This is a genomic window from Streptomyces sp. NPDC088350, from assembly GCF_044753545.1.
GTDB lineage: Bacteria > Actinomycetota > Actinomycetes > Streptomycetales > Streptomycetaceae > Streptomyces.
In genome coordinates this window covers 57,741-152,864 of record NZ_JBIVNL010000015.1, presented here as the reverse complement: position 1 = coordinate 152,864, position 95,124 = coordinate 57,741, and the positions used below count along the sequence as shown (strand labels likewise).

Sequence of the window (95,124 nt, the reverse complement as noted above, 5' to 3'; positions counted from 1 at the left end):
GACGCCATGCGTGGCTTCGGGCGTGGTGAGTGGCCAGGCGCCGTGAGTGGCTTCGGGCCGCAGGTGGCTTCGGACCGTGATGGATCCGTCCCGCAGGTGGCTTGGCGCCGTGGGGGCCGGGCGCCGCAGGCGACCGCCCTCAGGGGCGCGGGGAACTGCGCGCCCAGCCCCCACCGACCCGCAGACGAAGGCAACCGCGCCGTAGGAGCTGGGCGACGAAGTCGACCACTCCCAGGGGCGCGAGGCCGCGACATGTGCGGCTCCGCCGCACGGGCGCGCCCAGCCCCCCACCGACCCGCGCCATGACCCCTACGCCCCCCGCGGAGCGCCCCGCACCTCAAGCCCCGCAAGCAGCTCAGCCGTAGCCTCGGCGATCAAGTCCACCGCACGTTCGAACACCTCGCGATTGTGCGCCGCAGGCACCCGGAACCCGGAGACCTTGCGCACGTACTGCAACGCGGCGGCACGGACCTCCTCCTCCGTGGCCTCGTCGGGCAGGGCGGGCGGTCGAAGAGTCTTGATGCTGCGGCACATACGTACAGTCTCGCGCTCCGCAAGCGATGCCGCCGCCCCTCTCCCGAACACACCTGCGATGATCCTTTCCGAGGCGGCCACCGTCACCGCGCACGGGGCCGACCGACGAGAGGAACGACATGGCGAACAACGAACTGACCGTGGCGATACTGGGCCCCGGCGGCGTGGGCGGCCTGCTCGCGGCACTGCTGTCCCGGGCCGGCCACCGGGTGATCTGCCTGGCCGGAGAAGAGACGGCCGACACCCTCCGTACGAACGGGATCCGGGTCCGCAGCGCCGCCTTCGGCGACTTCACGGCACCGGTGGAGGCGGACACGGAACTGCGCGAACCGGTCGACGCCTGCCTGATCACGGTCAAGGCGACGGCCCTGGACGCGGCACTGGCCCGCGTCCCGGCGACCGCACTGGGCGACGCCCTCCTCGTCCCGTTCCTGAACGGCGTGGAACACCCCGCACACCTGCGCGCCCGCTACACCTCCACCCGCGTCGCCCCCGCGATCATCCGGGTCGAGTCAACTCGCGTCACCCCAGGGCTGATTGAGCACGGCAGCCCGTTCGCGGAGATCGACCTGACCGGCGACCCGGTCCCCCGCGAACGCCTGGACGCACTCGCGGCGGCACTGCGAACAGCCGGCCCCACGACCCGCGTCCTCCCCGACGAGACGGCGGCCCTGTGGGCCAAGATGACATTCCTCGCCCCCCTCGCCCTCCTCACGACCCGCTACCGCGCCCCCCTGGGCGACGTACGCACGCGCCACCGCGAGGAGTTGACGGCCCTGCTGGAGGAGACGGCGGCGGTGAGCCGGTCCTACGGCGGCCCGTCGGACCCGGCGGGAGCACTGGCCCGGTACGACACGTTCCCTCCGCAGACGAAGTCGTCGATGCAGCGTGACGCGGAGGCGGGCCGCGCGCTCGAACTGGACGCGATCGGCGGGGCGTTGCTGCGGGCGGCGGAGCGGCAGGGGATCGCCGTGCCGGTAACGGCAAGGCTGGTAAGGGAGTTGGCGACACCGCGCACCGACTGACAGGTCACGTCACCCTGCGAGGTCGACCCGCCAGTCGCAGGAGGGGATCCAGTGCCCCTTCGGGTACTCGAACTCCACCTCACCGAGCAGGGTGAACCCGGCTTTGCGGCACACCGAGTTGGACGCATGATGGCCGACGCTCGGAAAGGCGTGCAGATACCGGTGCCGCCCGTCGGCCCGCGCCACCTCGACAACGGCACGGGCCGCACGGGCGGCCAGCCCACGCCCCTGGAACTCGGGCAGCACCCCCCACCCGGTCTCCCACACCGACTCCCCCCGCCACTCCCGCTCCCAGAACCCGATCGACCCGACGGTCTCCCCGCTCCCGGCCGACTCGACCCGGTACATGCACCCGCGCGCCAACTCGACATACCGCCGATGCCGGGCAGCGAGCTGCGCCTCGCTCTCGGGACCCCCCCAAGTGCTCTGTCATCTCAGGGCTGTTGAGCCGCCCCAACAACCAGAAGTCACCGTCGGCCCAGGGCCGGAGTTCCACCTGTTCCACGTCCATGCCGTCACACTAGGCGGCCCCACCGACACCCTTCGGGTCCGGCGGCCATCGGCCGAGCCGCTCGGCCAGTCCGACGAGAATGCCCTCGGGGCCGCGGACGTGGCAGAGCAGGTAGCTGTCCTCGAACTGCGCCACCTCGCCGACGAGTTCGGCGCGTGGACCGGCTCGGCGGTGATCACCTCCGGCGGGTGGAACTTCGTCAGCTCAAGCCGGCTGTGGCCGTCCGGGGTCCGCAGCATCGCGACGTCCTGTCTGGCACCGTCGATCCCGATGACGCGGTCCACCCAGCGTCCCTCGACCGGCATCCTGCCCTCCAGCTCCATGCCGAGTGCGACGAAGAACGCGACAGCTGCGTCGAGGCCGTCGACAACGATGAGGACGTTGTCCATCCGCCGGATCGCCATGCCGGGTCCTCCTCGGTGCGGTGTGGCCACGGTGGCCGTATCGCCCCTGGGAGGGAACGGTCGTGCCGTTCTCGACATCCTCTGTCGCCCACACCCGTTCGCATGAACTCCCGGAAGGAACTCGCGCCCCAAATTCGAACAGGCGTAGCATTAGCGCGTGGCTACGACGTACGACTTCCCGAGTGACCTCCTCGCCGGCCAGGAGGAGCTGCATCAGGTCCGGGCCGAGCTGTCGGCCCTGCTGAAGCGGCTGCCCTGGTCGGTCGAGCCCCTGGACGGGTTCAGCGACACGGGCGGCTGGCGCAAGGTGGAACGCCCCGCCTCCCCCGGCTGGACGCCCGACGAACAGGCCGAGGTGGAGAAGCTCCGGCAGCGGGAGCACGAGCTCGCGGTCTTCGTCAGCGGCCACCGTTTCTGGACGGAGGTGACGGCGACGGAGCGCGTGGACACGCGGATGAGGCTGAAGCACGCCCACGAGGTGTCATCCGGGGACGACAAGGCGGACAATGACTGACAGAAGCCTCACATCGCCGAAGCAACCGAGAGGCGGCGATCAACCATGGCTGACCACCCGCACGCACTCCTCGTCCGCGAGGGCTACGACGCCTTCGTCCGCGGCGACATGGACACCCTGCGCGGACTGATGTCCTCGGACGCCACGCACCACGTCCCCGGCACCCACCCGCTGTCCGGCGACTTCAAGGGCCAGGACGCGATCATCGACATGTACGGGCAGCTCTTCGCACAGACGAACGGCACCCTGCACGTCGAACTCCGCACCGTCCTGGTCGACGGCCGAGGCCACGCGGTCACACTCCACCAGGTCACCGCCGAGCGCGACGGCAAGCGCATCGACGAGTCCGGAGGCATCGTCTTCCGCATCCTCGGCGACAAGATCACGGACCTGGACGAGTGCGTCGAGGACATCGACACATCGAACGAGTTCTGGTCCTGACCTCACCCCGGCCAAGGCCTCCGCGAGCCCCGTTGACCCAGGCCTCCGCGAACCCCGTTGAGCTAGGGCGTCCGCGAGCCCCGTCGGGCCACGACGAGCAAGGCCGCCACAGCCCCCACGGCGCCTACGACCGCCACCCCGCCGGCACCGGCACCGACACCGGCGCCCCGGAAGGCGCGCGTCGAACGCCAGGACAGCACCGACCACCGTGACTGCGCGGACAGCGCGGACCCCGTACTCAGCCACGACCCGACCGAGACCCACGACAGAGCCGAGCCGATCGACCCGACCGACAACGCGCTCCCGATCGACCCGACGGACAGCGCCGACCCGACGGACCCGATGGACAGCACCGACCCCACCGAGCCGATCGACAACACCGAGTCGTGCGACCACAGCGACAGCACGGAGACCGAGGGAGCGGTGCCGGGTTCAGTCATGGGCCCATCCTGCCCATCCCCACCGGGAATCGCGACAAGAAAGGCTAAAGCTGGTCCCGCCACCAGGGCGCGCCCAGGTTGTCGACCTGGATGTTCTTGGACCTCGCAATGATCTTGTCGTCGAGGGCGGAGACAAGGGCGCGCAGTTCACGTGCGCTCTTCGTGGGCAGGGCGTGCAGAACGGCTTCGAGGTGATCACGGAAGTACCCCATGTCACAACAGCCAGGGATGCCGCACCGGTTCGCGGTCACCGGGTCCGCGATCAGCCTGAGCGGGCCGTGGGCAAGGGCCTTCCAGTGCCAGAACGCCTCCGCCGTTTCGTCGGGGAGGAAGCGCGAGCGTTCGAGCCGACGCAGATCGGCCGCGGAGGAGCCTGACAGGCGGTCGATGCACGGGTACCGCCGCCGGCTCACGTGCCGGACGGGGAGTTCGCCTCGCAGGGCGGAGGGGCGCCTACGCGGCATTGCCCTTTCGGTTGTCGGTCATGAGGGCAAGGTACAGAACCGCGTATCAGGCAGCCACTGACTTGATCCTCCGTAGGATGCCTCAGGTGACTGGAAGCGTCGTGCTGTGGGACTTCGACCGGACCCTGGCGTTCAGGGACGGTATGTGGCGTGGGTGTCTCGTGGAGGCGTTGGAGGAGGTCGCGCCCAGGCACGGTGTGGTCGGTGCCGATCTGGCGCCCGGGTTGCGCGACGGCTTTCCCTGGCATCGGCCCGAGACCGGGCATCCTGAACTGGCCAACCCCGACGCCTGGTGGAATGCTCTTCAGCCGGTCTTCGTGAAGGCCTACATCGGCGCGGGCGTCGACGCCCGGCCGGCCGGCCGGGCCGCACGAGGCGTACGGACCCACTACACCGATGCGAGCCGCTGGACCGTCTTCCCCGACAGCGTCGCCGCGCTGGAGGAACTCGCCGCAGCCGACTGGCGCCACGTCATCGTCAGCAACCACGTGCCGGAACTCGACGCCCTGCTGCACGACCTCGGGCTCGGCGGATACTTCACGGCTGTCGTCAACTCCTCCCTCGTCGGCTGGGAGAAGCCGCACCGGCGGATCTTCGAAGTGGCGCTGGAACGGGCCGGGCGTCCCGAGCGGGTCTGGATGGTCGGAGACAACCCGGTGGCCGATGTCGCCGGCGCCCGGGCCGTCGGAATCCCCGGCATCCTCGTCCGTGCGGGACGGGACGACGGGCTGCGACCGGCTGTGCGGCGCATCCTCGACGGGGATGTGGACTCCATGGGGACTTCGATCACAGAAAGAGACCTCCCGGAGATCTCCCCGGAAGGCCTCTGACCTGGTGCTTATCCTGGTGGGCGCGGACGGTTTCGAACCGCCGACATTCGCCTTGTAAGGGCGACGCTCTACCCCTGAGCTACGCGCCCAGGATGAGTCGACAGCCTACATTGCCGCGGGGCCTGTCCTGCAAACCCGTATCGCCACGGAGACACGCCGGGGCGGGAAAGTCACGGTGCGGAACGCGAACTGACCGGCCCGTGTGTTCGTCCTCCCCGTATCGCCACGGAGACACGCCGGGGCGGGAAAGTCACGGTGCGGAACGCGAACTGACCGGCCCGTGTGTTCGTCCTCTACCGGTGGGAGAATGACAGCGGTCAGGACGGAAGACACGGGAGAGGGATGTGACGGCGACACCAGCGCAGCCGTATTCGCCGCTCACACGGCTCCGGCGCGGTTCCGCCGCGGCCCATGCCCGTGGGACCCGGGCCGCTCTCGACACCCTCACGGTGCTGAGCCTGCCGCTGCTGATCGGTGCGCTCGCGCTGCCCGCCGCGTTCGCGGGCGGTGGCACCCGGCGCTGGTTCGGCGGGCGGGCGGACAGTCAGCGGGCCGAGGCACAGGCGGCGAAGGACGCGGCGGCTGCCGCGTTCTACGAGCTGGACACCGCCCAGCGGGATCTGCGGATCTCGATAGACACCATCACCGCGGTCGACGACTCGCCGGCCGCGCGGCGTGCCGTGAGCGACTTCGAGGCGCTGGGGCGGCGCATCGACGACGCGAGCGGCCGGTACATCAACGCCGTCGACGCGCACGACCTCGACCGCGACGACCTGGAGGCCGCCGCCGCGAACCGCGCCCGCACCGAACTGACCGCCGCCAAGGACCAGTTGGGGCAGGTCAAACAGGAGCTGGACCGGTTCGAGAGCGGGCTCGGGCCGCTGCTCGGCAAGGCGGAGACGCAGCTGGCCCGGCTGGCCCCGGCCGTCGAGCGGGCCCGGCAGTCGCTGCTCGCCGCCAGCAACGCCCTGGACGCCGTACGGGCGTCGGGGCTGCGGGCCGACTCCCTCGCCGCCCGGCTCGCCGCGCTCGGCCCCGAGCTGACGAAGCTGAACCAGGGGGCCGGGCAGCACGGCGTACCGCAGACGCTGGAGCGGGCGACACAGGTCGCCCGGGAGGCGGAGGCCATCAGGGCCGAGGCCGAGCAGTTGCCCGAGCGGGCCGCCGAGATCGACCACCGGCTCGTGTCGCTGCGCACCCGCGCCCAGGCGCTGACCACCCGCGCCGGCCAGGTCGACCCCGTACTGAGCGAGCTGCGCCGGCGTTTCTCCGCCGCCTGCTGGCAGGACCTCCAGCACGTCCCCGAGCAGGCCGGCGAGAACGTACGGCAGGCCGAGGCGAAGCTGAAGGAGGCGCAGGCCGCCCGGGACGCGCAGCGCTGGACGGACGCCACGGCACTGCTGTCGACGGTACGGGCGCTGCTCAACACCACCGACGAGGCGGTGTCGGCCGCGGGTGACCGGCTGCGCCGGCTGAACGCCGTGCAGAAGGACCCGCAGCAGGAGATCGACCGCACCCGCTTCGCGATCCGCGACGCCCAGCGCCTCGCGATGACGGGACGGACCACCCCCGAACCGCGCCACGCCCGCCCGCTCGACGACGCCGTCGCCCGCCTGGACCGCGCGATCGCCACGCTGGAGGGCCGCCACCCCGACTACTGGCACTTCCTGACGGAGACGGAGGCCGTACGGCAGTCCGTGGCCCGGGTGGTCGGCCAGATCCGCGAGGAGCGCGGGACGCCCGGGCACTGACATCACGTAAGCGCGACTGCGAGTGCCTCCCGCAGCCGCGTCGGCGGCCTCCCGATCAGCTCGCCCAGCGCCGGGTCCACCTCCGCGAACTCCCCCTTCCTGCTTGCCTGGAGAAGGTCCACGAGCAGGTCGGCGTGGGCCGTCCAGGAGGCGGGGCCGCCGTGCAGGGGGACACGGCGTTGTTCTCGGTCTGCGTCGGTATGGTGGTCAGCCGCGCCTTGGCCGTCAACTCGGCGACAATGGGGGCCACTTGGGGGCCGGGCCGAGTCTCGGTGTCCGCCGCGTGGGGTCATTGCGAGGTCGTCCGGGGCGCGCGGATTGGTCAACCGTCGGCGCGGTACGGTGTGCGGCAGTCGATCGCCCGTTCTGTGATCGCTGACCCACGAGGGGGTTTCATGAATCACCGCCGCCTGCGCCACCGTCGCAGACTGATCGCCATATCGGTCGGTTCGGCAGGTGCGCTGGCCGCTGTACTGGGTGTGGGGCTGACCTCGGCGATGGCCACCGGGACGTCGTCCGCCACGCCCGCGCCCACCGCGTCCTCGTCCGCCCCGACCACGCCCTGGGCGCCCGAGAACGACGAGAAGCCGCTGGGCAACCAGAAGGCCGTACGCCCGAAGACCCTCGCGGCCGGCCGCACGGCGACCGGTCTGCAGCTCAAGTTGCCCGCACCGAGCGGGAAGTACAGCGTGGGCATGGTCGGCCTGCACCTCGTCGACAAGTCCCGTCCGGATCCGTATGTGGCCGGCAGCACCTCCCGCGAGCTCATGGTCTCGCTCTGGTATCCGGCCGCCTCCACGTCCGGGCACTACAAGGCGCCGTACATGCCGTCGATCTCCGGTGCCCACTTCCTCGCCACGCGCGGGCTGTCGCCGCAACTGGTGACCCTGCCGACCACCGCGGGTCATGTTCTCGCCCCGGTGAACACCGCGCTCGGCAAGCTGCCCGTCCTGTTGTACTCGACCGGGCTGCACTCGGACCGTGCGACGGGCACCGCCCTCGTCCAGGATCTCGCCAGCCGCGGCTACCTCGTCGTCACCGTCGACCACACCCATGACGCCAACGAGGTGCAGTTCCCGGGCAACCGGCTGGAGGTCAACAGGATGCCGCCGGGCACGCACTCCTCCGACACGCTCAAGGTGCGCGCGGCCGACATCAAGTTCGTCATCAACAAGCTCAAGACGCTCAGCACGGGCGGCAACCCGGACGCCGGCCAGGCCACGCTCCCCACCGGGCTGACGAAGTCGGTGGACATGACGAAGATCGGGATGTTCGGCTGGTCGCTGGGCGGCGGGGCGGTCGCCACCTCCATGCAGCTCGACAGCCGTATCGCCGCCGGTGCCAACCTGGACGGCCAGTTCTTCGGGTCGGCCCAGAACAAAGACCTGAAGCGCCCCTTCATGCTCTTCAGCTCCGGCGTGCACAACCGCAACAACGACTCGTCGTGGCGCAACATGTGGTCGCACCTGAAGGGATATCGGGTCGACATCAAGCTCAAGGGCTCGGCGCACCTGTCCTTCAGCGACAACGAGTGGATGGTGACCCAGGAGGCGGGCCTGCTCCGGCTCTCCCAGGCGCAGCTCCAGCAGCAGTACGGCACGATCGACCCGGACCGCGCGATCGCAGTACAGCGTGTCTATCTGGCGGCCTTCTTCGACCAGGAGCTGCTCAAGAAGCACAGCACCCTGCTCGACGGGACCAGCAGCAAGTACCCGGAGATCTCCTTCGTCCGCTGACCCAGCAGTCGGCCGGTCAGCCGACCGGACATCCGAAGGGTGGGTCCTGCTCATGGGCCCGCCCTTCCGCTCGCCGTGGACTCGTATACGTCGACCGCCACCCAGTGGTCTGGTTCACACGTACGAAACAGGCGTGCAAGTGTGATGGTTATGTAATCGCGTGACGCTAGAGTGTTTGTTCTGTAGAACATTCGGGCGCTCGGCGCCAATTGACAAAGGATCATCTACTCTGCCCTCCGCTCCCCGGGCGCCGCGCCGACACCGCACCCGCCGCCGCGCCGATATGCCGATCCTCGGCGGGGTGCGCCCGCCGATCGCCTCACTCGTCGTACTCCTGCTGGTGGTCGCCGCCCTGACCATGATCGGCCTCGACGGCATCCACTCCGCAGGTGTGCCGCAGGCGGTGTCGGACGGGGAGCAGCGGATCGCCGCCGACACCGCGCTGTCGACGCGCACCGCGATCGACGCCGAGGCGAGCACGGTACGCCGTGCGGCCAAGGCGTACCCGGCGACGAGCACATCGACCCCGGCGACCACGCTCAAAGCACTGACTTCCGCCAGGAAGGGGATCCTCGGCAGCGCGCTGCTCGACCCGAAGACCGGCAAACTGCTGGCGGCCGGCGGCAAGACGGTGCAGCTGGCCGGGGTGGACGCCGCCAAGGCGGCATCCGGGCACGGGGCGGTCCCGCCCCGGCTGGTGACGTCGGACGGCACACGGCAGCTGCTGTATTTCGCCAAGGTCACACTGCCCGCGCAGCAGGACGACGCCAACCAGGACCAGAACCAGGTCAACCAACCCGACCGGCTGTGGCTGCTGGTGGTCTCCGAGGCGTTCCCCGCCCCCACGGCGTACGGCGACGGACGCACCGCCGAGGTGCTGGACGCGAGCGGCACCGCGCTCGCCACCGCGTCCCGCGGCACGGCGTCGCCCGCCAGCGGCGGTCTGCCCTCGGCGGCGGCCCGCGCGGCGAAGGGGTCGGGGACCGCCACCGACGCCTCGGGAAGCCTGCAGGGCTCCGCCACGGGCAACCGGCGCACGGTGGCCGGCTGGGCCCAGGTCGCTTCGACGACCGGTCCGGGCGACACCGACAACCTCGGTCTGGTGGTGCTCACCTTCCGCACGGTGCCCGCCACGACCACCGCCGTCGACTACTCGGGCTTCGCACTCCAGGCCGCGGGGGCACTGGTCGTGCTCGCGCTGCTGTTCGGGCTGGCGCTGCACTTCTTCCTGCAGCGGCCACTGCTGTGGCTCTACCTGTCCGCCGGCCGCCTGGCCCGGGGCGCGACCGAGGACGGGCCGGCCGCGTGGGAGGAGCTGTCCCGGCCGGTGCCGGTGAACGGCATCGGGGAACTGTCCCGGACCGGGCGGGCACTGGAGTCGCTGCGCCGACAGCTGCTCGGCGAGAGCGGCCCGCAGGAGTTCCCGGTCCGGCGCGGGCCGGGCTACCGGGCGCTGGCCGGGGTCGGCGCGCTGGTGATGGTCTGCTGGGCGGTGCCGATGATCTTCGTGCTGAACCGGGCGGACGCCGCGACCGCGGTGCCGGCTCCGGTCCTCGCCGTCCAGCAGACACGCACCGAGATCGCGTCGAACCGGGTCCGGCAGTCCCTCGACCAGCTGTACGCCGACCTGAGCGACACGGCCGCGAGTCTGCCGGGCAGCAAGCGGGCCGCCCAGAAAAAGGTGCTGCAGCGCACCCTCGCCGATCACAAGCAGTTCCGCTCGCTGTATCTCCTGGACAGCTCGGGCGGTGTCACGCTGCGCGTGGGCGGATCACCGCTGCGCACCATCGTCCACGTACCCGACGGCGGCGGGATCACCACCGTCAACACCTCGGGCCGGATCCCGGCGATCGCCGCCTACGCCCAGGTCCGGACCGTCAAGGGCAGGACCCCGGCGGCCGGCGTGGTCCTGTTCGGCGAGATCGACGTGAAGGCACTCAACTCCATTCTGTCCAGACCGAAACTGGGCAGCGTCTGGGTGACGGACGGCAACGACAAGGTGCTGGCGGCGAACGTGGGCTACCGCGCCTTCCAGTCGCTGCCCGACTCCGGTCTGAGCCGGCTCGCCCGCGCCACCCAGGGCGCCCCGGGGACCGCGGGCACCGCGACCTCGCGGGTGCTCCGTACGTCCTCCGGCCCGTCGGTCGACGCTGCCGCGCCACTGGCACAGAGCGGCCCGACGACCCGCCTCGGCTGGCACGTGGTGACCGCGGAACCCGCGGCCTCGCTCCAGATTCCCGCGGTGCAGGCCGAACAGCGCACCATGCTCGCGGGGATCCTGAGCCTCACCCTGGGCCTGGCCTGCCTGGGCTGGCTGTATGTCGTGGTGATACGGCCGCTGCGCTCGGTCGCGGTGCTCGTCGAGCGACTCGCCGCCGGAGACCGCCGCACCGTGCTGCACCCGGTCAACCACGACGAGGTCGGCTCGGTCACCCGCAGCCTGGAACTGGTGCGCCAGGCCCTGGCGGAACGCGACCGGGCGGCCAGATCCGGCCACGTCGCCGAACCCTCCCCGTCCCTTCGTCAGACCACCCTCCAGCGGTAGAAGGACGGTATCGGCGTGCTCTTCCTCTACGTCATAGTCGTGCTGTGCTGCGCCGGGCTGTGGATCGCCGGAATCATGGAACAGCGGCGGCACTTCGCCTCGCTGGCGCAGATACCGACGCGGGTGCTGGTCAACGGCATCCGCGGCAAGAGTTCGATCACCCGGCTGTGCGCGGGCGCGCTGCGCGGCGGCGGCCTGGTCACGGTGGCCAAGACCACCGGCACCGCGGCCCGGTTCATCCATCCGGATGCCACCGAGGAGCCGGTGTACCGCAAGTTCGGGCTGGCCAACGTCGTCGAGCAGATCGGCATCGTGCGGCGGGCGGCGACCTACCGGCCGGACGCGCTGGTGATCGAGTGCATGGCGGTGATGCCCGCGCTGCAGGAGATCAATCAGGAGAAGCTGATCCGCTCCACGATCGGCGTGCTGTGCAACGTCCGCGAGGACCATCTGGAGGAGATGGGGCCGACGCTGGACGACGTCGCCCGCTCGCTCTCCCGCTCGATGCCGGTGGGCGGAGTGTGCGTGACGGCGGAGAAGGACCGGCTGCACATCCTCCAGGAGGAGGCCGACAAGCGGAACTGCCGCCTGATCGCGGTCGATCCGGAGTCGGTGACCGACGCCGAGCTGCGCGGCTTCAGCTGGTTCACCTTCAAGGAGAACGTGGCGATCGCGCTCGCCGTCGCCGAACTGCTCGGCGTGGAGCGGCAGACCGCGATGCAGGGCATGTGGGACGCGCCGCCCGACCCGGGCGTGCTGTCGGTGGAACGCTACGTCACCCCCGAGGGCAAGCAGCTGCGGTTCGCCAACATCTTCGCGGCCAACGACCCCGAGTCGACGCTGATGAACGTCCGGCAGCTGGAGGATCTCGGCGCGATCCGACGGCCGGTCAACGTCGTCATCAACTGCCGCCCGGACCGGGTGGAGCGCAATGGCCAGATGGGCGCGATCGTGCCCGACCTCGGCGCCGAGACGGTGTTCCTGATCGGCCACCCGACCAAGAGCGCCCGCGACGCGATTCCGGCCGGCTTCACCGGGCGGGTGGTGGATCTCGGCGGCGACCGCCGGGACCCCGAGGAGGTGACGGACTCGATCCTCGCGGAACTCGGCCCGACCTCCTCGCTGGTGGCGATCGGCAACATCCACGGCCAGGGCGAGCTGTTCCTGGAATGCCTCGCCGCGCTGCCGCTGGACTCCTCCGAGGACCAGCTGTTCGACGCCGTACCCGCCGGCGACGGCCTGGACCAGGAGACCATGCAGATCGTGTTGGTCCGGCCGCAGATCGCGACGGCCCGGCCGCCCGAGCCGGAGCCATACAGCTGGGTGGCCCCGCTGGAGACGACCCAGAGCATCCACATCCCGAATCAGCGCGAACTCGCCCGCCAGTTCGCCGCCCGCCAGAGCGCCACAGACGACCCGCGCCACTCCTACGATCAGTCCCAGTCCCCGAGGAACCCGTGATCCCCGCCAACCTCACCGCACAGACCGCCGCGCTCGGGATCGCCCTCGGGCTGGTCTTCTCGCTCGTCTGCTATCTGACCACCAACCTCTCCCCCGGAGGGATGATCACCCCGGGCTGGATCGCCCTCACGCTCCTCACCGACGTGCAGCTGGCCGGGCTGATGGTCGCGGTAGCGGCACTCACGTACTTCGCGACGAAACTGCTGCAGCGCACGGTGATCCTCTACGGCAAGCGGCTGTTCGCCGCCGTGGTGCTGAGCGCGGTGCTGATACAGACCACCGTGATGCTCGCCCTGAGTCACGAGTTCCCGCTGCTGTACACGTCTCAGACCCTTGGCTTCATCGTCCCCGGTCTGGTCTCCTACCAGATGGTCCGTCAACCGATGGCGGCCACACTCATCTCGACCACGGCGGTGACGCTGGTCACCTACGTGGTGCTGGTCTCCGGTCTGCTGATCGGTGCCCTGCCCACTGGCTGACACCTGTCCACCGCCCTCTCACCCCCGTACCTTCCAGGAGGATCGGCCATGCACTCCCACTCCGCCGGCAGAAGCAGCCGCCCGACCCGTCGCGCCCTGCTCGGGACGATCGCGGGCGTGGCGGCCGTCGGGGCGACGGGCGGGTACGCCTGGAGCCGGCTCGGGCACGACAGCGGCGACGACGGCGGCACGGCCGCCGACGGCACGGGCACCGGTTCGAGCACCGGGAAGCAGACCTTCGAGCGGCTGTCCGCCCCCGGCCGCACCGTGGTCCGCGGCTCCGACGGCGGCACGCTCGCCACGTTCACCGACGGAGCCCGTACGGCCGTGCTCACCGGGCGCACCCGCACCTTCAGCGAGCGGCGGACCACCGAGGCCAAGGTGACCACGGACGCCTGGGTACGGCTGCTGCCGCACACCTGGCAGCAGGGCATGGAGAAGTCCGCCTGGTTCGCAAGCTGGTTCGGCAAGACACTCGGCGACACCAGCCCGGACGTCTTCGCGGTGGCGTTCCAGTACAGCAGCGCCGGGGCGGCCGACAAGCACAACGCCGACGACGTGCGCTACGCGGGCACCGCGCACTTCGGCCCGCGCAATTCCAAGGTCACCAATCCGCTGGACTTCGCCTACTACGACGAACAGTCCGACTTCTACGACTATCTGGGCGTTCCCTGGGACTTCGACGGCACGCGCGTGCAGCCGGAGCAGGCCCGCTACGGCTGCGTCGACTGCTCCGGCTTCCAGCGTCTGGTGTGGGGCTACCGCATGGGCATCCCCATGCACAACACCAACACCAAGGGCACCGGTCTGCCGCGCCGTGCCTACGCCATCGCCGCCTACGGTCCCGGCCGCCTGGTGATCCCCCACACCGGCACGAAGCAGGCCACCGACCTGAGCATCCTGCAACCCGGCGATCTGGTCTTCTTCGCCATCATCAAGGACCGGCCGGACTTCATCGACCACGTGGGCATCTACATGGGCCTCGACGACAACGGTCGCCACCGCTTCTACTCCAGCCGCTCCGCCGCGAACGGCCCGACCATGGGCGACCTGTCGGGCCACGCGCTGCTGGACGGCACCGACTTCTACGCCCGCGGCTTCCGGTCGGCCCGTCGCCTGTGATCCCGCCGCCAGTGCACCGCAGCTCCACCTGACCTGCCGATCCGAGGACCACTGCCATGACCGCCATCTCCGCCGCCCGGCCCACCGGAGCGCACCGAGGCCGCCGGGCGGCGAACCGCCGATCCGGCCCGCCGGAAGACGCCCCGCGCTGGGAGCGCCCGGCGCTCGCCGCGGTGCTGGCCGTCGCCACGGTGCTGTACTCCTGGGGCATCGGGCACGCCGCGCTCCACCCCTTCTACGGTGCGGCGATACGGTCGATGGCCGGCGGCTGGCGTGCCTTCTTCTTCGGCGGGCTCGACACCAGCGGTTCGATCAGCATCGACAAGCTCCCCGGCGCCTTCTGGCCCGACGCCGTCTCCGTCTGGCTCTTCGGCCCGCACACCTGGGCAGCCGCTCTTCCACAGGTCGTCGAGGGCGTGCTGACGGTATGGCTGTTGCACCGGATCGTACGGGCCTGGGCCGGGCCGTTGGCCGCGCTGATCGCCGCGCTGACGCTCACCCTCACCCCGGTCACCGTGGTCCTCAACCGGGCCACCATCCCGGACACCGCGCTCACGCTGCTCCTGGTGGCGGCCGCCGGAGCGCTGCAGAAGGCGGTGCGCACCGAGCGGCTGCTGCCGCTGATCACCTGCGGGATCTGGGTCGGGCTCGCCTTCCAGGCAAAGATGCTGCAGGCGTGGCTGGTGCTGCCGGTCTTCGCCGCCGTGTACCAAGTCGTGGCGCCCGGCACGCCGTTGAAGCGGGCTCTGCGCTTTCTGCTGGGCGGTGCGGTCGCGCTGGCGGTCTCCTGTTCCTGGGTGCTGATCGCCTGGGTGACACCGGTTGCCGGCCGTCCGTACCTCGACGGAACGTCCGACAACGATCCGTTCGCCCTGGTCTTCGGCTACAACGGGCTGAGCCGCTTCAGCAGCGATTCCACCGCGTTCGGCGCCGTCGCCGGCACCGCCAACAGCCGCACCACCGGCAACACCGGCTGGAACATGCTGATCAACCACACGGTCGGCCCGCAGATCGCATGGTTCCTGCCTCTCGCCGTGCTCGCCGCGGTCCTGGGCGTCCTCTGGCGCACCGGGCAACCGCGAACCGACATGCCGCGCACGGGATTTCTGATCTGGGGCGGCTGGCTGGCCGTGCACGCCGTGGTGTTCAGCGCCTCCAACGGCAACCACGCCTACTACATGGCCGTCATCGCCCCCGCACTCGCCGCGCTGACCGGCGGCGGGCTCGCGCTCTTCCGCTCGGAGTACGAGTCGGCGCACAATCCGAAGGCCGAGCCGCAACACGAGCCGGAACAGGAACCCGAACCGGAACACGAACCGGAACACCAGCCGGAGCCCTGGTCGCCGTACATGTCGGCGCACGAAGCGGAGCCCTGGTCGGCGCAGGTGCTGGCGCCCGAATCGAAGGACGGGCCGAAGGACAAGTCGGGCGGTCGGCGGCACAGGGCGCTGCCTGCGGCGATCGTGCTGACGTTGGTGTGGGCGCTGGTGCTCGACTGGCCGACCCGATTCGTCTCCTGGCTGCTGCCGATCGCCGTGATGCTCGCGCTGTGCGGGGTGGTGGGCCTGTGGAGCCGGGGTCCGCGCACCTCTCCGAGGAAGGTCCAGAGCGCCCTCGCCGCCGGGATCGCGGCCACCCTGGTCGTGCCGGCCGGCTGGGCCCTCTCCAGCCTCGATCCGCTCTACGCGGGCGCCTCCACCGCGCCGATAGCCGGTCCGGTCGGCAACGCGTACTACGCCGCCGTCCGTGCACACCACGCTCCGCGGCGGATAGGGCTCGACCGGCCCAGCGCCCGCGACACCGCCCTGCTCGACTACCTCACCACGCACCGCCACGGCGAGAAGTACCTCGTCGCCACCCAGACCGCCTACAGCGCCGAGCCTCTGCTGCGTGCGAAGTCCGAACCCGTCCTCGTCATGGGCGGCTTCACCGGCAACACCCCCTTCCCCACCACCGAGCAGCTCGGCAGCCTCGTCACCACCCGCCAGCTGCGCTACGCACTGCTCACCACCCAGCGCCCCACCAATGCCACCACCACCTGGGTGAAGTCCCACTGCACCCGCATCCCGCCCACCGCCTACGGCCGCCACGCCGGAGGCAGCTTCACGCTCTACGACTGCAGACCCCAAGGGTGAGGCGACACGAGGCTAGGCGGTGCGCCTGCTTCGCCAGTACAGGTATGCACCGAAAACAGTGCACACAAGGCTTGGCAACAAAAATACGATCTCCCAGGGCCCATGACTGCGGAGAATTCTTGAGAAAGAAAAAAGGCCCATCCCGAGACCCAGGAAAATATTCGACCAGGCAGCAGCAGAATTCAGATCCCGCCCAGGACCAATACCCGTGTACACGCCCGAAAGATGCAGCAGGCCTCCCAACACGAGGACTCCGGCCACGCCAAACCCGGCGATATATGCAACTATTTCCACAGGCGTCCTTTTCGAAGGCGTTCCAGTCCCGACCGGCGGGGGGGGGGGGGGGGGGGGGGGGGGGCCCCCCCCCCCCCCCCCCCCCGCCGCTCAGGCGTCACCGGTGTGACGTGTACTCCACCACTTGCTGGAAGGTGGGCCGGTTCTGCCAGCTGATGTTGTAGTGCTTGATGCCGCCCAGGGTGCGCTGGACGATCGAGTCGGCGCACCACTGGTCGCCCGCCGAGCACAGGGTGTCCCCGGGGTAGACCGTGGACGCGCTCGTCCCGGCCGCCGTCTTCAAGGTGCTGATCAGGATGTCCCGGCAGGAGCTGAGGCTGCCGCCGCCGCAGTACTGCTCGGCCAGCGGCCCCGACACGGTCTGCCCGAGCACCGACCTGATGTCCTTGTCGACGTAGCTCCACCAGCCGTACTGGAAGGAGCTTCCGGCGTGCGACCCGGTGGGGCCGTGTCCGGCGGACGGGGACTCGTCGATGTACAGGTTGTTGGTGAACGCGGTGTAGAGGGTGTCACCGAGGCCGGGCTGGAACTCGGCCTTCACCAGCAGCGGCCACCAGGCGTCGAGGATCCGGATGGCGTCGGCGTTGGCGTAGGTCTTGGACCCGGCCGAGGTCTCCGTGCGCTTGCCGCCCGCGGTGAGCCAGGTCTGCAGCTTGGTGACGGCCGCGGCGGCGGTGGAGTCGGTGACCGTACTGCTGTTGACGACCTTCAGCAGGTCGGGCAGGACGTCCTCGGCGCGCAGGTCGGTGAGCGAGGCGTCGGACATCGCCTTCACCAGCGCGGATCTGGTCACCCCGCCGGCCGCGACGAGTTTCTTCACCCGGTCGTCGAGGAGGTTGCCCCGGTGGACGGACCCGTCTCCCCAGCTGGCCGTCGTGTAGTTGAGGGCCTGTTTGTTGTTCCAGGAGATGTAGTAGTCCTGGTCGATGGAGTTGGGGTGCGCGGAGGCCGGGGTGTAGTCGGCCGTGTTGGTGGTGGGGTCCCAGTTCTGCCACTCGTAGGCGGCCTGGCCCCAGATCGGGAACTCGGGGTCGACACCGCTGGCCCGCACCGGGTTGTTGCCGCTGTTGTAGTACGCGGTGTGCGAGGAGTCGGCGTAGAACCAGTTGAACGTGAAGTTGATGTGCTGGGCGGCGCTCTGGAAGGTCGCCGGACTCTTCACGTAGTCGGGGTCGTTGAGCATCTGGAAGCCGATGATCGAGTCGGCCTCGTGCATGTAGGAGGAGCGCAGGGTGGTGTAGGCGACCTTCTTCCCGCCGACGGTCGCCCGGTATTCGACGGGTCCGTACTTCGTCTTCCAGACCCGCATGGTGTACGACCCGGCGGCGGTGCCGTCGGCCGTGGTCGGTGTCCAGGAGTTCTTCTGCTCGATCTCGTCCATGGCCGTGCAGGTGCCGTGGTAGAGGTAGTGGTAGTCGTCCGTGCAGAGTTCGACGGCGTACGTGTCGATGATGTCCTGGCCGGAGGTCGTGGCGGACCACGAGTAGTCCTGGCCGCGGCCGAGTTCGACGTACATGCTCAGGCCCGCGAAGGAGGCGCCGCGGGCGCTGATGCCCGGGCCCTGGATCTCCTGGAGCATCAGCAACTGGGGTGCGAAATAGCCCGTTTGGGGTCCGAAGACGGCGATCGGGTGGCCGCTCGCGGTGTATTTGCCGCTCACCACAAGGGCGTTGGACATCCCGCGCTTGGCGGAGCTGAGGGCGGTCGCGGTCGCCGCGGCGGAGGCGGCGGAGGCGCTCTGGTCGGCGCCGGTGCCCGTGGCGTCGTAGACGAGTGGCTCGGTCGCCACCGAACCGGCGTCCGGCAGGGCTTCGCCCTGGGCGGTGGTGGGCTTGGTGCCGTAGGGGAAGCTCTCGCCGTTGTGGACGGTGAGGACGGCCTCGGGGTCGTTGCGTTCGCGGAAGGACTCCCAGACCTTGGTGCCCTCCGTCACGCCGTACTTCTCCTGGGCGGCGAGCAGGGAGATGGCGTTGTTGACCTCGCCGCCACCGCCGGAACCGAACAGGGTGCCGATGACGGAGGCCAGCGCGACCAGGTCGGTGATCTTGAAGTGGTCGATCGTGCCGGCGTTGGTGATCGAGTCCTTGTGGCCGGTGAGGACGTACTCACCGGGGAAGTAACGGCCGCTGTCCGAGGCGTCGATGTAGGCGTTGATGCCGGCCAGATAGGCGTTGGCGTCGGCGAGCGCCTGCTGGCCCCGGGTGCCGTTGTTGGCGACGGCGTTGTCGATCTGGGACTGCAACTCGGCCTCGGTGTACGGGGCGTTGCGGTAGAACTCCTGCTCAAGGCCCTGGTTGGAGGCGGCGCCGCCGGCGAAGGCGGTCAGCTGGCCGCGTCCGACGTGCCGGAAGACGTCCATGAGCCAGAGCCGGTCCTCGGCCGCCGCGTAACCGGCGCCGTACTCGGTGCCGTAGCGCGTGGTGCCTGTGATGTGCGGCACACCGGTCGCCTTGTCGCGGACGATCGTCACGTCGGTGCGACCGCTGGGGTTCTCGGTCGAGGCGACGTTGGCGGCGGGGACCCCGAACGAGGCGTCGTTGAAGAAGGTGTTGATCTTCGCGTCGGTCAGCGTGGAGGCGCCCGTGGCCAGGTTGGCATAGGGGCCGAGCTGGTCCTCGGCGTGTGCGGGCTGGGAACCGAAGGCCTGGTTCAGGAGGATCTGGGCGAGGGTGGCGTTGCCGTTCTCGCCGGCCGGGAGGATGTCCGAACACTGGCCGCCGCAGTAGTCGTTCGAGGCGGTCGCGGCGGTCGCCGTCCCCTGGGCAAGAGGAGACAAAAGGGCGGCAATGAGGGCGCATACGGATGCGGTCTTCAGGAACCCGGGGAATCTGCCGGGAGTTCTCAGTCTGTCGAGCAAGTTACGCGAGGTGCGCCGTGGCATGGCAGCTCCTACCGACGAGGGTGTTGCCGGACGTTACCGCCGGTATCCCCGAGATTGAAGATGAACATGCGTCAAGTTTTGGATGAGCGTGAGCTGCTTATGGGGGGCATCGGAAATCGGATGGAGCCAAATCGCTTGTCGATACGTCTATTCGGCGACGTCCGTACGACGACGCCGAGGTGACCGAAGTACAGGTGCAGGTGTGACGGAGGTGCAGGGCGATGGCCGGTTTCCGGAGTCTGGCGAGACAGGTGCGAGATCCCCGGTGCGATCTGGCGCTGCGGCGCTACTCGCTGCGCAAGTGCCTTGAGCGGTTCGCCCCTTATGGGCACAGGGCGACCTGGGACCACTTGAGCTCCCGGGCCGGGTTCGGACCCGAGGACCGCTCCCCCGACCCGGCGCGGCTCGTGGCCGCACTGGACGAGCTGGAGGAAGCGCGCAAGGTCTGGCTCGCGTACGAGGCCGGGTTCGCCGAACGCCGCAAGAAGGAGAAGCACGACGGGCTGCGCCGCCCGGGCAGCGTGGACGACTGGCACCGGCTGACCTGGGGCGGCTTCGGTGTCGCCTGGTGCGACGACCCCCGTCTCCACCCCCATCAATCACTGGCCGAGGTGCTGCGACGGCTGATCGCCGCCCTGGAGCGCGAACCGGGTTCCGTGTGCCCGGTGTGCGCCGGCGAGCGCCTCCTGTGGAAGTACGATCTGGCCCACGAACCCTCCTCGGGCCCGGTCTGCACGGACTGCGGCATCGTCGTACCGCGTCCGGTGCTCACGCCCGAGGCCCTGGCGTACGCCAGGCGCGGACGGCTGCTGATGTCGGCCTGAACCGGGGCAATCGAAGAAGGGCGCCAGGGGTGCGCCGGGGATGCCGCACCCCTTTTTGACCAGCGTGCGAGCGAGTTCGCGACCCGGCCGATTTGCGCTTGCCCGCGCAACGGCGAAGGCTGCCGACGGCGTTCCGTCGACAGCCCCGAAGCGGTGCGCCGCAGGTGCGTCGCAGCTGTCAGCCGGCCTTCCGGACGTCGGTGGAAGTCCGGACGCCGTGCGGCCGAGGGAACGCGGCTGTTGTCAGTGGCGGGTGGCACCATCGAGGCATGGTGCAGGTCTGTGTCAACGGGGTCCGTGGGGCCGTCGACGGGTGGCGGGTGCCGGTGTCGCCGGGGGCGATGGCCGATGCCGTGGTCGAGGCTGTCGGGATGGGGGCCACCGATGTGCACGTTCATCCCGAGTCCCCCTGTGGACAGGACACGTTGTCGCCGCGTGTCCTCGCGGTGCCGCTCGACGCGATCTCGACGCGATTCGGGCGCGGGTGACCGTGCCGGTCGGTGTGACGACCGGCGCCTGGGCCGAGCCGGACCCCGCCGCCCGGCTGGAGCGGGTGCGCGGCTGGACCGTGCTGCCCGATCACGCTTCGGTCAACTGGCACGAGCCGGGTGACTGACGCTAGCAGCTACAAATCCCCTCGCTCCACCCCTTACGGATGAGGACAGTTGGGGGCGATGAAGCACACCTGAGAACGACACACGGAACGAGGGGCCCCGATGTCGACGCTGCGCGTCACCGCCGAAGTGCTGACCGTCCATGAGCATCCGAACGCCGACGCGCTCGAACTGGCCCAGGTCGGCCTGTACCGGGCCGTCGTCGCCAAGGGCGAGTACCGCACCGGTGAGACCGCCGTCTACATCCCCGAGCAGTCCGTGCTCCCGGCCGAGCTGATCGAGGAGCTGGGGCTGACCGGACGCCTCGCGGGGAGCAACGCCGACCGGGTCAGGGCGGTGCGGCTGCGCGGTGAGCTGTCGCAGGGCATCGTGTGCCGGCCGAAGGCCCTCGCGGACGTGGATCTGGCGCGGGCCGCCCTGGACGGCACCGACTTCGCGGACCGGCTCGGCATCACCAAGTGGGTGCCGCCGATCCCGCCCACGATGGACGGTGACGTCGAGTCCGCGCCCGATCTGCTGCCCTGGGTCGACATCGAGAACATCCAGCGGTTTCCCGGGATCTTCGAACCGGGCGAGGCTGTGGTCCTGACCGAGAAGCTGCACGGCTCGGCCTGCCTGCTGACCTATTTCGCCGAGGACGGCCGCGTACAGGTCTCCTCGAAGGGCTTCGGCGCCAAGTCCCTTGCCCTGAAGGAGGATCCGCGCAATCTGTACTGGCGGGCGGTTCGCGGCCATCACGTCCCCGAAGTCGCCGCCCGCCTCGCCGAGCGGCTCGGCGCGCGACGCGTGGGGATCTTCGGCGAGGTGTTCGGCGCGGGCGTACAGGACCTGACCTACGGCGCCGACGGGCGACGCGCCACGCTCGGGTACGCCGTGTTCGACGTGTCCGCCGAGATCGACGGAGTCGTGCGGTGGCTGGACGCCGGCGAACTGCTCGACGGGGAGCTGCCGTTGGTGCCCCGGCTGCACGAGGGGCCGTACGACATCGAGCGGGTGCTGGAGATCGCGAGCGGACGGGAGACCGTGTCGGGGCGGGGGCTGCATCTGCGTGAGGGGGTCGTGATCCGGCCGGCGACGGAGCGGTACAGCCCCGTGACCGGTGGGCGGGCGATCGCCAAGGCCGTGAGCGCCGCGTATCTGACCCGGAAGGGCGGCACCGAGTACGAGTGACGCCCCACCGCGTCGCCCTCAGTCACACACCTCGGGGCCGGGGTCCGTTCGCCTGCCCCGAGGCCGGCGCTCTCCCGGTTCCGTCATCAGCCGTGAACCCGCTCCCCGTTCGCCGATCACGTCGTCCGGGTTGGACAGGACACAGGTCGCCAGGGACAGGCAGCCGCAGCCGATGCAGTCGGTGAGGTGGTCGCGGAGGCGGTTGAGCTGCTTGATGCGTTCGTCGAGTTCGGAGCGCCAGGCCTCGGAGAGATGGGCCCAGTCCTCGCGGGTCGGGGTGCGCTCCTCGGGGAGTTCGGCGAGTGCCTCGCGGATCGTGGCCAGCGGGATGCCGACGCGCTGCGCGGCCCGCACGAAGGCGACCCGGCGCAGGGTGTCACGGGTGTACCGGCGCTGGTTGCCCGTGGTGCGGCGGCTGCTGATCAGGCCCTTGGCCTCGTAGAAGTGCAGGGCGGAGACGGCGGCGCCGCTGCGGGCGGCGAGTTGTCCCACCGTGAGCTCGTGGATCTTCTCGGGAATCTGGGGCACCCCTCGAACCCTACCCATCCGTCGGCGCCGTTGTCCGTTGACAGAGGCCCCGCATCCGACCATGCTAAGCAGTTGCTTAGACATAGCGGGACGACATGTGTCGCTGGATGACGCGAGAGGCCGGGACATGGCAGAGCCGAGGATCTTCACCTCCGTCGACGACCTGCGGGCGGCGGTCGGCGAGCAGTTGGGGTACACCGACTGGCTGGCGATCGACCAGAAGCGGATCGATCTGTTCGCGGACGCGACGGGCGACCACCAGTGGATCCACGTGGACCCCGAGAAGGCGGCGGCGGGCCCCTTCAGGACGACCATCGCGCACGGCTATCTCACCCTGTCGCTGCTCCCGCTCTTCGGACCGCAGCTGATCAAGGTCGAGGGCGTGAAGATGGGCGTCAACTACGGGACGAACAAGGTGCGTTTCCCCGCCCCGGTCCCGGTCGACTCCCGGCTGCGCGCCACCGCGACGATCACCGGCGTCGACGACGTACCGGGCGGCGTCCAGGTGAGCGTCGCGTTCACCGTGGAGCGCGAGGGCGGCGACAAGCCGGTGTGCGTGGCCGAGTCGGTGTCGCGCTACTACCTCTGAGCGGCCGACCCCCGCGCCACGGCGGCTACTTGGACCCCACCATCCGCAGCACGAGGTCGGCGTACAGCGCGCCGACCTCGTCGGGCGTCCGGGGTCCGTCGAGGCTGAACCAGCGGGCCACGTCGATGCACAGGGACAGGATCGCGAGGGTCGTGCCCTTCACGTCCGGCACGTCGAAGGAGCCGTCCGCCACCCCGTCCTCGACGATCCCGCGCACCTCGGCGTCGACCTGCCGGCGCAGGGCGAGGATCTCGGCGCGGGCGTCCGGGCCGAGCGAGTCGAGTTCGTACTGCACGACCCGTGCGGTCGTACGGCCGCCCGCGTGCCAGCGTACGAAGGAGTTGACGGCGTCGGCGAGCCGCTCGGCGGCGCTGCCCTCGCGCCCCGCCGCCGTGCGCAGGATGTCGAGGGCCTTCTCGTGGCCGATCCTGCTGATGCGGTGGAGCAGCTCTTCCTTGGTCTTGTAGTGGATGTAGAGCGCGGCCGGGCTCATCCCGGCACGGCCCGCGATGTCCCGGGTGGTCGTCGCGTGGTAGCCGCGCTCGGCGAAGGCCTCCACGGCGGCGATCAGCAGCCGCCGGGCCGCGTCGGGCGTGACCTCGCCCCAGGCCTGCGGGTCGCCCGCGGTGGTCTCCTCCGCCGTACTCATCGCTCGTGAACCCCTCTTCGATGACCCTTGATGACTCTCGATGACAAGGGCACCACCATACCGCCGAACCTGAGCGAGCGCTTAGTCTCCCCGCTCAGAGCTTTTCGAACGGGTTGTAGGGCGAGCGCGCCGCCTCCTGCCGGTCGCGGATCACCTTGGCGAGGGTGAAGGAGGAGGTGACCAGGTACAGGACGGCGATCGCGAGGAAGGCCCGTACCCAGGCGTCGGCGTGCAGCTTGAAGATGCCGATGGCGGTCGCCGCGATGGCGACGGAGAAGGACGCGACGGCCTGGCCGTAGAAGGCGGCCGTGTTCTGCGGTTTGCCCGATGCTTCGCTCATGGGGACAAGCGTCCGCTTCTCCGGCCGCCACCACATCCGTCGGCGTACTCAGTCGAGGTACTCAGAAAGCCGAAATCCCCGTCAGCGCACGCCCGATGAGCAGTTTCTGGATCTGGCTGGTGCCCTCGTAGAGGGTCATCACGCGGGCGTCGCGCAGCAGCTTCCCGGCCGGGTACTCGTCGATGTAGCCGTAGCCGCCGAAGACCTGGAGGGCGTTGTTGGCGGCGCGCACGGCGGCCTCCGAGGCGAAGAGCTTGGCCTTGGAGGACTCGGTGGCGAAGGGCAGACCCCGGTCGACGAGGTCGGCGACCCGCCAGGTCAGCAGCCGGGCCGCGTCCACGTCCACGGCGATGTCGCTGATGAGTTCCTGGACGAGCTGGTGGTGGGCGATGGGCTTGCCGAACTGCTCGCGCTCACCGGCGTAGCGCACGGCCACGTCGAGCGCGGCCTGGGCGATGCCGACGCAGCCCGCAGCGACCGACATCCGCCCCTTGGCCAGTGCCGACATGGCGACCGAGAAGCCCTTGCCCTCGGGGGCGAGCATCGCCGACGCCGGGACGCGCACGTCCTCCAGGACCAGTTCGGCGGTGGCCTGGCCGCGCAGGCCGAGCTTGCCGTGAATGGTGCGGCGGGTCAGGCCGGGGGTGTCGGTGGGGACGAGGAAGGCGGAGACGCCCTTGTGTCCCGGGGCGTCGGTCGAGCGCGCGAAGAGCAGCACTACATCGGCCCACGTGCCGTTCGTGATGAACATCTTGGTGCCGTTGACGACGTAGTCTCCCCCACTCTCGGCTCCGCTCGAGCGGGAGGTGCCCCCATCGTCGCGGACCGCGCGGGTGGTGAGGTTGCCCGCGTCGGAACCGGTGCCGGGCTCGGTGAGGCCGAAGCAGCCGACATACTCGCCGGAGGTGAGCCCCGGCAGCCAGCGCCGCTTCTGCTCCTCGCTCCCCCAGCCGGCGATCGACTTCGCGACCAGCCCGAGCGACACGGAGACGATGCCGCGCACGGAGGAGTCGCCGCGTCCGAGTTCCTCGGTGACCAGGCAGTACGCGAGGTGGTCGCCGCCCGAGCCGCCGTACTCCTCGTCGATCGTCAGCCCCAGGAAACCGACCCCGCCGAGCTTCTTCACGATCGACCGGTCGACCTCCTCGGCGCGGTCCCAGGCGATGACGTGCGGGGCGATCTCGCGGTCCACGAAGTCCTTGGCGAGCCGCCGTACGGCCTCCTGCTCCTCGCTGAGCTCCAGGTTCATGACACGTCACCCCAAGTCGAAGGCCGTATAGAGAAAGGCCGCGTCTTTAAATTAGCACTGCTAGTTTCAGTCGCGCAGCCCTACTATGTGCGCCATGGCCCGACCGCGCAAGCCCCTCCTCAGCACCGACCGGATCGTCGAGACGGCCCGCGTGCTGGTGGACGCGGAGGGCCTGGCCGCCGTCTCCACGCGCCGGCTCGCCGCCGAGCTGGGGGTGAGCGGGCCCTCGCTCTACAACCACTTCCGCACGAAGGACCAGATCCTGGAGGCGGTCGCGGACTCGGTGAGCGCGCAGGTCGACCTGTCGATGTTCGAGGACGGACGTGACTGGCGGACCGCGCTGCACGACTGGGCCGTCTCCTATCGCAGCGCCCTGCGCGACCATCCGAACATCGTGCCGGTCCTCGCCACGGGGCCAGGGCGGCGGCCGGCGGGGTTGCGGCTCGCGGACGCGGTCTACGGCGCGATGGTCGACGCGGGGTGGCCGGCGGCGCAGGCCACGTCGATCGGGGCGTTGATGCGGTACTTCATCATGGGGTCGGCGCTGGGGTCGTTCGCTCGGGGGTTCGTGGACGACGCGAGTGCGTACGACCCCGCCGACTATCCGCATCTCGGGCAGGCGCATCTTCTGGCCGAGCAGCAGGAGAAGGTGGACGAGCGGGCTTTTGAGGTGGGGTTGGCCGCGTTGCTGGACGGGTTGGCGGGGCAGTTCTCGGAGATGCGGCGCGGCGGGTAGGTTCTGACCTTTTCCGGGTGCGGGTGCGTTGTGGCTGGTCGCGCCCACGCGGCGGAGCCGCACATCGATACAGCCCCGCGCCCCTTCGGAGCGCGTCCGCGTGCGCCCTTTAGGGGCGCGGGGAACTGCGCGACCAGCCACAACGCACCCGCACTCGGCATACGACAGACGCCCCACCCCCTACCCCGACCATCGCGTCCGATTTCCGCCAGCGGTGCAGCCCTGGCGCCGCCTAGCCTCGACCCATGACGAAATCCCTCCTCCGCCCCGAACGGGCAGCCGCCGCAGCCGCCGTCGTCACCGTCGTGCTGTGGGCCTCCGCGTTCGTGTCCATCCGAAGCGCGGGGGCCGCGTACTCGCCGGGCGCCTTGGCGTTGGGGCGGCTGGCGAGCGGGGCGCTGACGCTGGGGATGATCTGTCTCGTCCGGCGGGAAGGGCTGCCGCCCCGGTCCGCGTGGCGGGGCATCGCGATCTCGGGCGCGCTCTGGTTCGGCTTCTACATGGTCGCCCTGAACTGGGCCGAGCAACAGGTGGACGCCGGTACGGCCGCGCTGGTCGTGAACATCGGGCCCCTCCTCATCGCGCTGCTCGGGGCGCGACTCCTCGGTGACGCGATGCCGCCGCGACTGGTGGCGGGGATGGCGGTGTCGTTCGCCGGTGCGGTGACCGTGGGGCTGTCGATGTCGGGCGGGGGCGGTTCGTCCGTGCTCGGTGTGGTGCTGTGCCTGCTCGCGGCGGTCGCGTACGCCGGCGGGGTCGTCGCCCAGAAGCCGGCCCTCAGTCGTGCCGGCGCACTCCAGGTGACGACGTTCGGGTGTCTCATCGGGGCGGTGCTGTGCCTGCCGTTCGCGGGGCAGCTGGTCCAGGACGCGGCCGACGCGCCCGTCTCCGCCACGCTCAACATGGTGTATTTGGGCGTCTTTCCGACCGCCCTCGCCTTCACGACATGGGCGTACGCCCTCGCCCGTACGACCGCCAGCAGGATGGGCGCGACCACGTACGCGGTGCCCGCGCTGGTCGTCCTGATGGCGTGGCTGTTGCTCGGCGAGGTACCGGGGCTGCTCACGCTGGCGGGCGGGGTGCTGTGTCTGGCGGGTGTGGCGGTGTCCCGGTCCCGGCCGCGCGCTAAGGCGGAGGCGGAGGCTAAGGCGGAGGCGAATCAGACTCCGGTCGCCACTGACCCGGAGCCCGAACAGGTGCCGTAGACAAGGCGGTTCAGAACACCACCAGTGCCCGTCCCCCCTTCCCCGCCACCATGTTCTCGAACGCCGCCGGGATCCCGTCCAGCGCGATCCGTTCCGTCACCAGCGCGCCCAGGTCCAGGCGTCCGGCGCGGACGTGTTCGGCGAGCACCGGGAGATCCTTCGCCGGGTCGGAGTTGCCGTAGACGCAGCCGCTCAACGTCCGTCCCCAGTGGAAGAGTTCGAGGGCGTTGAAGGTGACCTGCTGGTCCTTGCCGCCGATTCCGACGACCGTGGTGCGGCCACCCCGGCGGGTGGACTCCCAGGCGGTGCGGATGGTGACCGCCCGGCCGACGCACTCCACGGCGACGTCGACGCCCTGTTTTCCGGTGCGGGCGCGGATCTCCCGGGCCGTGTTCTCGGAGGACACGACGTAGTCCGTCGCCCCGGCCGCGCGGGCCAACTCCTCCTTCTCCGGGGAGACATCGACGGCGACGATCTTCGTGGCGCCCGCGATCCGGGCCGCCTGGAGTGTGGCCAGACCTACTCCGCCGACGCCGAAGACAGCGACCGTCTCGCCCTCCCGTACCCGCGCCGAGTGGTGCACGGCGCCGTAGCCGGTGAGGACCGCGCAGCCGAGGAGGGCCGCGTCGGTGAGGGGGATGCCCCCAGGGAGGGGGAGGACGCAGGCTGCGGATACGACCGTCTCCTCGGCGAACGCGGCGACGTTCAGGCCGGGGTGGAGGTCGCTGCCGTCGCAGGCGCGGTGGGCGTAGACGTCGGCGGCGCCGTTGAGGGCGTTGGCGCAGAGCCAGACCTCGCCGAGCGCGCAGGCGTGGCAAGTGCCGCAGGACGGGGCCCAGTTGAGGACGACCGGGGCTCCGGGTGAGACATGTGTGACGCCCTCCCCCACGGCCACGACCGTGCCCGCGCCCTCGTGGCCCAGGACCGCCGGTACCGGCACGCGCATCGTGCCGTTGGTGAGGGACAGGTCGGAGTGGCAGACCCCGGCCGCCGCGAGGCGGACGCGGACCTGGCCGGGGCCGGGGTCCGGGAGGTCGATCTCGGTGATCTCCAGTGGAGCGCCCACGGCGGGCAGTACGGCGGCGCGAACCATGTGAGGCCTCCTCAACGGGTCTAGAACTGAAGGGACTTGGTCTGGAGGTACTCGGACAGGCCGTGCGCACCGAGTTCCCGGCCCACGCCCGACTGCTTGTAACCCCCGAACGGGGCACGGGGGTTGAAGCGCCCGCCGTTGATGTCCACCTGCCCGGTCTCCAACCTCCGTGCGAACGCGACCGCTTCCGCCTCGTCACCGGCCCACACCGCACCCGCGAGGCCGTAGACCGTGCCGTTGGCGATGCGCACGGCGTCGTCCTCGTCGTCGTAGCGGAGGAGGGAGAGGACCGGGCCGAAGATCTCCTCCTGGGCGATCGTCATGTCGGGGGTCACGTCGGCGAAGACGGTCGGGGCGATGAAGTAGCCCTGCGGGGAAGGGGATTCGGGGCCGCCGGCCACCAGGCGCGCGCCCTCCGCCACGCCCTTCTCGATGTAACTCCGCACCCTGGCCCGCTGCTTGGCGTTGACGACCGGGCCGATGCGGTCGCCGTACTTGGCGGCGGCCGTCGCGGCGAGTGCGACCGCCTCGTCGTACTGGTCGCGGTGGACCAGCATGCGGGTCCAGGCGCTGCATGTCTGGCCGGAGTTGGACATCACGTTGGCGACGCCGACGTTCACGGCCTTGGCGAGGTCGGCGCTCGGCAGGATGACGTTGGCGGACTTGCCGCCGAGTTCGAGAGCGACCTTCTTGACGGCGGCACCGGCTGTCGCGCCGATCTGTCGGCCCACCGCCGTGGAGCCGGTGAAGGAGACCAGGTCGACGCCTGGGTGCTCGGCGAGGGCCTGGCCCGCGATCGGGCCGAGGCCGGTGACGAGGTTGAAGACGCCGGCCGGGATGCCCGCCTCGTCGACCGCCTCCGCGAACAACTGGGCGGTGAGCGGGGTGTCTTCGGCGGGCTTGAGCACCACCGTGCAGCCTGCCGCGAGGGCGGGGGCGACCTTGGCGACGATCTGGTGGAGAGGGTAGTTCCAGGGGGTGATCGCGCCGACCACGCCGATGGGCTCCTGGTAGACCGTCGAGTTGCCGACCTTCTCCTCGAAGGCGTGGGTCGCGGCGAGTTCGGCGTAGGAGCCCGCGACCGCGATCGGTACGCCGGCGTGGACGGCCTGCGAGAAGGTGAGCGGGGAGCCGAGTTCGGCGGTGACCGTCTCGGCGATCTCGTCCTTGCGGGAGACGAGGACGTCCCTCAACGCCCCCAGGCGCGCGGCGCGTTCGGCGGGCGGGGTCGCGGCCCAGCCCGGGAGGGCGGCACGGGCGGCCCGTACGGCGGTGTCGACGTCGGCGGCGGTACCGGCCGGGACCCGGTCGATCACCTGCTCGTCGACCGGGTTCACCACGTCGATGGTCTCCCCGCTCGCGGCGGGGCGCCAGGCGCCGTCGATGTACATGCCGTCGTGTGCCTTCATCGTGCTGCCTCCCGGGCGTGACTACGTCGTCCGCCTCACAAACTAGCGATGTTAGTTTTCCGGCGCCAGGGACCGGGGGCCGCGGACCCATGGGCACCTCGGGTCACGGAGCCACGGGTACCCCGGGTCACGGACGCCCGGTCGGCTCAGAAATCGGCCCGGGTCCGGTCGTCCACCCGGCCCACCGACTCCTGCGCGAAGGCCTTCTCGTAGGCCCGCCGGATCTCCTCGATCTTCCGGTCGCTCGCACCCGCCGCCGTCACCGGATACAGCAGGATCAGCTCGTACGACCGCTCCTTCTCGATCCTCCCGTTCGCGTCCCGCCACTGCCCGCGCCCGCTCTGCACGGTGAGCCCGTCCGGGAAGTCCGGCGTGACCTCCTTGTCGACGAAGGCCATGAACTGCCGGTCGGTGACGGCCGGTCCGCCGTCGGGCCGCTCGGTGCCGAAGAACAACTGCGTCTCGACGTACGGCGTTCCGCGCGTCGGCGCGGGAGCGGAGGCCGGGACGGGGGCGGTTTCCGTGCCGAAGCCGGCGTAGGCGGTGGGGGCCGCGGCGGTCAGGAGGAGGCCGGCGATCGCGAAGGCCGCCCTGTTTCGGGTGAAGTGCACGTTCATGCACCTATCCGTACCGGTCGTCACTCGTCCAGGTCGGGCAGCCGCGCCGGAGCCGGCGAGATCCGTTCGCCGTGCTGGTCGAAGACGAACAGGTGGGCGATGTCGACGAGGAGCGGTACGTGCATGCCGTGCCGGAGTTCGATGTCGGGGGTGGTGCGGACGACGAGGTCGCCGGGGAGGCGGCCCTCGGGCGGTACGGGGTCGGGTTCCGCGTCCGCCGGGTCCGCCAGGACGACCACGGGTCCGGCGCGCAGTACGCCCGCACGTTCCCGCAGCCGGTCGATGACACCGCCCTCGCGCCGGCGGCGCCGGGCCGGGCGGGTGGGGCGCGGGGCCTCCAACTCCGGTACGACGGCGGGCCGGGAGCCGGTGTCGAAGTGGACGAGGACCTCGTGGCCCTGGAACTCCACGTGCTCCACCAGGCCGCTGATCGCCACCTCGCCGGGGCGGGCGGCGGCGGGCTTGGCGATGCGGACGGCCTCGGAGCGCAGGCCGACGATGACCTCGCGGCCCTGCTGGACGCGGAGCAACTGGTGGTCCAGGCACAGGGGTTCGGGCAGCCGGAGGTACTGCTTGCCGAGGCTGATGGTCATCGCGCCGTCCAACGGGGCCCGGACCAGGCCGCGCAGGAGGTTGATGCGCGGGGTGCCGATGAACGCGGCGACGAAGACGTTGCGGGGCAGGGCGTACACCGAGCGCGGGGTGCCGAGTTGCTGGAGGACTCCGCCGCGCAGGACGGCGACCCGGTCGCCCAGCGACATGGCCTCGGCCTGGTCGTGGGTCACGTAGACGGTGGTGACGCCCAACTTGCGGGTGAGGGAGGAGATTTCGGCGCGCAGGTGGTTGCGGAGTTTTGCGTCGAGGTTGGAGAGGGGTTCGTCCATCAGGAAGGCCGAGGGGTGGCGGGCGATGGCGCGGCCCATGGCGACGCGCTGGCGTTCGCCGCCGGAGAGCTGGCTGGGGAAGCGTTCCAGGAGGTCCTCGATGCCCAGCATGCGGGCGGTGGCGTCCACGCGGGGGCGCGGGTCCTCGCCGGGGGTCTCGATGCGCAGCGGGAAGCCGATGTTGTCGCGGCTGGTCATGCTCGGGTAGAGGGCGAAGTTCTGGAACACCATCGCCATGTCCCGTTCGGAGGGGGCGAGTTCGTTGGAGTACTCGCCGTCGAGTCTCAACTCGCCCTCGGTGATCTCCTCCAGGCCCGCGATCATGCGCAGCACCGTCGACTTGCCGCACCCGGACGGCCCGAGCAGGACGAGGAACTCCCCCGGCGCGATGTCCAGCGACAGCCGGTCCACCACGCGGACGCCTCGCGTGTAGGCCTTGCTCACGTCGTGCAGGGAGATGGCGCGTGTCATGACGAGTGCCCCCGGGGGCTCCGCGATCGGATCGCCTCGTACGGGTCGTACGAGCCTTGTGAGTCACGGAAGTTAACGGAATGTGCGCGCCCGGGGGAAGGGACCGGACGGGATCGGGCGTGTCGGTCCGGGTGGTGGGAAAACGGATGATCGCGTTCAGGGTGTGCCGCGCACCGCCGGGGTGTCGGCGGGCCCTGTCCGCTCCCGCTTCCGGGGCGGTTTCGCCGGTGACCGCAGCGCGACCCCCGCCGAGAGCACCAGCAGCGCGCCGAGCATCACGAACGGCGCGGCCACGCCCGCGACTCCGGCGACGAGACCCGCGGCGGCGGGCGCGGCGACCTGGCCGAGGCGGTTGCCGGTGAGGCGCAGGGCGAGGGCGGTGGAGCGGGCGCCGTCGGGGGCGGCCTGCACGACCGTCGTCATGGAGAGCGGCTGGCCCACGCCGAGGCAGAAGCCCAGGACGGCGAGCATCAGGCCGATGGCCCACACCGGCACCGGGAGTGCGATGCCCGCGCACAGAACTCCGGCCAGGAGGCAGGTCGCGGTCAACAGGGCCGCCCTGCCCAGCAGTTGGAGCAGCGGGGTGAGGACCAGGCGGCACGCGATGGTGGCCGTCGCGCGGATGCTCAGCAGCACGCCGATCACGGAGGGCGCGATGCCCCGGTGTTCGCCGACCACCGGGAGGTACGCGGTGAGGATGTCGGTCGCGGACAGTACGGAGAGGCTGATGAAGATGCCCGCGGGTACGCCCCGGGCGCCCAGGATGCTCCGCATGGGCACGCGGTCGCCCTGCTCCGTACGGGACTTGACGGTCGTACCGTCCTCGATGCGCCACAACGACGTGAACGACACGGCGGCGCCCGCGCCCGCGACGAGCAGGGCGAGCGCGCTGGTGCCGGCCATGTCGGAGCCGCCGATCAGGGCGCCCGCGGCGATGGGGCCGATGAGTTGGCCGAGGGAGGCGCCGATGGTGAAGTGGCCGAAGTTGCGGTCCTGTTCGTGCGGGGCGGACTGGCGGGCGACCAGCGACTGGGCGCCGATCACGAAGCAGAGGTGGCCCAGGCCCATCACCCCGCTCCACATCGCCATCGCCCAGAGGGAGTCGGCGAGTCCGCTCAGCGCGCAACCGCCGGAGATCAGGAGCACGCCGACGGGCAGCAGGGGTGCGCAGCGGCCGTGGTCGGTGCGGCGGCCGAGCGGTACGGCGGCGAACAGCGGGAGCAGCGCGTACACGCCCGCGATGACGCCGATCGCCCGCTCGTCGGCGCCGAGCGCGAGCGCCCGGTAGGACACCGCGGGGCGGGCCATCGACACCGCCGCCTGCGCGAAGCCGAAGGCGATGACGAGGCGGAGCAGCCAGCCGCGGTTCCTGCCGGGCGCCATGGTCAAGTCCTTTGCCGTGGAGGTCAGATGATGCCGAACAGGATTCCTGCCCCGAGGACGACGAGCGATGTCAGGGCCGCCCACTTGACCACGAACCTGGTGTGGTCGCCGAACTCGACCTTGGCCATGCCGACCAGGACGTACACGGCGGGCACGAGCGGGCTCGACATGTGCAGCGGCTGGCCGACGAGGGAGGCGCGGGCGATCTCCAGGGACGAGACGCCGTGCGCCTGGCCGGCCTCGGCGAGCACGGGGAGGATGCCGAAGTAGAAGCCGTCGTTCGACATGAAGTACGTGAGCGGGATGCTGAGCACGCCGGTGACGAAGGCCATGTGCGGGCCCATGCCGTCGGGGATGTTGTCGACCAGCCAGGTCGCCATGTGGTCGACCATGCCGGTGCCCTGGAGGACGCCGGTGAAGACGGCGGCGGCGAAGACCATGCCGGAGACGTTGAGGACGTTCTCGGCGTGGGCGCCGAGGCGGGCCTTCTGGTCGGGCATGTGGGGGAAGTTGACAGTCAGGGCGAGGGCCGCGCCGAGCAGGAAGAGGACCGGGATCGGCAGCCACTCCATGATCATGGCGGTGAGCAGGGTGACCGTGAGCAGCGCGTTGAACCAGTAGAGCTTGGGGCGCAGGGTCGCGCGGTTCGGGTCGAGGCCCTGGAAGCCGTCGCCCTCCTCGGACAGTTCGGCGTCCGCGTCCGTGCCGGAGCCCGAACCGCCGGTGGCCTTGGGTCCCTTGCCCGTACCGGCACTCACGAGGACCGTCTCCGGCTCCTCCACGAGCACCTCGTCCAGCGTCAGCACGCCGAGCCGCTTGCGCTCGCGGTGGCCCAGGACGTAGGCGAGGACGAAGACGCCGAGCAGGCCCACGGCGAGGGCCGGGATCATCGGGACGAAGATGTCACTGGCGTTGAGCTTGAGGGCGGTGGCGGCGCGGGCGGTGGGGCCGCCCCAAGGGAGCGTGTTCATCACGCCGTTGGCCATCGCGGCGACACCGGTCATCACGACCAGGCTCATCTTCAGGCGTTTGTACAGCGGGTACATCGCCGAGACCGTGATCATGAAGGTGGTCGAGCCGTCGCCGTCCAGGGAGACGATCGCGGCGAGGACCGCCGTACCGACCACGATGCGCAGGGGGTCGGCCTTGCAGAACTTGAGGATCCCCCGCACGATCGGGTCGAAGAGGCCGACGTCGATCATCACACCGAAGTAGACGATCGCGAACATGAGCATCGCCGCGGTGGGCGCGAGGCTGGTGACGCCGTCGATGACGTAGTCGCCGAGCTTGCCGCCCTTTCCGACGAAGACGCAGAACAGCGCCGGGATCAGGACGAGCGCCGCGATCGGCGACATCTTCTTCAGCATGATCAGGACCAGGAAGGTCGCGATCATGGTGAAGCCGAGGATGGTCAGCATGAGTGGAACACCTAACGTTCGCCTTCGAACTCCCACCAGGAGCGGCAGTGCGATGACGTTAGGTCGCGCAAAGCTGCGTTAACAAGATGTTGACGTGCGAGCAATAAGCGCAAAACTCCAGGTCACAGCGGTGCGCTGAGCGCGGCGACCTCCACGGGCACTCCGTTGAGCACCGCGTTGCCCGACAGCGGGTCGAGCAGACTGCCGTCGAGAAGCTGGTTGACGTTGACGCCCGGGTCGGTGGCCGCGTGGCTGAGCCGGGTGCCGGGGCGGTCGTGGCCCCAGCCGTGCGGGAGGCTCACCACGCCCCGGCGCAGGGCGTCCGTGATCTCGGCGGGGGCGGTCACCTCTCCCCCGGCACCCTTCACCCGGACCTGGGCGCCGTCGGTCACGCCGAGGCGCTCGGCGTCCTCGGGGTGGATGTGCAGGGTGCAGCGGTTGGTGCCGCCGGTGAGGGCGGGCACGTTGTGCATCCAGCTGTTGTTGGACCGCAGATGGCGGCGGCCGACGAGCACGAGTCCGTCGGCGCGGTCGCCCCTCGCCTGCCGGAGCCGGGGCAGATCGTCGACGATCGGCTGCGGCAGCAGCTCGACCTTCCCGCTGCGCGTCTTCAACGGCTGCGGCAGTCGGGAGGTGAGCGGGCCCAGGTCGATGCCGTGCGGATGCGCGAGCAGCTTCTGGAGGCTCAGCCCATCGGGCCGTACGCCGAAGCCGTCGCCGTACGGACCGAGGCGCAGCATCATGTCGAGCCGGCGCTCGGGGCCGGTGTCGCCGGTGAGTTGTGCGGCGATCTCGCGCGGATCGCGGCCGTGGACGGGCGAGTTGGGGTCCTTGACGGCCTTGCCGAGGGTCTGGTCGACGACCATCGTGTCGACGGCGGCCGGGTCGGCGCCGTGCATACCGGTCGCGGCGAGGATCAGCCGGGCGAAGATCTCGGTCTCGGCCATCCGGCCGGGCTCCAGCGGGATCGCGGGGCGCGTGTAGCGGACCTGGTTGCGGACGGCGAGGGTGTTGAACGCGAAGTCGTGGTGCGGGCTTTGGGACGGCGGGGGCGGCGGCAGCACCACGTCGGCGTGGCGCGCGGTCTCGTTGAGGTACGGGTCGACGCTCACCATGAAGTCGAGCGAGTCGAGAGCCTTGTCGAGGCGGGCGCCGTCCGGTGCGGAGAGCACTGGGTTGGCGGCGACGGCGATCAGCGCGCGGATCGGTTCGCCCTCGGCGGTCGCGGTGTCGATCTCCTCGGCGAGCGCGGACAGCGGCAACTCGCCCTTCGCCTCCGGGTATTGGCTCACCCGCGAGTGCCAGCGCCCGAGCGCGAAGCCGTGTCCTGGTCCGGCGGGCCGGGGTGTCCTGTCGGTGGCGGCCTGCGGGAAGAGGGCGCCACCGGGGCGGTCGAGGTTGCCGGTGAGGATGTTGAGGACGTCGACCAGCCAGCTGGCCAGGGTGCCGTGCGGGACGGTGCAGCTGCCGATACGGCCGTAGACGGCGGCAGTTGGCGCGGCGGCCAGTTCGCGGGCGAGGGTGCGGATCTCGTCGGCGGCCACGTCGCACGCTTCCGCCACGGCCTCCGGGGTGAAGTCGCTTACCGCCGCGCGGAGTTCATCGACACCCTGCACATGCGGGGCCAACTCCCCCAGCTCCACGAGGTGTTCGTCGAAGAGGACGTATGTCATCGCCGCGAGCAGCAGGGCGTCGGTGCCGGGGCGGACCGCGATGTGCCGGTCGGCGAGCTTGGCGGTGCGGGTGCGGCGCGGGTCGATGACGGTGAGGGTGCCGCCGCGGGCCTTGAGCGCCTTGAGCTTGCCGGGGAAGTCGGGGGCGGTGCACAGACTCCCGTTGGACTCAAGGGGGTTGGCGCCGATGAGGAGCAGATGGTCGGTGTGGTCGAGGTCCGGTACCGGGATCGCGTTGGCGTCGCCGTAGAGCAGGCCGCTGGAGACGTGCTTGGGCATCTGGTCGACCGTGGACGCGGTGAAGATGCTGCGGGTGCCGAGGGCGCCGAGCAGGACCGTCGGGTAGAGGGCGCCGGCCATCGTGTGGACGTTCGGGTTGCCGAGGACGACGCCAACGGCGTTCGGGCCGTAGCGCTCGACTACGGGGCGCAGGCCCGCCGCGACCGCGTCGAACGCCTCCTCCCAGGTGGCCTCGCGCAGCTCGCCGTCCCGGCGTACGAGGGGGCCGCGCAGCCGGTCGGGGTCGCCGTCGACGGCCCCGAAGGAGGCGCCCTTGGGGCAGATGAACCCCCGGCTGAACACGTCGTCGCGATCACCTCGGGCGCCGGTCACCCGGGTGCCCTCGATGGTGAGCGTCAGCCCGCAGGTGGCTTCGCACAGGGGGCAGATGCGCAGGGCGGTGCGGGACACGGGTCCTCCCGGGGGCGGCGTTGCCTCTTGGCTGCGAGCATACCGAGCGGTATGGGTGGTGGCGAGGGGGGCCGGGGGTGACGTCGGAAACTCGCGGAACGTGGACGCCGGGCCGCCGGTCAGTCCAGCACCCGTGCCAGATACGCCCGCAGCAGCTCCCGGGTCTCCCCGATGACCTTCTCGTCACCCTCCGGAGCCACCCGGAACGCCAGGTGGACGAGGGCGTCGGCGGTCTCCACGGCGATCAGGAAGGTGCGGCGGAGGTCCTCGTCGGGCTCGCGGGCCAGGTAGCCGGAGAGGAGGTCGGTGAGGCGGTCGGCGACGCGGGTGTTGGGTTCCGCGTGGCCCGAGCCGATGGGGATCTGGTTGCCGAAGTCGACGAGGGAGAAGCCGGGCGCGGTGCGCTTCATGGCGAGGTACTCGTCCAGGACGGCGTCCACCGCCGCCCGCCAGCCCTCGGCACCGGTCTCCTTCAGGCGCTCGGCGACCCGCTCCGTGTAGCGCTCCAGATTGCGCTGGGCCAGCGCGTCGGCCATCGCACGCTTGTTCCCGAAGAAGCGGTAGACCGAGCCGATCGGGACGCCCGCGCGCAGGGCCACGGCCCGGGTGCTCAGCGCGTCGTAGCCGACCTCGTCCAGCAGGTCGGCGCAGGCGTCGAGAATCCTGGTCAGCCGTTCGGCGCTGCGCCGCTGCACGGGCGCGCGACGGAGCGATGTCGTGTGGGGCACGGGCTTCATGATGCCTTTCCGCCGCGGTCAGGTGAAGCTCGCACCTCAGTACGGAACTGGGTGCCCGTAGCACTCATTTCGACCCCCGCGCCGGCGCGGAGCCGAGGGCCCTGTGGCCGTCCGGCGTGGCCTGCGCCGACGACGCGGTGATGTCGGCCGTGCTCTCGACCGGTTTGCCGCGCACGGCCCACACGGTGCCGTCGTCGGCGTACAGGCGGGCGGTGACGTGGTGGGTGCCGTGGGGGACGAGGCCGGACGCGAGGTGGTACTCGGGGGCGCGGAGCCGTGCGACGGTGCGGCCGTCCACCATGAGGCGGACCGTGCCGCGGCCCGCGACCGCGACCGGCTTCACGCCGGCGGGCGAGAAGCGGAAGTCGTGGACGGTCAGCGTGACGTCCCAGCTGTCGTCGGCGGCGTCGGGCTCCACCTCGATGCCGATCCCGGGCGCGCCCTTCTTGGCCACCTCGCGGTAGTGCCGGCCCTGCTCGTCGGTGTGGTCGAGCACCTTGCCCACGGGAGACGGCGACACCCCGTCGCCCTTGTGCGCCCCGGCATGCCCGGAGCCGCAGCCCACCGATCCGGCCACCAGCAGGGCACAGACCGCGAACGCGGTGAGGAGTGCGCGCGACCACGACATGCCGGGGAGACTAGAACACCGGTCCGACAGCCGGATCCCCCCTGAGTCTGGTTCTTCCCCTCCGGAGGTCGGATTTTCGTCGTCCCCCGCCGTGCCCTTGCGCCCGCGAAACCGCAATCCTACGGTGATACATAGGAATCAAGTGGTGCGGGAATCGGTTGTCGAGGGAGCAGAGATGAGCGGGGACACACGGAAGACCGCCGAGGGCCTGACCCACCTCACCGGTTTCGGCAACGAGCACAGCTCGGAGGCGGTGCCGGGCGCTCTCCCCGAGGGCCGCAACGCCCCGCAGCGCGCACCGCTCGGCCTCTACGCCGAGCAGCTCAGCGGTACGGCGTTCACCGAGCCGAGGGCGCACAACCGCCGCTCGTGGCTGTACCGCATCCGCCCCTCGGCCGCGCACCCGGCGTTCACCCGCGCCGACAACGGCGGGATCCGTACGGCGCCCTTCACGGAGACGGTGCCCGACCCGAACCGGCTGCGCTGGAACCCGCTGCCCGCACCCGCGCCCGGCACCGACTTCCTGGCCGGCCTGTGGACCCTGGGCGGCAACGGCGACGCGACCCAGCGCACCGGCATGGCCGTGCACCTGTACCACGCCGACTCCTCGATGGACCGGGTCTTCAGTGACGCGGACGGCGAGCTGCTGATCGTCCCGGAGCGCGGCGGACTGCTGCTGCGCACGGAGTTCGGGCTCCTCCATGTGGAGCCGGGACATATGGCGCTGATCCCTCGTGGGGTGCGCTTCCGTGTGGAGCTGCTGGACGCGGCATCCGATGGCGGGCAGAGCCCGACAGCCCGCGGATATGTGTGCGAGAACTATGGGGCGCCCTTCCAGCTCCCCGACCTCGGCCCGATCGGCGCCAACGGACTCGCCAACGCCCGGGACTTCCGCGCGCCGGTCGCCGCCTACGAGGATGTCGAGGGCCCGGTCGAGGTGGTGAACAAGTTCTGCGGCACCCTCTGGACGGCGACCTACGACCACTCGCCCCTCGATGTCGTCGCCTGGCACGGCAACCATGTGCCGTACGCCTATGACCTGCGCCGGTTCAATGTGCTCGGCTCCATCTCCTACGACCATCCCGACCCGTCGATCTTCACCGTGCTGACGTCCCCGTCGGACACCCCGGGCCTGGCCGGTGTGGACTTCGTGGTCTTCGCGCCGCGCTGGCTGGTGGGCGAGGACACGTTCCGGCCGCCGTACTTCCACCGGAACGTGATGAGCGAGTACATGGGCCTGATCGAGGGCGCCTACGACGCGAAGGCCGAGGGCTTCGTGCCCGGGGGCGGCTCGCTGCACAACATGATGTCGGCGCACGGCCCGGACCGTGAGACCTTCGACCGGGCCAGCGCCGCCGAGCTGCGACCGCAGAAGGTCGACGACGGGCTGGCGTTCATGTTCGAGACACGCTGGCCGGTGACGGCAACCGCCCAGGCGGCGACCGCCGAGCACCTCCAGCAGGGCTACGACGACGTCTGGCAGGGCCTGCAGCGCCACTTCCGCCCCTCGCACTGACAGTTCCAGACCGGTTTACGTCCCTTGCACTGATCCCTCCCTACCGGTACGGATGGCCCCGTGACCTCCTTCGCCCCGGACTCGATCGTCCTGAACCGCAAGCTGCCGCTCTGGTACCAGGTGTCGCAGTCGCTGCGCGCCTCGATACTCGGCCGCTCGCCCCTGGACCCGCTGCGGCTGCCCACGGAGGAGCAACTCGCGGGGCACTACGGCGTCAGCGTGCTCACCATGCGGCAGGCGCTGAAGGAACTGGAGGACGAGGGGCTGATCACCCGGCACCGTCGCCGCGGCACGTTCATCGAGCCGGACGTCCGACGGGCCACGCCGGTACGGCTGTTGGGCTCCGTGGACGCCATCGTGGCCCAGCAGTCCGGCATGACGACCGAACTCCTCGACCACGGCAAGGTGTCCGTGCCGCCCGAACTCACCGAGTACTTCCCGGACTTGTCCGAGGTGGCGGCGTACCACCGGCTGCGCGGCGACGAGAAGACCGGCGAGCCGACGAACCACGCCCGCAACCACATCCGCCCCGAACTGGCCGCCCGTCTCGACCCGGACGACCTCATCCGCTGGCCGATGACCAAGGTGCTGCGCGATGTCGTGGGCGCGGACATCAGCCGCATCACCGACACGGTGGAGGCCCGCCTCGCCGACCCGGAGACCGCCCGCCTCCTCCAGGTCCCGCTCCTCAGCCCGATCCTGCACTACACGGGCATCACCTACGACACACAGGGCAGGGTGCTGGACGTGGCCGTCATCCACTACCGGGGGGATCGTTTCTCCTTCTCGGTCACGCTCGACGTCGCGAACTGACGTCGTCGTACGATGCCGAACGTGACGCACGACGACGCTCCGTTGCTCGCGGACCTCATGCCGTGGTCCGTCGCACCGATCCGGCTCGGCCGGGGGTGGCCGACGGCACCCGACGCGGCAACCCTGAAAGCCCGCTGGGACACCCTGGTGAAGGCCGAAGTCCCGGACCGGGAAGCCCTGTTCGAGCCCACCCGCTCACGCACCCTGCACTCGGCGGTGCCCCAGCTCCCGGGCCAGCCCAGCGGCACGGAAAGACTGATCCGGGCCACGGGCCCCTGCCCGGACCCGATCCGTGTCCTGCACGCCCCCTTCGACGAGCAGTGGCTGATCCCCGACCACCGCCTGATCGACGTGGCCCGGCCGGAGTTGTGGCGGGTGGCGGACGAGCACCAGATCTTCGCGGTGGAGACTCCGGGCGTCCCCGGCACCTCCGGCCCGCCCCTGCTCGCGTCCACGGTCCTCCCCCTGCTCCGCCCCGGCCGCGTCCGCCCGCTCTACCGACGCCCCCGCGCCGAGGAACCGAACCTGGCACCGGGCCTGTTGGACCACCTCACCGGCCACCTCGGCCACGCCCCCACCCCGGTCGACGTCCTCGCCTGGACGGTGGCGACGGCCCGCCCCGGCCCGGCCGTACCCCTGACACGGGACCCCGAACTCTGGGCACACGGCGTCGAGTTGGGCCACCGCGTCCTCTGGCTGATGCGCCGCAACGGCGACCGCCCCAAGCTCCCCGGCGGCCGACGCCCGTACGTCCGCGCCCCGTTGCCGCCCCTCCCCCTCACCCTCCACTACGACCGCGACGAGGAGACCCTCCACCTCGACGAGGGCCGCATCTCCCCGGTACCGCCCGAGTCCTGGGACTTCGAGGTGAGCGGAGTGCGCGTACTGGAGCAGTGGTTCACGTCCCGGACATCGGAGACCGCCGAGCCGGGCACGCTGGCGGCGATCCGCCCGGGGACCTGGCAGCAGACGTGGACGTCGGAGCTGTTGGAGCTGATCACGGTGTTGGCACTGCTGGCGGAACTGAGGCCGCAGCAGGAGGAGTTGGAGGTGACGGACCGGATCACGGCGGCGGAACTGCGCAAGGCGGGCGTCCTGCCGGTGCCGGATTCAGCACGCCTCCCCGCATCGGTTCTGGACCACCACGAGGAGGGCCCAGAGGGCCAGTTCGCGCTCATCTGAGACACGTAGGGGGCGCGGGGCTGTATTTGATATGCGGCTCCGCCGCGTGGGCGCGCTCAGCCCCCACGCACCCGCACCCGCACCCGCACCCGCCTACGAACCGTCCCTCCGCGGCGCGAACGCGTCCACCGCGGCCGGCGGTCTGGCCTCGCACTTCGTGTGGTGCAACCGGGGGAAGGAGTCCATCGCCCTGGATCTGAAGGATCCGCGCGGGCTCGACGTCGTACGGCGGCTGGTCGCGGACGCGGACGTGTTCGTGCAGAACCTCGCGCACGGGGCCGCAGCCCGGCTCGGGCTGGACGCCGCGACGCTGTGCGCGGCGCACCCGCGGCTGGTCGCCGTGGACATCTCCGGGTACGGCCCCAGCGGCCCGTACGCCGACAAGCGGGCCTACGACATGCTCGTGCAGTGCGAGGCGGGGCTGGTGTCGGTGACCGGGACGCCGGAGCAGCCGGTGAAGGCGGGGATCCCGGCGGCCGACATCGCGGCGGCCATGTACGCGTTCTCCGGTGTGCTCGCGGCGCTCGTGCGCCGGGGTGCGACCGGGCGCGGTGAGCCGGTGGAGGTGTCGATGCTGGACGCGCCGGCGATGGCCCCCCCCCCCGCTCGAGCGAAGCCGAGAGTGGGGGAGGATGGGGCATCCGCCGCATCACGCGATGCACGGCGGAACTCCCCCGGCGCGCACGGGTCTTGCGCACGCCGTCATCGCGCCCTACGACGCCTATCCCACGGCGGACGGCGAGCGGGTGCTGCTGTCGGTGCAGAACGACCGGGAGTGGCGGCGGCTGGCCGAACAGGTCGTCGGGAAGCCGGAGTTGGGGACCGACCCGGACTTCGCGACGAACGCGGCGCGGGTGGTGAACCGGCAGCGCACGGACGCCCTCGTCGGAGAGGCGCTGGGTGGGCTGGGTGCCGACGAGGCCGTGGCGCTGCTGGAGCGCGCGGGTGTGGCCTGCGCGCGCCTCAGAGACGTACAACAACTGGCGGAGCACCCGCAGTTGGCGGCCCGGGAGCGGTGGCGGGAAGTGGGGTCGCCGGTCGGGCCGTTGCGGGCGCTGCTGCCGCCGATCACCTTGCCGGGCGGGGGCGAGGCGCTGATGGGTGACGTGCCCGCGCTCGGGGAGCACACCGTGGCGCTGCTGCGTGCCGTGGGGATGGCGGACACAGAGATCGCAGCACTGCGCCGGGACGGTGTGGTGTCCTGAGCGCGGGCCCCTGGGAACTCCCCGGGGACGCCGAGGACTTGCTCAGCGCCCGCCGAAGAGCGAACGGCGCAGCCTGCGCAGTGGCGCGAAGAGCTTGACCCGGCTCACTCGCGTACCCGTGGCGCTGCGTTCCTGCGTGCTGTCACGCGACGTCAGCTCGCGCATCAACGAGGTCGCCTCAGCCGTCTCGCGCTGCGGGACGACAGGGCCGCCCAGCACCGAGAGATGGCGGTCGAGACGCGAACTCGTCGCGCTGCTCCCGCACGTGATCGCAGGGACCCTTGCCCTGCTGCGCACTATCTGTTCCATGTCACTCCCCACCCGTACGAGTCCACCCGGCCCGGGCAGGGTAACCCTATCGCCCCAACCGAGCACTCGTGTATCGAGGTCTCAGGATTCACCTTCCCCGTAAGGGCGTTGACGACCCCTCCGTGATTACTCTCCGAATCCAACCGATTTCAGGGCGAGTTGGACAACTGGCTGCGTTGTGGGCTGCGGTGAGCCTCCGTCGGGCTCGACGGTCACTGCGAGTGATGTTGCAGTTTTGTCGAGCCCGGTGGCGACCAAGGGCGTGTCGCCCTTGAAGAGCCCGAGGGAGCGCGGTTGCACATTGGGGCGCATCAGCCACAGTTGATGCACGTGCCCGCTCGACAGCGCGCTGTATCCGCTCAGGGTGACGACCGCGCGCCCCTCCGACGCGGAGGCGACGACCCCGATGTTCCGGCCCTTGGTGTCCGCGCCGGTGGTCGCACGGGCGTCGGGGGCTGCGAGAACGTGTGCGATCTCACGTGCCTGCGCCTGCTCGGCCTTCAGTTTGTCCTGCGTCTGGTTCGCCTGCACGGCGAACAGCGAGGCCACGACGAGCGCGGCGGTGGCCGTCGCGGTGGCGAACGGCACGAAGAACGGCCGCCGTTGGGGTGCGCGGGCGCGCGACGCGGCCGGCTCGGTGCCCCACACATGGGCCGGCAGCCGGGGCGTGTACTCCCGCGACTGTCCCCGCGCCTGGTCCCGCAGCGGCCCGGGTTCCTGCGGAGTGTTCCGTACGGCGGCCAGCACCCGGTCGCGCATCCCGAACGGTGGCTGGGCGGCCTCGGACCAGGCGAGCCGGACCGCGTCCTCCGTCAGGGCGCGCACCTCTTCGGCACAGCGGTCGCAGTTCTTGAGGTGCTTCTCGAACTGGCGGCGCTCGTCGGGTTCGAGGGCGTCGAGGGCGTAGGGGGCGGCGAGCGAGTGGAGATCACCGCGGCCGAACAGTCGGGCGAGGATGCTCATACGGCACCTCCCAGGCAGTCGCGCAGCCGGGTGAGTCCGTCACGCATACGGGTCTTGACCGTGCCCAGCGGCAGCGAGAGCCGCTCCGCCACTTCACGGTACGTATAGCCGTCGTAATAGGCGAGGGTCACGGACTGCCGCTGCAGGGCGGTGAGGCGGTCCAGGCAGCGGCGCACCAACTGGCGTTCCAGGCCTGCCTCGACCTCCTCGGTCACCTGGTCGAAGGCCGGGTTGTGGGAGCGGCGGGCCTCGCGCTGCTCGCGGTCGACGGCCGCGCGGGCGCTGCGCACCCGGTCGACGGCCCGGCGGTGGGCGAGGGTGAGCACCCAGGAGAGAGCGCTGCCGCGACGGGGATCGAAGCGGGCGGCGGACCGCCACAGTTCGAGCAGCACCTCCTGGGACACCTCCTCGGACTGCGCCGGGTCGCGCACCACGCGGCGCACCAGGCCGAACACGGGCCCGGACACCAGTCCGTAGAGCTCCTCGAAGGCCTGCTGGTCCCCTCCGGCGACCTGCACCAGGAGTTCGTCCGCCCCCACCCGTCCCCCTCTCGTCGACCGCACGCGGCCCCTCCTCTTCGACCGCACGCGGTCTGTCACTTCGTATCCCGTCACACGAGGCATTCGCAGCGGGTGCCCCTAAGGATGGGTTACGGATCGGCGGACTTGAAACGCGGGTCACGACCTGGATTGCGGTCCACCAAAAAAACTTTTCGGGTTCGACCAATCCGGCCCGGCACCAGCTCCGAATCCCCGTGCGTCAGGCAAGTTGGCACTGAGGACGGACGGCATGACACCTATCTCCAGGAGCGGTGCGGGACGCAGGAAGCTCGCGTCCCTCATATGTGGCGCGCTTGCCGCCGGGGGGCTCGCAGCCGCCGGCACGGCCGCGCTGGAACCGGGAGTGGCCTCGGCCTCCTCCCACCGGGAAGCCCCCCTCATCTCGGGCACCCCGCAGTACGACAACACGGACCTGTACGCGTTCGTCAGTCCGGACAAGCCCAACACCACGACGATCGTGGCGAACTGGATCCCGTTCGAGGAGCCCGCCGGCGGCCCGAACTTCTACCAGTTCGCGGACGACGCCCAGTACGACCTGCACATCGACAACAACGGTGACGCGCTGGACGACTTCATCTTCCGCTACACCTTCAAGACGCAGATCAAGAACAAGAAGACGTTCCTGTACAACACGGGCCCGGTCACCAGCCTCACCGACCCGGACCTCAACATCACGCAGTCGTACGACGTCGAGCTCATCAAGCTGAAGCACGGCAGGCAGGTCTACAAGACCAAGATCGCCGACGACATCCCGGCGGCGCCCTCGGACGTCGGCGACGCGTCGATGCCGGACTACGCCAAGCTGCGTTCGCAGGCGATCTACAAGACGTCGAACGGCGGCGCGACCTTCGCCGGTCAGGCCGACGACCCGTTCTTCGCCGACCTGCGCGTCTTCGACCTGCTCTACGGCGGCAACCTCACCGAGGTCGGCAACGACACCCTCAAGGGCTACAACGTCAACACGATCGCCCTCCAGGTGCCGAACGACCTGATCCGGCAGTCGAAGAACCACCCGACCGTCGGCATCTACTCGACGACCCAGCGCAAGAACGCCAGGGGCTACTACACGCAGGTCTCGCGCCTGGGCAACCCGCTGGTCAACGAGGTCGTCAACCCGCAGAAGGACAAGGACAAGTTCAACGCGTCCGAGCCCAAGGACGACGCGCAGTTCCTGAAGAACGTGACCGAGCCCGAGATCCCGAAGCTCATCGAGTCGATCTACAAGATCAAGGCGCCGAGCGAGCCGCGCAACGACCTCGTCAGCGTGTTCCTCACGGGCGTGAAGGGCCTCAACACGCTCCAGCCGTACACGAAGCCGTCGGAGATGCTGCGCCTCAACACGTCGATCCCGCCGACCGCGCACCCCAAGCGGCTCGGTGTCCTGGACGGCGACAACGCGGGCTTCCCGAACGGGCGTCGGCTCACCGACGACGTGATCGACGAGGCGCTCCAGGTCATGGAGGGTGAACTCGTCGGTTCCAAGAACGACTTGGGCGACGCGGTCGACAAGAACGACAAGGGCTTCGAGAAGTACTTCCCGTACGTCGCCGAGCCGACCTCGGGTTCGCGCGGCCCGCTCGCCAAGGGCACGACCGGCAGCAGCGACGTCAAGAGCCAGCTGGGCAACGCGTTGCAGCCGGCCGGTTCGTCCACCGGCAGCACCGACAACATGATGCTGATCGTCGCGTCGGCGGCCTCCGGTGTGGCCGGTGTCCTGCTGATCGGCGCGGGCGTCGCGTGGTGGCGCCGCCGGATGAGCTACCGCCCGTACTGACCCCCACCGACTGGCGCGGCCCGCACAGATCCTTCCCCCACGGTGCGGGCCGCGCCACCCCTGCGTGACAACACCTTTCAGCGATACGGCACTTGAACCACCCCAGGCGATGGAGGAACGGCATGGCCCCGCGCGAGAACGACCACGAGACGCCGGCGGCGGCGGAGCGGGAGTGGCAACGGCTTTGGGAGCAGGGGGAGGACTCGGGGGGCGGGCCGGGTACCGAGCCGGGCAGCGGGGCCGACGCGCAGCCGGATGCCGAGCGGGACACTGAATCCGTCGCCGGGGCGACGGGAGAGGCGATCACGGGCGCTGGTGCTGGGCCGACCGGAGCACGGAGCACGGAGTCCGTCGCCGGGCCGACGCAAGAGGCGAACACAAGCACCGTTGTTGAGCCGTCGGTTGAGCGGATCGCGGAATCCGGTGCCGGGCCGATCCAAGAGTCCAACAGGGGCAGCGATGTTGGGCCGACAGGAGCGCGGAGCTCAGAATCCGGAGCCGGACCGGTAGAAGACACGAACGCGGGCACCGGTGTCGAACCGACCGAAGAGACGAACACCAGCACCGACGCCGAGCCAACCGGAACGCGAAACACAGAATCCGACGCCACGCCGGCAGAAGACACGAACGCGAGCACCGCTCTCGAACCGACCGAAAAGACGAACACCAGCACCGACGCCGAGCCAACCGGAACGCGAAACACAGAATCCGACGCCACGCCGATCCAAGAGGCGCACATGAGCACGGACGTCGAGCCGAGCGGAGCGCGAAGCGCGGAGTTCGGCGCTGAGGCGGGCAGCGGGCGCGGCCTCGAATCCGCCGAGGAGCCGACGGACGAGCGGGACGTGGGCTCTGCCACCGGACCGGACAACACCCGCGACCCGAAGGCGACTTCCGGAATGGTTTCCGTACCGGCCGACGACTCGACGCGTGGCGAGGAGCCGCAGGCCCAGGGCACCGAGGACCCCGGGACTGCGACCGCCGCCTCCGGCGACACCCGCCCCGCCGCCGAATCCACCGTCGACGACGCGGCCCCGGCCCCAACTCCCGCGCGCGGCACCGCCGATGAACCGGACCCTTCTCACCCGCACCACCACGACGACGCCGACGGACCGGTCCCCACCCACACCCACACCCACGGGTCGACCCCCTCCCACACGCACGACGGCCACAGCCACCACCACAGCCGTACCGCCCCCGACGAAAACCCGGCGGCCCCCGCCCTCCCCCACGCCCCCGACGAACGCATCGCCGCCGTCCGCCGCGCAGGCGCCGCGAGCCGTCGCTGGCGGGCCGCTCAACTCGCCGGTTGTGCCGTCCTGTTGGCCGTGGCGATGACCGCCGGGGCCATCGCGATCGGGGCGGCGAAGGACAGCGGAGCCACGCGTGTCGCCGCCGCCTCCAGTGCCGTGTCGCCGGAGTTGCTGGCCAGCGGGAGCCTGGACGCGAGTATCGCCGCGCTGCAGGCCCACTTGAGGACGCAGCCCAAGGACTTCGACGGGTGGGCGACGCTCGGGCTGGCGTATGTGGAGCAGGCCAGGACCAAGGGCGACCCGTCCCGGTACCCGCAGGCGCAGGCCGCCCTCCAGCGGTCGTTGAAGATCTCGCCCGACAACGAGAACGCCCTGGAGGGCCGCGCCGCGCTCGCCGCCGCCCGGCACGAGTTCAAGGAGGCCCTGACCTACGCGGACCAGGTGCTGAAGGAGAACCCGTACAGCGAGCGCGCCCTGTGCTCCCGTATCGACGCGCTCGTCGAACTCGGCCGCTACGACGACGCGTCGAAGGCCGCCGACCTCGCCGACGCCCGCAAGCCCGGTGTCCCGGTCTTCACCCGGTACGCGTACGTCCACGAGTTGCGCGGCGACGTCGCCACGGCCCGCAGGGTCCTGGAGCAGGCGCTCGCCGCCGCCTCCTCCCCCGGAGACATCTCGTACGTGGCCGGCACACTGGGCCAACTCGCGTGGAACCAGGGCGACTACAAGACCGCCCTGGACTACTACGGCCGCGCCCTCGCCGCCGACGAGAACTACCTCCCCGCCCTGGAGGGCCGCGCCCGCGCCCAGGCCGCCCTGGGCGACCGCGCCGACGCCATCAAGGGCATGGAGCTGGTCGTCTCCCGCTACCCGCTGCCCCAACCCCTCGTGGAACTCGGCGAGTTGTACGAGAGCCGGGGCGCCGCGGGCGACAAGGCCAAGGCCGAGGACCAGTACGCCCTCGTCGACGCCTGGATCGCCCTCGCCCGCGCCAACGGCGTCAACGCCGACCTCGACACCGCGCTCGCCGCCGCCGACCACGGAGACGTCAAGTCGGCACTGAAGGCCGCCCGCGCGGAATGGGCCCGCCGCCACACCGTGCACACGGCGGACGCCCTCGCCTGGGCCCTGCACGTCAACGGCCTCGACAAGGAGGCCCTCCCCTACACTCGGCAGGCCACGGCCACCGGCTACCACAACGCCTCCTTCCTCTACCACCGCGGCACGATCGAACTCGCCACCGGCCACACGGCCGAGGGCCGCGCCCACCTGACGGCGGCCCTGAAGCTGAACCCGGGCTTCTCCCCCCTGGGCGCGAGCAAGGCCCGCAAGGCGCTGGAGGCGACCAAGTGAGGCCCGCCCGCCGCCCTCAAGTGCGGCCCCTCCGCCGCCTGTTCGCCTCCGCCGCGGCCGTCCTCACCGCTGCCGGCGCGCTCCTCCTCGTCCCCACGGCGACCGCGAGCGCGCACCCCCTCGGCAACTTCACCGTCAACCGCTACGACGGTCTCGTCGTCGCCCCCGGCACGCTGCGCGTCACGCACATCGAGGACCTCGCCGAGATCCCGGCGACCCAGGCCAAGCCGGACATCAGGCAGTTGGGCATGACCGAGTGGGCCCGGCAGCGGTGCGACAAGGCCGCCGAGGGCAGCAAGGTCACCGTCGACGGCCGCACCGTCGCCCTCACGCCGGGCTCCAGCACCGCGCGTCTGCGGCCGGGGCAGGCCGGGCTCAACACCCTGCGGGTGGAGTGCAGTTCGACGGCGCCGTTGCCCAAGGGCAGCACGGTCGCCCTCGGCTTCCACAGCGCGGGACTGACCACAGGCCCCGGCTGGCGGGAGATCACCGCGCGCGCCGACCGGATGACGCTCACCGGTTCGGACGTACCGAAGAAGTCGGTGTCGCACGAACTCACCAGCTATCCCAAGGACTTGCTCTCCTCCCCCGCCGACATCACGACCGCGTCCCTGCACGCCCGCCCCGGCGGCCCGGCGCTCACCGACGCCGACCAGTCCACGTCGGAACCGCCCGCCGCCTCCGTGCTGCCGCGCGGCGCCGACCGCTGGACGCAGGCCCTGAACAACCTGGTGGCCCGCCACCACCTCACCGTCGGCTTCGCCGCCCTCTCCCTGCTCATCGCGATCGCCCTGGGCGCGATGCACGCGCTCGCCCCCGGCCACGGCAAGACCCTGATGGCGGCCACGGCAGCGGCGCGGGGCGGTCGCGCCCGCCTCAAGGACGTCCTTCCGCTCGCCGCCTCGGTCACCGTCACCCACACCCTCGGCGTGATCGCCCTGGGCCTCCTGGTCACGGCCGGCTCCGCCGCGACCCCCTCGGTGATCGCCTGGCTGGGCATCGCGAGCGGCGTCCTGGTCCTCTTCGCGGGCGGCAACCTCCTCCGCAGGGCCTGGCGCAACCGCCCACGCCCGCAAGTCCCGTCACACGGGCACGGGCCACACGGGCACACACACCCGCACCCTCACCCCCACGATCACGATCACCAGCACGAGACCGTCGAGGTCCCGGAGCGCTCCCTGGTCCTGGTCTCCGCCCACGCCGAAGCCGCGTCCCCCCACACCGAGGCCCACGCACACCCGCACCCCCACAGCCACGACGACGACCACACCCACGGTCACAGTCATGGCCACGACCATGACCACAGCCACGAGCACGCTCACGACGGCACTGTGGAACACACCCACGGCGGCTTCACCCACACCCACGAGACCGCCCCCACCCTCCGCGGCACGATCCTCCTCGGCTTCGCCGGCGGACTGGTCCCCAGTCCCTCCGCCGTGGTCGTCCTCGTGGGGGCCGCCGCGCTGGGTCAGGCATGGTTCGGGCTGCTGCTCGTCGTCGCGTACGGCGTCGGGCTCGCCCTCACCCTCACCGCCGCCGGATTCGCGGTCGTCAAGCTGGGTACAGGAATGAACCGTGTGCTGGACCGGCGCCCCCGCTGGACCACCAGCCCCATGGCCGTCCTGGTCCGCCGGACCTTGCCGCTGGGATCGGCGCTGGTCGTCGTGGCCCTCGGGGTCGGATTGGTGCTCAAGGGGGCGGCATCCGCACTCGGCTGAGCTACGTTTGTGGAGAATTGGCCCGGATGCGAATGGGAGTCACCCATGCCCGAAGAACCGGGCACTGAACGTGTGATCGCGGGCCGCTACCGGCTCCTGTCCCCCCTCGGCGAGGGCGGGATGGGCACGGTGTGGCGGGCCCGCGACGAAGTGCTGCAACGCGAGGTCGCCGTCAAGGAGGTGCGCGCGCCGGCCGGACTGGCCTCCGACGACGTGGAGCGGATGTACGCCCGGCTGGAGCGCGAGGCCTGGGCGGCGGCGCGGGTCGCCAACCGCAACGTGGTGACGGTGTACGACGTGGCGACGGAGGACGGCCGCCCCTGGATCGTCATGGAGCTGGTCCGGGGTGTCTCCCTGGCCGATCTCCTGGACGCCGAGGGCCCGTTGACGCCGCAGCGGACCGCGCACATCGGTGCCGAGGTGCTCGCCGCGCTGCGGGCCGCGCACGACGCCGGGGTGCTGCACCGCGATGTGAAACCGGCCAATGTGCTGATGTCGAACGACGGCCGGGTCGTGCTGACCGACTTCGGTATCGCGATGGTGGAGGGCAGTTCGGCGCTCACCATGACGGGTGAGGTCATCGGTTCGCCCGAATTCCTCGCCCCGGAGCGGGCGTTGGGCCGTACGCCGGGTCCCGAGTCCGACCTGTGGGCGCTCGGTGTGCTGCTGTACGCGGCGGTCGAGGGGCACTCGCCGTTCCGGCAGAACACCCCGCTGAGCACCCTGCGCGCGATCGTCGACGAGGACCTGCCGACGCCGCGGCTCGCGGGCCCGCTCACCCCGGTCATCGAGGGTCTGCTGCGCAAGGACCCGGCCGAGCGGCTGTCCGCCGAGCAGGCGGAGCAGGACCTCCGGCTGGTCGCCGCGGGCGGTGCTCCTCGCGCGAGCACCGCGCCGACGACGCCGTACACACCGACGATGGCGGGGTCCCCGCGGGAGTCCTTCTCCCAGCAGGACTCGCGGACGCCGCCGCAGCCGGTGCGGGGTTTCGGGCCGCCGCCCGCCTCCTACTCGACGCCGCCGGCCGCGGACGAACCGCGCCGCAACCGGCGGGCTGCCGCCGTGATCATCGCGGGTGTGCTCGCGCTGGCCCTGGCGATCGGCGGGCTGACGTACGCGCTGACGCACCGGAACAGCGGGGACGCGAACGCGGGCAAGGACACCAGCACACCCAAGAGCCAGCCCTCGGACGGGACTTCGCCGAGCGCGAGCAGCGAGACCACGGCCGCCAGTGAGACGCCGAGCCCGAGCAGCAGCAAGTCGTCCTCGGCGCCGCAGTCGGTGCAGGCGACGGTGGCCGGTGCCCACACCGACTACTCGGGCAGCTGTCCGCCGCCGAACGCGGACGCACCGACCTTCACGGCGAGCATCACGGTGGGACAGCTGCCGGCGGAGGTGTCGTACCGGTGGGTGACGAAGACCGGTTCGGTCGCCAACCCGGGCTGGAAGACACTGTCGTTCCCGTCGGGCGGCGGGAAGACCAAGCAGGACAGGGTGTTCCTGACGACGTACTCGAACAGCGGGACGTTCACGAACGAGATCAGTGTCGAGATCCGCAGCCCTGTGCGGACGACGTCCAACTCGGTGCCGTTCTCGGTGACCTGCCTGACGGAGACCCCGTCGGACGGGGCCTCCGCGTCGAACTCGGCGTCACCTTCCGGCGGGTGAGAGGTCAGACCGCGCCGGTCAACACCGGTAGATAGCCGCCGGACTGGCCGGCCGCGGTCGGGTGGTACGACTCGCTGATGCTCAGCAGGTTGAGGCTGTGCAGCCAGGAGCTGCCGGAGCAGATCTCGTGGCCGGTGAAGGTGGTGCGTACGTCGCCGAAGGTGAAGCCGTGGTCGGCGGCGCGCTTGGCGATCGCCGCGTCGAGGTAGTCGGCCGCTCCGTTGATCGCGGAGCGCTTGGTCGCGGAGAGACCGAGGCAGGTGGTGCCGAGTTTGTAGAAGCGCGGGTAGCCGAGCACGACCACCTGCGCGGAGGGGGCTTTGGCGCTGATCGTCGCGTAGACGTTGTCGAGGAGGCCGGGGAGCGTCGAGTCGACGTATGCCTTCGCGGTGGCGATCCGGGAGAGGCAGGAGCTGTCGGACTGCAGGACGCAGGTCGTCATGACGTCGCTGAAGCCGGCGTCGTTGCCGCCGATGCTGATCGAGACGAGGGCCGTCGAGGTGCTGAGGGTGCCGAGCTGGTTGGCGAGAACATCACCCGTACGAGCGCCCGAGCAGGCCTCGAAGTCGAACGTCGAGGGTGAGTGGGCGGCTGCCCAGAGGTAGGGGTAGGCCTTGGTGCTGCGGTCGCAGGACCCGCTGGAGCCGATGTAGCTGCCCGCGCCGACTCCGGACGAGTAGGAGTCGCCGAGGGCCACATAGCCGCCGGTGGCGGCGAGTTGGGAAGCCTGCGCCGTCATCGCCCCGGTGAGGGCGAGCGCGGCGGCGAGGAGGAGCGAGGTCACGTATGCCGTAAATCGGGAACGTCTCATGGAACCTCCCTTAGCAGGATCTCTGCCACGACTGTCGTACCAACTACGCGCATTGCCGGGAAGTGTCCATGCCAATGGAGAGATTCATTGCGTGCTCATGACAGCTCTGTGACAGGCCGTCAACTCCCTTGTACCAGACCGGTTCATGACCCACGCTTTACTCGGCCTTGGTGCGGAACGCAACGCTCCAGGGTTGTGCGCGCGACGGCGCGCGTACCCCCACACCCGCGCGCCGACCCGGGCGCGCGCCGCCTGGAGGAGGACTCCCTCGCAATGGCACTCCTGCGCAGCAACAAGCTCCGGCTCGCCGCGATAACCGGCGCGGCCACCGCCGCTCTCGTCGGCGGGCTCACCGCGCTCCCCGCCCAGGCCGCCCCGGCCACGGGCACGGTCCTGGCCGCCGGCTCCCCCACAGCCGTCGACGGCAGCTACATCGTCACCCTCAAGAAGAGCGCCGGCCTCAAGGCGTCCTCGGCCGCGGGCAAGGGACTCGTCAAGGAGTACGGCGGCACGGTCAAGAAGACGTTCGGCACGGTGCTGAACGGCTACTCGGCGAACCTCACCGCGACCGAGGCGAAGAGACTCGCCGCCGACCCGGCGGTCGCCGCGGTGGAGCAGAACCAGCGCGTCCACCTGACCGACACCACCCAGTCCAGCGCACCCTGGGGCCTGGACCGCGTCGACCAGGCCGCGCTGCCGCTCTCGGGGACGTACACCTACCCGGACAGCGCGGGCAGCGGGGTGACGGTGTATGTCATCGACACCGGTGTGCGGATCACCCACACCCAGATCAGCGGCCGTGCCTCCTACGGCTACGACGCGGTCGACGGCGACACCACCGCCTCCGACGGCAACGGCCACGGCACCCATGTGGCCACGACGATCGCGGGCTCGACGTACGGCGTCGCCAAGAAGGCGAACATCGTGGCGGTCCGGGTGCTCGACAACAGCGGCTCGGGTACGACGGCCGGGGTGATCGCGGGCATCGACTGGGTGATCTCGCACCACACCACCCCGGCGGTCGCCAACATGTCGCTCGGCGGCTCCGCCTCCGCCTCGCTCGACACGGCGGTCGCCAACTCCATCTCCAGCGGGGTGACTTACGCGGTCGCGGCGGGCAACAGCAGCGCCAACGCCTCCTCGTACTCCCCGGCGCGGGTGTCCACGGCGATCACGGTCGGCGCCACCACCAGTGCGGACGCGAAGGCCAGTTACTCCAACTACGGTTCGGTGCTGGACATCTTCGCGCCCGGCTCGTCGATCCTGGCGGGCTACAACACCAGTGACACCGCCACCGCCACCCTGTCGGGCACCTCGATGGCGACCCCGCACGTGGCGGGCGCCGCGGCCGTCTATCTCTCGGGCCACACCTCGTCCACTCCGGCCCAGGTCGCCACGGCCCTGGTGAACGGCGCCACTTCGGGTGTCGTGACCAGCGCGGGCACCGGTTCGCCGAACAAGCTGCTGAAACTCGTCCCGTAACGCGCACCCGCCCCACCCGAACCACCGGTTCCCCGGAGGCAGCAGGCGCCTCCGGGGAACACCCATTCGGAGATGCCCGAGAACCGGTGGAAGCGCCTTCCGCACCTTGACGTGCCCGGTCGGGCTGCGCCACATTGAAACCCGGCATCCGGCGCGCTGGGGGGCAAAGTCGCCAATGCAGACCTTACGTACCAGGAGAGCTTCCACGGACGGCGTCGAGCGTGCGCGGTCAGGACCGGGGAGGGACCTGACACCACTGCTCGCGGGCGCGGCGGTCGCCGTGGGAGGAGTCGGCGCGCTGCTCGCGCTCATCGACTCGGGATCACCGTTGCGCGGTCCGTTCGCGCTTTTCTTCCTGTTCGCGGCGCCGGCCTCGGCAATTGCCGCGGTGCTGCGCGGACTTGATCCCTTCGGCCGTGTTCTCACCTCGGTGGCGGGCGCGGTGGTCGTCGACATGCTGGTGGCCCAGGGAATGCTGGCCGTGCATCGCTGGTCGGCCGACGGGGGAATCGTCGCGGTGGCGGTGATCAGTGGCCTGATATCGCTATCGGTATTCGCGCGGCATATGCACGTACGCACAACGGCTGACAAAGTAGGGTAACGGTCAAACCAACAAAAACGTGAGGCCTCGTTCCAGGTCTTGCCATACAGGTTCAATCGTCAATACCGTCGTACATCTCACCCGCACTGGTCCATCATTGAGCGGCTCTAGGGGAGGGCTCAAGGACCGCGATGAACCGGCGCGGGGCGCGGTAGGGGGGTGCCGTGCTCGGTGACCGCACTTGTGACCGAGTCGTGCCGCGCGGCCGGCTTTCACGTCTTTCGGGGGTCGACCAGCTTTGCCAGCTCACCACGCGTGCACGGAGACTCATTTCTCCGTGTCGCCGTGAGAACCCCCCTTTCGAACCGGAGCACAGAGCCGGGCCGCCCAGGGGCGGGCGGTCCGCCGGACGAGAGGGACCAGACTCGTGAGTTCTGTTCTGCGCCCAGCGACATCGGGCCAAGATCCGTTAATGTCGGTCACATACCGGCCCATCTCCTCACACCTGGCGATTACCCCGCCGGTGAGCGTGGTGATTCCCGCCATGAATGAGGCGGAGAATCTCCCCTACGTCTTCAAGACCCTTCCCGCGTGGATACACGAAGTGGTTCTTGTGGACGGCAATTCCACCGACAACACCGTCGAAGTGGCCCGCGAGCTGTGGCCCGGGGTCAAGGTCGTCGAACAGCGGGGCAAAGGCAAGGGGGATGCCCTGATCACCGGTTTCGAGGCGTGCAGCGGCGACATCATCGTGATGGTCGACGCGGACGGTTCGGCCGACGGCCACGAGATCGTCAGCTATGTCTCCGCCCTCGTCTCGGGCGCGGACTTCGCCAAGGGCTCCCGCTTCGCCAACGGCGGCGGCACGGACGACATGACGTTCATCCGCAAGCTCGGCAACTGGGCGCTGTGCACGATCGTCAACCGCAAGTTCGGCGCCCGCTACACCGATCTCTGCTACGGATACAACGCGTTCTGGAAGCACTGCCTCGACCAGATCGACCTCGACTGCACCGGCTTCGAGATCGAGACCCTGATCAACATCCGGGTGGTCAAGGCCGGACTCAAAGTGCAGGAGATCCCCAGCCACGAGTACCTCCGCATCCACGGCACGAGCAATCTGCGTGCCGTGCGGGACGGGATCCGGGTGCTCAAGGTGATCCTCAAGGAGCGCTCCAACCGGCGTGCGCTGCGCCGCCGTTCGCACTCCACGATGATCGACGGTCTCGACCCGCAGCGCGACCAGCAGGTCGACCCGGTCCGGGGAGAGGTGTCTTGAGCGGTCCCGGCATCTCCGTCGTGATCTGCGTCTACACCGAGGACCGCTGGGAGGACATCCTCGCGGCGGTCTCCTCGGTACGGGCGCAGTCACGGCCCGCGCTGGAGACGTTGCTGGTCGTCGACCACAACCCGGCTCTCCTGGACCGACTCACCAGGGAGTACAAGGACTGCGAGGAGACGGGCGAGATCCGCGTACTGGCGAACGCGGGCCCGCGCGGTCTGTCCGCGGGCCGCAACACCGGCATCGCCGCCTCGCGCGGCGAGGTCGTCGCCTTCCTCGACGACGACGCCGTGGCCGAGCGGGAGTGGCTGCGGCACTTCGCCGAGCCGTACGCCGATCCGCGGGTGATGGCCGTCGGCGGCCGGACGGTGCCGATCTGGGCGTCGGGCCGCCGGCCCGCCTGGTTCCCCGAGGAGTTCGACTGGGTGGTGGGCTGCACGTACCGGGGTCTGCCGGCGGGCCGGGTGCGGGTGCGCAACGTCCTCGGCGGCAACGCCTCGTTCCGGCGTACGGCGTTCGACGCGGCGGGCGGCTTCGCCACCGGCATCGGGCGCGACGGCGACAAGCGTCCGCTGGGCGGCGAGGAGACCGAACTCTGCATCCGGCTGACCCGCGCCAGACCGGACGCGGTGCTGCTGATCGACGACCGGGCGGTGATCCACCACCGGGTGCCCGAGGCACGCGAGCACTTCGGGTACTTCCGTACGCGTACGTACGCCGAGGGTCTGTCCAAGGCGCTGGTGGCCCGAAGTGTCGGCGCCGACAAGGGACTTGAGTCGGAGCGCCGGTACACGACCCGGGTGCTGCCGGCCGGGGTGGCGCGCGGGCTGCGGGACGCCGTGTTCGCCCGGCCGGGCGGCTTCGGGCGGGCGGGCGCGATCGTGGCCGGGGTGTTCACGGCGGCGGGCGGGTATGTCGTCGGGAGCGTCAAGGCACGGCGGGGCGGGGCCACTTTCGCGGTGGTCGAGATCGATCGGGGGGACACGCATGAGTGACACACCGGTGCCGATCCTCATGTACCACTCGGTCGCCGCCGCCCCGAACGACGCCACCCGCGCCCTGTCCGTCGCGCCGGAGGCGTTCGCCGAACAGCTGGCGCTCCTCGGCGACCTGCACTTCACACCCGTCAACACCGCGGATCTGGCCGCGAGTTGGCGCTCCGGCAAACCACTGCCCGAGCGCCCGGTCCTGATCACCTTCGACGACGGCTACGAGGGCGTGCACCGGCACGCGCTGCCCGCGCTCGCCCAACACGGCTTCGCGTCCACCCTGTTCGTCTCCACCGGCTGGATCCGGGGCGCCCACGACACCGGGGGCGGCCTGGACACCATGCTCGACTGGGACCAGGTGCGCGAACTCGCGGGCGCCGACGTCGAGATCGGCGGCCACAGCCACACCCACCCGCAGCTCGACCAGCTCGACGACGACACCCTGTACGCGGAGCTGGTCCGCTGCAAGGAGATCGTCGCCGACGAACTCGGCGCCGTACCCGTCTCGTTCGCGTATCCGTACGGCTACTCCAGCCGCCGGGTGCGCCGGGCGGTGCGGGAGACCGGGTTCGCGCAGGCGCTCGCCGTCGGCAACGACCTCGCCCGCCGCCGGCAGGGGCCGTACGCCCTGCGGCGGGTAACTGTGCGCCGCAGTACGGGTGTCGAGGAGTTCGAGCGGCTCGTCGAGGGCCGTGCGATCGCCCGCAACTTCGCCAGGGACCGTGCCCTCACCCAGGGGTACGCCATGGTCCGCAGAGCCCGACAGGTCCGCCGGAAGGCCAGCCGTTCCCGTGTCTGACACGACGACCACCACCCAGGCCGCAACGCCCGAGCCGTCGGCGCCCCGGCGGTCGGGGCGCCGACTGCGCCTGCCGGGGAGGGGCAAGTCCCCCGGCGGCAGCCCGCTGTTCCGCAACGCCTACGCCCTGATGCTCAACACCGGGATCTCCGCGGTGCTCGGGCTCGGCTACTGGCTGATCGCGGCCCACTACTACTCGCCTTCCGCGGTCGGGCAGGGTTCGGCGGCGATCGCCGCGATGAAGCTGCTCGCCGGACTCACCGCGGTGACGCTCACGGGCGCCCTGGCCCGCTTCATCCCGGTCGCGGGACGCGCCACCGGCCGCCTCATCTTCCGTACGTACGCGGGCAGTTCGGTCGTCGTCGCGCTCGGGGCCGGGGTCTTCCTGCTGACCCTGAACGAGTGGGGACCCTCGTACCGCTTCCTGCACGGGCCGGTCAACGCGCTCGGTTTCGTCGTGGCGGTCGTCGCCTGGAACGTACTCACGCTCCAGGACGGGGTGCTGACCGGGCTGCGCAGCGCGCCCTGGGTGCCGGTGGGCAACACCGTGTTCTCCGCGGTGAAGTTGGCGCTGCTCGTGGGGCTGGCGTCGGTGCTCGCCACGAGCGGTGTCTTCGTGTCCTGGGTCGCCGCGATCGCGTTCTCCGTGGTGCCGCTCGGTTTGCTGGTGTTCCGGCGGCTGGTGCCCCGGCACATCAAGGCGACCGAGGACCACGCGAAGCCGCCGACGCTGAAGGAGATCGGCAGGTTCCTCGCCGGCGACTACACCGGCTCGCTGTTCTCACTCGCCGTGGTCTACCTCGTGCCGGTGATCATCGCCTCGCAGGTCAGCTCCGAGGACAACGCGTACTTCTACATCACCACGACGATAGGCGGCACGGTCAATCTGCTCGCCATCAACATGGGCGCCTCCCTGACCGTCGAGGGCTCGCACGATCCGGCGCGGATCGCCGCCAACACCCGGGCCGCGCTCAGGCGGATGGCCCGGATCATGCTCCCGATCTGCGGACTGCTGCTCATCGGCGCCCCGTACATCCTGGGCGTGTTCGGCGCGGGCTACGCGGACGCGGCGACCCCGCTGCTGCGCTGGTTCGCGGTGGGCGCGCTGCTGCGGGTCGTCATGGAGACGTACTTCGCGGTGCTGCGCGCGCAGAGCCGTACCGGTGGACTCGCCTGGCTGCAGGGCCTGTTGTGCGTCCTGGTGCTCGGTCTGACGCTGCTGCTGCTCCCCCGCATGGGCCTGACCGGCGCGGGCGTCGCCGAGATCTCCAGCCTCGCGGTGATCGTGACGATCGCCGCGCCCAAACTCTTCAGGACGCTCAGGGCCGCGCCGCCCGCCGAACTGCCCGAGGACGCGGCGCCCGACGGCGACCTCGCCGACCTGGGGGCGCGCGAGGTGCCGGCCACTCCGCGTCGGCGGGGCCCGGCATGGGCGCTCGACTCCGACACCCTCGCACTCGGCATCCATGTGGACTTCGACCACCTGGAACGCCGTCCGGATGTGCGCCCGGGTCCCGGCACCCCGCCCACCGGCACCCCCATCGTGTCCGGCGAGCAACGGCCGACCTGGGCGCTCGGCATCAAGCGGTCCGAGGTCGTGGGACTGCCCGTGGAAGAACGCGAACCCGGCTCGGAGTCCTCGCTGAGCCCGTCCGCCGAGCCGGAGGTGGACGCGCCGTTCGAGCCTGCCAACGGCTCCGACCGGGTGGTCGTACCGGAGGCGGCGCTCGTGGCGGCAGACGTACGGGAGACGGAGGCCCGGGAAGCCGAAGTGCCGCCGCCCGCACGCCCGTTGTCGCTGCGCGAGCGTCTGGTGCCCACGCGCCCCGGTGTCGTCATCGGCTGTCTGCTGGTCGCCGCACTGCTCCTGTACTGGGTGCCCGCGCTACGGCTCGACGAGACCGACCTCGACCGTATGGGCGGCCTCGGCCTGATCTCGGTACTGCCGCTGCCCACGCTGGTCGGCGCCGCGCTGCTGATCACCGTGTTCGCCTCGCTGCTGTGGCTGGGCCGCGAGCACAAGGCGCTGCTGCTGATCACCCTGCTGGCGACCGTGGTCTCGCTGCACGCGCTGCCCGCGGTGATCGAGACCGAGCCGCGCTTCCCGACGGCCTGGCAGCACCTCGGGTTCATCGACTACATCGACCGCACCGGGTCGGCCGTACCCGACCTGGACGCCCGCTGGAGCTGGCCGGGCTTCTTCGCGGTGGCCGCGTTCGTCGGCAGGGCGTGCGGGGTCACCGACTGGACCGAGGTGATCCGCTGGTGGCCCACCGCCATCCAACTCGCCTATCTGGCACCGATGTTCCTCCTCGTCCGCTCGCTGCGGGCGAGCTGGCGGGCGAAGTGGACCGGCATCTGGATCTTCGTGCTCAGCGGCTGGGTCGGCCAGGACTACTTCTCCCCGCAGGGCTTCACGTTCCTCCTCTATCTGGCCTTCGTGGCGATCCTGCTCGTCTGGTTCCGGGCACCCCACGTGCTCTGGACGAAGATGCGGCCCGGCGAGGCGGAGGTCGAACCGACCGACCGGCGTCAACAGGCCGTCCTGCTGCTGGTGTTGATCGGTCTGTTCGCGGCGAGTGTCCCGGCGCACCAGCTCACGCCGTTCGTGATGCTGGGCGTGCTCACGGTCCTCGTCCTGATCGGCCGCTCCGAACTGCGCGGCCTGCCCATCCTGTTCGCGGTGCTGGTCGCCGTATGGATCGGCTTCATGGCCGAGCCCTACTGGTCCGGGCACTTCAACGACCTCTTCGGCGGGGTCGGCGGCGTCGGCAGCAATGTCTCGACGTCCGTCTCCGGCCGTATCCAGGGCGGCAGTTCGACCCACAAGCTGGTCCTCTACACCCGCGTCCTGCTGGCCGGCGGCGTCATGGCCTTCGCCTGCTGGGGCTGGTGGCGCCGCCGCGACCACAAGTACCGCGAACGCTCCCTCCTCGTCCTCACCTTCGTCCCGTTCCTGGGCTTCGGCATGCAGTCCTACGGCGGCGAGATGGCGCTGCGCGTCTTCATGTTCGCGGTGCCGGGCGCGGCCCTGCTCGCCGGTCTCGCCCTCTTCCCGCGCACCGGCGCCACCGCCAAGGAGCGCGAGAAGGACCGCATGAGTCTCGCCCCGCTGGCCGCGCTGGTCGCCGGTCTGCTGCTCATGGGCGGCTTCCTGGTGGCCCGTTGGGGCAACGAGGGATTCGAGCGGGTACGGCCCGGCGAGGTCGCCGCCATGAACTACGTCTACGCCCACGACAAGCCGACCGTACGGCTGCTGTGGCTGAGCAACGACACGGTCAACGACGTCACACCGGCGATGCCGTGGGGCGCGAAGGACATGGAACGCGTCAACTACGTGCCGACACTGGCCCCTTCGGACCCGGTGCTGGTGTCCGGTCTGGTCAAGGCGCTCAAGGACGCGGGCCCGAACTCGTATCTGATGCTCAACAAGAGCCAGGTCGTCTCGCTCCAGCTGGACGCGGGCTACTCGGTGACCTGGGAGTCCCGGCTCATCCAGAACCTGGACAACCGGCAGGAGTTGAGGAAGGTCCTCGTCAACGACGACGTCACCATGTACGCGCTGCGCAAGCAGCCGGCCGGTGCGGTTCCGAAGCCCGATCCCGGGCCGATCGGACCACAGATCACCTGGACGCCGTGGTCGGTGGTGGGCGCGCTCGCCGCCCTCGCGCTGATCCTGATGCTGACGGCCCGCGAGGTCGTCCGGGTCGCGGTGCGGCCGAGCGTGCGTCAACTGCGGTGGCTGCAGAGCAGTTTCTGGTTCTCGCTGCCCCTGCTGGCGGTGCTGCTGGCCGCGCTGGTGCAGCGGTTCCTGACGATGAAATAGAAGTACGGGGTCAAGTGGCTCATCGCGTGAGCCACTTGACCTCGTAGGCCGCCATGTCGAACCGCTTGCCGTCGACGTTCGCGCTGATCTGCCGGTCCAGGGTGTTCACGACCAGGACCGTCCTGTCGGTGGCGAGGACCCGTACGTTGGGCACGTCGTCGGCGGCGACCGGCACGGTCACGTACTTCGTGCCGGGCCCGAAGGCCGCGTCGAACCGGGATACCAGGTCGTACATGGGGAGTTGGCGCCCGCCGTCGGAGCTGTCGGTCGGCGTCCACAGGCAGCCCGCGCAGTCCGTGCCCTTCTCGACCTCCGGGTTCCAGTAGAAGCCGGAGGTGGCGCCGCCCCTGGCCATGGCGATCATGCCGGTGGCCTGGACGGCGACGCGGCGGGGCTCGGACCAGCCCTTGCGGTCGTCGTTGCCGTCGGCGGGCTCGACGTAGTACTCGGCCCACCACAGCGGCAGGTCCTGCGTCTGCTGCCGTACCCACTCGCTGACGGCGGTGAGTTTGTCGGTGGCCCCGAACTCGTTGGGCAGCATCTCGTCGTCGTTGGTGTAGCTGGAGCCGTCGACGACCACGAAGTCCGCGCCGGCCTTGTTCTTGTTCCAGTAGTCGAAGGCGTCGACGATCCGCTGGTCCATCGCGCCCCAACTGCCCTTGACGGTGTTGGAGGCGTTCGCGTCGCGCGGGTCGACGCTGTCCATCACGAGATACGGCCCGCCGACCATGATCTTCGGGTTGACCTTCTTCAGCGCCTTGTAGACCAGGTTGTAGAGCCTGGTGTAACCCTCGTAGTCCCAGCGCTGTTTGGCGTCGTTCCAGAAGCCCTTGAACTCGTTCCACACGATGAAGTGGGTGACGTCCGGGTACCGCTTGGCGACGGTCGCGGCGAGCGCGGCGAAGTCCGCGTAGTGGTCCGGCTGCGGGGCCGTCTCCAACGAGGCCTGGCTCCAATTGGTGTTGTCGACACCGGACTTGCCGCCCTTCATCCAGTCCGGGGAGCAGCACAGCGTGATCACCGGGGTGCCGCCCGACTTGCGGACGAAGTCGATACGGCGGTCGAGGGCGCCGAAGTCGTAACGCCCCTTCACCGGCTCGGGGTTGTCGGCGCCCCAGCCCATGATGGCCTGGTCCTGCGGGAGTTGGGACTTCGCCAGCAGCCCCTCGACGCGTTCGGTCGCGGTGTCGCTGCCCTCGTCGGCGCTGTACTGGGTGTGGGTGAAGCCCCAGCCGACCTCCGGCCGGTCCTCGTCGGGCGGGGTCGCCGGAGTGCCGTGCACCTTGTCGCCGTCGCGCGAGGTGCCGGCGGTGCTTCCGCCGCCGGGAAGCGTGTTGATCAGGGTCACGATCAGGGCCAGTGCGGCCACACCGACGCCGAGCAGCGCGGTGAGGCGCCACCGTCGTGCCCCCGAATTCCACCCATGACGTCCCATCAAGGGCAACAGTAACGGCGGAGGGAGCAGGTGGGGCAGATCCATACGTGCACAGGCTTGTAACAGGTCGGGGGCGTAACGGCGCGAGCGGGTCTGGGGAGTCCGCGGCTCGGCCATGCCCCAAGGGGCGCGGGGCCGCGTTCATCAGCGGCTCCGCCGCGGGGCGCGACCAGCCACGACGGCGCCGCATCCGGACGACGGCCCATCGCCGCTTTCCGGCGGAGCGCTTCGTCGACACTCGGGGGCGCACTGCGGAAAGCGGGTGCACGGGGCGTCGTAGTGCCGGATCATGGCCCCATGTCTGCGAACCCATACGACGCGCTGCCGGTCCGGCTCAACGTCGACGACTCCGACTCCCCGTCCGACGTCGTCGACGCGCTGTTCCTCGGCCGCTTCGCGACGGGCGAGCAACCGTACTCGCACGCGGCGAACATCGACCGCGTACGGTCCGGGGCGACCCTGCTCCCGCCGGGCGCCCGCGTGCTGCGCGCCGCCCGCGACGACGACCGCAGCGCGACCCTGGCCGAGGGCGACGGCTGGACCCTGCTGATCTCCCGCTGGAACCGCGGCGCCGACGTCACGGTCACGGCGACGAGCGAGGAACTCGCCGAGAAGGTCCTGGAGCAGGCCACGGACGGCGCGGCCGACGAGCCCGAACCGCAGCCGGAGAACGTGACGATGGGGTTCTGGTACGTCTCCCCCCGGCGCGGCCCGCACCGTACGACCCGGCAGATCTCGGCGGGTACGTGGGACGAGGTGCGCCCGAACTACACGGGTCCGGTGGCCGATGCGATGGACACCCTGATGAAGACGACCCCGGAGGACATCGCGGGCCGGCTGCTGTTGCTGCACGGCCCGCCCGGCACCGGCAAGACGTCGGCGCTGCGCACGCTGGCCCGTTCGTGGCGGGACTGGTGTCAGGTGGACTGCGTACTGGACCCGGAGCGGCTGTTCAGCGATGTCGGTTATCTGATGGACATCGCGATCGGCGAGGACGACTCGACGGGGAAAGGGCGTTGGCGGCTGCTCCTCCTTGAGGACTGCGACGAGTTGATCCGCGGCGAGGCCAAACACACGGCCGGCCAGGCCCTGTCCCGCCTCCTGAACCTGACGGACGGCCTCCTCGGCCAGGGCCGCAACGTGCTGGTCGGCGTCACCACCAACGAGGACCTGGAGCGTCTCCACCCCGCCGTCGTCCGCCCCGGCCGCTGCCTGGCCCGCATCGAGGTCGGCCCCCTCACCCGCCACGAGGCCGTCAACTGGCTCGGCACGGAGGAGGGTGTCGGCCGCGAGGGCGCGACCCTGGCGGAGCTGTACGCGCTGCGCCGGGGCACCCAGCCGACGTCGGTGCCGGACCAGCGGGAGGGGGCGGACGCGGGGTTGTATCTGTAAGCAGCTCAGCTCGTCCGCCGGCCGCCTTTTGTCTCCGCCGCAACGGCGCTCAGTCACAACGGCGCTTGACGGCGGTGCCGAACTCCCCTCAGCCCTCCCCGTAGGCCGCCCGCAGGGCATCCCGCACAGCCGCCACCGCATCCCCCTCCGCGAGCCCCAGCCGCCGAACCTTCTCCGCGTAGGCCTGCGCGGCCAACGACGCCTCCCGCTCCGCCGCCGAGCCCGCGGCAGCGACCAGCGTGCCGTTGCGGCCCCGCGTCTCGATCACCCCGTCCGTCTCCAGGGCCCGGTACGCCTTGGCGACGGTGTTGGCGGCGAGGCCGAGCGACTCGGCCAGCCCTCGTACCGTCGGCAGCCGGTAGCCGACCGGCAGCGCTCCGGACCGGGCCTGCTCCGAGATCTGGGCGCGGATCTGCTCGTACGGCGCCGCACTGTCATCGATGTGGATCTTCAGGGTCACGGCCCGATTGTCCCGCACCCGCCGGAGAACGCGCCCACCGAAAACAGGAGGCACTCCGGCGCGGCTCCGCCGTAGCGTGCGACGACATGACAGTGACCGTGCGCGACCTGCGCCCCGATGTCCGGGCCGACCTGGAGGGCTTCGTCCAGGTCCGCCGACTCGCCCTCCCCTACGTGCTGTTCACCCCGGAGTCCGTCGCCTTCGACGTCGCCCACGCCCATCCGGAGGCCCGGCTGCGTCGGCTGGTCACGGAGGAGGACGGCGAGATCATCGGCACGGCACAGGTCGGCATCGCCTACGAGAGCCCCGAGCCCGGCCAGGGTTTCGTCAACGTGTACGTGCACCCGGAGCGGACCCACCGGGGCGCGGGCGCGCTCCTGGTCCGCACCGCCGAGGAGCACCTGGCCGCCGCGGGCGCGACCCGGCTCTACGCCTGGGTCCTGGACGAGCCCGGCAACCGCGCCTTCGCCGAACGCTTCGGCTACACGGCGAGCCGCTCCGCGCACTTCCTCCGCCTGGACCTGGCGCACGGCACGCTGCCCCCGCTCCAGGACCCGCCGCCGGGCGTCGAGATCCGCCCGGGCTCGGACTTCGACGCCGACCCGCGCCCCCTGTTCGACCTGGACACGGAGGCGATGGCGGACGAACCCAGCGACATCGCCACCGAGTTCACGGACTACGCGGCCTGGCTGGACGAGACCTGGCGACACCCCCTGTTCAGCGCCGAGTTGACGTCCGTCGCCGTCATCGACGGACGTCCGGCGGCTTTCAGCGCGGCCCGCACGGACGACGGCACGCTCTACGGCACGGTCATGACCGGCACCGCCCGCGCCCACCGCGGCCGGGGCCTCGCCAAGCTCGCCAAGAACGACTCCCTGCACCGCGCCCGCGCCGCCGGATACACAGAGGCGTTCACGGGCAACGACACCGGCAACGGGCCGATGCTCGCGATCAACAAATGGTTCGGTTACGAAACCTGCGCTACGGAGGTGCGGTATGTCCGTGAACTCATCTGATCCCGCACGCCAGTTGGACGTCGTCCTCGTCAAGGCGGGCCGGACGAAGATCCGTTACGCGGCGGAGCTGATCTTCGACGACGGCACCCGCCTCGCCGTCCGCGCCCCGTGGGCCGGTGACGGCGTCCGTGACTTCGACTTCGTGCGGTTCGAGCCCGGTGACGTGTTCACCGAGTACTACTGGCGGGACCGCTGGTTCGCGGTGAAGGAAGTCCGGGACGGCACCGGGGAGTTGAAGGGCTGGTACTGCGACATCACCCGCCCCGCCGCGCTCTCCGGTACCGAACTCGTCGTAGAGGACCTCGACCTGGACCTGTGGCGATCCGCCGACGGTAGGGACGTGATCCGGCTGGACGAGGACGAGTTCGAGGAGAGCGGTCTTGCCGGGTCGGACCCCGTGGCCGCGGCGGCGGCCATGGCGGCGCTCGACGAGTTGGAGAGGCTGGCCCGTGAGGGCGGGTTCGACGCGCTGCTCGGGTGAGACCGGCTTACGGCACGGCCACCACCGCGTACCGCTCGTCGTCCACGGGCTTCCCCCACAGCAGCGGGTCGTCCGACAGCCGCTCCACGCGCACGTGCCCGGCGACGGATACCAGAGGTGCCAGGAGCTCGGTGAGGCGGTCGGCGGGTATGCCGACCGTCCCCCAGCGGCCCTCGATCAGCACGAGCCGGCCTCCGGGGCGCACCAGACCGCGCCAGTACCGCAGGACGCGGGCGGGGTCGGGCAGCGCCCACAGCACATGCCGTACGAGGACGACGTCGAAGCGCTGCTCGCCCACCGGCGGCACGGCCGCGTCACCGATGAGGAACACCGCGTCACGGCCGGCCAGCTTCGCGCGGGCGAGGGCCAGCATCGCCGGGGACAGGTCGACTCCGGTGACATGGTGCCCCTGCTCGGCCGCGAGGAGCGACAGGCTGCCGGTGCCGCAGCCGAGGTCGAGGATGTCGGCGGCGCCGGCGGGCAGCCAGGCGCGCAGCCGGTCGGCCCAGGCCCGGCGGACCTCGGGGTCGCGCAGGCCGTGATCAGGCTCTTCGTCGAAGGCGGCGGCCTCCGCGTCCCAGTCCACGTTCGCTTCGGATTCGCTCATGCGCCAAGAGTGACACCCGCCACTGACAGTCCGATCGTGACAGCCGCCACAGACAGACCCGCACCGATGAGTCACTCTCCCGGAAACGGTCCACCTCGTGAGAACACGAACCCCGGGTGGACACAAGGAGGCAGCCATGCGCCGCGTAACCGTGCAGAAGCCCCTGAAGAAGTCGGACACCCGTCGAGTGCGGGACGAGGCCGACGAGCGCCCTGTCGAGCGCCCCGAGGTCCGAAAGGACATCGCCCGCACGTGGTGGCCGGACGGCTGAGCCCGGTCAGTCGAGCCGCTTGCGGTAGTGGACGCGGTCGTAGGGCCCGTCCGTGCGCCGCTCGACGACCTCGTAGCCGAACTTCGGGTAGATCCTCTGGTTCTCCCACATCATGGCGTTCGTGTAGAGCCTGACCTCGGGCAGGCCGAGCGCACGCGCGCGTGCGTCCACGAACTCCAGCAGTCGTCGTCCCACGCCCGTGCCGTGTGCGTCGGGGTGGACGGCGACGGTGTCGAGGAACAGGTGATCGTCGCGCTCCTCGATCACCACCAGGCCGATCACGGGATCACCGGTCACGAACACCCGCCCGGCGGCCACATTCGCCGTGTGGTCCGCCTCCATGGGCTTCGGCACCACACCGATGCGCGCGATGTAGTGGTGGAACGCCATGTCGGTCACGGCCTTCACGGCCGGCACGTCGGCGGGGACGGCCGTGCGGATGCCGTCGGGCGCCGTGTCCTGCGTCATGGCGCGGCGTGGGTGCGGAGCACGAGCATCCGGACGCCCTCCGTGCTCGTCCACGGCCCGTGTTCCATCCCCGGATGGCGATACGCGTACATGCCCGCGGTGAAGGTCTCCCCGAGCCGCACATCGGTGAGGGCGCCTTCGAGGACGTACACCTCCTCGAAGAAGTCGTGCCGGACGGCGCCCTGCGGGCCGGTGTCCGTCCCCGGCTCGTACCGCTGGAGCACGGTGGCGTCCCCGGACACCGGATCCACGGCCAACTCCTGCTCCCACACCCCGGCGACGGCCCCGGCCGGCCGCCGCCAGGGTGCCTCGGGACGATGGAACTCGGACTGCGGTCTGCTCATGTGCGCCACCTCTCGACCGTCACGAGACTAGCCCTCCCTGAGCCCTCGGTTAGCCCTGCCTTAACGCGACCATAAGGATCTCTCTCCCCCGTCTCCAGCAGGCGATTCCGCCGTTTCCAGGGGCTAGCTTCTGATCACCCCCACGGGGTCCGTCCCCCGCGCCGAGAACCGTCCGAGGAGTTGGAGTTCCGCCATGCCCGCACGCCGCAAGGCCGCCGCTGTCGCCGTCCTCGGCCTGACCCCCCTCGCGCTGACCGCCCTCGCCGCAGTGCCCGCGGCGGCGCACGGTTCGATGGGGGACCCGGTCAGCCGGGTCGCGCAGTGCTACGCGGAGGGGCCGGAGAACCCGAAGTCGGCCGCGTGCAAGGCGGCGGTCGCGGCCGGTGGCACGCAGGCGCTCTACGACTGGAACGGCATCCGGATCGGCGACGCGAACGGGCGGCACCAGGCGCTGATCCCGGACGGCAGGCTGTGCAGCGCGAACAACGAGGAGTTCAAGGGCCTCGACCTGGCCCGCGCGGACTGGCCGGCGACGAGCGTGAGCAGCGGCTCGTACACCTTCGAGTACCGCGTGACCGCACCGCACAAGGGCACCTTCAAGGTGTACATCACCAAGTCCGGCTACGACCCCTCGCAGCCGCTCGCCTGGGCCGATCTGGACCTGGAGCACCCGGTCGCGACGTCCACCGACCCGGTCGCGTCGGCCGGCTTCTACACCTTCTCCGGCACCCTCCCGGCGCGCTCCGGCAAGCAGCTCCTGTACGCGATCTGGCAGCGCTCGGACAGCCCGGAGGCGTTCTACTCCTGCTCGGACGTCAGCTTCGGCGGCAGCGCCACGGGCGCCAACGGCGGTGGTACGACGGGCAGTTCGACCCCGTCACCCACACCCACTCCAGCCGCCCCGACCACTCCCGCGCCGTCCGCCTCAGCCCCCTCCGACGAGCAGATCGCCGCCGGTGCCGGCAAGTCGACCGTCGAGCACCACGGCCACGGGGACGCGGATGCGAGCACCTCGGCGGAGCCGGTCGCGGCCAAGGCCAACGAGCCGCAGGCGGCGGGCAGTTCGCAGGATCTCGCCGAGACCGGAGCCAACGACGGCTCGCCGTATCTCGTCATGGGCGGCGCGGCCTCCCTGGCGCTCGGCGCCGCGGCCCTGTTCGCCTCGGTCCGCCGCCGCGCGGCCAACGGCGGCGGACGGCACGGCCGTTAGCCGGCCGTACAGGGGGCGGGGTCTGTCCGGCGGCTCAGGTCGGACAGACCCCGCGGTGCGCGATCAGCTCAGCGCCGACAGGCAGTTGGTGGTGGTGGCGTGCGCGGGGTCGAGGGCGTTGGCGACCTCGTGGAAGGCGATCCGGTCCGTCAGCCCGAGCAGTGCGTGCTCGGAGAGATCGAGTGAACACAGGTTCTGGATCAGCACGTTGCGCACGTCGGATCCGCTCAGGAACTGGCTGCTGTACGGCGTGACCACCTCGTCGTACCGGGTGGCGATGACCGTGTAGTGGACGCCGGGGACGGTGTCGCCGCCCGCGTTCAGCTTGGTGAGGAAGGCCGAGCCGGCGATCTGGTCGGCGAGGGCGGGGGCGGCCGTGGAGATCACGTCCTGGGCGCCCGGGAAGTACGGCAGGAGTGGGGTGAGGCCGTCCAGGGTGGTGCCGTGGTTGTCGGGCGCGATTCCGACGAGGGTGTTCACCTTGGCGGCTCCGCCGAGGAACTTGAGGTAGTAGCGCGGCATCATGCCGCCCTGCGAGTGGCCGACGAGGTCGGCCTTGGCGGCGCCGGTCGCGGCGAGCACCTGGTCGACGTAGGCCTGGAGTTGGGCCGCCGACTGGTCGATGGGGCCGAGTCCGTATACGAGGGGGACGCCGGGGAGCTGGCCGTAGTCGAAGGAGAAGACGCAGTAGCCGCGCGCCTCCAGGTACGGCGCGAGGGCCAGCCAGTTGTCGGTGCCGTTGGCGAAGGTGCCGTGGACGAGGACGACGGGGTGGGGGTGGGCCGCGGAGGGCCGGCAGTCGTAGTCGTTCCAACCGCTGCTGGAGGCGGTCGCGGCCCGGGCGGTGGCGGCGGGGACGGCGACGACCGCGGCGGTGAGGAGCAGTGCGGTCAGGGGTCTGAGCACTCGTTTCCAGGGCAGCATCGTGTGATCTCCTTGCGGCTCAAGGGAGTTGCGACGGCCTTACGCCCTGTGATCCGGATCACAAGAATGCTGTTCACTCGTCAAGTTACGAGCGAGTAGGTGAGGTGTGAAGTTACGCGTCAGTAAAAACTTCCAGTGATAACCGGTCACCACGTGGGCCTGAGGGGACCGTAGGGCGCAATACGCGCCAAACGGTCACACAACACGCGCACTTCACTCTCGCCCAGCAGTTCGACCCAGGGCCGCACGGCCTCCAGCGCCGCCTCCTCCGCGGCGCGCGTGCAGGCCCAGCCCGACTCCGTGAGCACGACCAGCCGGGCACGCGCGTCACCGGGATGCGGACGCCGTTCGACGTACCCCTTGCGCACGAGCTCGTCGACGAGCTGACTCGCGGCCTGCTTGGTGATGCCGAGGTGCGCGGCGAGGTCGGTGGCCGTCGCACCGTCCGGGGCGAGGCGCGCGAAGGCGAAGCCGTGCGCGGGTCGCACTCCCTCGAAACCACGGGCGACGACCCCGTCGTTGATGCGCTTCGTCAGGTCACCCGCGGCGGCGAGCAGGGCGGCGGTCAGGGCGATGGCCTCGGAGTTCTCCACGACGGCATTGAAACACCCTTGACGGGATGGTCAAGCTGCTTGACCATGTGGGATATATGGTCAAGCAGCTTGACCAACTTCCCCTGGAGGCAGTCGTGCCCGTCGTCCACCCGTCCGACGCCGTCGTCCACGAGATCCACGGCGCCCGCTTCGTCTCGTACGCCCATCCCCGCACCGGCAGCAAGGAGTTGTGCGCCTGGCGCGGCGAGATCCCCGCCGGCACCAAGGCCCCGCTGCACACCGTCAACCACGAGGAGATCCTGCACATCCTCGAAGGCGAGCTGGTGATCACGCTCGACGGCCGCACCGAGCGGGTCGGCGCGGGCGACACGCTGATCATCAACCCCGGCGCGACCTTCGGCGCCGAGAACCCCACCGACCGGACCGTGATCACCTGGGTCACCACGTCCATCGGCCTGGAGGCGGAGCTGGCCGACGGCACGCACATCGTCGCGCCGTGGGCCAACTGACCTGCCGATAAAGGGAGTCCGCTCACATGCGGACGATCGGACCGCCCGGTCCACCGTTTCCCGGTCGCCACAACGTTCCCGTTCCGTAAGGTTTTCGACCGCCCCGGCCGCACCGAACGGGACGAAGCTGAGCGAGGAACGCGGGCGGGTACCGCCCGCGGACGTACCGGTGCGGTGAAGGGAGTGACCATGTTGGTCCGTGGTATCGGCGGGATCATCCTCGTCGTGCTCGGCGCGGTCTGGATCGCGCAGGGCACCGGAGCGATGAACGGCTCGGCCATGTCCGGCCACGGCCAGTACGCGGTGCTGGGCGTGGCGGTCGCGCTGATCGGGCTCTTCCTGCTGGTGCGGGCCTGGCGGGCGCGGGACCGCGACCGCCGCCAACACCCCTGACCGCATTGACTGTTCGTGGCACGGCCGAGGTCAGTCGGCCAGTGCGGCCGGGCGTACGGCCCCCTGCCCGAAGCGCCGACGGGCCCGGTCCGCGGCGGCTTCGACCGCGCGGGCGCGGGCGTCCGTGGGATCCATGGAGAGCTGACGGTAGGCACTGCCGGCCGGCCGCAGGTCGTCGGCGCGGAGCACGAAGGCGCGGACGCGGGCGCGTTGCAGTCCGAGGGAGGTCAACAGACCCAGGGCGGTGGCGGTGAGGGCGGGTGAGTGGTCGGTGGGTTCCGGCAGGGCACGGGTGCGGGTGGTGGAGATGGGGGTCCCCCCGCTCGAACGAAGTTGAGAGTGGGGGAGGTCGGCATAGCGGACCGTGAGGGTGAGCCTGCCCGCGAACTGCCTCTCTCCACGCAACCGTTGACCGATCCGCTCGGCAAGTCCCAGGACGGCACGGTGGTGTTGGGCCGGGTCCAGGCAGTCCCGGCTCAGGGCCAGGTCGGCGACCAGATGCGCCGCCGGTTCCGCGGGGACGACCGGGCGGGGGTCGTGGCCGCGGGCCCGCTCGGCCAACAGCCGTGCCTGGCCCGCGCCGAGGAGCCGTTGCAGGGTCGCCGGGGGCAGGTCGGTGAGCTGACCGACGGTGTGCAGGCCGTACCGGTGGAGCGTGTCCGCCGTGGCGCGGCCGATCCCGGGCAGCGCGGTGACCGGCCGCGCGTACAACCAGTCGGCCGCCTCCCCGGTGGGCACCCAGGTGGTCTCCCCGGGTGCGGACGCGTCGGCCGCCATCGCGGCCAGCATGCGGTTGCCCGCGAGGCCGGCGCTGCTGTCGATGTCGTAGAGGGCCTTCAGCCTCATCTTCACCGTCTGGACCGCGTTGTAGGGAGTCAGGTCGAAGTACCGGAGCGCCGAAGTCAGGTCCAGCTGAAGGGCGTTGGGTGGGACGGCCTGGACGTGGGGCGTGATTCCGGACACCAGTTCGATTACATCGCCGTACTGGGTCTCCGTCAGCTCGGTATGCAGGTGGAGGTGGGCGATGTGCCGCTGACGTGTGCTCATCCCGCACTCCCCGGGCTGCGGTGGCCGAACTTCTTCAGGTCGGCGGAACGGGTGCCGGCGGGCTGGAGGTCGGCGTACGGGTGGAGGCGGGCGCCGGTGGTGCCGTTGGCCAAGGTGCGGTGCGGCTGGGCGGGCTGCGGCCGTCCCGGAGCCGGCTGGGCGGGGGTCGGATGCGGGCGGCCGGCACCCAGGAGGGCGAGGGCGGCCTCGGGTCCGTCGTCCCGGCGGGCCGCCGCGATCTCGTCCAGGTCCCAGGCCATGGAACCGACGACGGTACGACGGGTGCCGCGCACCTGGACCGTCCCGCGCACCAGCAGCAGCCCGCTGTGGAAGACGGTGTACGCGCAGGCCGGGTGGGAGTCCTCGAAGAAGGCGAGGTCGACCAGACCCGAGCCGTCCTCCAGCGTCACGAAGATGATCCGCTTGCCACTCGCGATCGGCGGGGTCTGCGTCGAGGCCCGCACCCCCGCGACCAACACCTGCTGACCGGCACGCAGTTCGGCCAGGTGCGCCGCGTCCGTCGCGCCGATCTCGCGCAGCAGCCGGTGGTGATGCTCCATCAGATGCCGGGAGATGTCGATGCCGAGCGTGTCCAACTCGGCGCTCAGCGCCTCGCGTCCGGTCATCTCCGGCAACCCGCTCGGCTCCGCTCCCCCGACAGCGCCCGTATCCATGGGCAGTTGACCGGATCCCGCGGTCCGGTTGCGGGACTGCCGGTGCAACTCGGTGATCTGGAGCAGGAGATCACGCCGGGTGAGTCGGCCGTCGTGCAGACACCCCAACGCGCCGATCTCCGCGAGCCGTTCGGCGACGGGTCTACTGGGACGGGCCCGCTGCCAGAAGTCCGACAGCGATCCGTACGGCTGTCCCTCCTCGATCCGCGCGCACTCCTCCTCACCGATACCACGCACCCCGGACAGCGCGAGCCGCACGCCCCACTCCTCCTTCTCGGTCATTTCCACGGTGTGCCGCACCCTGGAGCGGTTGATGTCGACGGGCAGCACCGACACACCCCGGCGGCGGGCGTCGGACACCAGGACGCGCTTGGGCCACATCCCGGGGTCGTGTTCGAGCAGCCCCGCCAGCAGGAACGCCGGGTAGTGCGCCTTCAACCAGGCGCTCTGCAGGGCCGGTACGGCGAACGCGACCGCGTGGGCGCGGCAGAAGCCGTAGGCGCCGAAGGCCTCGACGGTCCTCCAGACCTCGTCGCGGACGGCCGCGCTGTAGCCACGCGCGCGTGCCTTCTGGTGGAACCAGTCCTTGATCCTGGGCAGTTGGTCCTTGTCGCCGAGTGCGCGTCGGGTGATCTCGGCGAAGGCGCGGCTGCAACCGGTCAACACGTGCAGCGTGTCGATGATCTGCTCGTGCCAGATGGTCACGCCGTAGGTGTCGGCGAGCACGGGTTCGAGGTCCCGGTGCGCATACACCGGCGTACCGCCATGACGCGCGGCGATGTACCGCTCGGGCATGCCCCCGGCGACCGGACCCGGGCGGAAGAGACTGATGTCGGCGATGACGTCCTGCACGTCACGGGGTTGGAGCCGGGACAGCAGATCCTGCTGACCGGGTGACTCCAGCTGGAACAGGCCCAGCGTCTGGCTCTCCTGGATGAGCTTGAACGCGAACACGTCGTCGAGGGGCACCTGTTGGGGGTCGTCGAGGTCGATGCTGTTGCCGGTGGCCCGTTCGATCTCGGTGACGGCGTGGGCCATCGCGGACTGCATACGGACGCCGAGGACGTCGAGTTTGATGTTGCCGAGCGCTTCGATCTCCTCCTTCGCGGCCATCGCCATGGGGTAGTCGCCCTGCGGGGTGGGCTGCACGGGCAGCCGGTCCAGGAGGGTCGCGTCGCTGATGACCACACCGCAGGGGTGCATGGCCATGCCGTGGATCAAGGAGTCGAGACCCTCGGCCAACTCCCACAGGGGGCCGAACCGGTGCGCCTCGCCTGCCAGTTGGCGCAGTTCGGGCAGTTCGGCGAGCGCGCTCGTGATGTCGGAGGCACGCAGATGCGGAAAGCTCTTGGCGATCCGGTCGACGTCCGCGGGCGCGATGCCGAGAGCGAGGCCGGTGTCGCGCAGCGCTCTGCGCGCCCGGTAGGTCTCGGGCATCGCGGTGACCGCGACGCGCTCCTTCCCGAACCGTTCGAAGATCGTGTCGTAGCACTCCAGGCGGCGGGCGGACTCCACGTCGATGTCGATGTCGGGGAGTGACTCCCGGCGGGTGCTCAGGAAGCGTTCGAACAGCAGGCTGTGGTCGAGCGGGTTGGCGGTGGCGATGTCCAGCGCGTGGCAGACCAGCGAGCCGGCGCCGGAGCCGCGGGCGGCGACCCGGATGCCCTTGGCCCGGATGTCGGCGACGACCTGGCCGACGGCGAGGAAGTACGCGTCGTAGCGCCAGTGGGAGATGACGGCGAGTTCCTCCTCCAGCCGGTCGAGTGCCGGGCGGTCGTGGTCGAGGCCGCGTCGGGCCAGACCCTCCTCACACCTCAGGCGCAGCAGCCCGGCCGCGCCGCCCGTGCCCGGCCCGGCGCCGAAGAGCGACGGTTCCGGGAAGTGCCGCCTGCCGAGGCCGAGGTCCACGGGGTCCACGACACACGCCTCCGCCGTGCTCGCGGTGTCCGCCATCAGCCGGCGGGCCCGGCGGGCGTCCGTTCCGGCACACTCGGCGATCATCCGCGCCACGACCGTCATCTCCTTCTCGTCCTTGAGCCAGCGCTGCCCGCTGTCCAGGCGGCGCCGGTCGATCGGGCGCAGCAGCCGTGCGGCGTCCAGGACGTCGGCGAGGCGGTGCTGGCCGGGGTCGGCGTAGCGGACCGCGTTGGAGAGCACGGCGGTGGTGCGGGTGCGGTCGGCCAGGGCCAGGGTGCGGGCGGCCAGGCGGAGGGAGCCCGGACCTGTGCCGAAACGTTTCTGCGCGACGGCTTCCAATCGAACACCCCTCCCGAAGACCTCCTTCCACGGCGCCAGCAGCTTCATCGCGACGTCCTCCCGGCCCACCGACAGCGCCCGCACCGGCTCCGAGAGCGGTCCGAGCAGAACGGTCAGGCCGGGGCCGCCGTACGCGCGCAGCGCCTCCCACGGCACCACCACCGGTGCCGCGCCGGACGCGGTGCCGGCGTGGGCGGCCGAGGTGATGCGGCACAGCCGCGCCCAGCCCGCCCGGTCCTGGGCGAGCAGCACGAACCGCAGCGGCGGCTCGGCCACGTGCGCGCCGCCATGCGCGGGGGTGGGCGGGCGCCGCGCGGGCGGCGGGGGCGCCAGCGCCTCCACCGCCAGGTCGATGCCGAAGACCGGCCGGACCTCGGCCCCGGCGCACGCCCGCGCGAACCGGACGGCACCGGTGACCGTGTCCCGGTCGGTGAGCGCGAGGGCCGCGATCCCGCGCTCGGCCGCCCACTGGGCGAGCTGCTCGGGGTGGGAGGCGCCGTAGCGGGCGGAGTAACCGGACGCGACGTGCAGATGGGCGAAGCCCGCCATGCCGCACCTCCATCACTCCACCCCTTTTCGGCCATCCGCCCGATATGTTCATCGTACGTCCGTTCGATTACCCTAACCCCATCAGCCCCGGTCAGCGACCACATTCGAATACATGAACGATTCTTTGGAGAGGTGAGCGGTGGCCGAAATGGACACCACTCCGTCAGCTCCCCGGCCGGGCCGAGCAGTTGGGGAAAATCGCCTCCGAACACCCGCACGACATCCGTTCGGCCCCTTCCCGCCTGTGCGGGCACCCGGCCGCCGAGATCGCGGGGGACATGACAGAGACCCCCGGTGCCGGTACGTCCCGTACGGGATGTGGCTTTCGGGGTCGTCGCGCCTCAGGTCACGGCCGAGCAGACGGTGACCCGACTGAAGCGGTTGCCCGGCTCGGCGCGCTGATCACGTTCGCCGTGGGGGCCGCGCCCCTCGCCCTGCAGGGGGTCTTCGGGATCGTGATCACCCTGCTGACGGCGACGCTGCGCCGCTGCCCTGGTCGCCCGGCGTTGTCAGACCCGTCTGCGACCCTGGACGAATGATCAGCACCCTCGCCGTCGAGAACTACCGCTCACTACGCCGCCTGATCGTCCCGCTGACCGCGCTGAACGTGATCACGGGGGCGAACGGCACGGGCAAGTCGAGCCTGTATCGCGCGTTGCGCCTGCTCGCCGAGTCCGCGCGCGGCGGCGCTGTCGCGGCCCTCGCGCAGGAAGGTGGGTTGCCGTCGGTCCTGTGGGCGGGCCCGGAGAAGATCGGCCGCTCGGTGCGCGAGGGCATACATCCCGTGCAGGGCACCGTGCGCTCGGGCCCGGTCAGTCTGCGACTGGGCTTCGCGGGCGACGAGTTCGGTTACGCAGTCGACTTCGGGCACCCGAGCCCCGCCCCCGGCGCGGGCAGCGCCCCCTCCCTGTTCAACCTCGACCCGGAGATCAAACGCGAGTGCATCTGGAGCGGCCCCGTGCTCCGCCCCGCCTCGGTCCTCTCCGACCGCGCGGGAGCCGCCGTCAAACTGCGCGGCGCGGGCGGCGGCTGGTCCCGCGCGCACGGCACCCTGCGCCTGTACGACAGCATGCTCGGCGAGCTGGCCGACCCCCAGCACGCACCCGATGTGCTGGCGGTGCGGGAGTTCATCAGGTCCTGGCGGTTCTACGACCATGTCCGCACCGACGCGCACGCGCCGGCCCGAACCGACCGGATCGGCACGCGGACGCCGGTGCTCAGCGGTGACGGTTCCGATCTGGCCGCCGCCCTGCAGACGATCCGCGAGGTCGGTGACGGCGAGGCGCTGGACGCGGCCGTGGACGCGGCCTTCCCCGGCAGCCGGGTCCAGATCGCCGACCTGGGCGGACGTTTCCGACTCGCCCTGCGGCAGCACGGGTTGCTGCGCGCACTCACCGCCGCCGAGCTGTCGGACGGCACCCTGCGCTATCTCCTGTGGGCGGCGGCACTGTTGACGCCCCGGCCACCGTCGCTGCTGGTGCTGAACGAACCGGAGACGAGTCTCCACCCGGACCTGATCCCGCCGCTCGCCGATCTGATCCTCACCGCCACCAAGGACACCCAGATCATCGTGGTCACCCACGCCAGACCGCTCGCGGACGCTCTCCAGAAGGGCGCGATACGTCACCGTCTCGACGTCAACTCCACAGAGCTGGTGAAGGAGTTCGGGCAGACCACGGTGGCGGGCCGTGAGGGCCCGCTCGACGAACCGCTGTGGTACTGGCCCCAACGCTGAGCCGACCGTACGGACACAGATCCCTCACCGCCACGGCGCTCGGTCGTGCCGCCGCTCAGCCGATCCGCGCGCCGAGGGCCGACAGCGCCTCGGTGACCGGCTGGAAGAAGGTCTCGCCGCCCGAGGCGCAGTCGCCGCTGCCGCCGGAGGTGAGGCCGATCGCCGCGTCGCCGTCGAACAGCGCGCCGCCGCTGTCACCGGGCTCGGCGCAGACGTCGGTCTGGATGAGGCCGTTGACGATGTCGCCGTTGCCGAAGTTCACGGTGGCGTCCAGGCCGGTGACCGTCCCGGTGTGCACCTGGGTCGTCGAGCCGCTGCGGGTCACCTTCTCGCCGACGGTGGCGTCGGCGGCGTGGGTGATGGGCTGCGCGGAGCCGTCGTAGAGGTCGACCTCGCTCGGGTGGGCGACGTCCGAGGTGTACTTGACCAGGCCGAAGTCGTTGCCCGGGAAGCTGGACCGCTCGTTGGTGCCGATCTCGTCGCCGCTGGAGTCGGACCAGGTGGAGGCGGCCTCGGTGCAGTGCCCGGCGGTGATGAAGTAGGGCGCACCGCCCTTGACCACGTTGAAGCCGAGCGAACAGCGCCCGCCCGAGCCGGTGATGGCGTCGCCGCCCGCGATGAGGGGCTTGAACTCCCCCTTGGTCCGGCGGAGTTCGGCCGTGCCGCCGAGTCCGTCGACGACCTCGGCGAGCGCGGTCCATTCGGCCTCGGAGACCGTGCGGTCGGCGGTGACGACGACCTTGTTGGTGGTCGGGTCGGTCGCCCACGAGGTGCCGGGGATGGTGGCGTCCCGCTGGAGGGTCGTACGGGCGCTCGTCAGCTCGGCGAGGGAGTTCTCGACGATTCTCGCCCGGGCGCCGGCCGCCTCGACGGTGTCGGCGGCGGCCCTGTCGAGCACGTTGACCACGAGACTCCTGGTCTTCGCGTCGTAGAACGTGCCGGCCGCGCCGGTGCCGAGGTCCCTGCCGAGCGCCGAGGCGAGCTTTCCGGCCGCCGGAGCGGAGAGGGTGCGGGGTGCGGTCGCCTTCGTGGCCTCGCCGGCGTTCGCACTCGGCAAGGAGGCTCCGGCGACGACCAGTGCGGCTGTGCCCGCGCCCGCCACGACCAGCCGTCGCCGGGGTATGCGTCGGTGCTTCAACTCGTGTCCTCCTGTGGGGAATCGGCCCGGCGTGTCATGGGTACGCGACAGGCCGAAAGGTAGGTTGACGAGCGTCCACTCTTCCGAATCGCACAGGGGGCGTACAAGGTCGACTTCCGGTCGTGCGGGGAACGCGCTCGCACGCCCCCTCGCCTTGAATATCCGCAGTCACCCCGTTTCCTGCGACTTGATCCGCCGGACAGGCCCTACCCCTGCCCTGAATCCGACCCCTCGGGTTCCGGATCCGAGTGGGGCGCGGCGGGCGGGAGTTGCTCCTGCACCGGTTGCGGTGCCACGGGGGCAACTGGCGCCACAGGCGCTGTGGGCGCGGGCGGGGCCGCCCGTTCCAGGAAGCGCAGCAGCTCGACCGGGAAGGGGAGTACGAGTGTCGAGTTCTTTTCCGCCGCCACCGCCACCACCGTTTGCAGCAGGCGGAGTTGGAGGGCTGCGGGTTGTTCGGACATCTGCGCTGCGGCCTCGGCGAGTTTCTTGGATGCCTGCAACTCGGCGTCGGCGTTGATGATCCGGGCCCGGCGTTCGCGGTCGGCCTCGGCCTGGCGGGCCATCGAGCGTTTCATCGTCTCGGGCAGGGAGACGTCCTTGATCTCGACGCGGTCGATCTGCACGCCCCAGCCGATGGAGGGGCTGTCGATCATCAACTCCAGGCCCTGGTTGAGCTTTTCGCGGTTGGAGAGCAGATCGTCGAGGTCGCTCTTGCCGATGATCGAGCGCAGCGAGGTCTGCGCCATCTGCGAGACCGCGAACCGGTAGTCCTCGACCTGTACCAACGCGTCCGCCGCGTCGACGACCTTGAAGTACACGACGGCGTCCACCCGGACGGTCACGTTGTCGCGGGTGATGCCCTCCTGCGCGGGCACGGGCATCGTCACGATCTGCATGTTGACCTTGCGGAGCTTGTCCACGAACGGGACGACCATGGTGAACCCGGGTCCGCGCACGTCCGGCCGGAGCCTGCCGAGCCGGAACACCACACCCCGTTCGTACTGTTTGACGACCCGCGCCGCCGCCATCGCGTACACCGCTCCGACGGACGCGAGTGTCACTCCCGCCGTCACCAGCTCCTCGACCATCACGGCCCCCCAGGGTCCGACGTGGCGTATCAGGTGCTTTCTCCGATGCAACGACGGTAACTCCGCGCTCCGCACAAGAGCGAGCCCCCGCACGCCAGTTGCGTACGGGAGCTCACCCGCTACCGGCTGCAGTCCGGAGCGGAGGAGATGCGGGCGGACGTCAGCCGACGCTCACGCCGTAGTAGCTCAGCGCCTCGGTGACCGGCTGGAAGAAGGTCGTGCCGCCGGAGGTGCAGTCGCCGCTGCCGCCCGAGGTCAGACCGTAGGCCACCGTGCCCGCGTACAGGGGACCGCCGCTGTCGCCGCCCTCGGCGCAGACGGTGGTCTGGATCATCTGGTACACCACGTCGCCGCTGCCGTAGTTGACGGTCGCGTTCAGGGCGGTGACCCGGCCGCTGTGCGTGCCGGTGGTGGAGCCACGACGGTAGACGGTCGTGCCCACGGCCGGTGTGGCCGCGCTGGAGATGGTCTGGCTGCCGACCGCGCTCGGGTGGGCGATCGATGTGTTGGTGTACCTGACCAGCGCGAAGTCGTTGGTCGGGAAGCTGTAGCCCACGTTCGTGCCCAGCGTCGTGGTGTGCCCCGAGTTGGAGTACCAGGTGGAGGCGACCTGACCGCAGTGGCCGGCGGTCAGGAAGTAGTACGTGCTCCCGCTGTGCACGTTGAAGCCGAGCGAGCAGCGGTAGGCGCCGCCGTAGATGGCGTCGCCGCCGGTGATCAGCTTCTTGAACCGGCCGGCCGTGTGCTTGATGGTGAGCGCGCCGGCGGTGCTGCCCGCCTGCGACTTGATCTTCGCGATCTCGGCCTGGGAGACCGTGCTGTCGACGGTGACGACGACACGGTTCGTCTTGCTGTCGACCGCCCAGGCGGTGCCCGGGACATCGGCCTTGAGCACGGACGAGTTCGCCGCGGAGAGCTGGCTCGCACTGAACGTGTGTGCGTCGCTGGCGCTCGCGGTGGGGACGGCGAACGCGGCAGCGGCGACGAATCCGGTGGCCACGGCGATCAGCCTGGTCCGTCTCGCGATTCCGCTGCGTGGGGTGGTGCGCTTGATCCTCACGTTTCGTTCCCTCCTAGGGGAATTCGGGGGCCCGCGTGGGGTCGGGGCCCGTGAGGCGCAGCCAGGTTCGGGCGTCCGGTTTTCGAACACGCCGTGTCCCTGACAAGCGCTGTGGGGGAGTATTCGGCTGCCCGGCCGAAGGACGCAAGGGCACCTTTCGGCCGTACGGCCTTCAACCTGCCCACGATCTACGCGAGTTGATCACCCCGCCGCGAAAGGTGGAAGCCCTGTCCACCAGGGATCGATGCCCACCTACCGGAGGTTGCGTTCCCCCGCCTCGATCGCGACGCCCAGCGTATTCCCCGGCGGCGGGAAAGGGCAGACGAAATGGTCGGCGAACGCGCACGGCGGTAGCACCGCCCGGTTGAAGTCGACCGTCGTGCGCCCCTCGGCGTCGGGCGCCGCCGGGTACAGGAAGCGGAACCGGTAGCTGCTGTCCCCGCTGGTGGAGTCGGCGAACACCGCCCACAACCTGCCGTCGCCCTGCGTCGCCACCTGAAGCGTCAGCTCCAACCCGTCGAGCTGGAAGGCGAGTTCACCGGCGAGCCCGAGCCCGCGTTCGACACCGTCCGCGGTACCGACGCGCACGGTGCGTCCCGCGTCGTACGGCGTGAAGCGTCCCGGAACCGAAAGGCGCGGTTCGTGGGGCGTGGCCTCGATGCCCCGGAACGCGCGCCGCGCCGCCGAGTCGGGGTCGTAGTCGCGCACGCCCCAGACGCCCTCGCGGATCAGGACGACCAGCCGGCGCCCACCGAGGCCGACGCGGGCCGCGCTCACCGGGCCGGTGTCCACGCCGAGGCGGATCCCGCCGGCGAAGGGTTCCCCGTCGACGGTCAGTCCGTCGGCCGCCGACGCGGTGAGAACGACGGCGTCACCGTCGGGAATCCATCCCCCCGGGATGTCCGGAAGTCGCCCGTCCGGATAGTCCTCCAGCCAGTGCGTGCCGGTGAGGGCGAGGGGGCCGTAGGGAGCCGACACGGTCTGTGTGCGGTGCCCGTGCCACCGCTTCCAGTCGTCGGCCGCGTCCGAGGTCATACCGTCAGCTCCATCGTCGTGCGCTCAGTCCTGTCGTCGTGCGGTCACCCCTTCCCCGCCGGGTCGGGGAGCCCGAGATGTGAGCGCAGGGTGGCGCCCCGGTATTCCGTGCGGAACACACCGCGCTCCTGGAGCAGCGGCACCACCCGGTCCACGAACTCGTCGAGCCCGCCCGGGGTGAGGTGCGGCACGAGGACGAAGCCGTCGGCGGCGTCCTGTCGTACGAACGTCTCGAGTTCGGTCGCCACGGCCTCCGGGGTGCCGATGAAGGACTGCCGGCCGCTCGCCTCGATCACCGTCTGCCGGATGGACAGCCCCTTCTGCCGCGACAGCGTCCGCCATTTTTCGGCCATCGCGACGGTGTCGCCGCGCCGGGTCCGCCCCTGGGTGAGCGACGGGTCGGGCACCGGGTCGAAGTCGGGGAACGGGCCGTCGGGGTCGTAGGAGGAGAGGTCCGTGCCCCAGATCTGTTCCAGGGCGAGGATCGCGTTCTGCGGGGAGACCTGCCGGCGCCTGATCTCGGCGGCCCTCTCCTGTGCCTCGGCCGCCGTGCCACCGAGGACGACGGTGACACCGGGCATGATCTTGAGGTCGTCCGCGCTACGGCCGTACTTCGCGAGGCGTCCCTTCACGTCGGCGTAGAAGACGCGGCCGTCCTCCAATGTGCCGTGTCTCGTGAAGATGACGTCGGCCGCCTGTGCCGCGAACTCCCGTCCCTCCCCCGAGTCCCCGGCCTGGATGACGACCGGGTGCCCCTGCGGTGAGCGCGGGACGGTGAACTCGCCCGCGATGTCGAAGTGTTGACCCCGGTGGGCGAAGGGCCGGGACAGTCCGTCCGGGGTCCAGGAGTCCCACAACTCCCGCGCTACGGACACGAATTCGGCCGCGCGCTGATAGAGATCCGCACGGTCGAGGTACCCCCCGCGCCGGAAGTTCTCGCCGGTGAACGCATCGGACGACGTCACCACGTTCCAGGCGGCCCGGCCGCCGCTGAGATGGTCCAACGTGGCCAGTCTGCGGGCGAGTTCGTAGGGCTCGTTGAAGGTGGCGTTGACCGTGGCGGCGAGCCCGATCCGTTCGGTGACGGCGGCGAGCGCGCCCAGGACGGTGAGGGACTCCGGCCGTCCGACGACGTCCAAGTCGTGGATACGGCCCTTGTGTTCGCGCAGCCGCAACCCCTCGGCGAGGAAGAAGAAGTCGAAGAGGCCGCGTTCGGCGGTGCGGGCGAGGTGCTCGAAGGAGGAGAAGGCGATCTGGGACCGCGACCGCGGATCGGCCCACACGGTGGTGCTGTTGACGCCCGGGAAGTGCGCCGCCAGATGGATCTCTTTACGCGAGTCGCGTGGCCGTACGGTCATGACGCTCCCCCGGTCACGGCGTACCGGTTGGCGGGCCGGGCCAGGCCCAGGTGCTCCCTGAGCGTGCTGCCCGGGTAGAACGTGCGGAACAGGCCCCGGTGTTGGAGCAGCGCCACCGTGCCGTTGACGAGCCGTTCCAGGTCACGGCGCGGCTCGACGGGCGTGAGGTGGAAGCCGTCGACGGTACGGTCGCCGTGCCAGCCGGCGATCAGTTCGGCGAGGTCGACCGGGCCGCCCCGGTACAGCGGGCCGTGCGCGGTCTGCCGCGGGCCGCCCCCGCCGTGACCGGGCTCGGCCGCGTGCTCGCCGTCGCCGAGGTCGACGACGAGGCTCGCCAGGACCCGCAGGGTGTCGGGATCGCGGCCGGACTTCTCGGCGGACGCCCGCAGTTCGGCCCGCACGTCCCCGGCCTGCGCGGAACTCGCCACGCGGACGAGCGCCACATCGGCGTACCGGGCGGCTGCCCGCCGGGCCTGGCCCTCGGTGGCGTCGACCACGCGAACCGGGTGGCCCTGCGGTGGTCGGGGCACGATCGAGGGACCCTTGACGGAGAACTCGGAGCCGGTGAAGTCGACGTGGTGCAGCTTGTCTCGGTCGACGAAGCGGCCGGTGGCCGTGTCCCGTATCTCGGCGTCGTCCTCCCAGCTGTCCCACAACTGGGCGGCCACCTCGGCGACTTCACCGGCCTCCTGCCACAGCGCGTCGCCGGGCGCGGCATGACGGCGGCCGAAGAGGCGGGCCTCGCCCTCGGTGGTCGACACGTCGATCCGCCAGCCGGCCCGGCCCCGGCTGACCCAGTCGAGGGTCGCGACCGCCGCCTGCACATGGAAGGGCTCGGTGTGCGTGACGGTCACGGTGGGCACCAGGCCGATCCGGCTGGTCGCCGGGGCGACCCGGGACAGGACCGCGAGGGCGTCGGGTCCGGGGCGCGCGAAGGTGTCGTCGAGCGTCACGAAGTCGAGGCCGCCGCTCTCGGCGAGCCGCGCCAACTCGACGTAGGAGTCGGCGTCGTAGGCCGACCGCTGGTCGACGGCGGCGGCCAGATGCAGGCCCCGGCCGTGCGAGGAGGTCATGTGGGGAGTCCCTTTCTGCGCACGTCACAGCACCTTGGACAGAAACGTCCGGGTGCGTTCGTGCCGGGGTCGGTCGAGTACGTCGGTCGGGGTGCCCTGCTCGACGATCCGCCCGTCGTCCATGAAGACAACGGTGTCGGCGACCTCGCGGGCGAAGCCGATCTCGTGGGTGACGACGATCATCGTGGTGCCCTGGTGGGCCAAGTCCCTGATGACGTCGAGGACTTCACCGACCAGCTCGGGGTCGAGCGCGGAGGTCGGTTCGTCGAAGAGCAGCAGTTTCGGCTCCAGGGCGAGCGCGCGGGCGATGGCGACCCGCTGCTGCTGACCGCCGGACAGCTGCTGGGGGTAGGCGTCGGCCTTGTCGGTGAGCCCCACCCGGCCGAGGAGCCGGCGCGCGCTCTCAACTGCCTCTCGGCGGGGGCGTTTCAGCGCGGAGACCGGTGCCTCGACGATGTTGTCCAGCACGGTGAGGTGCGGGAAGAGGTGGAAGTTCTGGAACACGAACCCGATCCGGGTGCGCTGCTTCAGCACCTCGCGCTCACGCAGTTCGTACAGCTTGTCGCCGGAGCGCCGGTAGCCGACGAGCGTGCCGTCGACGCTGATCAGGCCCTGGTCCACCTTCTCCAGGTGGTTGATGGTGCGCAGCAGCGTCGACTTGCCGGACCCGGACGGGCCGAGGATCACGGTGACCTCGCCGGCGCGCACCGCGAGGTCGATGCCCTTGAGCACTTCCAGCGGTCCGAAGCTCTTGTGGACGGACCTGATGTCGACCATGACGGTCATGGTGTGAATCCCTTGTGCTGGCAGCGGAGTTGGCGGTCGGGGCTACACCGAGGCCCGACACGCGAGGTCCCGCAGGAACGCCAGCACGGCCCGCGCGGTGGCGTCGTTCTGCCGGAAGGCGGGCCCTCCGGTGCGCGGCCGGGTGAACGCGCCGGGCGTCCGTACGTCGGTGTAGGGCCCGAGCGCGAACCGCCGGGGATGCGGCTGCCCGGCCGCGTCGAGGATCCGCCCGTCGGCGCGGTCCACCCGCAGCAGCCCTTCAGGGCTCTCCACCACGGCCCCGTCCGCGTGCAGTGCGCGCAGCAGCGGATCGACGGACCGCCCGACCGTGGGCTCGGGCAGCCGCGCCTCGACCAGCGCCCGCGCCTCGACCGTCACGCCCGGCACGGTCGCGCTCGACGCGCGGAACACTCCGTCCTCCGCGGTGACGGCCATGTCCGCGCCGACGAACCGCACGACGCCGGCCCGGGACAGCGCGAGCAGTTGACGCAGCCGGGGTCCGGGCGGCCCGGAGGCGAGAAAGCTGAAGAAGCCGTGCCACCAGGGCCCGACGTCACCGAGCCGGATCAACTGCCCGTAGACGGAGAGCAGTCCGAGGAAGACGGCCAAGTCGGGGCTGTTGGAGGCATCATGACGGCGACTCAGATCGCCCTCCACGTAAGCCCGCAGCCCTTCCTGGAACTCCTCCTCCGACGCGTACCGCACCCCGTCCAGCGGACGGTCGAGCGCCGCGAGGTCGAGCCGGTCGGCGGGGTCGGGCACGGCGGACGCCACGAGAGCCTCGCGGTCCGCCGCCTCCCCGGCCGCGTACTTCTCCTCGAAGTCGGTCCAGGCGATCGCCGTCCGCTCGGGGTGCACACCGAACAGCCGGTGGTAGTGCGCGAACCCCAACTCCTTCTCGATCAGCGGCCATACGTCCCGCCGGAAGTCGAACCCCTCCGGCCGCGCAAGGATCGCGTCGACCTCGGCGGGCCCGAAGAACCGTGGCAGCGGCGGCCGTTCACCACTCCACTCGTAACCGATCTTCGAGTGGTACGGCACCCCACGCCGCGACCCGACGTACAGCACCGGTTCCTGTCCCGAGGGGACGTAGGTGTCGCCGTCGTGGCGTCCGCCCCGGCCCTCCGTGAGCAGCACCATCAGGTCGACGAAGGCGAGCCCGAAGCCGCGCACGAGGACGGGTGCGCCGGGGGCAAGGGAGGACAGGTCGCTGTCGGCGGTGAAGTCGGGCGGCAGATGGACCAGGTCGTGGGCGCGGGCGTACGCCGCCAACTCGCCCTGTTCCTCGTCCAGTTCGGCGTCGAGGTGACCGAGGGCGAGGACGACGAGGTCGGCCGGGAGCGGTTGCGGGCTGCCCTCCAGCCACACCTGCTGGCGTCCCTCGCGCGGGCCGCTCACCCTGAGGGCGCGCCGCGGATGGTGGTGGACGGTGATGCCCGGCGGCAGGGCGGCCACGGCCTCCTCGTGCACCCAGCGCAGGTAGGAGCCCTGGAGTTGGCGGTCGGCGAAGGTGCTGCCCTCGATGGCCGCCCACTCGTGCAGCGTGGGACCGGGGCGTACCGGCCCGTCCATGACCACCGTCTCGTCGGTGAACATGGTGACGTCCTCGGCGTGCGAGTTCATCCACAGCAGCGGGGACTGGGCCGCGCGCCAGATGCGTCCGGCGCCCGGCGGGTGGGGGTCGACGAGGTGGATGTCGAGACCCTCGGCATCCGAATCGGCGTACAGATCGGGCGCGTTGGCGGCGATGCGCTCGATGAGACCGGTCCCCCGCGGCCCGGCCCCGACGATCACAAGAGATGGCCTGGGTGCGTTCATCGGCTGCGCTCCGAACCGCGCGCGTAGTGCTTCTCGACGTAGTACTGACCGACGCTGAGCACCGAGGTGACGACGGTGTACCAGATGGTGGCGACCATCAGCAGCGGGATCACCTGGTAGGTGCGGTGATAGACCAACTGCACCGAGAACAGCAGGTCCTGGACGGCGATGACGCTGATGATCGAGGTGCCCTTGAGGGTGCCGATCAGCATGTTGCCGGCGGGCGGCACGATGGAGCGCATCGCCTGCGGCAGCACGATCCGCCACCAGCGGCGCCACCGGCTCAGCCCGAGCGCCTGCGCGGCCTCGACCTGCCCGCGGTCGACGGAGAGGATGCCGCCCCGGACCACCTCGGCGGCGTACGCGGCCTCGTGCAGGGTGAGTCCGATGATCGCGACCGCGATCGGTGTGAACAGGTTGACGGTCTTCACGCCGAGCAACTCGGGGTACAGCGCCCCGATGTTGAACCACAGCAGCAGCTGCACCAGGATCGGGATCGACCGGAACAGCCACACATAGCCCCAACTGACGGCGCGCAGCACGGGGTTGGCGGACAGCCTGGCCGCCGCGAGCAGCGCGCCGAGGACGAAGCCGAGCACCATCACCACGGCCGTCAGCCACAGGGTGAGCCACAGGCCGCGCAGTACGGAGTCCGAGGTGAAGTAGTCGCCGACGACACCCCACTGGAACGCCTTGTTGCGGACGACGGAGGTGACGGCGAGCCCGAGCAGGACCAGTACGGCAACAGCGGCCGTCCACTGGCCGAGCCGGCGCTGCGGGACGATCCGCGGGGAGTCCGTCTGTTCCGGTGTGCCCGGTGCGGCGGAGGCTTTGGCGAGGGTGTCGGAAGACATAAGAAGACAACTCCGTGACGTCGGTCGAACACGGGTGGGTGCCTTCACACGGGGCGCCTCGCGGCGCCGTACGGCCGAGCCCCTCAGCAGGGCCGTCCACCGAGGGTACGGCGCCGTTTCCCCTTGCTGTCAAGGCTGTCCATACTGTGAGCGCTACGTCTCAAGTCGGTTGACGCACAACCGGATGCCTGTTCCACTTACCTCATGCATCCACAGCAGTGGCTGGTCAAGCGCTCCCACATCGACCTCGGTCGCGTGTGGTCCTCTTCCTGTTGAGCTGACCCACTGCACGCCCTGATCCCCGGTTCTCCCGCCTGATCGGGCGTTTCTCGCGTTCCCCCTCTCCTCCCGCTTCGCCTTCACACGCGCACCCCTCATCCCTCACCCCCCCTCGGGTTCTGCTCACTCTTGCCTTCAGGAGACCGCACACGATGCGTACGTCGACGCGTACCCGTTATAGGCATTTTGCACCTTTTGCCCTCATCACCTCGGCGGCCCTGCTCCTCACGGCCTGTGGCTCCGGTTCGGACGACACGACCGGTGGCGCGGCGAACGCGGCGGCGGCCAAGGCCGACAAGCTCCCCACCACGGACGTCGTCTCCGGCGTCCCGAAGGATGCGGCAGCCGCGAAGCTGCTGCCGTCCGGCGTCACCAGCCTCACCGTGGCGGTGGCCGTCGGCGGTACGCCACCAGGCACCACGTACCTGGACGACGGCAAGACACTGACCGGCCAGGACGTCGACTTCGCGGACGCCGTCGCCAAGGTCCTCGGCATCAAACTCAAGACGGAACAGGCCAGTTTCGAGGCGATCCTGCCGGCCCTCGACAGCGGCAAGTACGACTTCGGCGCCAGCAACTTCGGCGTGACCGACGAACGCCGCAAGACGATCGACTTCGTCACCTACATCAACGACGGCCAGGGCTTCGCCACCCGCAAGGACAGCAAGCTCACCAAGATCACCGACCTCGGGCAGCTGTGCGGCCTGAACGTCGCGACCGGCGCGGGCACCACCTTCGAGGCCACCCTTGAGGAGAACAAGAAGGTCTGCACCGACGCCGGCAAGAAGGCGTACAGCGTGCAGACCTACAGCGAGTCCGGCGCGATCTGGTCGTCCCTCCAACAGGGCCGCAGCGACGTCGTGATGTCCACGATCAACGGCCTGCGCTACGCCGTCGCCCAGCAGACCGGCGTCAAGTTCCTCAACGAGTTCCACCGCCTGGACGTCGGCTTCGCCTTCAAGAAGAACACGAAGCTGGCCCCGGCCTTCCAGGCCGCGGTCAACAAACTGATCGCGGACGGCACGTACGACAAGATCCTCAAGAAGTGGGGCACGACGGGCTCGGCGATAGCGAAGTCGCAGATATCCCCACCGGAACTAAAGAGCTAACCAGGGCTGCAGGGGGCCGAGTTCACGGACCGGCCCCCTGTCCCGCCTATCGCGACAGGGCGGCCGTACGGCGTCGTGGTGTGGCCCGAACCCCGATGACCCGGTCCATCAACGCCCCCAACACGTCCCGTACAGACCCCCGTTCACGCGCGTCACACTCCAACACGGGCACATCCGCACCCAACCCCAACGCCTCCCGCACCTCGTCCACATCGAACCGCTCCGCCCCGTCGAACCGATTCACCGCGAGGACGAACGGCGCGCCCTGCGACTCGAAGTAGTCGACCGCCGGGAAGCAGTCCTCGATGCGCCGGGTGTCCACGAGGACCACCGTGCCGAGGGCGCCCTCGACCAAGTCGTCCCAGAGGAACGAGAACCGGTCCTGCCCGGGCGTCCCGAACAGGTACAGCGCGATCGTCGGATCGAGCGTGATCCGCCCGAAGTCGAGGGCGACGGTCGTCGTGGTCTTCGCCTCGACGCCCACCAACGAGTCGACACCTACCGAGACTTGGGTGATCGCCGCCTCCGTGTCGAGGGGTTCGATCTCCGAAATGGCCCCGATGAACGTGGTCTTGCCGACCCCGAGGCCGCCGCTGACCACGATCTTCACGGCCAGCGGCACGATCTTGTCAGAGCGCCCGGACATGGTCCCTGATCCTTTCGAGCATCGGGAGCGGCAGCTCCGCGGGTTGCCGGCAGGCGAGTTGCCCGGCGGCGACGAGGTCGGAGATCAGCACCTTGGCCACTCCGAGGGGTACGCCGACCCGGTGCGCCACCTCGGCGACGGTCGTCGGCCGTTCGCACACCGCGACGATGTGGCGCCGCTCGAAGGCGAGCGACGGATCCGCCACGCCGACGGCGACGACCAGCGTCTCCAGCCGCAGATCCGCCTGGAGGGGCTCGGACCGGCCGCCGGTGATGATGAACGGCCGGACGAACGTCGCGTCCTCGTCAGGTTCTACGTCCCTGGGCTGTTCACCGTTCACCGTGGCAACGCCTGCCGCAGATCGGCGATGAGCGTCGGGGTGAGCAGATCACCCGCCCGCTCCGCGAGTACGGCCATCTCGTAGCCGACGAGGCCCAGTTCACCGCTGCTGTCGGCGAGGACGCCGAGACAGCTGCCGTCGCGGATCGCCGAGACGAGCAGGAAACCCCGCCCCATCTCGATCATGATCAGCTTGACCCCGTCGAAGCTGTACCGCTTGGACGCGCTGCGCGCCAGGCTGCTCAACCCCGAGACGATCGCGGCGAGATGGTCGGCCTCGGTGCGCCCGAGGCCGTCGGACACGGCGATCAGCAGCCCGTCGGAGGAGACGGCGACCGCGTCGCGTACGCCGTCGGTGCTCTTGACGAAGTTCGCCAGGAGCCAGTTGAAGGTCTGCGAGTCGTGCGGGGTGTCGACAGTGGTCACTTGGCGGCACCCTCGTTCGTCTCGGCGTTCTTCGCGGCACTCTTCTCGGTCTTCTGCTGCTTCTCCTTCTCGACGCTGATCCCGCCCCGCATGTGGGCGCTGCGCAGGGTGGAGAGCATCCCGGAGACCTGCTCGGGAGTCCGTTCCGGGTTGGCCGGTGCGGTGGGGGCGGGCCTGCCGGTCCGGTCGGTCTCTGTCACCGCCGCCGCGATACCGCTGCGCTGCGGCCTCTTGACCAGGCCGTTGCGGGTGCGCGCGGCGGACGAACCACCCTTGGCGGCAACCGGGGAGACCACCGCTTCGGGCTCCGGGCTCTCCATCTTCTCCGCCTCCGCCTTCTCCGCCTCCGCCTTCCTCGGGGCGGGAACCGCCGGCCCCTCCTCGACCCCCTTCTCCGTCAGCAGCCCCGCGGGGATCAGCACGCGCGCGACCACACCGGCCGCCGGTGCCTCGCCGAGCCGTACCTCGATGCCGCACTTGCGGGCGAGCGCGCCGACCACGAAGTGGCCCAGGAACCGGGTGGGTTCGGCCATGAAGCTGGCGGTGCCGGACAGGCGGACGTTGGCCTCGGCGAGCGCCTGGTTGTCCATGCCGAAGCCGTGGTCGACGATCGCGACCAGATAACCGGCGCTGGTGCGCCGCCCCTCGATCTCCACATCGGAGTCCGGCGGCGAGAAGCTCAGCGCGTTCTCCACCAACTCGGCGAGCAGGTGGGCGATTTCGACGACGACGGAGCCGGTGACATACGCGGGCTCGATCCGGCGCAGGGTGACCCGGCGGTACTCCTCGACCTCGGACAGCGAGGCGCGCAGCACGTCGTTGACGGCCAGCGGGGTGGACCAGGGGCGGGGGCTGGACTCCCCGGCGAGCACGAGGAGGCTTTCGGCGTTGCGGCGCATACGGGTGGCCAGATGGTCGAGTTCGAAGAGGTTGGCGAGGGTCGCGGGGTCGGCGTCCTCGTGCTCCAGCTTGTTGATGAAGCTGATCTGCCGGCGCACCAGGTTCTGGTTGCGACGCCCCAGGCTCACCAGCGAGTCGGTGGCGTTGCGCCGCAACACGGCCTGTTCGGTGGCGAGATCGAAGGCGGACCGCTGCACCCGGTCGAACGCCTCGGCCACCTCCCGGACTTCGGCCCCGGCCTTGCCGTTGACGGCCAGCGGAGCGGGCGGCTGCGGCGCCGCCCCGGACGACCCGTCCTGTACGGCGGCCACGGCCTGCGGCAGCCTGTTGCCGGCCACCTCCCGTGCCTGCTGGGCGAGTTCGACGAGCGGCGAGGACACGGACCGTACGCAGTCGAGGGCCAGCGCGGCGAGCGCGACGACCGTGCCGAGGGCGAGCAGCAGGAACAGCAGCAGGTCGCGCTGGGCCGAACTCTCCAGCTGGGCGGCGCGGTTCTCGACATCGGTGCCGAGCCCGATCTGCACGTCCCGCATCCCGTTGATGGTGGAGGTCATGGAGTCCCACCAGGCCATCGGCGGAATCGCGCTCGACTTGAGTTTCCCGGTGCCGTGCACCGCCTTGCTCTCGTACGCCAGCGCGCGTTCGGCGTCGGGCGTGGTCAGGGCGGTGTCCAGGCGCCGTTCCTGCATGGCGCCGGCCGACCGCGGGAAGGCGTCGAGGGCGGCGAGGCGCCCGGCGCGGATCTCCATGAACCGGCTGTAGTCGCCGCCGCGGAACTTCCCCGCGCGTACCGAACCGAGCACGATGGCGCGCTCCTCGCCGGTGAACTCCTTGGCGTTGCCGAGGACTTGGAGCGCCTGGTAGGCGTCGCGGAGGTTGCCGTCGTGGACGTCTTCGAGGCCGAGGTCGAGCCGGTCGAGGACGGTGATCGTGGTGGTGAAGTAGTCGAAGGTGTCCTTCACCACGCCGGTGCCGTCGTCGGCGTCCTTGCGGATGCCGGCGAGTCCGTCGAGCCGGCCGAGGGACTCGCGCACGGAACCGGCAGCCGAGTCCTCACGCCCCTCCAGGGCCACGTCCAACTGCTGGCGCGCGGTGTCGGTCGCCTTGCGCTGCGCGGGCAGCTTGGCGCTGAACTGCTGGACGCCGCCGACGTATCCGGTGGTGAGACCGCGCTCCTTCTGCAACTCGTGGACGAGTCCTTGGAGGGTGATTTCCAGGCGGGCGTTGTCGGCGGTCGCGGAGGCGTTGCGATAGGCGGAGATCTGTTCGGCGGCCGCGACGCCGAGCAGTGCGAGCAGGACCGCGAGGGCGAGGATCAGAATCCTCAGCAGCCTGGTGCGGATGCTGGTGGTCGCTTTTGTTGTGACGTCCACTGAAGTGCCTTAAGTGGGTGGCGAGTTGATCGGGGGTTGATCGGGGATCGAACCTGAGGCAGAAATGGTTCTGCTCCCGCCCAACGACACTCACGGCACACCGGTCACCGGATCATGTTTTTGTTTTACCGCTCCGAAACATGGGCCACCGGGCCCCGCAGGTCGGCCATGATCCCCGTGTGCGGCGTATACAACGGTGGTGACTGCCCGTCACGTTCAGCAGTCGCAGCACGACAGACATTCGCAGCACTCGCAGGCGTCGCAGCACGAGCAGTCGCAGCTCGAACAGCACACCTTGCAGGTGCAGCACAGCCCGAGGGCGGCGGCTCACCGCCGTAGGGATTGCCGCCGTAGGGAGTGCCGCCGTGGCGCGGATCGCCCGGCAGGTAGGGGGTCTGCGGCGGCCCGAAGGCGCCCTGCGGCTCCGATACGTGCGCGGACCCGGACCCGTGCCCGCACGACTGTGTCCCGAAGGCCCGGTCCACCGAGCGCCCCAGTTCGTGCGCGAGCAGCAGATGCGCCGGCTTGCCGTCGGTGAAGGACGTCTCCCGCAGTGCGAGGCGTATCCCGCGCAGCGCGTCGTCGGCCAGCCTGCGGGCCTCGGTGAGCGGGGTGCCGGTCGCGGTGAGGGGGTTCCAGGCGCCCGACGCCGCGTCAGTCTCCCTGTCCTCCACGGCGTCCAGGAGATGCGCGAGCCGTCCGAAGAGGCGCCCGGCCTCCGCGAACGGTGCGGCGTTACCGGCCGTCCGGCGAGGATCGCGGCGTGCGCGAAGGCCGCGGCGGTGGCGGTCTCGGTCGGTTCGGTGACGGTCAGGATCGGCGTACCGGGCCCGGCGAGCGCCTCGACGCCGAACTGCCGGTCCACGGCGTCGACGAGTACGGCGGCGTCGAACCCGACGGCGGAACCGCTCCGCGCCCCGGCCCGCCCCCAGCTCTCCGCGACCCGCCGGGCGGCCGGCGCCACCGGCCCGCGGGCCGACAGCCCGTCCCCGT

General features: G+C 70.6%; 81 protein-coding genes, 1 tRNA gene and 5 pseudogenes (1 of these 87 cut by a window edge). 40 read left to right on the top strand and 47 right to left on the bottom strand.

What is annotated here, in order from left to right:
* Positions 1–309: 309 nt before the first annotated feature.
* Entirely contained in the window at positions 310–534 is a 225-nt protein-coding gene (locus ACIQBL_RS40910; RefSeq protein WP_401951986.1) for a DUF2277 domain-containing protein, read from the bottom strand.
* 119 nt (positions 535–653) lie between these two features.
* Here ACIQBL_RS40910 and ACIQBL_RS40905 point away from each other — a divergent pair, with 119 nt between their 5' ends.
* Entirely contained in the window at positions 654–1,559 is a 906-nt protein-coding gene (locus tag ACIQBL_RS40905) for a ketopantoate reductase family protein (protein WP_401951983.1), read from the top strand.
* Between the two features lie 9 nt (positions 1,560–1,568).
* Here ACIQBL_RS40905 and ACIQBL_RS40900 read toward each other — a convergent pair.
* Both ACIQBL_RS40900 and ACIQBL_RS40895 read right to left on the bottom strand, forming a co-directional pair.
* A pseudogene (locus ACIQBL_RS40900) lies at positions 1,569–2,070 on the bottom strand (GNAT family N-acetyltransferase).
* Between the two features lie 9 nt (positions 2,071–2,079).
* Positions 2,080–2,474 (bottom strand): annotated as a pseudogene (locus tag ACIQBL_RS40895) (VOC family protein).
* Positions 2,475–2,631: 157 nt separating this feature from the next.
* Here ACIQBL_RS40895 and ACIQBL_RS40890 point away from each other — a divergent pair.
* Positions 2,632–2,988: a hypothetical protein gene (locus tag ACIQBL_RS40890; protein ID WP_401951981.1), complete on the top strand. Its 357-nt coding sequence runs from the start codon at positions 2,632–2,634 to the stop codon at positions 2,986–2,988.
* Positions 2,989–3,033: 45 nt separating this feature from the next.
* Positions 3,034–3,429 carry a nuclear transport factor 2 family protein gene (locus ACIQBL_RS40885; protein ID WP_401951978.1) on the top strand — a complete coding sequence of 132 codons (396 nt, stop codon included), beginning with the start codon at positions 3,034–3,036 and terminating at the stop codon, positions 3,427–3,429.
* 62 nt (positions 3,430–3,491) lie between these two features.
* Here ACIQBL_RS40885 and ACIQBL_RS40880 read toward each other — a convergent pair whose 3' ends face one another.
* Together ACIQBL_RS40880 and ACIQBL_RS40875 are read right to left on the bottom strand one after the other, a co-directional pair.
* A complete protein-coding gene (locus tag ACIQBL_RS40880; protein WP_401951975.1) occupies positions 3,492–3,869 on the bottom strand; it encodes a hypothetical protein in 378 nt (125 codons plus the stop codon).
* A 44-nt stretch (positions 3,870–3,913) separates the two neighbouring features.
* Positions 3,914–4,282, bottom strand: a complete 369-nt coding sequence (locus ACIQBL_RS40875; RefSeq protein WP_401951972.1) for a hypothetical protein — start codon at positions 4,280–4,282, stop codon at positions 3,914–3,916.
* A gap of 137 nt (positions 4,283–4,419) precedes the next feature.
* Here ACIQBL_RS40875 and ACIQBL_RS40870 point away from each other — a divergent pair, with 137 nt between their 5' ends.
* Positions 4,420–5,163 (top strand): HAD family hydrolase, encoded by a 744-nt coding sequence (locus ACIQBL_RS40870; RefSeq protein WP_401951970.1) that lies wholly within the window; start codon positions 4,420–4,422, stop codon positions 5,161–5,163.
* A gap of 14 nt (positions 5,164–5,177) precedes the next feature.
* Here ACIQBL_RS40870 and ACIQBL_RS40865 read toward each other — a convergent pair.
* Positions 5,178–5,252: transfer RNA gene (locus ACIQBL_RS40865), tRNA-Val, on the bottom strand.
* A 255-nt stretch (positions 5,253–5,507) separates the two neighbouring features.
* On the opposite strand from ACIQBL_RS40865, the gene ACIQBL_RS40860 reads away from it, so the two are divergent.
* From ACIQBL_RS40860 to ACIQBL_RS40830, 7 genes are all read left to right on the top strand, one after another.
* A complete protein-coding gene (locus tag ACIQBL_RS40860; protein WP_401951969.1) occupies positions 5,508–6,914 on the top strand; it encodes a hypothetical protein in 1,407 nt (468 codons plus the stop codon).
* A gap of 395 nt (positions 6,915–7,309) precedes the next feature.
* Positions 7,310–8,650: an alpha/beta hydrolase family protein gene (locus ACIQBL_RS40855; protein ID WP_401951966.1), complete on the top strand. Its 1,341-nt coding sequence runs from the start codon at positions 7,310–7,312 to the stop codon at positions 8,648–8,650.
* Between the two features lie 301 nt (positions 8,651–8,951).
* Positions 8,952–11,195 (top strand): HAMP domain-containing protein, encoded by a 2,244-nt coding sequence (locus ACIQBL_RS40850; protein WP_401951963.1) that lies wholly within the window; start codon positions 8,952–8,954, stop codon positions 11,193–11,195.
* A 15-nt stretch (positions 11,196–11,210) separates the two neighbouring features.
* Positions 11,211–12,656, top strand: a complete 1,446-nt coding sequence (pgsB, locus tag ACIQBL_RS40845; protein WP_401951961.1) for a poly-gamma-glutamate synthase PgsB — start codon at positions 11,211–11,213, stop codon at positions 12,654–12,656.
* Complete coding sequence (locus tag ACIQBL_RS40840) at positions 12,653–13,135, top strand: poly-gamma-glutamate biosynthesis protein PgsC/CapC (protein WP_401951958.1); 483 nt, start codon at positions 12,653–12,655, stop codon at positions 13,133–13,135. The genes pgsB and ACIQBL_RS40840 overlap by 4 nt, the downstream gene beginning before the upstream one ends.
* A 48-nt stretch (positions 13,136–13,183) precedes the next feature.
* Positions 13,184–14,257 (top strand): NlpC/P60 family protein, encoded by a 1,074-nt coding sequence (locus tag ACIQBL_RS40835; protein ID WP_401951955.1) that lies wholly within the window; start codon positions 13,184–13,186, stop codon positions 14,255–14,257.
* A 56-nt stretch (positions 14,258–14,313) separates the two neighbouring features.
* Entirely contained in the window at positions 14,314–16,392 is a 2,079-nt protein-coding gene (locus ACIQBL_RS40830) for an ArnT family glycosyltransferase (protein ID WP_401951953.1), read from the top strand.
* Positions 16,393–16,783: 391 nt separating this feature from the next.
* On the opposite strand, the gene ACIQBL_RS40825 is transcribed toward ACIQBL_RS40830, so the two are convergent.
* A complete protein-coding gene (locus ACIQBL_RS40825) occupies positions 16,784–19,567 on the bottom strand; it encodes a penicillin acylase family protein (protein ID WP_401951950.1) in 2,784 nt (927 codons plus the stop codon).
* Between the two features lie 221 nt (positions 19,568–19,788).
* Here ACIQBL_RS40825 and ACIQBL_RS40820 point away from each other — a divergent pair, with 221 nt between their 5' ends.
* The 3 genes and pseudogenes from ACIQBL_RS40820 (at position 19,789) to ACIQBL_RS40810 (ending at position 22,175) form a co-directional block, all read left to right on the top strand.
* Complete coding sequence (locus tag ACIQBL_RS40820; RefSeq protein ID WP_401951948.1) at positions 19,789–20,391, top strand: hypothetical protein; 603 nt, start codon at positions 19,789–19,791, stop codon at positions 20,389–20,391.
* Positions 20,392–20,660: 269 nt separating this feature from the next.
* Positions 20,661–21,001, top strand: a pseudogene (locus ACIQBL_RS40815) (3-keto-5-aminohexanoate cleavage protein); the annotation flags it as partial.
* Positions 21,002–21,107: 106 nt separating this feature from the next.
* Positions 21,108–22,175, top strand: coding sequence for an RNA ligase (ATP) (locus tag ACIQBL_RS40810; protein WP_401951945.1), 1,068 nt, complete (start codon positions 21,108–21,110; stop codon positions 22,173–22,175).
* Positions 22,176–22,193: 18 nt separating this feature from the next.
* On the opposite strand, the gene soxR is transcribed toward ACIQBL_RS40810, so the two are convergent.
* On the bottom strand, positions 22,194–22,703 hold the full coding sequence (gene soxR, locus ACIQBL_RS40805; RefSeq protein WP_401951942.1) for a redox-sensitive transcriptional activator SoxR: 510 nt from the start codon (positions 22,701–22,703) through the stop codon (positions 22,194–22,196).
* Positions 22,704–22,830: 127 nt separating this feature from the next.
* Here soxR and ACIQBL_RS40800 point away from each other — a divergent pair, with 127 nt between their 5' ends.
* Entirely contained in the window at positions 22,831–23,292 is a 462-nt protein-coding gene (locus ACIQBL_RS40800; protein ID WP_401951939.1) for a MaoC family dehydratase, read from the top strand.
* A gap of 25 nt (positions 23,293–23,317) precedes the next feature.
* Here ACIQBL_RS40800 and ACIQBL_RS40795 read toward each other — a convergent pair whose 3' ends face one another.
* The 3 genes from ACIQBL_RS40795 to ACIQBL_RS40785 form a co-directional block, all read right to left on the bottom strand.
* Positions 23,318–23,941 carry a TetR/AcrR family transcriptional regulator gene (locus ACIQBL_RS40795; protein ID WP_401951936.1) on the bottom strand — a complete coding sequence of 208 codons (624 nt, stop codon included), beginning with the start codon at positions 23,939–23,941 and terminating at the stop codon, positions 23,318–23,320.
* Positions 23,942–24,035: 94 nt separating this feature from the next.
* The gene (locus ACIQBL_RS40790; RefSeq protein ID WP_401951934.1) at positions 24,036–24,281 is read right to left on the bottom strand and encodes a YiaA/YiaB family inner membrane protein; all 246 of its coding nucleotides are present in this window, start codon (positions 24,279–24,281) and stop codon (positions 24,036–24,038) included.
* 61 nt (positions 24,282–24,342) lie between these two features.
* A complete protein-coding gene (locus ACIQBL_RS40785) occupies positions 24,343–25,530 on the bottom strand; it encodes an acyl-CoA dehydrogenase family protein (RefSeq protein ID WP_401951931.1) in 1,188 nt (395 codons plus the stop codon).
* Positions 25,531–25,624: 94 nt separating this feature from the next.
* On the opposite strand from ACIQBL_RS40785, the gene ACIQBL_RS40780 reads away from it, so the two are divergent.
* Together ACIQBL_RS40780 and ACIQBL_RS40775 are read left to right on the top strand one after the other, a co-directional pair.
* Positions 25,625–26,266 carry a TetR/AcrR family transcriptional regulator gene (locus tag ACIQBL_RS40780; RefSeq protein WP_401951928.1) on the top strand — a complete coding sequence of 214 codons (642 nt, stop codon included), beginning with the start codon at positions 25,625–25,627 and terminating at the stop codon, positions 26,264–26,266.
* A gap of 245 nt (positions 26,267–26,511) precedes the next feature.
* Positions 26,512–27,471, top strand: a complete 960-nt coding sequence (locus tag ACIQBL_RS40775; protein WP_401951926.1) for a DMT family transporter — start codon at positions 26,512–26,514, stop codon at positions 27,469–27,471.
* 10 nt (positions 27,472–27,481) lie between these two features.
* On the opposite strand, the gene ACIQBL_RS40770 is transcribed toward ACIQBL_RS40775, so the two are convergent.
* The 9 genes from ACIQBL_RS40770 to ACIQBL_RS40730 form a co-directional block, all read right to left on the bottom strand.
* Entirely contained in the window at positions 27,482–28,564 is a 1,083-nt protein-coding gene (locus tag ACIQBL_RS40770; protein WP_401951923.1) for a Zn-dependent alcohol dehydrogenase, read from the bottom strand.
* A gap of 20 nt (positions 28,565–28,584) precedes the next feature.
* The gene (locus ACIQBL_RS40765) at positions 28,585–29,973 is read right to left on the bottom strand and encodes an aldehyde dehydrogenase family protein (RefSeq protein ID WP_401951920.1); all 1,389 of its coding nucleotides are present in this window, start codon (positions 29,971–29,973) and stop codon (positions 28,585–28,587) included.
* 146 nt (positions 29,974–30,119) lie between these two features.
* Complete coding sequence (locus tag ACIQBL_RS40760) at positions 30,120–30,590, bottom strand: DUF3574 domain-containing protein (RefSeq protein ID WP_401951918.1); 471 nt, start codon at positions 30,588–30,590, stop codon at positions 30,120–30,122.
* Positions 30,591–30,610: 20 nt separating this feature from the next.
* The gene (locus ACIQBL_RS40755) at positions 30,611–31,945 is read right to left on the bottom strand and encodes an ABC transporter ATP-binding protein (RefSeq protein ID WP_401951915.1); all 1,335 of its coding nucleotides are present in this window, start codon (positions 31,943–31,945) and stop codon (positions 30,611–30,613) included.
* A gap of 156 nt (positions 31,946–32,101) precedes the next feature.
* Positions 32,102–33,328, bottom strand: coding sequence for an MFS transporter (locus tag ACIQBL_RS40750; protein ID WP_401951912.1), 1,227 nt, complete (start codon positions 33,326–33,328; stop codon positions 32,102–32,104).
* Between the two features lie 23 nt (positions 33,329–33,351).
* Positions 33,352–34,782 (bottom strand): CitMHS family transporter, encoded by a 1,431-nt coding sequence (locus ACIQBL_RS40745; protein WP_401951909.1) that lies wholly within the window; start codon positions 34,780–34,782, stop codon positions 33,352–33,354.
* Positions 34,783–34,868: 86 nt separating this feature from the next.
* Positions 34,869–37,109, bottom strand: a complete 2,241-nt coding sequence (locus ACIQBL_RS40740) for a molybdopterin oxidoreductase family protein (RefSeq protein WP_401951907.1) — start codon at positions 37,107–37,109, stop codon at positions 34,869–34,871.
* Positions 37,110–37,228: 119 nt separating this feature from the next.
* A complete protein-coding gene (locus ACIQBL_RS40735) occupies positions 37,229–37,846 on the bottom strand; it encodes a TetR family transcriptional regulator (protein WP_401951904.1) in 618 nt (205 codons plus the stop codon).
* Positions 37,847–37,910: 64 nt separating this feature from the next.
* Complete coding sequence (locus tag ACIQBL_RS40730) at positions 37,911–38,474, bottom strand: hypothetical protein (RefSeq protein WP_401951902.1); 564 nt, start codon at positions 38,472–38,474, stop codon at positions 37,911–37,913.
* Positions 38,475–38,649: 175 nt separating this feature from the next.
* Between ACIQBL_RS40730 and hmgA the strand changes: the two genes are divergently transcribed.
* The 4 genes and pseudogenes from hmgA to ACIQBL_RS40710 all read left to right on the top strand — a co-directional run.
* A complete protein-coding gene (gene hmgA / locus ACIQBL_RS40725) occupies positions 38,650–39,990 on the top strand; it encodes a homogentisate 1,2-dioxygenase (protein ID WP_401951899.1) in 1,341 nt (446 codons plus the stop codon).
* 60 nt (positions 39,991–40,050) lie between these two features.
* Entirely contained in the window at positions 40,051–40,803 is a 753-nt protein-coding gene (locus ACIQBL_RS40720; protein WP_401951897.1) for a GntR family transcriptional regulator, read from the top strand.
* A gap of 12 nt (positions 40,804–40,815) precedes the next feature.
* Positions 40,816–41,985 carry a type ISP restriction/modification enzyme gene (locus tag ACIQBL_RS40715; RefSeq protein ID WP_401951895.1) on the top strand — a complete coding sequence of 390 codons (1,170 nt, stop codon included), beginning with the start codon at positions 40,816–40,818 and terminating at the stop codon, positions 41,983–41,985.
* Between the two features lie 127 nt (positions 41,986–42,112).
* Positions 42,113–43,190, top strand: a pseudogene (locus tag ACIQBL_RS40710) (CaiB/BaiF CoA transferase family protein); the annotation flags it as partial.
* A 42-nt stretch (positions 43,191–43,232) separates the two neighbouring features.
* Here the strand turns inward: ACIQBL_RS40710 and ACIQBL_RS40705 are convergent.
* The 3 genes from ACIQBL_RS40705 to ACIQBL_RS40695 form a co-directional block, all read right to left on the bottom strand.
* Positions 43,233–43,499: a hypothetical protein gene (locus ACIQBL_RS40705; RefSeq protein ID WP_043681390.1), complete on the bottom strand. Its 267-nt coding sequence runs from the start codon at positions 43,497–43,499 to the stop codon at positions 43,233–43,235.
* Between the two features lie 126 nt (positions 43,500–43,625).
* The gene (locus tag ACIQBL_RS40700) at positions 43,626–44,462 is read right to left on the bottom strand and encodes an anti-sigma factor domain-containing protein (protein WP_401951893.1); all 837 of its coding nucleotides are present in this window, start codon (positions 44,460–44,462) and stop codon (positions 43,626–43,628) included.
* The gene (locus ACIQBL_RS40695) at positions 44,459–45,001 is read right to left on the bottom strand and encodes a sigma-70 family RNA polymerase sigma factor (RefSeq protein ID WP_401952196.1); all 543 of its coding nucleotides are present in this window, start codon (positions 44,999–45,001) and stop codon (positions 44,459–44,461) included. Before ACIQBL_RS40695 ends, ACIQBL_RS40700 begins: the two co-directional genes overlap by 4 nt.
* A 250-nt stretch (positions 45,002–45,251) precedes the next feature.
* On the opposite strand from ACIQBL_RS40695, the gene ACIQBL_RS40690 reads away from it, so the two are divergent.
* The 4 genes from ACIQBL_RS40690 to ACIQBL_RS40675 all read left to right on the top strand — a co-directional run bounded on the left by ACIQBL_RS40690 (position 45,252) and on the right by ACIQBL_RS40675 (position 52,791).
* The gene (locus ACIQBL_RS40690; RefSeq protein ID WP_401951890.1) at positions 45,252–46,796 is read left to right on the top strand and encodes a DUF4331 domain-containing protein; all 1,545 of its coding nucleotides are present in this window, start codon (positions 45,252–45,254) and stop codon (positions 46,794–46,796) included.
* 737 nt (positions 46,797–47,533) lie between these two features.
* Positions 47,534–49,402: a tetratricopeptide repeat protein gene (locus ACIQBL_RS40685; protein ID WP_401951887.1), complete on the top strand. Its 1,869-nt coding sequence runs from the start codon at positions 47,534–47,536 to the stop codon at positions 49,400–49,402.
* Positions 49,403–49,422: 20 nt separating this feature from the next.
* The gene (locus ACIQBL_RS40680; RefSeq protein ID WP_401952194.1) at positions 49,423–51,123 is read left to right on the top strand and encodes a sulfite exporter TauE/SafE family protein; all 1,701 of its coding nucleotides are present in this window, start codon (positions 49,423–49,425) and stop codon (positions 51,121–51,123) included.
* A 45-nt stretch (positions 51,124–51,168) separates the two neighbouring features.
* Positions 51,169–52,791: a protein kinase gene (locus tag ACIQBL_RS40675; RefSeq protein WP_401951885.1), complete on the top strand. Its 1,623-nt coding sequence runs from the start codon at positions 51,169–51,171 to the stop codon at positions 52,789–52,791.
* A gap of 4 nt (positions 52,792–52,795) precedes the next feature.
* Here ACIQBL_RS40675 and ACIQBL_RS40670 read toward each other — a convergent pair whose 3' ends face one another.
* Complete coding sequence (locus ACIQBL_RS40670) at positions 52,796–53,602, bottom strand: SGNH/GDSL hydrolase family protein (RefSeq protein WP_401951882.1); 807 nt, start codon at positions 53,600–53,602, stop codon at positions 52,796–52,798.
* A 273-nt stretch (positions 53,603–53,875) separates the two neighbouring features.
* On the opposite strand from ACIQBL_RS40670, the gene ACIQBL_RS40665 reads away from it, so the two are divergent.
* The 6 genes from ACIQBL_RS40665 to ACIQBL_RS40640 all read left to right on the top strand — a co-directional run bounded on the left by ACIQBL_RS40665 (position 53,876) and on the right by ACIQBL_RS40640 (position 62,521).
* Positions 53,876–55,084 carry a S8 family peptidase gene (locus ACIQBL_RS40665; protein ID WP_401952191.1) on the top strand — a complete coding sequence of 403 codons (1,209 nt, stop codon included), beginning with the start codon at positions 53,876–53,878 and terminating at the stop codon, positions 55,082–55,084.
* Positions 55,085–55,364: 280 nt separating this feature from the next.
* Positions 55,365–55,685 carry a hypothetical protein gene (locus ACIQBL_RS40660; RefSeq protein ID WP_401951880.1) on the top strand — a complete coding sequence of 107 codons (321 nt, stop codon included), beginning with the start codon at positions 55,365–55,367 and terminating at the stop codon, positions 55,683–55,685.
* Positions 55,686–56,052: 367 nt separating this feature from the next.
* Positions 56,053–56,904: a glycosyltransferase family 2 protein gene (locus tag ACIQBL_RS40655; RefSeq protein WP_401951877.1), complete on the top strand. Its 852-nt coding sequence runs from the start codon at positions 56,053–56,055 to the stop codon at positions 56,902–56,904.
* Positions 56,901–57,902: a glycosyltransferase family 2 protein gene (locus tag ACIQBL_RS40650; RefSeq protein WP_401951874.1), complete on the top strand. Its 1,002-nt coding sequence runs from the start codon at positions 56,901–56,903 to the stop codon at positions 57,900–57,902. Before ACIQBL_RS40655 ends, ACIQBL_RS40650 begins: the two co-directional genes overlap by 4 nt.
* Entirely contained in the window at positions 57,895–58,695 is an 801-nt protein-coding gene (locus ACIQBL_RS40645) for a polysaccharide deacetylase family protein (RefSeq protein WP_401951871.1), read from the top strand. Before ACIQBL_RS40650 ends, ACIQBL_RS40645 begins: the two co-directional genes overlap by 8 nt.
* Positions 58,688–62,521, top strand: coding sequence for a lipopolysaccharide biosynthesis protein (locus ACIQBL_RS40640; protein WP_401951868.1), 3,834 nt, complete (start codon positions 58,688–58,690; stop codon positions 62,519–62,521). Before ACIQBL_RS40645 ends, ACIQBL_RS40640 begins: the two co-directional genes overlap by 8 nt.
* Positions 62,522–62,540: 19 nt before the next feature.
* Here ACIQBL_RS40640 and ACIQBL_RS40635 read toward each other — a convergent pair whose 3' ends face one another.
* Positions 62,541–63,956, bottom strand: coding sequence for a xylan 1,4-beta-xylosidase (locus ACIQBL_RS40635; RefSeq protein WP_401951865.1), 1,416 nt, complete (start codon positions 63,954–63,956; stop codon positions 62,541–62,543).
* Positions 63,957–64,253: 297 nt separating this feature from the next.
* Between ACIQBL_RS40635 and ACIQBL_RS40630 the strand changes: the two genes are divergently transcribed.
* Entirely contained in the window at positions 64,254–65,348 is a 1,095-nt protein-coding gene (locus ACIQBL_RS40630) for a DUF5925 domain-containing protein (protein WP_401951862.1), read from the top strand.
* Between the two features lie 88 nt (positions 65,349–65,436).
* Here ACIQBL_RS40630 and ACIQBL_RS40625 read toward each other — a convergent pair whose 3' ends face one another.
* Positions 65,437–65,808, bottom strand: a complete 372-nt coding sequence (locus ACIQBL_RS40625; protein WP_401951859.1) for a GntR family transcriptional regulator — start codon at positions 65,806–65,808, stop codon at positions 65,437–65,439.
* A gap of 86 nt (positions 65,809–65,894) precedes the next feature.
* Here ACIQBL_RS40625 and ACIQBL_RS40620 point away from each other — a divergent pair, with 86 nt between their 5' ends.
* Positions 65,895–66,824, top strand: coding sequence for a GNAT family N-acetyltransferase (locus ACIQBL_RS40620; RefSeq protein ID WP_401951856.1), 930 nt, complete (start codon positions 65,895–65,897; stop codon positions 66,822–66,824).
* The gene (locus tag ACIQBL_RS40615) at positions 66,805–67,305 is read left to right on the top strand and encodes a DUF402 domain-containing protein (RefSeq protein ID WP_401951850.1); all 501 of its coding nucleotides are present in this window, start codon (positions 66,805–66,807) and stop codon (positions 67,303–67,305) included. The genes ACIQBL_RS40620 and ACIQBL_RS40615 overlap by 20 nt, the downstream gene beginning before the upstream one ends.
* Positions 67,306–67,312: 7 nt before the next feature.
* Here the strand turns inward: ACIQBL_RS40615 and ACIQBL_RS40610 are convergent, their stop codons facing one another.
* Complete coding sequence (locus ACIQBL_RS40610; protein ID WP_401951848.1) at positions 67,313–67,912, bottom strand: class I SAM-dependent methyltransferase; 600 nt, start codon at positions 67,910–67,912, stop codon at positions 67,313–67,315.
* Between the two features lie 136 nt (positions 67,913–68,048).
* On the opposite strand from ACIQBL_RS40610, the gene ACIQBL_RS40605 reads away from it, so the two are divergent.
* Positions 68,049–68,183, top strand: coding sequence for a hypothetical protein (locus ACIQBL_RS40605; protein ID WP_398853883.1), 135 nt, complete (start codon positions 68,049–68,051; stop codon positions 68,181–68,183).
* 6 nt (positions 68,184–68,189) lie between these two features.
* Here ACIQBL_RS40605 and ACIQBL_RS40600 read toward each other — a convergent pair whose 3' ends face one another.
* Complete coding sequence (locus tag ACIQBL_RS40600; protein ID WP_401951845.1) at positions 68,190–68,651, bottom strand: GNAT family N-acetyltransferase; 462 nt, start codon at positions 68,649–68,651, stop codon at positions 68,190–68,192.
* A complete protein-coding gene (locus ACIQBL_RS40595; protein ID WP_401951842.1) occupies positions 68,648–68,995 on the bottom strand; it encodes a cupin domain-containing protein in 348 nt (115 codons plus the stop codon). Before ACIQBL_RS40595 ends, ACIQBL_RS40600 begins: the two co-directional genes overlap by 4 nt.
* Positions 68,996–69,188: 193 nt before the next feature.
* On the opposite strand from ACIQBL_RS40595, the gene ACIQBL_RS40590 reads away from it, so the two are divergent.
* The gene (locus ACIQBL_RS40590; protein ID WP_401951840.1) at positions 69,189–70,205 is read left to right on the top strand and encodes a lytic polysaccharide monooxygenase; all 1,017 of its coding nucleotides are present in this window, start codon (positions 69,189–69,191) and stop codon (positions 70,203–70,205) included.
* 63 nt (positions 70,206–70,268) lie between these two features.
* On the opposite strand, the gene ACIQBL_RS40585 is transcribed toward ACIQBL_RS40590, so the two are convergent.
* Both ACIQBL_RS40585 and ACIQBL_RS40580 read right to left on the bottom strand, forming a co-directional pair.
* Complete coding sequence (locus tag ACIQBL_RS40585; protein ID WP_401951837.1) at positions 70,269–71,129, bottom strand: esterase/lipase family protein; 861 nt, start codon at positions 71,127–71,129, stop codon at positions 70,269–70,271.
* A gap of 146 nt (positions 71,130–71,275) precedes the next feature.
* Entirely contained in the window at positions 71,276–71,722 is a 447-nt protein-coding gene (locus ACIQBL_RS40580) for a MarR family winged helix-turn-helix transcriptional regulator (protein WP_401951834.1), read from the bottom strand.
* A 95-nt stretch (positions 71,723–71,817) separates the two neighbouring features.
* Between ACIQBL_RS40580 and ACIQBL_RS40575 the strand changes: the two genes are divergently transcribed.
* On the top strand, positions 71,818–72,192 hold the full coding sequence (locus ACIQBL_RS40575) for a cupin domain-containing protein (protein WP_401952188.1): 375 nt from the start codon (positions 71,818–71,820) through the stop codon (positions 72,190–72,192).
* A gap of 189 nt (positions 72,193–72,381) precedes the next feature.
* Positions 72,382–72,585, top strand: coding sequence for a hypothetical protein (locus ACIQBL_RS40570; protein ID WP_401951832.1), 204 nt, complete (start codon positions 72,382–72,384; stop codon positions 72,583–72,585).
* A 30-nt stretch (positions 72,586–72,615) separates the two neighbouring features.
* Here ACIQBL_RS40570 and ACIQBL_RS40565 read toward each other — a convergent pair whose 3' ends face one another.
* Both ACIQBL_RS40565 and ACIQBL_RS40560 read right to left on the bottom strand, forming a co-directional pair.
* Positions 72,616–73,632: a DNA polymerase thumb domain-containing protein gene (locus ACIQBL_RS40565; RefSeq protein WP_401951829.1), complete on the bottom strand. Its 1,017-nt coding sequence runs from the start codon at positions 73,630–73,632 to the stop codon at positions 72,616–72,618.
* On the bottom strand, positions 73,629–77,111 hold the full coding sequence (locus ACIQBL_RS40560) for a DNA polymerase III subunit alpha (RefSeq protein WP_401951826.1): 3,483 nt from the start codon (positions 77,109–77,111) through the stop codon (positions 73,629–73,631). The genes ACIQBL_RS40565 and ACIQBL_RS40560 overlap by 4 nt, the downstream gene beginning before the upstream one ends.
* Positions 77,112–77,646: 535 nt before the next feature.
* Here ACIQBL_RS40560 and ACIQBL_RS40555 point away from each other — a divergent pair.
* A complete protein-coding gene (locus tag ACIQBL_RS40555) occupies positions 77,647–78,846 on the top strand; it encodes an AAA family ATPase (protein WP_401951823.1) in 1,200 nt (399 codons plus the stop codon).
* A gap of 55 nt (positions 78,847–78,901) precedes the next feature.
* On the opposite strand, the gene ACIQBL_RS40550 is transcribed toward ACIQBL_RS40555, so the two are convergent.
* The 9 genes from ACIQBL_RS40550 to ACIQBL_RS40510 all read right to left on the bottom strand — a co-directional run bounded on the left by ACIQBL_RS40550 (position 78,902) and on the right by ACIQBL_RS40510 (position 89,059).
* Positions 78,902–79,984 carry a S1 family peptidase gene (locus ACIQBL_RS40550; RefSeq protein WP_401951820.1) on the bottom strand — a complete coding sequence of 361 codons (1,083 nt, stop codon included), beginning with the start codon at positions 79,982–79,984 and terminating at the stop codon, positions 78,902–78,904.
* A 206-nt stretch (positions 79,985–80,190) separates the two neighbouring features.
* On the bottom strand, positions 80,191–81,075 hold the full coding sequence (locus ACIQBL_RS40545) for a slipin family protein (protein WP_401952186.1): 885 nt from the start codon (positions 81,073–81,075) through the stop codon (positions 80,191–80,193).
* A 160-nt stretch (positions 81,076–81,235) separates the two neighbouring features.
* Positions 81,236–82,135, bottom strand: a complete 900-nt coding sequence (locus ACIQBL_RS40540; RefSeq protein ID WP_401951817.1) for a S1 family peptidase — start codon at positions 82,133–82,135, stop codon at positions 81,236–81,238.
* Positions 82,136–82,387: 252 nt separating this feature from the next.
* On the bottom strand, positions 82,388–83,170 hold the full coding sequence (locus ACIQBL_RS40535) for a DUF1684 domain-containing protein (protein ID WP_401951815.1): 783 nt from the start codon (positions 83,168–83,170) through the stop codon (positions 82,388–82,390).
* 44 nt (positions 83,171–83,214) lie between these two features.
* Positions 83,215–84,528 carry an NtaA/DmoA family FMN-dependent monooxygenase gene (locus ACIQBL_RS40530; protein WP_401951812.1) on the bottom strand — a complete coding sequence of 438 codons (1,314 nt, stop codon included), beginning with the start codon at positions 84,526–84,528 and terminating at the stop codon, positions 83,215–83,217.
* A complete protein-coding gene (locus ACIQBL_RS40525; protein ID WP_401951809.1) occupies positions 84,525–85,601 on the bottom strand; it encodes an LLM class flavin-dependent oxidoreductase in 1,077 nt (358 codons plus the stop codon). Before ACIQBL_RS40525 ends, ACIQBL_RS40530 begins: the two co-directional genes overlap by 4 nt.
* Before the next feature lie 24 nt (positions 85,602–85,625).
* Positions 85,626–86,387 (bottom strand): amino acid ABC transporter ATP-binding protein, encoded by a 762-nt coding sequence (locus ACIQBL_RS40520; RefSeq protein WP_401951806.1) that lies wholly within the window; start codon positions 86,385–86,387, stop codon positions 85,626–85,628.
* A 42-nt stretch (positions 86,388–86,429) separates the two neighbouring features.
* Positions 86,430–88,205: an FAD/NAD(P)-binding protein gene (locus tag ACIQBL_RS40515; protein WP_401951803.1), complete on the bottom strand. Its 1,776-nt coding sequence runs from the start codon at positions 88,203–88,205 to the stop codon at positions 86,430–86,432.
* Complete coding sequence (locus ACIQBL_RS40510) at positions 88,202–89,059, bottom strand: amino acid ABC transporter permease (RefSeq protein WP_401951800.1); 858 nt, start codon at positions 89,057–89,059, stop codon at positions 88,202–88,204. Before ACIQBL_RS40510 ends, ACIQBL_RS40515 begins: the two co-directional genes overlap by 4 nt.
* Positions 89,060–89,490: 431 nt before the next feature.
* Here ACIQBL_RS40510 and ACIQBL_RS40505 point away from each other — a divergent pair, with 431 nt between their 5' ends.
* Positions 89,491–90,447, top strand: a complete 957-nt coding sequence (locus tag ACIQBL_RS40505) for an ABC transporter substrate-binding protein (protein ID WP_401951797.1) — start codon at positions 89,491–89,493, stop codon at positions 90,445–90,447.
* Between the two features lie 46 nt (positions 90,448–90,493).
* Here ACIQBL_RS40505 and ACIQBL_RS40500 read toward each other — a convergent pair whose 3' ends face one another.
* The 5 genes and pseudogenes from ACIQBL_RS40500 to ACIQBL_RS40480 all read right to left on the bottom strand — a co-directional run.
* Entirely contained in the window at positions 90,494–91,093 is a 600-nt protein-coding gene (locus ACIQBL_RS40500) for an ATP/GTP-binding protein (RefSeq protein WP_384150716.1), read from the bottom strand.
* The gene (locus tag ACIQBL_RS40495; protein ID WP_401951794.1) at positions 91,077–91,433 is read right to left on the bottom strand and encodes a DUF742 domain-containing protein; all 357 of its coding nucleotides are present in this window, start codon (positions 91,431–91,433) and stop codon (positions 91,077–91,079) included. Before ACIQBL_RS40495 ends, ACIQBL_RS40500 begins: the two co-directional genes overlap by 17 nt.
* Complete coding sequence (locus tag ACIQBL_RS40490; RefSeq protein ID WP_033286269.1) at positions 91,430–91,858, bottom strand: roadblock/LC7 domain-containing protein; 429 nt, start codon at positions 91,856–91,858, stop codon at positions 91,430–91,432. Before ACIQBL_RS40490 ends, ACIQBL_RS40495 begins: the two co-directional genes overlap by 4 nt.
* Positions 91,855–94,131, bottom strand: a complete 2,277-nt coding sequence (locus ACIQBL_RS40485; protein ID WP_401951791.1) for a nitrate- and nitrite sensing domain-containing protein — start codon at positions 94,129–94,131, stop codon at positions 91,855–91,857. The genes ACIQBL_RS40490 and ACIQBL_RS40485 overlap by 4 nt, the downstream gene beginning before the upstream one ends.
* 216 nt (positions 94,132–94,347) lie before the next feature.
* A pseudogene (locus ACIQBL_RS40480) lies at positions 94,348–95,124 on the bottom strand (hypothetical protein); it runs 214 nt beyond the window's last position.

Excerpts from the sequence above, each read along its gene's own strand:
- ACIQBL_RS40910 (WP_401951986.1), bottom strand. The coding sequence starts at position 534 with ATGTGCCGCAGCATCAAGACTCTTCGACCGCCCGCCCTGCCCGACGAG.
- ACIQBL_RS40905 (WP_401951983.1), top strand. The coding sequence starts at position 654 with ATGGCGAACAACGAACTGACCGTGGCGATACTGGGCCCCGGCGGCGTG.
- ACIQBL_RS40885 (WP_401951978.1), top strand. The coding sequence starts at position 3,034 with ATGGCTGACCACCCGCACGCACTCCTCGTCCGCGAGGGCTACGACGCC.
- ACIQBL_RS40880 (WP_401951975.1), bottom strand. The coding sequence starts at position 3,869 with ATGACTGAACCCGGCACCGCTCCCTCGGTCTCCGTGCTGTCGCTGTGG.
- ACIQBL_RS40855 (WP_401951966.1), top strand. The coding sequence starts at position 7,310 with ATGAATCACCGCCGCCTGCGCCACCGTCGCAGACTGATCGCCATATCG.
- ACIQBL_RS40835 (WP_401951955.1), top strand. The coding sequence starts at position 13,184 with ATGCACTCCCACTCCGCCGGCAGAAGCAGCCGCCCGACCCGTCGCGCC.
- ACIQBL_RS40830 (WP_401951953.1), top strand. The coding sequence starts at position 14,314 with ATGACCGCCATCTCCGCCGCCCGGCCCACCGGAGCGCACCGAGGCCGC.
- ACIQBL_RS40825 (WP_401951950.1), bottom strand. The coding sequence starts at position 19,567 with ATGCCACGGCGCACCTCGCGTAACTTGCTCGACAGACTGAGAACTCCC.
- ACIQBL_RS40820 (WP_401951948.1), top strand. The coding sequence starts at position 19,789 with ATGGCCGGTTTCCGGAGTCTGGCGAGACAGGTGCGAGATCCCCGGTGC.
- ACIQBL_RS40810 (WP_401951945.1), top strand. The coding sequence starts at position 21,108 with ATGTCGACGCTGCGCGTCACCGCCGAAGTGCTGACCGTCCATGAGCAT.
- ACIQBL_RS40800 (WP_401951939.1), top strand. The coding sequence starts at position 22,831 with ATGGCAGAGCCGAGGATCTTCACCTCCGTCGACGACCTGCGGGCGGCG.
- ACIQBL_RS40795 (WP_401951936.1), bottom strand. The coding sequence starts at position 23,941 with ATGAGTACGGCGGAGGAGACCACCGCGGGCGACCCGCAGGCCTGGGGC.
- ACIQBL_RS40790 (WP_401951934.1), bottom strand. The coding sequence starts at position 24,281 with ATGAGCGAAGCATCGGGCAAACCGCAGAACACGGCCGCCTTCTACGGC.
- ACIQBL_RS40785 (WP_401951931.1), bottom strand. The coding sequence starts at position 25,530 with ATGAACCTGGAGCTCAGCGAGGAGCAGGAGGCCGTACGGCGGCTCGCC.
- ACIQBL_RS40780 (WP_401951928.1), top strand. The coding sequence starts at position 25,625 with ATGGCCCGACCGCGCAAGCCCCTCCTCAGCACCGACCGGATCGTCGAG.
- ACIQBL_RS40775 (WP_401951926.1), top strand. The coding sequence starts at position 26,512 with ATGACGAAATCCCTCCTCCGCCCCGAACGGGCAGCCGCCGCAGCCGCC.
- ACIQBL_RS40770 (WP_401951923.1), bottom strand. The coding sequence starts at position 28,564 with ATGGTTCGCGCCGCCGTACTGCCCGCCGTGGGCGCTCCACTGGAGATC.
- ACIQBL_RS40765 (WP_401951920.1), bottom strand. The coding sequence starts at position 29,973 with ATGAAGGCACACGACGGCATGTACATCGACGGCGCCTGGCGCCCCGCC.
- ACIQBL_RS40760 (WP_401951918.1), bottom strand. The coding sequence starts at position 30,590 with ATGAACGTGCACTTCACCCGAAACAGGGCGGCCTTCGCGATCGCCGGC.
- ACIQBL_RS40755 (WP_401951915.1), bottom strand. The coding sequence starts at position 31,945 with ATGACACGCGCCATCTCCCTGCACGACGTGAGCAAGGCCTACACGCGA.
- ACIQBL_RS40750 (WP_401951912.1), bottom strand. The coding sequence starts at position 33,328 with ATGGCGCCCGGCAGGAACCGCGGCTGGCTGCTCCGCCTCGTCATCGCC.
- ACIQBL_RS40735 (WP_401951904.1), bottom strand. The coding sequence starts at position 37,846 with ATGAAGCCCGTGCCCCACACGACATCGCTCCGTCGCGCGCCCGTGCAG.
- ACIQBL_RS40730 (WP_401951902.1), bottom strand. The coding sequence starts at position 38,474 with ATGTCGTGGTCGCGCGCACTCCTCACCGCGTTCGCGGTCTGTGCCCTG.
- hmgA (WP_401951899.1), top strand. The coding sequence starts at position 38,650 with ATGAGCGGGGACACACGGAAGACCGCCGAGGGCCTGACCCACCTCACC.
- ACIQBL_RS40715 (WP_401951895.1), top strand. The coding sequence starts at position 40,816 with ATGCCGAACGTGACGCACGACGACGCTCCGTTGCTCGCGGACCTCATG.
- ACIQBL_RS40705 (WP_043681390.1), bottom strand. The coding sequence starts at position 43,499 with ATGGAACAGATAGTGCGCAGCAGGGCAAGGGTCCCTGCGATCACGTGC.
- ACIQBL_RS40700 (WP_401951893.1), bottom strand. The coding sequence starts at position 44,462 with ATGAGCATCCTCGCCCGACTGTTCGGCCGCGGTGATCTCCACTCGCTC.
- ACIQBL_RS40690 (WP_401951890.1), top strand. The coding sequence starts at position 45,252 with ATGACACCTATCTCCAGGAGCGGTGCGGGACGCAGGAAGCTCGCGTCC.
- ACIQBL_RS40685 (WP_401951887.1), top strand. The coding sequence starts at position 47,534 with ATGAGCACGGACGTCGAGCCGAGCGGAGCGCGAAGCGCGGAGTTCGGC.
- ACIQBL_RS40675 (WP_401951885.1), top strand. The coding sequence starts at position 51,169 with ATGCCCGAAGAACCGGGCACTGAACGTGTGATCGCGGGCCGCTACCGG.
- ACIQBL_RS40670 (WP_401951882.1), bottom strand. The coding sequence starts at position 53,602 with ATGAGACGTTCCCGATTTACGGCATACGTGACCTCGCTCCTCCTCGCC.
- ACIQBL_RS40665 (WP_401952191.1), top strand. The coding sequence starts at position 53,876 with ATGGCACTCCTGCGCAGCAACAAGCTCCGGCTCGCCGCGATAACCGGC.
- ACIQBL_RS40645 (WP_401951871.1), top strand. The coding sequence starts at position 57,895 with ATGAGTGACACACCGGTGCCGATCCTCATGTACCACTCGGTCGCCGCC.
- ACIQBL_RS40635 (WP_401951865.1), bottom strand. The coding sequence starts at position 63,956 with ATGGGACGTCATGGGTGGAATTCGGGGGCACGACGGTGGCGCCTCACC.
- ACIQBL_RS40630 (WP_401951862.1), top strand. The coding sequence starts at position 64,254 with ATGTCTGCGAACCCATACGACGCGCTGCCGGTCCGGCTCAACGTCGAC.
- ACIQBL_RS40620 (WP_401951856.1), top strand. The coding sequence starts at position 65,895 with ATGACAGTGACCGTGCGCGACCTGCGCCCCGATGTCCGGGCCGACCTG.
- ACIQBL_RS40615 (WP_401951850.1), top strand. The coding sequence starts at position 66,805 with ATGTCCGTGAACTCATCTGATCCCGCACGCCAGTTGGACGTCGTCCTC.
- ACIQBL_RS40610 (WP_401951848.1), bottom strand. The coding sequence starts at position 67,912 with ATGAGCGAATCCGAAGCGAACGTGGACTGGGACGCGGAGGCCGCCGCC.
- ACIQBL_RS40605 (WP_398853883.1), top strand. The coding sequence starts at position 68,049 with ATGCGCCGCGTAACCGTGCAGAAGCCCCTGAAGAAGTCGGACACCCGT.
- ACIQBL_RS40600 (WP_401951845.1), bottom strand. The coding sequence starts at position 68,651 with ATGACGCAGGACACGGCGCCCGACGGCATCCGCACGGCCGTCCCCGCC.
- ACIQBL_RS40595 (WP_401951842.1), bottom strand. The coding sequence starts at position 68,995 with ATGAGCAGACCGCAGTCCGAGTTCCATCGTCCCGAGGCACCCTGGCGG.
- ACIQBL_RS40590 (WP_401951840.1), top strand. The coding sequence starts at position 69,189 with ATGCCCGCACGCCGCAAGGCCGCCGCTGTCGCCGTCCTCGGCCTGACC.
- ACIQBL_RS40585 (WP_401951837.1), bottom strand. The coding sequence starts at position 71,129 with ATGCTGCCCTGGAAACGAGTGCTCAGACCCCTGACCGCACTGCTCCTC.
- ACIQBL_RS40570 (WP_401951832.1), top strand. The coding sequence starts at position 72,382 with ATGTTGGTCCGTGGTATCGGCGGGATCATCCTCGTCGTGCTCGGCGCG.
- ACIQBL_RS40565 (WP_401951829.1), bottom strand. The coding sequence starts at position 73,632 with ATGAGCACACGTCAGCGGCACATCGCCCACCTCCACCTGCATACCGAG.
- ACIQBL_RS40560 (WP_401951826.1), bottom strand. The coding sequence starts at position 77,111 with ATGGCGGGCTTCGCCCATCTGCACGTCGCGTCCGGTTACTCCGCCCGC.
- ACIQBL_RS40555 (WP_401951823.1), top strand. The coding sequence starts at position 77,647 with ATGATCAGCACCCTCGCCGTCGAGAACTACCGCTCACTACGCCGCCTG.
- ACIQBL_RS40545 (WP_401952186.1), bottom strand. The coding sequence starts at position 81,075 with ATGGTCGAGGAGCTGGTGACGGCGGGAGTGACACTCGCGTCCGTCGGA.
- ACIQBL_RS40535 (WP_401951815.1), bottom strand. The coding sequence starts at position 83,170 with ATGACCTCGGACGCGGCCGACGACTGGAAGCGGTGGCACGGGCACCGC.
- ACIQBL_RS40530 (WP_401951812.1), bottom strand. The coding sequence starts at position 84,528 with ATGACCGTACGGCCACGCGACTCGCGTAAAGAGATCCATCTGGCGGCG.
- ACIQBL_RS40525 (WP_401951809.1), bottom strand. The coding sequence starts at position 85,601 with ATGACCTCCTCGCACGGCCGGGGCCTGCATCTGGCCGCCGCCGTCGAC.
- ACIQBL_RS40520 (WP_401951806.1), bottom strand. The coding sequence starts at position 86,387 with ATGACCGTCATGGTCGACATCAGGTCCGTCCACAAGAGCTTCGGACCG.
- ACIQBL_RS40515 (WP_401951803.1), bottom strand. The coding sequence starts at position 88,205 with ATGAACGCACCCAGGCCATCTCTTGTGATCGTCGGGGCCGGGCCGCGG.
- ACIQBL_RS40510 (WP_401951800.1), bottom strand. The coding sequence starts at position 89,059 with ATGTCTTCCGACACCCTCGCCAAAGCCTCCGCCGCACCGGGCACACCG.
- ACIQBL_RS40505 (WP_401951797.1), top strand. The coding sequence starts at position 89,491 with ATGCGTACGTCGACGCGTACCCGTTATAGGCATTTTGCACCTTTTGCC.
- ACIQBL_RS40500 (WP_384150716.1), bottom strand. The coding sequence starts at position 91,093 with ATGTCCGGGCGCTCTGACAAGATCGTGCCGCTGGCCGTGAAGATCGTG.